The organism is Amaricoccus macauensis (assembly GCF_014201905.1).
GTDB classification, from domain to species: domain Bacteria; phylum Pseudomonadota; class Alphaproteobacteria; order Rhodobacterales; family Rhodobacteraceae; genus Amaricoccus; species Amaricoccus macauensis.
The window spans coordinates 1-112,183 of sequence record NZ_JACHFM010000005.1 but is presented as its reverse complement, the minus strand read 5'-3'; the positions used below and the strand labels follow the sequence as shown (position 1 = coordinate 112,183).

At 69.7% G+C, this 112,183-nt stretch carries 107 protein-coding genes, 2 tRNA genes and 3 riboswitches (1 of these 112 cut by a window edge); of the genes, 66 read left to right on the top strand and 43 right to left on the bottom strand.

All coding sequences use genetic code 11. From position 1 onward, the window contains the following. Both serA and HNP73_RS19785 read left to right on the top strand, forming a co-directional pair. Positions 1–561, top strand: the 3' end of a protein-coding gene (gene serA / locus HNP73_RS19790; protein WP_221288896.1) for a phosphoglycerate dehydrogenase. Its footprint begins 1,032 nt before the window's first position; only the last 561 of its 1,593 coding nucleotides appear in the window; its start codon lies off the left edge, out of view; the stop codon is at positions 559–561. A gap of 375 nt (positions 562–936) precedes the next feature. Continuing rightward, complete coding sequence (locus HNP73_RS19785; RefSeq protein ID WP_184154201.1) at positions 937–1,731, top strand: IclR family transcriptional regulator domain-containing protein; 795 nt, start codon at positions 937–939, stop codon at positions 1,729–1,731. Positions 1,732–1,820: 89 nt separating this feature from the next. On the opposite strand, the gene pip is transcribed toward HNP73_RS19785, so the two are convergent. Then, the gene (gene pip / locus HNP73_RS19780) at positions 1,821–2,816 is read right to left on the bottom strand and encodes a prolyl aminopeptidase (RefSeq protein ID WP_184154198.1); all 996 of its coding nucleotides are present in this window, start codon (positions 2,814–2,816) and stop codon (positions 1,821–1,823) included. A gap of 48 nt (positions 2,817–2,864) precedes the next feature. Here pip and ubiG point away from each other — a divergent pair, with 48 nt between their 5' ends. The 8 genes from ubiG (at position 2,865) to cbiB (ending at position 10,461) form a co-directional block, all read left to right on the top strand. Beyond that, positions 2,865–3,614 carry a bifunctional 2-polyprenyl-6-hydroxyphenol methylase/3-demethylubiquinol 3-O-methyltransferase UbiG gene (ubiG, locus tag HNP73_RS19775; RefSeq protein ID WP_184154195.1) on the top strand — a complete coding sequence of 250 codons (750 nt, stop codon included), beginning with the start codon at positions 2,865–2,867 and terminating at the stop codon, positions 3,612–3,614. An 88-nt stretch (positions 3,615–3,702) separates the two neighbouring features. Then, complete coding sequence (locus HNP73_RS19770; protein ID WP_184154192.1) at positions 3,703–4,074, top strand: hypothetical protein; 372 nt, start codon at positions 3,703–3,705, stop codon at positions 4,072–4,074. A gap of 97 nt (positions 4,075–4,171) precedes the next feature. Next, a complete protein-coding gene (locus tag HNP73_RS19765; protein WP_184154189.1) occupies positions 4,172–4,690 on the top strand; it encodes a YcnI family copper-binding membrane protein in 519 nt (172 codons plus the stop codon). A 1-nt stretch (position 4,691) separates the two neighbouring features. Then, a complete protein-coding gene (locus tag HNP73_RS19760; protein WP_184154186.1) occupies positions 4,692–6,278 on the top strand; it encodes a CopD family protein in 1,587 nt (528 codons plus the stop codon). A gap of 77 nt (positions 6,279–6,355) precedes the next feature. Continuing rightward, positions 6,356–6,557, top strand: a riboswitch (cobalamin riboswitch). A 127-nt stretch (positions 6,558–6,684) separates the two neighbouring features. Further along, the gene (locus HNP73_RS19755) at positions 6,685–7,692 is read left to right on the top strand and encodes an ABC transporter substrate-binding protein (RefSeq protein ID WP_184154183.1); all 1,008 of its coding nucleotides are present in this window, start codon (positions 6,685–6,687) and stop codon (positions 7,690–7,692) included. After that, a complete protein-coding gene (locus tag HNP73_RS19750; RefSeq protein WP_184154180.1) occupies positions 7,689–8,696 on the top strand; it encodes a FecCD family ABC transporter permease in 1,008 nt (335 codons plus the stop codon). The genes HNP73_RS19755 and HNP73_RS19750 overlap by 4 nt, the downstream gene beginning before the upstream one ends. Further along, positions 8,693–9,508, top strand: a complete 816-nt coding sequence (locus tag HNP73_RS19745; RefSeq protein WP_184154177.1) for an ABC transporter ATP-binding protein — start codon at positions 8,693–8,695, stop codon at positions 9,506–9,508. The genes HNP73_RS19750 and HNP73_RS19745 overlap by 4 nt, the downstream gene beginning before the upstream one ends. Beyond that, the gene (cbiB, locus tag HNP73_RS19740; protein ID WP_184154174.1) at positions 9,505–10,461 is read left to right on the top strand and encodes an adenosylcobinamide-phosphate synthase CbiB; all 957 of its coding nucleotides are present in this window, start codon (positions 9,505–9,507) and stop codon (positions 10,459–10,461) included. The genes HNP73_RS19745 and cbiB overlap by 4 nt, the downstream gene beginning before the upstream one ends. On the opposite strand, the gene HNP73_RS19735 is transcribed toward cbiB, so the two are convergent. Genes HNP73_RS19735 through HNP73_RS19715 form a run of 5 tightly spaced genes read right to left on the bottom strand, consistent with a single transcriptional unit; the run spans position 10,445 to position 14,036 of the window. Continuing rightward, complete coding sequence (locus HNP73_RS19735) at positions 10,445–11,920, bottom strand: cobyric acid synthase (RefSeq protein ID WP_184154171.1); 1,476 nt, start codon at positions 11,918–11,920, stop codon at positions 10,445–10,447. The two genes, cbiB and HNP73_RS19735, sit on opposite strands and share 17 nt — an antisense overlap. Positions 11,921–11,954: 34 nt before the next feature. Continuing rightward, on the bottom strand, positions 11,955–12,596 hold the full coding sequence (gene cobO / locus HNP73_RS19730; protein WP_221288894.1) for a cob(I)yrinic acid a,c-diamide adenosyltransferase: 642 nt from the start codon (positions 12,594–12,596) through the stop codon (positions 11,955–11,957). Next, positions 12,593–13,105, bottom strand: coding sequence for a bifunctional adenosylcobinamide kinase/adenosylcobinamide-phosphate guanylyltransferase (gene cobU, locus HNP73_RS19725; RefSeq protein WP_184154165.1), 513 nt, complete (start codon positions 13,103–13,105; stop codon positions 12,593–12,595). Before cobU ends, cobO begins: the two co-directional genes overlap by 4 nt. Then, on the bottom strand, positions 13,098–13,844 hold the full coding sequence (locus HNP73_RS19720; RefSeq protein WP_184154162.1) for a CbtA family protein: 747 nt from the start codon (positions 13,842–13,844) through the stop codon (positions 13,098–13,100). Before HNP73_RS19720 ends, cobU begins: the two co-directional genes overlap by 8 nt. Positions 13,845–13,859: 15 nt before the next feature. Continuing rightward, the gene (locus HNP73_RS19715; RefSeq protein WP_184154159.1) at positions 13,860–14,036 is read right to left on the bottom strand and encodes a CbtB domain-containing protein; all 177 of its coding nucleotides are present in this window, start codon (positions 14,034–14,036) and stop codon (positions 13,860–13,862) included. A gap of 38 nt (positions 14,037–14,074) precedes the next feature. Next, positions 14,075–14,260, bottom strand: a riboswitch (cobalamin riboswitch). A 78-nt stretch (positions 14,261–14,338) separates the two neighbouring features. After that, positions 14,339–14,534, top strand: a riboswitch (cobalamin riboswitch). A gap of 33 nt (positions 14,535–14,567) precedes the next feature. Between HNP73_RS19715 and HNP73_RS19710 the strand changes: the two genes are divergently transcribed. The 7 genes from HNP73_RS19710 to HNP73_RS19680 are packed head-to-tail and all read left to right on the top strand — an operon-like array spanning position 14,568 to position 22,652. Beyond that, positions 14,568–14,987: a DUF1636 family protein gene (locus HNP73_RS19710; RefSeq protein ID WP_184154155.1), complete on the top strand. Its 420-nt coding sequence runs from the start codon at positions 14,568–14,570 to the stop codon at positions 14,985–14,987. After that, positions 14,984–16,027 (top strand): cobalamin biosynthesis protein CobW, encoded by a 1,044-nt coding sequence (gene cobW / locus HNP73_RS19705; RefSeq protein ID WP_184154148.1) that lies wholly within the window; start codon positions 14,984–14,986, stop codon positions 16,025–16,027. Before HNP73_RS19710 ends, cobW begins: the two co-directional genes overlap by 4 nt. Next, positions 16,027–19,380, top strand: coding sequence for a cobaltochelatase subunit CobN (cobN, locus tag HNP73_RS19700; protein ID WP_184154145.1), 3,354 nt, complete (start codon positions 16,027–16,029; stop codon positions 19,378–19,380). The genes cobW and cobN overlap by 1 nt, the downstream gene beginning before the upstream one ends. Continuing rightward, entirely contained in the window at positions 19,377–20,498 is a 1,122-nt protein-coding gene (locus HNP73_RS19695) for a precorrin-3B synthase (RefSeq protein ID WP_184154142.1), read from the top strand. Before cobN ends, HNP73_RS19695 begins: the two co-directional genes overlap by 4 nt. Then, complete coding sequence (locus HNP73_RS19690) at positions 20,495–21,118, top strand: precorrin-8X methylmutase (RefSeq protein WP_343063373.1); 624 nt, start codon at positions 20,495–20,497, stop codon at positions 21,116–21,118. The genes HNP73_RS19695 and HNP73_RS19690 overlap by 4 nt, the downstream gene beginning before the upstream one ends. Continuing rightward, positions 21,115–21,840 (top strand): precorrin-2 C(20)-methyltransferase, encoded by a 726-nt coding sequence (locus HNP73_RS19685; protein ID WP_184154137.1) that lies wholly within the window; start codon positions 21,115–21,117, stop codon positions 21,838–21,840. Before HNP73_RS19690 ends, HNP73_RS19685 begins: the two co-directional genes overlap by 4 nt. Then, positions 21,837–22,652 (top strand): precorrin-3B C(17)-methyltransferase, encoded by an 816-nt coding sequence (locus HNP73_RS19680; protein WP_184154135.1) that lies wholly within the window; start codon positions 21,837–21,839, stop codon positions 22,650–22,652. Before HNP73_RS19685 ends, HNP73_RS19680 begins: the two co-directional genes overlap by 4 nt. Here the strand turns inward: HNP73_RS19680 and HNP73_RS19675 are convergent. Then, entirely contained in the window at positions 22,619–23,380 is a 762-nt protein-coding gene (locus tag HNP73_RS19675; RefSeq protein WP_184154133.1) for a cobalt-precorrin-6A reductase, read from the bottom strand. The genes HNP73_RS19680 and HNP73_RS19675 overlap by 34 nt on opposite strands. On the opposite strand from HNP73_RS19675, the gene cbiE reads away from it, so the two are divergent. The 6 genes from cbiE to cobF are packed head-to-tail and all read left to right on the top strand — an operon-like array spanning position 23,379 to position 28,706. Then, complete coding sequence (gene cbiE, locus HNP73_RS19670) at positions 23,379–24,653, top strand: precorrin-6y C5,15-methyltransferase (decarboxylating) subunit CbiE (RefSeq protein ID WP_184154131.1); 1,275 nt, start codon at positions 23,379–23,381, stop codon at positions 24,651–24,653. The two genes, HNP73_RS19675 and cbiE, sit on opposite strands and share 2 nt — an antisense overlap. Next, positions 24,650–25,015 carry a cobalamin biosynthesis protein gene (locus HNP73_RS19665; RefSeq protein ID WP_184154129.1) on the top strand — a complete coding sequence of 122 codons (366 nt, stop codon included), beginning with the start codon at positions 24,650–24,652 and terminating at the stop codon, positions 25,013–25,015. Before cbiE ends, HNP73_RS19665 begins: the two co-directional genes overlap by 4 nt. Continuing rightward, entirely contained in the window at positions 25,012–25,776 is a 765-nt protein-coding gene (gene cobM / locus HNP73_RS19660) for a precorrin-4 C(11)-methyltransferase (RefSeq protein WP_184154126.1), read from the top strand. The genes HNP73_RS19665 and cobM overlap by 4 nt, the downstream gene beginning before the upstream one ends. Continuing rightward, entirely contained in the window at positions 25,773–26,585 is an 813-nt protein-coding gene (gene cobA, locus HNP73_RS19655; protein ID WP_184154123.1) for a uroporphyrinogen-III C-methyltransferase, read from the top strand. The genes cobM and cobA overlap by 4 nt, the downstream gene beginning before the upstream one ends. After that, positions 26,582–27,889, top strand: coding sequence for a cobyrinic acid a,c-diamide synthase CobB (locus tag HNP73_RS19650; protein WP_184154120.1), 1,308 nt, complete (start codon positions 26,582–26,584; stop codon positions 27,887–27,889). Before cobA ends, HNP73_RS19650 begins: the two co-directional genes overlap by 4 nt. A 4-nt stretch (positions 27,890–27,893) precedes the next feature. Continuing rightward, entirely contained in the window at positions 27,894–28,706 is an 813-nt protein-coding gene (gene cobF / locus HNP73_RS19645) for a precorrin-6A synthase (deacetylating) (RefSeq protein ID WP_184154117.1), read from the top strand. Here cobF and cobD read toward each other — a convergent pair. The 10 genes from cobD to HNP73_RS19595 all read right to left on the bottom strand — a co-directional run bounded on the left by cobD (position 28,610) and on the right by HNP73_RS19595 (position 39,039). After that, positions 28,610–29,599, bottom strand: a complete 990-nt coding sequence (cobD, locus tag HNP73_RS19640; RefSeq protein ID WP_184154671.1) for a threonine-phosphate decarboxylase CobD — start codon at positions 29,597–29,599, stop codon at positions 28,610–28,612. The two genes, cobF and cobD, sit on opposite strands and share 97 nt — an antisense overlap. A 45-nt stretch (positions 29,600–29,644) precedes the next feature. Further along, the gene (locus HNP73_RS19635) at positions 29,645–30,628 is read right to left on the bottom strand and encodes a GHMP family kinase ATP-binding protein (protein WP_343063372.1); all 984 of its coding nucleotides are present in this window, start codon (positions 30,626–30,628) and stop codon (positions 29,645–29,647) included. 51 nt (positions 30,629–30,679) lie between these two features. Beyond that, positions 30,680–30,756 (bottom strand) — tRNA-Pro (locus HNP73_RS19630). Between the two features lie 43 nt (positions 30,757–30,799). After that, entirely contained in the window at positions 30,800–31,264 is a 465-nt protein-coding gene (locus tag HNP73_RS19625; RefSeq protein ID WP_184154114.1) for a DUF192 domain-containing protein, read from the bottom strand. Continuing rightward, positions 31,264–31,767, bottom strand: coding sequence for a cold-shock protein (locus HNP73_RS19620; protein ID WP_184154106.1), 504 nt, complete (start codon positions 31,765–31,767; stop codon positions 31,264–31,266). The genes HNP73_RS19625 and HNP73_RS19620 overlap by 1 nt, the downstream gene beginning before the upstream one ends. Positions 31,768–32,026: 259 nt before the next feature. Next, positions 32,027–33,001 carry a YihY/virulence factor BrkB family protein gene (locus HNP73_RS19615; RefSeq protein WP_184154103.1) on the bottom strand — a complete coding sequence of 325 codons (975 nt, stop codon included), beginning with the start codon at positions 32,999–33,001 and terminating at the stop codon, positions 32,027–32,029. A 341-nt stretch (positions 33,002–33,342) separates the two neighbouring features. Next, positions 33,343–35,439, bottom strand: coding sequence for an RNA polymerase sigma factor RpoD (gene rpoD / locus HNP73_RS19610; RefSeq protein ID WP_184154100.1), 2,097 nt, complete (start codon positions 35,437–35,439; stop codon positions 33,343–33,345). Positions 35,440–35,528: 89 nt separating this feature from the next. Continuing rightward, positions 35,529–37,529 (bottom strand): DNA primase, encoded by a 2,001-nt coding sequence (gene dnaG, locus HNP73_RS19605; RefSeq protein ID WP_184154097.1) that lies wholly within the window; start codon positions 37,527–37,529, stop codon positions 35,529–35,531. A 132-nt stretch (positions 37,530–37,661) separates the two neighbouring features. Beyond that, positions 37,662–38,624, bottom strand: a complete 963-nt coding sequence (locus tag HNP73_RS23485; protein WP_184154094.1) for a calcium-binding protein — start codon at positions 38,622–38,624, stop codon at positions 37,662–37,664. An 85-nt stretch (positions 38,625–38,709) separates the two neighbouring features. After that, a complete protein-coding gene (locus HNP73_RS19595; RefSeq protein WP_184154092.1) occupies positions 38,710–39,039 on the bottom strand; it encodes a DUF6476 family protein in 330 nt (109 codons plus the stop codon). On the opposite strand from HNP73_RS19595, the gene HNP73_RS19590 reads away from it, so the two are divergent. The 7 genes from HNP73_RS19590 to HNP73_RS19560 all read left to right on the top strand — a co-directional run bounded on the left by HNP73_RS19590 (position 39,038) and on the right by HNP73_RS19560 (position 45,103). Next, entirely contained in the window at positions 39,038–40,066 is a 1,029-nt protein-coding gene (locus HNP73_RS19590) for an RluA family pseudouridine synthase (protein WP_184154090.1), read from the top strand. The genes HNP73_RS19595 and HNP73_RS19590 overlap by 2 nt on opposite strands. Before the next feature lie 60 nt (positions 40,067–40,126). Continuing rightward, positions 40,127–41,023 (top strand): RNA polymerase sigma factor RpoH, encoded by an 897-nt coding sequence (gene rpoH, locus HNP73_RS19585; protein ID WP_184154088.1) that lies wholly within the window; start codon positions 40,127–40,129, stop codon positions 41,021–41,023. Between the two features lie 72 nt (positions 41,024–41,095). Beyond that, the gene (locus HNP73_RS19580; protein ID WP_184154086.1) at positions 41,096–42,361 is read left to right on the top strand and encodes a DUF763 domain-containing protein; all 1,266 of its coding nucleotides are present in this window, start codon (positions 41,096–41,098) and stop codon (positions 42,359–42,361) included. Continuing rightward, positions 42,358–43,098 (top strand): ABC transporter permease, encoded by a 741-nt coding sequence (locus tag HNP73_RS19575; protein WP_184154084.1) that lies wholly within the window; start codon positions 42,358–42,360, stop codon positions 43,096–43,098. Before HNP73_RS19580 ends, HNP73_RS19575 begins: the two co-directional genes overlap by 4 nt. Before the next feature lie 90 nt (positions 43,099–43,188). Further along, the gene (gene hslO / locus HNP73_RS19570; RefSeq protein WP_184154082.1) at positions 43,189–44,169 is read left to right on the top strand and encodes an Hsp33 family molecular chaperone HslO; all 981 of its coding nucleotides are present in this window, start codon (positions 43,189–43,191) and stop codon (positions 44,167–44,169) included. Positions 44,170–44,321: 152 nt separating this feature from the next. After that, positions 44,322–44,705 (top strand): hypothetical protein, encoded by a 384-nt coding sequence (locus HNP73_RS23480; protein ID WP_184154080.1) that lies wholly within the window; start codon positions 44,322–44,324, stop codon positions 44,703–44,705. Then, entirely contained in the window at positions 44,666–45,103 is a 438-nt protein-coding gene (locus HNP73_RS19560) for a trypsin-like peptidase domain-containing protein (protein ID WP_184154077.1), read from the top strand. Before HNP73_RS23480 ends, HNP73_RS19560 begins: the two co-directional genes overlap by 40 nt. A 37-nt stretch (positions 45,104–45,140) precedes the next feature. Here HNP73_RS19560 and HNP73_RS19555 read toward each other — a convergent pair whose 3' ends face one another. Then, positions 45,141–47,435 (bottom strand): molybdopterin cofactor-binding domain-containing protein, encoded by a 2,295-nt coding sequence (locus HNP73_RS19555; protein WP_184154075.1) that lies wholly within the window; start codon positions 47,433–47,435, stop codon positions 45,141–45,143. A 137-nt stretch (positions 47,436–47,572) separates the two neighbouring features. On the opposite strand from HNP73_RS19555, the gene HNP73_RS19550 reads away from it, so the two are divergent. Then, positions 47,573–50,584: a valine--tRNA ligase gene (locus HNP73_RS19550; RefSeq protein WP_184154073.1), complete on the top strand. Its 3,012-nt coding sequence runs from the start codon at positions 47,573–47,575 to the stop codon at positions 50,582–50,584. 19 nt (positions 50,585–50,603) lie between these two features. Here HNP73_RS19550 and HNP73_RS19545 read toward each other — a convergent pair whose 3' ends face one another. Together HNP73_RS19545 and HNP73_RS19540 are read right to left on the bottom strand one after the other, a co-directional pair. Beyond that, positions 50,604–51,290, bottom strand: a complete 687-nt coding sequence (locus HNP73_RS19545) for a GAP family protein (protein WP_184154071.1) — start codon at positions 51,288–51,290, stop codon at positions 50,604–50,606. A 91-nt stretch (positions 51,291–51,381) separates the two neighbouring features. Then, a complete protein-coding gene (locus HNP73_RS19540) occupies positions 51,382–52,602 on the bottom strand; it encodes an N-acetylmuramoyl-L-alanine amidase (RefSeq protein ID WP_184154069.1) in 1,221 nt (406 codons plus the stop codon). 361 nt (positions 52,603–52,963) lie between these two features. On the opposite strand from HNP73_RS19540, the gene HNP73_RS19535 reads away from it, so the two are divergent. After that, a complete protein-coding gene (locus HNP73_RS19535) occupies positions 52,964–56,050 on the top strand; it encodes an Rne/Rng family ribonuclease (RefSeq protein WP_184154067.1) in 3,087 nt (1,028 codons plus the stop codon). Here HNP73_RS19535 and HNP73_RS19530 read toward each other — a convergent pair. Further along, positions 56,037–57,206, bottom strand: coding sequence for an aminotransferase class I/II-fold pyridoxal phosphate-dependent enzyme (locus tag HNP73_RS19530; RefSeq protein WP_184154065.1), 1,170 nt, complete (start codon positions 57,204–57,206; stop codon positions 56,037–56,039). The genes HNP73_RS19535 and HNP73_RS19530 overlap by 14 nt on opposite strands. A 42-nt stretch (positions 57,207–57,248) precedes the next feature. Here HNP73_RS19530 and HNP73_RS19525 point away from each other — a divergent pair, with 42 nt between their 5' ends. The 4 genes from HNP73_RS19525 to accC all read left to right on the top strand — a co-directional run bounded on the left by HNP73_RS19525 (position 57,249) and on the right by accC (position 61,449). Beyond that, positions 57,249–58,631, top strand: a complete 1,383-nt coding sequence (locus HNP73_RS19525; protein WP_184154063.1) for a M48 family metalloprotease — start codon at positions 57,249–57,251, stop codon at positions 58,629–58,631. After that, entirely contained in the window at positions 58,628–59,407 is a 780-nt protein-coding gene (locus HNP73_RS19520; RefSeq protein WP_184154060.1) for a DsbA family protein, read from the top strand. The genes HNP73_RS19525 and HNP73_RS19520 overlap by 4 nt, the downstream gene beginning before the upstream one ends. 178 nt (positions 59,408–59,585) lie before the next feature. Continuing rightward, on the top strand, positions 59,586–60,077 hold the full coding sequence (accB, locus tag HNP73_RS19515; RefSeq protein ID WP_184154057.1) for an acetyl-CoA carboxylase biotin carboxyl carrier protein: 492 nt from the start codon (positions 59,586–59,588) through the stop codon (positions 60,075–60,077). Positions 60,078–60,099: 22 nt separating this feature from the next. Continuing rightward, positions 60,100–61,449 carry an acetyl-CoA carboxylase biotin carboxylase subunit gene (gene accC, locus HNP73_RS19510; protein ID WP_184154054.1) on the top strand — a complete coding sequence of 450 codons (1,350 nt, stop codon included), beginning with the start codon at positions 60,100–60,102 and terminating at the stop codon, positions 61,447–61,449. A 63-nt stretch (positions 61,450–61,512) separates the two neighbouring features. Here the strand turns inward: accC and HNP73_RS19505 are convergent, their stop codons facing one another. After that, positions 61,513–62,199 (bottom strand): D-lyxose/D-mannose family sugar isomerase, encoded by a 687-nt coding sequence (locus tag HNP73_RS19505; protein WP_184154051.1) that lies wholly within the window; start codon positions 62,197–62,199, stop codon positions 61,513–61,515. A 7-nt stretch (positions 62,200–62,206) separates the two neighbouring features. Beyond that, complete coding sequence (locus HNP73_RS19500; protein WP_184154047.1) at positions 62,207–63,760, bottom strand: CYTH and CHAD domain-containing protein; 1,554 nt, start codon at positions 63,758–63,760, stop codon at positions 62,207–62,209. A 335-nt stretch (positions 63,761–64,095) separates the two neighbouring features. On the opposite strand from HNP73_RS19500, the gene HNP73_RS19495 reads away from it, so the two are divergent. Next, entirely contained in the window at positions 64,096–64,605 is a 510-nt protein-coding gene (locus tag HNP73_RS19495; protein ID WP_184154044.1) for a hypothetical protein, read from the top strand. Here HNP73_RS19495 and HNP73_RS19490 read toward each other — a convergent pair. From HNP73_RS19490 to HNP73_RS19475, 4 genes are all read right to left on the bottom strand, one after another. Next, on the bottom strand, positions 64,585–65,490 hold the full coding sequence (locus HNP73_RS19490) for a DMT family transporter (RefSeq protein ID WP_343063371.1): 906 nt from the start codon (positions 65,488–65,490) through the stop codon (positions 64,585–64,587). The genes HNP73_RS19495 and HNP73_RS19490 overlap by 21 nt on opposite strands. Positions 65,491–65,590: 100 nt before the next feature. Further along, positions 65,591–65,881: an HU family DNA-binding protein gene (locus HNP73_RS19485; protein ID WP_184154041.1), complete on the bottom strand. Its 291-nt coding sequence runs from the start codon at positions 65,879–65,881 to the stop codon at positions 65,591–65,593. 492 nt (positions 65,882–66,373) lie between these two features. After that, on the bottom strand, positions 66,374–67,864 hold the full coding sequence (locus HNP73_RS19480) for an AMP nucleosidase (RefSeq protein WP_184154038.1): 1,491 nt from the start codon (positions 67,862–67,864) through the stop codon (positions 66,374–66,376). A gap of 112 nt (positions 67,865–67,976) precedes the next feature. Then, the gene (locus HNP73_RS19475) at positions 67,977–68,405 is read right to left on the bottom strand and encodes a PACE efflux transporter (RefSeq protein WP_184154035.1); all 429 of its coding nucleotides are present in this window, start codon (positions 68,403–68,405) and stop codon (positions 67,977–67,979) included. 115 nt (positions 68,406–68,520) lie between these two features. Between HNP73_RS19475 and HNP73_RS19470 the strand changes: the two genes are divergently transcribed. From HNP73_RS19470 to HNP73_RS19415, 12 genes are all read left to right on the top strand, one after another. Next, complete coding sequence (locus HNP73_RS19470) at positions 68,521–69,399, top strand: LysR family transcriptional regulator (RefSeq protein ID WP_184154031.1); 879 nt, start codon at positions 68,521–68,523, stop codon at positions 69,397–69,399. 35 nt (positions 69,400–69,434) lie between these two features. Continuing rightward, the gene (locus tag HNP73_RS19465; protein ID WP_184154028.1) at positions 69,435–70,547 is read left to right on the top strand and encodes an endonuclease/exonuclease/phosphatase family protein; all 1,113 of its coding nucleotides are present in this window, start codon (positions 69,435–69,437) and stop codon (positions 70,545–70,547) included. Between the two features lie 92 nt (positions 70,548–70,639). Then, on the top strand, positions 70,640–71,740 hold the full coding sequence (gene leuB, locus HNP73_RS19460) for a 3-isopropylmalate dehydrogenase (protein WP_184154025.1): 1,101 nt from the start codon (positions 70,640–70,642) through the stop codon (positions 71,738–71,740). A 305-nt stretch (positions 71,741–72,045) separates the two neighbouring features. Next, complete coding sequence (locus HNP73_RS19455; protein WP_184154665.1) at positions 72,046–72,996, top strand: DMT family transporter; 951 nt, start codon at positions 72,046–72,048, stop codon at positions 72,994–72,996. Between the two features lie 107 nt (positions 72,997–73,103). Beyond that, a tRNA-Pro gene (locus tag HNP73_RS19450) sits at positions 73,104–73,180 on the top strand. 367 nt (positions 73,181–73,547) lie between these two features. Next, positions 73,548–75,104 carry a phospholipase D family protein gene (locus HNP73_RS19445; protein ID WP_246399976.1) on the top strand — a complete coding sequence of 519 codons (1,557 nt, stop codon included), beginning with the start codon at positions 73,548–73,550 and terminating at the stop codon, positions 75,102–75,104. Positions 75,105–75,383: 279 nt separating this feature from the next. Further along, a complete protein-coding gene (locus HNP73_RS19440) occupies positions 75,384–76,151 on the top strand; it encodes a glycosyltransferase family 2 protein (protein ID WP_184154022.1) in 768 nt (255 codons plus the stop codon). Then, entirely contained in the window at positions 76,151–76,453 is a 303-nt protein-coding gene (locus tag HNP73_RS19435) for a lipid-A-disaccharide synthase N-terminal domain-containing protein (protein ID WP_184154019.1), read from the top strand. The genes HNP73_RS19440 and HNP73_RS19435 overlap by 1 nt, the downstream gene beginning before the upstream one ends. A gap of 16 nt (positions 76,454–76,469) precedes the next feature. Then, positions 76,470–77,873, top strand: a complete 1,404-nt coding sequence (locus HNP73_RS19430) for a glycosyltransferase family 39 protein (protein ID WP_184154016.1) — start codon at positions 76,470–76,472, stop codon at positions 77,871–77,873. A gap of 90 nt (positions 77,874–77,963) precedes the next feature. After that, on the top strand, positions 77,964–78,767 hold the full coding sequence (locus HNP73_RS19425; protein WP_184154013.1) for a UDP-2,3-diacylglucosamine diphosphatase: 804 nt from the start codon (positions 77,964–77,966) through the stop codon (positions 78,765–78,767). Further along, entirely contained in the window at positions 78,767–80,002 is a 1,236-nt protein-coding gene (locus HNP73_RS19420) for a BtaA family protein (protein WP_184154010.1), read from the top strand. The genes HNP73_RS19425 and HNP73_RS19420 overlap by 1 nt, the downstream gene beginning before the upstream one ends. Further along, on the top strand, positions 79,999–80,643 hold the full coding sequence (locus HNP73_RS19415) for a class I SAM-dependent methyltransferase (RefSeq protein ID WP_184154007.1): 645 nt from the start codon (positions 79,999–80,001) through the stop codon (positions 80,641–80,643). Before HNP73_RS19420 ends, HNP73_RS19415 begins: the two co-directional genes overlap by 4 nt. 42 nt (positions 80,644–80,685) lie before the next feature. Here the strand turns inward: HNP73_RS19415 and HNP73_RS19410 are convergent, their stop codons facing one another. Genes HNP73_RS19410 through HNP73_RS19400 form a run of 3 tightly spaced genes read right to left on the bottom strand, consistent with a single transcriptional unit; the run spans position 80,686 to position 82,518 of the window. Then, complete coding sequence (locus HNP73_RS19410; RefSeq protein ID WP_343063370.1) at positions 80,686–80,949, bottom strand: hypothetical protein; 264 nt, start codon at positions 80,947–80,949, stop codon at positions 80,686–80,688. Further along, positions 80,939–81,331 (bottom strand): GntR family transcriptional regulator, encoded by a 393-nt coding sequence (locus HNP73_RS19405; protein WP_184154001.1) that lies wholly within the window; start codon positions 81,329–81,331, stop codon positions 80,939–80,941. The genes HNP73_RS19410 and HNP73_RS19405 overlap by 11 nt, the downstream gene beginning before the upstream one ends. Positions 81,332–81,357: 26 nt before the next feature. Continuing rightward, positions 81,358–82,518 (bottom strand): NAD(P)/FAD-dependent oxidoreductase, encoded by a 1,161-nt coding sequence (locus tag HNP73_RS19400; RefSeq protein ID WP_184153998.1) that lies wholly within the window; start codon positions 82,516–82,518, stop codon positions 81,358–81,360. A 287-nt stretch (positions 82,519–82,805) separates the two neighbouring features. Here HNP73_RS19400 and HNP73_RS19395 point away from each other — a divergent pair, with 287 nt between their 5' ends. Together HNP73_RS19395 and HNP73_RS19390 are read left to right on the top strand one after the other, a co-directional pair. Further along, positions 82,806–83,234 carry a GFA family protein gene (locus HNP73_RS19395; RefSeq protein WP_184153995.1) on the top strand — a complete coding sequence of 143 codons (429 nt, stop codon included), beginning with the start codon at positions 82,806–82,808 and terminating at the stop codon, positions 83,232–83,234. 94 nt (positions 83,235–83,328) lie between these two features. Further along, positions 83,329–84,372: an aspartate-semialdehyde dehydrogenase gene (locus HNP73_RS19390; RefSeq protein ID WP_184153992.1), complete on the top strand. Its 1,044-nt coding sequence runs from the start codon at positions 83,329–83,331 to the stop codon at positions 84,370–84,372. A 55-nt stretch (positions 84,373–84,427) separates the two neighbouring features. Here HNP73_RS19390 and HNP73_RS19385 read toward each other — a convergent pair whose 3' ends face one another. The 3 genes from HNP73_RS19385 to HNP73_RS19375 all read right to left on the bottom strand — a co-directional run bounded on the left by HNP73_RS19385 (position 84,428) and on the right by HNP73_RS19375 (position 86,587). Next, positions 84,428–85,357, bottom strand: coding sequence for a c-type cytochrome (locus HNP73_RS19385; RefSeq protein WP_184153989.1), 930 nt, complete (start codon positions 85,355–85,357; stop codon positions 84,428–84,430). A 9-nt stretch (positions 85,358–85,366) separates the two neighbouring features. Then, complete coding sequence (locus tag HNP73_RS19380) at positions 85,367–85,816, bottom strand: c-type cytochrome (RefSeq protein WP_184153986.1); 450 nt, start codon at positions 85,814–85,816, stop codon at positions 85,367–85,369. A 117-nt stretch (positions 85,817–85,933) separates the two neighbouring features. After that, positions 85,934–86,587 (bottom strand): carbonic anhydrase, encoded by a 654-nt coding sequence (locus tag HNP73_RS19375; RefSeq protein ID WP_184153983.1) that lies wholly within the window; start codon positions 86,585–86,587, stop codon positions 85,934–85,936. A gap of 147 nt (positions 86,588–86,734) precedes the next feature. Between HNP73_RS19375 and HNP73_RS19370 the strand changes: the two genes are divergently transcribed. From HNP73_RS19370 to HNP73_RS19360, 3 genes are all read left to right on the top strand, one after another. Then, positions 86,735–87,121 (top strand): Hpt domain-containing protein, encoded by a 387-nt coding sequence (locus tag HNP73_RS19370; RefSeq protein ID WP_184153979.1) that lies wholly within the window; start codon positions 86,735–86,737, stop codon positions 87,119–87,121. A 62-nt stretch (positions 87,122–87,183) separates the two neighbouring features. Next, positions 87,184–88,572, top strand: coding sequence for a leucyl aminopeptidase family protein (locus HNP73_RS19365; RefSeq protein ID WP_184153976.1), 1,389 nt, complete (start codon positions 87,184–87,186; stop codon positions 88,570–88,572). After that, complete coding sequence (locus HNP73_RS19360) at positions 88,569–89,405, top strand: C40 family peptidase (RefSeq protein ID WP_343063391.1); 837 nt, start codon at positions 88,569–88,571, stop codon at positions 89,403–89,405. Before HNP73_RS19365 ends, HNP73_RS19360 begins: the two co-directional genes overlap by 4 nt. A gap of 45 nt (positions 89,406–89,450) precedes the next feature. Here HNP73_RS19360 and HNP73_RS19355 read toward each other — a convergent pair whose 3' ends face one another. Together HNP73_RS19355 and hemP are read right to left on the bottom strand one after the other, a co-directional pair. After that, the gene (locus HNP73_RS19355) at positions 89,451–89,885 is read right to left on the bottom strand and encodes a hypothetical protein (RefSeq protein WP_184153970.1); all 435 of its coding nucleotides are present in this window, start codon (positions 89,883–89,885) and stop codon (positions 89,451–89,453) included. Between the two features lie 5 nt (positions 89,886–89,890). Beyond that, entirely contained in the window at positions 89,891–90,085 is a 195-nt protein-coding gene (gene hemP, locus HNP73_RS19350) for a hemin uptake protein HemP (protein ID WP_184154661.1), read from the bottom strand. Positions 90,086–90,350: 265 nt separating this feature from the next. Here hemP and pncA point away from each other — a divergent pair, with 265 nt between their 5' ends. Together pncA and pncB are read left to right on the top strand one after the other, a co-directional pair. Beyond that, positions 90,351–90,977 carry a bifunctional nicotinamidase/pyrazinamidase gene (pncA, locus tag HNP73_RS19345; RefSeq protein ID WP_184153967.1) on the top strand — a complete coding sequence of 209 codons (627 nt, stop codon included), beginning with the start codon at positions 90,351–90,353 and terminating at the stop codon, positions 90,975–90,977. Further along, positions 90,974–92,266, top strand: a complete 1,293-nt coding sequence (gene pncB, locus HNP73_RS19340) for a nicotinate phosphoribosyltransferase (RefSeq protein WP_184153963.1) — start codon at positions 90,974–90,976, stop codon at positions 92,264–92,266. The genes pncA and pncB overlap by 4 nt, the downstream gene beginning before the upstream one ends. 356 nt (positions 92,267–92,622) lie before the next feature. Here the strand turns inward: pncB and carB are convergent, their stop codons facing one another. Further along, a complete protein-coding gene (gene carB, locus HNP73_RS19335; RefSeq protein WP_184153960.1) occupies positions 92,623–95,925 on the bottom strand; it encodes a carbamoyl-phosphate synthase large subunit in 3,303 nt (1,100 codons plus the stop codon). 234 nt (positions 95,926–96,159) lie between these two features. Here carB and HNP73_RS19330 point away from each other — a divergent pair, with 234 nt between their 5' ends. Continuing rightward, complete coding sequence (locus tag HNP73_RS19330; protein ID WP_184153957.1) at positions 96,160–96,687, top strand: SRPBCC family protein; 528 nt, start codon at positions 96,160–96,162, stop codon at positions 96,685–96,687. After that, positions 96,684–97,607, top strand: a complete 924-nt coding sequence (locus tag HNP73_RS19325) for a YncE family protein (protein WP_184153954.1) — start codon at positions 96,684–96,686, stop codon at positions 97,605–97,607. Before HNP73_RS19330 ends, HNP73_RS19325 begins: the two co-directional genes overlap by 4 nt. A gap of 4 nt (positions 97,608–97,611) precedes the next feature. On the opposite strand, the gene HNP73_RS19320 is transcribed toward HNP73_RS19325, so the two are convergent. Beyond that, positions 97,612–98,454: a DMT family transporter gene (locus tag HNP73_RS19320; protein ID WP_184153951.1), complete on the bottom strand. Its 843-nt coding sequence runs from the start codon at positions 98,452–98,454 to the stop codon at positions 97,612–97,614. 142 nt (positions 98,455–98,596) lie between these two features. On the opposite strand from HNP73_RS19320, the gene HNP73_RS19315 reads away from it, so the two are divergent. Then, positions 98,597–99,169, top strand: coding sequence for an HdeD family acid-resistance protein (locus HNP73_RS19315; protein WP_184153949.1), 573 nt, complete (start codon positions 98,597–98,599; stop codon positions 99,167–99,169). Positions 99,170–99,264: 95 nt separating this feature from the next. Continuing rightward, entirely contained in the window at positions 99,265–100,233 is a 969-nt protein-coding gene (locus HNP73_RS19310; protein ID WP_184153947.1) for a ring-cleaving dioxygenase, read from the top strand. Positions 100,234–100,276: 43 nt separating this feature from the next. Here HNP73_RS19310 and HNP73_RS23750 read toward each other — a convergent pair whose 3' ends face one another. Then, positions 100,277–102,226 carry a calcium-binding protein gene (locus HNP73_RS23750; protein ID WP_184153945.1) on the bottom strand — a complete coding sequence of 650 codons (1,950 nt, stop codon included), beginning with the start codon at positions 102,224–102,226 and terminating at the stop codon, positions 100,277–100,279. A gap of 235 nt (positions 102,227–102,461) precedes the next feature. Here HNP73_RS23750 and HNP73_RS19300 point away from each other — a divergent pair, with 235 nt between their 5' ends. The 4 genes from HNP73_RS19300 (at position 102,462) to HNP73_RS19285 (ending at position 106,890) form a co-directional block, all read left to right on the top strand. Further along, on the top strand, positions 102,462–103,886 hold the full coding sequence (locus tag HNP73_RS19300) for a homospermidine synthase (protein WP_184153943.1): 1,425 nt from the start codon (positions 102,462–102,464) through the stop codon (positions 103,884–103,886). 309 nt (positions 103,887–104,195) lie between these two features. After that, positions 104,196–105,107 carry an AAA family ATPase gene (locus HNP73_RS19295; protein ID WP_184153941.1) on the top strand — a complete coding sequence of 304 codons (912 nt, stop codon included), beginning with the start codon at positions 104,196–104,198 and terminating at the stop codon, positions 105,105–105,107. Further along, positions 105,107–106,363 (top strand): vWA domain-containing protein, encoded by a 1,257-nt coding sequence (locus HNP73_RS19290; RefSeq protein ID WP_184153939.1) that lies wholly within the window; start codon positions 105,107–105,109, stop codon positions 106,361–106,363. The genes HNP73_RS19295 and HNP73_RS19290 overlap by 1 nt, the downstream gene beginning before the upstream one ends. A gap of 11 nt (positions 106,364–106,374) precedes the next feature. After that, the gene (locus HNP73_RS19285) at positions 106,375–106,890 is read left to right on the top strand and encodes a phosphatase PAP2 family protein (protein WP_184153936.1); all 516 of its coding nucleotides are present in this window, start codon (positions 106,375–106,377) and stop codon (positions 106,888–106,890) included. 4 nt (positions 106,891–106,894) lie between these two features. On the opposite strand, the gene HNP73_RS19280 is transcribed toward HNP73_RS19285, so the two are convergent. Then, positions 106,895–107,377: a fasciclin domain-containing protein gene (locus HNP73_RS19280; protein WP_184153933.1), complete on the bottom strand. Its 483-nt coding sequence runs from the start codon at positions 107,375–107,377 to the stop codon at positions 106,895–106,897. A 200-nt stretch (positions 107,378–107,577) separates the two neighbouring features. On the opposite strand from HNP73_RS19280, the gene HNP73_RS19275 reads away from it, so the two are divergent. After that, a complete protein-coding gene (locus HNP73_RS19275) occupies positions 107,578–108,750 on the top strand; it encodes a MalY/PatB family protein (RefSeq protein WP_184153930.1) in 1,173 nt (390 codons plus the stop codon). Position 108,751: 1 nt separating this feature from the next. On the opposite strand, the gene HNP73_RS19270 is transcribed toward HNP73_RS19275, so the two are convergent. Continuing rightward, complete coding sequence (locus HNP73_RS19270) at positions 108,752–109,150, bottom strand: VOC family protein (RefSeq protein WP_184153927.1); 399 nt, start codon at positions 109,148–109,150, stop codon at positions 108,752–108,754. A 108-nt stretch (positions 109,151–109,258) separates the two neighbouring features. On the opposite strand from HNP73_RS19270, the gene HNP73_RS19265 reads away from it, so the two are divergent. Next, the gene (locus tag HNP73_RS19265) at positions 109,259–110,137 is read left to right on the top strand and encodes a TIGR01459 family HAD-type hydrolase (RefSeq protein WP_184153924.1); all 879 of its coding nucleotides are present in this window, start codon (positions 109,259–109,261) and stop codon (positions 110,135–110,137) included. 81 nt (positions 110,138–110,218) lie between these two features. On the opposite strand, the gene HNP73_RS19260 is transcribed toward HNP73_RS19265, so the two are convergent. From HNP73_RS19260 to HNP73_RS19250, 3 genes are all read right to left on the bottom strand, one after another. Then, positions 110,219–111,232 (bottom strand): hypothetical protein, encoded by a 1,014-nt coding sequence (locus tag HNP73_RS19260; RefSeq protein WP_184153921.1) that lies wholly within the window; start codon positions 111,230–111,232, stop codon positions 110,219–110,221. Positions 111,233–111,403: 171 nt separating this feature from the next. Further along, complete coding sequence (locus HNP73_RS19255) at positions 111,404–111,691, bottom strand: I78 family peptidase inhibitor (protein ID WP_184153919.1); 288 nt, start codon at positions 111,689–111,691, stop codon at positions 111,404–111,406. Positions 111,692–111,797: 106 nt separating this feature from the next. Beyond that, a complete protein-coding gene (locus HNP73_RS19250) occupies positions 111,798–112,088 on the bottom strand; it encodes an I78 family peptidase inhibitor (protein WP_184153916.1) in 291 nt (96 codons plus the stop codon). Between the last annotated feature and the right edge of the window lie 95 nt (positions 112,089–112,183).

The following is a 112,183-nucleotide window of genomic DNA, read 5'->3' as shown; positions in this document are numbered from 1 at the left end:
ACCGACAGTCCGATCACCGACATCGAGATCGAGTACGTCGGCGAGGTCGGCCAGCTGAACCTGAAGCCGCTGACCGCCGCCCTGACCGCCGGCCTCCTGAAGCCGCTGGTCGGCGAGGGCGGCGTCAACATGGTCTCCGCTCCGGTCGTCGCCCGGGAGCGCGGCGTGAAGATCGCCGAGACCCGCAAGGATGCTCAGGGCGCCTTCGGTTCCTATGTCCGGCTCATCGTCACCACCGAGAAGATGACACGCTCCGTCGCCGGTACGATCTACTCGGACGGCAAGCCGCGGTTCATCCAGATCAAGGGGATCAACCTCGAAGCCGAGCCGATGAAGTTCATGATCTACACCACGAACACCGATACGCCGGGCTACATCGGCGCGCTCGGCACCAAGCTCGGCTCGCTCGACATCAACATCGCCACTTTCGCGCTTGGCCGCGACCAGAAGAGCGGCGAGGCGATTGCGCTCCTCGGGGTCGACGATTTCGTCGGAGCCGAGGCGCTGGCCGAAATCGCCGAACTGCCGCAGGTCCGCCAGGCCAAGGCCCTGCGGTTCTGACACCTCACGGTCCGGCCGGACGAACTGTCCGGCCGGCCCATCCTTTCCCGGTTACGGCGCCCGAAGTGTATGGTATTGCTGATACCGACGGCGCGCCGGGCGGGACTCCCGCTCAGACAGATTCGCGTGAGCTCACGGGGTCGATCGCAATCGCCGGTGCGACATGTGATACTAGTCGGAATACGCCTGCTCTTGTCGTGCAACGAGCGCAGGACGAGACATAAGAAGAACTCGACCTCCCGCCCGACTTCCGGCAGGTTTCGCTTTGGGTCGTCCGGGTTACAATTTGCGCGTGCCCTGAGAAGATTGGAGGCGTCAGGCTGGACTAGCGTCAGGATTTCGCTAATTCCCGGAGCCGGATAGCGAGAGGGCGTTGTGAGCGGTCTAAAGAGATACACGCTGATCCTGCGCCTCTTCGATGAGGAGCAGCGGTCACTGACTGTCCCCGAGATGGCCGAGATCACCGGCTCTCCGGCAAGTTCGGTCTACCGTCACGTTCGGGAACTGCTCGCGGAGGGCTTTCTCGAAAGCACCGTCGATTCGCGCTACCGCCTCGGGCCGATCTTCATCGACTTCTCCCGGCGGGTGCGCATCACCGATCCGCTGCTGCGGGCGGGCGTGTCACTGATCGAAGGGCTGGTCGAACAGGTCCGGTTGCCCTGCAACGCGCTTCTCTGCCGGCTCTATGGCGATCAGGTGATGTGTGTCGCCCTGTGCAAGTCGCCCGAGGCGCAGTTCGTGACGAGCTACCAGTACGGACGGCCGATGCCGCTGCTCTCGGGCGCGACATCGACGACCGTGCTTGCCCGGATGCCGGCGCGGGCGCTGAACAAGCTCCTCGACAACGTCGGCGCCACCGATCAGCACCGTGCCGACCTCGCGCGCTCGCTCGAGCAGATCCGCCGGCAGGGCTATGGGGTGATGGACGGTGACGTCGACGATGGCCTGAGAGGCATCGCAGCCGGGATCCACAGCAAGGAACTCGGCATCAACGCGAGCATCAGCCTGATCGGCGAAGCCGCGACGCTGACGCCCGAGTACCAGAATCGGGTCCTGCCGCTCCTGCTGTCCACCGCATCGGTCATCAATGGCCTGCTCGAGGAACAGGCGGGAGTCGTCCGCGAGCGCAAGCGGGCCCGGATCGAAGGTCGGGCACAGATCGAGACCTGAGCGGGAACGCCGGCCTTCGCCTCGCGAAAAGACCCGCCCGAATCATTCACCCGCGCGCCAGCCGACGCTTGCCCTTCGGGAGGCGCGCTTCAGCTCGCGGCGCGTGGCGTGGGGTGCCGCAGGCGGTCCATCTCGGCGACAAGCTCGGCGCTGATGCCGGGCTCCGAGAGCGCGTGGCCCGCGGTCGGGATCATGCAGAGGGTTGACGCAGGCCATGCCCGGTGCAGCGCATTGGCGGTATGCGGCGGGCAGATCATGTCGTAGCGCCCCTGCACGATATGGCCCGGGATATGGGCGATTCGGTGCATGTTGCGCTGAATGTGCCCGTCACCGTCGAGCCAACCGGCGTGGGTGAAATAGTGATTCTCCAGCCGCGCGAACGCAAGCGAGTAGGAGGACGACGGATAGCCACGCGGTTCGCCCGGATCGAGCACGGCAAGCGAGCTTTCCCATCCGGCCCAGGCGCGCGCGAAGCGGTCCTGCTCCCTGCGATCGGTTCCGAAGAGCCGCTTGTGGTAGGCCGCAATCAGGTCGTGCCGCTCATCCGGCGGCACCATCCCGGAAAAAGCCGCCCACTGCTCCGGCCAGAACGCGCCAGCGCCTCCGGCATAGAACCAGTCGAGTTCGGCCCGCGTCATGGTGAAGACCCCGCGGAGCACCAGCGACTCGACCCGCTCCGGGTGTGTCTGGGCGTAGACGAGGGCGAGACAGGCGCCCCACGAGCCGCCGAACACCACCCAGCGGTCGATCTTGAGCTCGGTGCGGATCCGCTCGATGTCAGCCACCAGATCCCAGGTGGTGTTCGACTCGACCGAGGCATTCGGCGACGAGCGACCGCAGCCGCGCTGGTCGAAGAGCACGATGCGGTAGTGTTTCGGGTCGAAGAATCGCCGCATTCCGGGCGAGCAGCCGCCGCCGGGGCCGCCGTGCAGGACCACCACCGGCGCGCCGTCGGGGCGGCCGCACTGCTCCACATAGACGCGGTGGCCGCCGGGCATTTCCATCACCTGCTGGCGGAACGGCTCTATTGGCGGATAGAGTCCGCTCCGGGACGACGGTCCAGCCTGGGTGAGGTTTTCCTTCATGCCGCCAGTATGTATCCCGGGCATGAACAGGACAAGCAGGTTCCCGCGATGAGTGACTGGACGGACACGGTCGATCCCGCCGAGGTTGCCAAGTTCGAGGCGATGGCGGCGGAGTGGTGGGACCCCCACGGCAAGTTCAAGCCGCTGCACATGATGAACCCCTGCCGGCTGGAGTACGTCGTCGCCCAGGTGGCGGCCGAGTTCGGCCGCGACCGCCGCGCGCCGCGGCCGTTCGAGGGCTTGCGGGTGCTCGACATCGGCTGTGGCGGCGGGCTGCTCTCCGAGCCCATGGCGCGGCTGGGCGCGGACGTCGTGGGGGTGGATGCCGCCGAGCGGAACATCCCGGTGGCGCGGCTCCACGCCGAGCAGTCGGGCCTCGCGATCGACTACCGCCACGGCACCGCGGAGGCGCTCGCCGAGGCGGGCGAGGCCTTCGACGTGGTGCTCAACATGGAAGTGGTGGAGCATGTGGCTGATCCGGCGGGGTATCTCCGGGCCTGCCACGATTTGCTGCGGCCGGGTGGCCTGATGATCTGCTCGACGATCAACCGCAACCCCAAGAGCTGGCTCATGGCGATCGTCGGGGCCGAGCGGGTGATGCGCTGGCTGCCGGTCGGCACGCACGACTGGCAGAAGTTCATCACCCCGGCCGAGCTCGAGACACTGCTGCGCGGTGCCGGGCTGGCGCCGGTCGATGCCAAGGGCTTCGTCTTCGATCCGCTCGGCTGGAGCTGGTCGCTGTCGGACCGCGATCTCTCGGTCAACTACGTGACCGCGAGCCTGCGACCCGGAGGCTGATCCGCGCGGCGCGCAGGCGGACGAAGCGGCGCAGCCTGTGCCTGGGGTGATTGACACCGCCAGCCGAAACGAGCATCGCGGAACCGTGATGAGCGTGGAACTCCACAGGCGGCTGGCGGTACTGCTGACGGGGCTTTTTGCCCTCGCAATCGTTGCCGCCCCGACGCTTCAGGCCCGGGCTCACATCGAGCGGGCGGCCTTTGCCGCCAACTACGCCATGCCGGACGGCACGTTGCCGACGATCTGCGGCGGCCATGACGAGCCGGTTGACCAGCGCGGACACCATACGCCGGACTGTTCGGCTTGTGTCCTCATGGCGTCGCCGGCGCTTTCGGACCATTCGTCCTTCGTCGCCCGCCGGCTCGAAGCGCCGGGCTCTGCCCGATTCGTCCTCGACGTGGTTGCGAGCGGACAGCCGATCGCATGGGCGCCGCACCGCGCGCGCGCCCCGCCCGCTTAAGTCCATCGCCTGATCGAGCCGCTGTCCGCGAGCGCGGACGGCACGGACGGATTCGCGGCGCAGGTGCGCGCGCGGCCAAGCGAAAGATGGAAATCCCATGTCGAAGATGATCATTGCTGCGGCCCTTGCCGTCGGCGTTGCCGGTGTTGCGCAGGCGCACGTCTCGTTCGAAACGAAGGAGGCGCCCGTTGGCGCCAGCTACAAGGCGGTGCTCCGGGTGCCGCACGGCTGCGAGGGCGAGCCCACGCTCAAGGTGCGGGTGCAGATCCCGGAGGGCCTGATCGCCGTGAAGCCCATGCCGAAGGCCGGCTGGACCCTCGAGACGGTGAAGGGCAAGTACGCCAAGACCTATGACTACCACGGCACGCCGACGGCCGAGGGGGTGACCGAAGTCATCTGGACCGGCGAGTTGCCCGATGCGTTCTACGACGAGTTCGTGTTCCGCGGCATGCTGACGGACAGCCTCGCGCCCGGCACCGACCTCTACGTTCCGGTCGTCCAGGAGTGTGCCAACGGCACCGAGCGCTGGATCGAGATCCCGGCCGCCGGCCAGGATCCCGACAGCCTCGAATACCCGGCGCCGGGTCTGAAGCTGCTGCCCGCCGTCGGCGGCTGACGTGCCCCTGCCACTTCTGGCGCTCCTCTGTCTGGTCGCGGCCCTCCTTTCCGGGGGCCGCGCCGAAGCCCACGCCCAGCTGGTCGCCGCCGACCCGGCCGCGTCCGCCGTCGTCGCGGAAGCGCCGGCCGCGGTGACGCTGAGCTTCAGCGAGCCGGTGCGACCGCTCGTCGCGCGGTGGTTCCCCTCGGGCGGCGGCGCGCCGATCGACGTGACGCCGCGGCCCGAAGGCGCGCAGGTCATCGTGCCGCTGCCCGGCGGCATCAGCTCGGGAACCAACGTCCTGAGCTGGCGGGTGGTCTCGGCGGACGGCCACCCGGTCGGGGGCAGCCACGTCTTTTCCATCGGGGAAGCGACGGCGGGGGGTGCCGCCGCGGGGCTGTCGACCGGCGCTTCCGCGCGGGAAGCCGCGCTCGGCCGCGGTATCCTGACCCTCGCGCTGGTCCTCGGAACCGGGGGAGCGGTCTTCCTGCGCATCATCGACCGATCGGGCGCACCCTCGCCCGCCGCGACGCGACTGGCGCTTTGCGCTGCCGCCGCCTCACCGCCGCTCGCCCTTCTGGCGCTGGGCCTGCAAGGCCTCGACATCCTCGACCTGCCCGCGGCAGCCCTCTTCAGCGCGCAGGCATGGAGCGCGGCGATGGCGAGCCCCTTTGCCGGCACTGCCGCGCTCGCAGCCCTTGCCGGGGTGTCGGCCATCGTCGCGCTTCGCGCCGGCGGGGCCGTCGGGCAGGGGGTCGCGCTGGTCGCCTGGGGACTCGCGGCAACCTCGTTCGCGCTCTTCGGGCACGCGGCCACCGCGCCGCCGCGCTGGCTGACGGCGACATGCGTGGCGGTTCACGCCGCTGCCTTCATCTTCTGGATCGGCGCGCTGCCCGGGCTCGCCGGTGCGGCCGCGCGCCGGGACACCGGCCTCTCCCGGACGCTCCACCGGTTTTCGGCGTTTGCCGTGCCGCTGGTCGCGCTGCTCGTCCTGAGCGGGTCGGCGCTCGCCGTGGTGCAGGTGCGTCATCTGTCGGCGCTCATCGACACGGCCTACGGGCGGCTTCTGACGGTCAAGCTGGTCGCGGTGGCGCTGCTCCTGCTGCTCGCCGTACTCAACCGGTTCCGGCTGACCCCGGGGATTGCCCGGGGTGACCGCGACGCGCCCGCGCGGTTCCGCCGCTCGGTCGTCGCGGAGATCGTGCTCGGGCTCCTCATCCTCGCGCTCGCCAGCGGCTTCCGGCTGACCCCGCCACCGCGGGCGCTCGCGGCCGTGCCCACGCAGGCCACCGTCCATCTGCACGGCCCGACCGTCATGGCCGCCCTGACGCTCACGCCCGGGCGGGCCGGGCCGAATGCGGTCGAGATCGGCATCGTCTCGACCGACGGCGCTCCGCTCGACCCGCTCGAGGTGCGGATCAGTGTCGCCGACCCGGCCCGGGGCCTTGAGCCCATCCGCGTCAAGGCGGTCCGGGAGGGTGAAGTCTGGAAGGCCGGGCCGATCCTCTTGCCCTACGCCGGCGACTGGACCATCCGGCTCGACGTCCTCGTCAGCGACTTCGAGAAGGCGACGCTGGAGGCAACGGCGACCGTGGCCAGCCCCTAAATGGGCGGGGCCCGCGAGACGGCAGGGCCCCGAGACGGCGGGGTCTGTGAGCACGCATTGACAGGCGGACACCGGCACGTCATTCGGGGCGCGCCGGTGTCCGAAAGGACGAAGAGGGAATTCGGGGGCTCGTCGTCAGGACGGGCCAGACCGGAGCCGCCCCCGCGACTGTAAGCGGTGAGGTATCTGCCGACATGCCACTGGGGCGCTCGACCCCGGGAAGGCGGCAGATGCCCGAGACCCGCAAGCCAGGAGACCTGCCGGCGCAGGAACCATAACCCGGGCGGGGTGGCCCGGAGGGGGATGGGAATGCGCGCAGCAGACCTGTCGTGCGATCCGCATGCCGTCGGCCGGCATGAGGCGCATGACCTCTCCAAGTCTCTCCGGCCTGTCGCAAGGAGAGTCCATGCGCGCCCTCTGCAGTCTCGCGGCCCTCGCCGCCTTCACCACCGCGGCCCACGCGGAGGCGACGACCTATCCCCTGACCGTTCAGAACTGCGGCGTGGAGGTAACCTTCGACGCGGCGCCCGCCTCGACCGTCTCGCTCGGCCAGATGGCGACCGAAATCCTCTACGCGCTCGATCTCGCCGACAAGGTGAGCGGCACCGGCATCTGGTTCAGCGACGTCCTGCCGGAGTTCACGGACGTGAACGCCCGCGTCGAGCGGCTGGCCGACAACGACCCGAGCTTCGAGAGCATCGTCGCGAAGCGCCCCGCCCTCGTCATCGCCCAGTACGAGGGGCACGTCGGCCCGCAGGGCAGCATCGCCACCCGCGAGCAGTTCGGCGACCTCGGGATCCAGAGTTACATCCTGCCCACCGACTGTATCGGCAAGGACAACACCAGGGGGGCCGACGGCACACGCCTCGCGCCCTTCAGCACCGACATGCTCTACGAGACGATCGACGAGCTTGCTGCGATCTTCGACGTGCAGGACAAGGGCGCCGAACTCGTCGCCAGTCTCCGTGCCCGCGAGAGCGCGGCGCGGGAGAAGGTCGCGGCGATGAAGATCGACGACATCTCGGCGGTCTTCTGGTTCTCCTCGCCGGAACTCGATCTTGACCCGTTCGTCGCCGGCCAAAAGGGCGCGCCCGGCTACATCATGGACACGCTCGGCGTGAAGAACGTCATCGCCTCCGACGAGGAGTGGCCGACCGTGGGCTGGGAAACGATTGCCCGCGCCAATCCGACGGTGATCGTCGCCGCCGAGATGACCCGTCGCCGCTTCGGGGCCGACGACATCGACAAGAAGCGCGGCTTTCTCGCCAGTGATCCGGTGGCGAGCCAGATGGAAGCGGTGAAGAACGGCCGCATCGTCGCGATGGTCTCGGACGCCATGGAGCCCGGCATCCGCGTCATCGGCGGTATCGAGCAGCTCGCCGACGCGCTCACCTCCTACGGCCTCGCCAATTGAGGCCGCTTGCCGCCGTCCTCCTGGCAACGGGTGCCATTCTCGCCGCGCTCGCCCTCGGGGCGGCGTTCGGCGAGACGGCGATTCCGCTCGGGATCGTGGCGAAGACGGCGGCGAACCACCTCTTCGGCGCCGGTTTCGCGGTCAATCCGATCGACGCCGGCATCGTCTGGGACTACCGGCTGGCACGCGCCGTCGTCGCCGCCTGCTGCGGCGTGGCGCTGGCGCTCTCGGGCGTCGTGCTGCAGGCGCTGCTCAGGAACGCCCTCGCCGATCCCTACGTCCTCGGGATCTCGGCCGGCGCCTCCACCGGCGCCGTCACCGTGGCGATCCTCGGGGTCGGCGCGGGCGCGCTTTCGCTGTCGGCGGGGGCGTTTCTCGGCGCGCTCATGGCGTTCGGCATCGTCGCGCTGCTGGCAAGGGCGGCCGGCAGCGGTGCCGGCGCGGTGATCCTCGCCGGGATCGCCGGATCGCAGCTCTTCAACGCGCTCACCTCCTTCATCGTCACCCGCTCCGCCAACGCCGAGCAGGCGCGCGGGATCATGTTCTGGCTGCTCGGCAATCTCAGCGGCGCCCGCTGGACCGACGTGGCGCTGACGCTCCCCGTCGCCGCCACCGGCGCGCTCGTCTGCCTCCTGCAGGTGCGCGCCCTCGACGCCTTCACCTTCGGTGCCGATTCCGCCGCGTCGCTCGGCGTGCCGGTGCGGGCGACGCAGATCCTGCTGGTCAGCACGGCCGCGCTGATGACCGCCGTCATGGTGTCGATCGTTGGCTCGATCGGCTTTGTCGGCCTCGTCATCCCGCACGCCGCCCGCTTTCTCGTCGGCGCGCGGCACTGGCGGCTCGTTCCGGTCTCGGCGGTGATGGGCGCGGTCTTCCTCGTCGCCTGCGACATCGCGAGCCGGGTGATCGTGCCGGGGCAGGTGGTTCCGATCGGCGTCGTCACCGCGCTGATCGGCGCGCCGATCTTCGCGCTCATCCTGATCCGTGCCCGGCGGCTCACATGACGCTCACTGCAAGCAGCCTCGGCCGCGACGCCGGCGGACGCGCGATCCTCGACGGCATCGACCTGACGGTCGCGCCCGGCGAGCGGCTCGGCATCGTCGGTCCGAACGGCTCGGGCAAGTCGACCCTGCTGCGGCTCCTCGCCGGGATCGCCCGGCCGAGCCGGGGCGAGGTGCGTCTCGGCGGCGTGCCACTGCAGCGGCTCACGCGCCGGGACATTGCGCGTCGACTGGCCTTCGTCGAGCAGCAGGCCGAAACCGCAGACCGCCTGACGGTGCGCGACGCGGTCGAGCTTGGCCGGACGCCGCACCTGAGCGCGCTCCGGCCGTTCGGGGAGGCCGATACCCGCGTCGTGAACGCCGCACTGGAGCGCGTCGACATGGCGTCATTCGCCGGCCGCCTCTGGCACACGCTCTCGGGCGGCGAGCGTCAGCGGACGCATCTCGCCCGGGCTCTGGCGCAGGAGCCCGCCATTCTCTTGCTCGACGAGCCGACCAACCACCTCGATATCCGGCATCAGGTCGCGCTCCTCGCCCTTGTCCGCCGCCTGCCGGTGACGGCGGTGATGGCGCTGCACGACCTCAACCACGCGAGTGCGTACTGCGACCGGGTGCTCGTCCTGCGCGGCGGCCGCATCGCCGGGCTCGGGGCGCCCGCCGAGGTGCTGACGCCCGCGACGATCCGGGCCGTCTTCGGTGTCGAGGTCACGGTGCACACCGACCCCGGGGATGGTACGCGCAGCCTGCTGGTCAAAGGCCACATCCCGTTCGGAGAGACCCCCGAGATGACGCACGTCACTGGCGCGGCCAGATGATCGCCCTCCTGCCCCTCCTCGCGATGCTCTGTGAACTGCTGACCGGCTATCCCGATGCGCTTTACCGCCGCATCGGGCATCCTGTCGTCTGGATCGGGGCGCTGATCCGGGCGCTCGAGCGCGGGCTCAACACCGGATCCGACCTGCGGCGGAGGGTCGGCGGCGTGGTGACGCTGCTGGCGGCAATCGCGGCGGCCGTCGTTGCCGCGGGCATCTGCACCATGGTCCTCTCCGGGTCGCTCGGGCCGGTGCTGCTGGCCGTCGTCGCGGGGAGCCTGATCGCGCAGCGGAGCCTCGGGCAGCACGTCCGCGCCGTGGCGATCGCCCTTGAGGAGGGCGGGCTTGCCGCCGGGCGAACGGCGGTCTCGCAGATCGTCGGGCGCGACCCGGAGGCGCTCGACGTCGCCGGAGTGTCGCGCGCGGCGGTGGAGAGTCTGGCGGAAAACTTCTCGGACGGCGTTGTCGCGCCGGTCGTCTGGATGACGATCGCCGGCCTGCCGGGTGCCGCGGCCTACAAGGCGATCAACACCGCCGACAGCATGATCGGCCACCGGAACGCGCGATACGGCGCGTTCGGCTGGGCTTCCGCGCGCCTCGACGATCTGGTGAACCTGCCCGCGTCCCGGCTGGCGGCGCTGCTGCTGGTGCTGGCGGCGGTGATCGTGCCGGGCGCGTCCGCGCGGGGCGCGCTCCGGGCGATCTGGCGCGATGCCGGGCGGCACCGCTCGCCGAACGCCGGCTGGCCCGAGGCGGCGATGGCCGGCGCGCTCGGCTTCGCCCTCGCGGGTCCGCGCAGCTACGGGGGCGTCACGGTCGATGACGCGGTGATGGGCGCCGGCGGCCGGCGCGATCTCGGGCCGGGCGACATCCGCCGCGCGCTCCGGCTCTACTGGGTCGCCGACGGGCTGATGGCGGCCGGGCTGGCGGGTGTCGTCGTCATCGGGCTAGCCTGAGAAGCGCGTCGAGGTCGAGATGCGTCTCGAGATGCCGGGCGACCGCGTCGAGTGCCGCCTCGACCCCGGCCTCGTAGCTCGTGCCTGACGCAGTGGCGCCGAGCCGCGAGAGCCACGCGCCACGCTGGGCGTCATCGGCGAAGATACCGTGAACATAGGTGCCCGAGACACGCCCGTCCGCCGAGGTCGCGCCCTCCGCGCGGCCGTCGGCGAGCGTGGCGAACGGGCGGGAGCGGTCGGAGCCGTCGGTCCGGCCCATGTGCATCTCGTAGCCGGAGAAAGCCGCGCCGTCTGACGTCTGGCCCGTGACGGTCGCGAGGCGCTTGTCGCGCGTCAGGTCGGTCGCCACGTCGAGAAGGCCGAGGCCGGGGTGGACGCCGGGCGCGCCCTCGATGCCCAGAGGATCGGCGATCGACCGGCCGAGCATCTGATACCCGCCGCAGAGACCAAGGACATGGCCGCCGCGACGGACATGCGCGGCGATGTCGATGTCAAAGCCCGCGGCGCGCAGGGCGGCGAGATCGGCGAGGGTGGATTTCGAGCCGGGCAGGAGCACCAGCGCGGCATCGCCGGGCAGCGCGCCGCCGGGGCGAACCCGGACGAGATCGACCGCTGGCTCGGCGGCGAGCGGGTCGAGATCGTCGAAGTTCGCGATGTGCGGCAGGATCGGGACGGCGATACGCACTGTGCCGCCCGACCCGGTCTCACGGTCCCCGGTCTCACGGTCCCGCTCAAGGGCCAGTGCATCCTCCGCCGGCAGCCGCCCCGCCTCGGGCGTATGCGGCACGAGCCCGATCGGCGCCCAGCCCGTCCGCTCGGCGATGAGCGTCATGCCGTCGCGAAAGAGCCCCGGGTCGCCCCGGAACCGATTGACGATGAAGCCGCGGATCAGCGCGGCATCCTCGGGGGCAAGGACCGCTCCCGTGCCGACGAGGCTCGCGATCACCCCGCCCCGGTCGATGTCGCCGATGAGCACGACCGGGGCGCCGGCCGCGCGGGCGAAGCCCATGTTCGCGATGTCGTTGGCGCGAAGATTGACCTCCGAGGCGCTGCCCGCCCCCTCGACGAGGACGAGATCGGCCTCGTCGCGAAGCCGCCCGAAGCTCTCGAGGACGGCGGGCAGCAGCGTGCCCTTGCGGTGCTGCCAGTCGCGCGCGGAGGAATTGCCCGCGACCCGGCCGTGGACGACGACCTGCGCCCCGACATCGCTCTGCGGCTTGAGGAGGATCGGGTTCATGTGGACCGTGGGCGCGACGCGGGCCGCGCGGGCCTGCAGCGCCTGCGCCCGGCCGATCTCGCCACCGTCGACGGTGACGGCGGCGTTGTTCGACATGTTCTGCGGCTTGAAGGGCCGGACGCGCAGACCACGGTTCGTGTAGGCCCGCGCGAGACCGGCGACGATCAGCGACTTGCCGACGTCCGAGCCGGTGCCCTGAAACATGAGGGTACGGGCGGCCATGCTCAGCGCCGCTTCGCCTGTGCGGGGAGCAGCGTCAGAACTCGATCCCCGCCTGAGCCTTCACGCCGGCGGCGAAGGGATGGCGGACGAGCGTGAACTCCGTGACGAGATCGGCAACGTCGGTGAGCGCGGGCTTCGCGTTCCGGCCGGTGACCACCACGTGGAGATCCGGGCGGCGCCCGGCAAGCGCGGCGACCACCCGGTCAAGGGCGAGGTAGTCGTAGCGGAGCGCGATGTTGAGCTCGTCGAGGACGAGAAGCGCAATCGTCGGATCGGCCATCAGCGCCTCGACCTGCTCCCACGCCCGTTCGGCGGCGGCGACGTCGCGGCGAAGGTCCTGCGTCTCCCAGGTGAAGCCCTCGCCCATCGAGTACCACGCCACGCGATCGCCGAACGCCCCCAGCGCCCGGCGCTCGCCGGTCTCCCACGCACCCTTCACGAACTGCACGACCCCGACCCGGTGGCCGTGGCCGAGCATCCGGAGCGCGAGGCCGAAGGCGGCGGTCGACTTGCCCTTGCCCGGGCCGGTGTGCACCAGCAGCAGGCCCTTCTCGATGGTCTTGCTGGCGACCTCGGCGTCCTGCACGGCCTTGCGCTTCGCCATCTTCGCCTTGTGCCGCTCGGCGGCGGCATCGCCGATCCCGGCAGCGGTCTCGGTCTCGGACTCGGACATCATTTCACCTCGACGGGAATGCCGGCCACCGTCAGAACGACCCGGTCGGCCGTGGCGGCGACCCGCTGGTTCAGCCAGCCGGCGGCGTCGCGAAACCGGCGGGCGAGGGGGTTCTCCGGCACGATGCCGAGGCCGACCTCGTTCGCGACCACCACCCAGTGCCCGCGCGGCCGGGCGAGGGTGGCGGCGAGGCGGGCCGCCTCGGTCTCCGCGTCGTGACCGGCGAGCAGGACGTTCGAGAGCCAGAGCGTCAGGCAGTCGACGAGGACCGGCCGGCCGCCCGGAACCGCACCGAGGACCGCGGCGATCTCCAGCGGCTCCTCGACGGTCTCCCAGCCATCGGTGCGGCGGGCACGGTGATCGGTGATCCGGTCGCGCATCTCGTCATCAAACGCCTGCGCAGTGGCGATGTAGAGCCACGGCGCGGGCCGCGCCGTGACGAGGCCCTCGGCGAAGCGGCTCTTGCCGGAGCGCGCGCCGCCAAGGACGAGGGTGAGGGACGACTTAGGCAAGGCGCGGCTGCGGCGCGCCGAGTTCGGCCGCGAAGCGTGGACGCAGGACTGCGACGGCGTAGCCGAGCAGCGGCCAGAAGACGAGGTTCGTGACGGTCACCGCGACGACGAAGCGGTGATGCAGATCCTCGGGAACCAGCGACTCGTGCGACGCCGGCTGCGGCGCGCCGATGAGGTGCGGCACGACGAGCACTGCCAGCCCGAGGAAGGCGAGCCCCGGCCCGCGACCCCAGACGATGAGCGCGAGACCTCCGGCGGTGGCGGCGACGGTGCCCACCCACCAGATCTGGCGTGGCGTGAGCTCCGCCGCTGGCATCCCCGGCAGCTCCGGTGGCAGACCGAGCCCCGGCGCGAGGGTGAAGACCGCGAACCCCGCGAGCCCCCAGAGGAACCCCTCTCGCCAGCTGCGGATGCCGCCAGCGAACTCCGAGGCCGCGACGAGGAGCAGGCCGAAGCCGATCGCGGTCACGACATTGGCGACAGCGGTCAGGCCCATGCGCTGAAAGCCGTCGGCCGGCTGCCATTCGTCGCCGCCGTGGTGGTGTTCCTCCACCGCTGCGGCCGCGTGATCGTGGTGATGGTGGTCCGCCTCTGCCGCGACAGCGGGGGTGGCGGTCTCATAGGTCTCCGCCTGCAGGATCAGTGGTACGGTGGCGAAGAACTGGAGGATCGTCATCGCGATCGCGACGAGGATGCCGGACGCTGCCGCCAGAAGCAGCATGTTGCGAAGCGCGCTCATGTCGATCGATCCCGCTCAGTGGCAGGGGAAGGCCATCGAGTGCCGGAAGTCGTGACCCGCATTGTGCGCCACCGTCATGTGCGAGAAGCCGACCATGCCGACGATGAAGGCGCCGAGCGCCGCCGCGATCAGGCGCGGCATCACGAGCGAGGACGATGAAGCGGAAGCGCTCGTTGAAGAAGTCGTAGCCATAATCAAGACCCTTTCGCCCTCCACCCGAGGGCCGCTGGAGACAAATCGATTCGCCGGCAGGTCTCCTGGCTTGCGGGTCACGGCCCTGGCCTCACCTTCCCGGGATGGTCCCCAGTGGTCATGAGAGGCAGGACTCGCCGCTTACAGTTGCGGGGGCAGCCGCGGATTCTCACCGCATTCCCTCGTGGTTCCCTTGCGGAAACACCGACGCCCCAAGGTTAGCGGAAACGCCGGCAGCGGCAAGCCGATTGTGCCCGCGCGCGGCACGTCAGGCCGCGTTGACTTTGCGCCGCAGCAGGCCGTAGAGAGCGGCCACTGACGGTCAATCCCCGCGAGGGGAGAGGGAATGCGGTGCGCCGGTCTTTGGCAACTCCGCAGCTGTACCCGCAACTGTAGGCGGTTAGTGCCGGCCAATTGCCACTGGGGCATGTGCCCCGGGAAGGCGGTCCGGCGCGACGATCCGCGAGCCAGGAGACCTGCCGTCGACCGAATTTCGTCCGCCCGGCGGGTCTACCTGGGCAAGGAGTGTGCATGGCAAGTCCCCTTCCGTCACCGACGGATCCGCCCGTCACCGTGGCCGAAGCGGGCGCGGTCACCGTGCTCGTCTGCTCGTCCTGCCGGCGCACCGGCGACGGGCCGGAGACGCCGCGTCCGGGCACCCGTCTCGCCGATGCGCTTGGGGCCGAGGCCTGCCCCGGGGTGAGCGTGCGGCGGGTGGCCTGCCTCGGCAACTGCACCCGGGGGCTCTCGGCCGCGATCTACCGCGAAGGCTGCTGGACCTATGTGTTCGGCGGCCTCGACGAAGGCTCCTCCGGCGACCTCCGCGAAGGTGCGCGGCTGTTCGCTGGCGCAAGCGACGGCTTCATGCCGTGGCGCGGCCGGCCCGAGGCCCTGAAGCGCGGCCTGATCGCCCGGGTTCCTCCCATCGACCTCCTGAAGGACTTGCCATGACCGATCCTGCTGCGAACCGGGGCCGCGTGCCCTGCACCATCGTCACCGGCTTCCTCGGTGCCGGAAAGACCACGCTCATCCGCCACCTGCTGGAGAATGCCGGCGGGCGCCGGATCGCCGTCGTCGTCAACGAATTCGGTGACGTGGGCATCGACGGCGAGGTGCTGAAGGGCTGCGGCATCGAGAGCTGCCCGGAGGAAAACATCGTCGAGCTGGCGAACGGCTGCATCTGCTGCACCGTCGCCGACGACTTCGTACCGGCCCTCGACCAGATCCTCGCGCGGGGCGACGTCGACCACATTCTGATCGAGACGAGCGGCCTCGCGCTGCCAAAGCCGCTGGTGCAGGCGTTCCAGTGGCCCGGCGTGAAGACCCGCGTGACCGTTGACAGTGTCGTCGCGGTGGTGGACGGGCCCGCGCTCGCCGAGGGCCGCGTCGCGCAGGACCTCGAGGCGCTTGCGGCGCAGCGGGCGGCGGACAGCTCGCTCGACCACGACGATCCGGTCGAGGAGGTGTTCGGCGATCAGGTGGCCTGTGCAGACCTCATCGTGCTCTCCAAGGCCGACCTGCTGGACGCGGTCGCGCGGGAGACGGCCGAGGCACGGGTGGCGCGCCATCTCGGCCGGGCGGTGAAGGTGGTGCCCGCCGAGCGCGGCCGCGTCGATCCGGCGATACTGCTCGGGCAGGGGTTGGCGGTCGAGGACCTGATCGACGGACGCCGGACCGCGCACGACGACGAGCCCGAACACGACCACGACGATTTCGACAGCTTCATCATCGACCTGCCGCCGGTGGCGCGGCCGGAGGATCTGGCGGCGAAGGTGGCCCGGGCGGCGGAGGCCTGCGACGTGCTGCGCGTGAAGGGCTTCGCGGCGGTGGAGGGCAAGCCCATGCGCCTTCTGGTGCAGGCGGTCGGCCCGCGGGTATCGCACCACTACGACCGGCGCTGGGCCGAGGGTGAGGTTCCGGGCACCCGGCTCGTGGTGATCGGGCTGAAGGGTCTCGACCGGGCCGCCGTGGAGCGGATGCTCGCAGCCTGATGCACATCCTCAACGTCACGACCGCATCGCTGGACGACCTGATCGAGCCCGTGGATCTCGGGCAGGCGCCAGCGGAGCTTGTGGCGGCGAGCTTTTCCGACAGCGACCTCGCGGCTCTGGCGGGCGCGTGGGACGCCGGGATGCCCGAGTTGCGGCTCGCGGCGCTGCGCGACCTCCGGCATCCGATGTCCGTCGATCTCTGGGTCGACGGCGTGGCCGCTCGGGCGCGGGCGGTACTGGTGCGCCTCCTCGGCGGCCACGACTGGTGGGAGTACGGCTGCGAGCGGCTCTCGGCGGTGGCCCGCGAGCGCGGGATCGCGCTCGTTCTCCTGCCGGGGGAGTGCCGCGAGGACGATCCGCGGCTTGCCGCGCTCTCGACCGCAACGCGGGACGACCGGGCGGGGCTGCTCGCCTGCTTCCGCGAGGGCGGGCCGCAGAACATGCGCGCCGCGCTCCTGCAACTCGCCCGGATCGGCGGACGAGACGAGGCCGCACCGTCCGCGCGCCCGCTGCCGCGCGTCGGCATCTATCTGCCCGGCGAAGGGGTTCGCGGGCTCGATGCCGCCCCGACCGCTCACGCCCCGACCGCTCACGCCCGGACCGCGCATGTCGCGAACGCGCAACCGCTGGTCGCGGTTCTCTTCTATCGCTCGATGCTCCACGCAAACGATCACGCCCCGATCGATGCGCTCGCCGCCGCGCTCGCCGCCGAGGGGCTGGCAGCGCTGCCGGTCTTCGTCCCGAGCCTGCGCGACGCGGACGTCCTCGCCGCGATCGAGCCGGCACTGCGCCGCGCCGGGGTCGCCGCGATCGTCACGGCGACGGCCTTTGCCGCGGGCGAGGACGCCGGGATGTTCGCCCGGCTCGGGGTGCCGGTCTTTCAGGTGGTGCCGGCGACCACGCGCGGCGAGGCCTGGGCCGAGGGGCAACGCGGGCTGGTGCCGGCCGATCTCGCCATGCACGTCGTCCTGCCGGAGCTCGACGGGCGCATCCTCGCGGGTGCCATATCGTTCAAGGAAACCCGGCCGCTCGATGCGGCGCTCGGCCTCCGCCTGCAACGCAACCGCCCCGAGCCCGACCGGGTGGCGCAGGTCGCGCGGCGGATCGCCTCGCACCTGCGCCTCGCCGCGACGCCGCCCGCCGAGCGGCGGCTGGCGATCCTCGTGCCGGACTATCCCGCGGCCACCGGCCGGGCCGGCTACGCCGTCGGCCTCGACGTGCCGGCCAGCGTCCTCGCCATGCTCGCCGACCTGAAGGCCGCCGGCCACGACGTCACCGACATCCCCGAGACCCCGCGCGAGCTGATGGCGCTCATCGGCCGCGCACGCCCCTCGCTCACCCGCGCGGACTACGCCCGCCTCGCGGCGCGCGTGCCCGCAGCGGCGATGGCGGACGTCGTCGCCGCATGGGGCGAACCGGAGGCAGACGCCCCGTCCGGCATGTTCGGCGTGCGCTTCGCCCGCTTCGGCAAGGTGACCGTGGCCTTCGCGCCCGACCGGGGGCAGAGCCTCGACCGGCGGGTCGAGTACCACGACCCGAGCCTGCCGCCGCGTCACGCGCTCGTCGCGTTCGGCCTCTGGCTGCGTGAGGTGGAGGGCGTCCATGCCCTCGTCCACGTGGGCGCCCATGGTACCCTCGAATGGCTGCCGGGCAAGACCGTGGCGCTCACCGAGACCTGCTTCCCGGAGGTCGTCGCCGGCGCCCTGCCGGTCATCTACCCGTTCATCGTCTCGAACCCGGGCGAGGCGGCGCAGGCGAAGCGGCGCATCGGTGCGGTGACGATTGGCCACCTGACCCCGGTTCTGACCGGGGCGGGCCTGACGGACGCCGAGCGCTCGCTCGAGCGGCTGGTGGACGAATACGCCCAGGCCGACGGCCTCGACCGGCGGCGCCGCGACCGTCTGGCGGGCCTGATCGTCGCCACCGCCCGCGAGACCGGCCTCGCGGTGGAGGCCGGCGTCAACGACTCCGACGACCCCGGGGCGGCGCTGGTCAGGATCGACGCATGGCTCTGTGATCTCAAGGACTTCGCGATCAAGGACGGCCTGCACGTCTACGGCCGGAGCGCGCCGGGCGAGGCGCCCGAGCGCGTTGCCTCGGCCGACGCCGAGCGGACGGCGCTGCTCCGCGCGCTCGACGGACGCTTCGTGGCGCCGGGACCGGCGGGCACGCCGGAGCGCGGACGGCGCGACGTGCTGCCGACCGGGCGCAACCTCTTCGCCGCCGATCCCCGGACGCTGCCGACGCCGACCGCCTTCGCGCTGGGCAAGGCGGCGGCGGACGAAACCCTCCGGCGCTTCCAGCAGGAGCATGGCGACTGGCCGCGCTCCCTCGTCATCGACCTCTGGGGCAGCGCCAGCCTGCGCACCGGCGGCGAGGCGATCGCGCAGGGGCTGGCACTCCTCGGCTGCCAACCCGTCTGGGACGCAGCCACGGCACGGGTCACCGGCATCGAGGTGCTGCCGCCGGCCGCGATCGGGCGGCCGCGGGTGGATGTGACCTGGCGGATATCGGGCCTCTTCCGCGACATGTTCGAGGCGCAGATCGCGCTTCTCGACGCCGCCGTCGCGGCCGTCGCGGCACGCGAGGAAAGCCCGGAGGAGAACCCTCTTGTCGCGGCAGGGCCGCATCCGCGGCGGATCTTCGGCTCGGCGCCCGGGACCTATGGTGCCGGCGCGGAGGAGCTGCTGCAGGACGGGCGCTGGGAGGCACAGGCCGAGCTTGGCGCGGCCTACCTCGCGGCGGGCTCGCATGCCTTCGGCGGCGTACGCGGCGAGGGCGAGGCGGCCGACGGCGCCTTTGCCGAGCGGGTGGCGACGGCGGAATTGCTGCTCCACGCCCATGACGACCCGGCGCGCGACATCCTCGAAGGCTCGGCCGACGTGGCCTTCGTCGGCGGCTTCGCGGCGGCGGTGGCGGCACTCGGCGGCAAGGCAGACCTCGTGGTGCTCGACACGACCGACCCGGCCCGGCCGCGCGCGCGCTCGCTCGTGGAGGCGGTGACTCGGGTGGTGCGGGCACGGGCGACGAACCCGCGCTTCATCGCCGGACAGCTCCGCCATGGGCCGCGCGGCGCCGCGGAGTTCGCCGAGACGGTCGACCGGCTGATCGGTTTTGCCGAAACCACCGACGCGGTGCCTGAACGGCTGATCGAGGCGGTGCACGCGGCCTATCTGGAAGACCCGGACGTGCGCGACTTCCTGTTGCGCGAAAACCCGGCGGCGGCCCGGGCGATTGCCGGGCGCTTCGCGGACGCGCGGCGCCGGGGGCTCTGGCATCCGCGCCGGAACAGCATCGACGACGACCTTGCGGCGCTCATCGCCGAGGCCACTGCGCTCGAGGCGCGAACATGACCGCCGCGCTGCGCCGGGACGCCTGCCCGAGCCTCACCGCGCCGATGCTGACCGGCGACGGCTGGCTCGCGCGCCTCACCTTCACCGACGGACTGAGCGGGGAGGGCCTCGCCGGCCTCGCGGCGGTGGCGGCGCGGCTCGGCAACGGGCTGATCGAGGTGACCTCGCGCGGCAGCCTGCAACTGCGCGGCCTTGCCCAGGGCGCGAAGCTCGCCGAGGCGCTGGCGCCGCTCGGGCTGCCGCTCGCCGAGGGCCTGCCGGTGGTGACGAGCCCGCTCGCCGGGCGCGATCCGGCCGAGGCGGCCGACCCGCGCCCGCTGGCAGCGACTCTCCGGGCGTTTGCCGGGCCGCTGCCACCGAAGGTGACGGCGCTCGTTGACGGCGGCGGCGCCTTCCCGCTCGACGCGGTGCCGGCGGACGTGCGGCTTCTCCGGGTGGCTGGCGGCTGGCGGATCGGTGTCGGCGGGACGGCGCGGACGGCGCGGTGGCAGGACGTCTGCGACGCGGACACTGCCATCGCGCAGGCATGCGATCTGCTGACGCGGATATCCCGCGAGGCTCGGCGCGGGCGCGATCTCGACGGTCTCGGCGTCGCGCCCGCACCGGCGCTCCGCCCGGCCGGCGCGCCGGTCGGCCGCTTCGGCCTGCGCGAGGACATCGCGCGCGCCGTCGCCTTCCCGTTCGGCTCGGCGGAGAGCGGCGCGGTCGCCGCGCTCGCCGCAGCGGCCGGCGCCGCACGGCTCTGCCCGGCGCCGGGACGCGCGCTCGTCGCGGTGGAGCTGACAGTGGCGGACGAGGCGGCCTTTGTCGGCGCGGCCACGCGCCTCGGCTTCATCACCGACCCGGGCGACCCCCGGCTTGCAATCGCGGCCTGCGCCGGGGCGGCCTGCGCCTCGGGGCGGCTCCCGGCGCGGGCGATCGCGGCCCGGATTGCTGCCGAACGCCCGGACATGACGGACGGCCTGCACCTGCACGTCTCGGGCTGCCCGAAGCGCTGCGCGCAGCCGGCCGGGCCGGCGGTGACCCTGCTGGCCGACGAATGCGGGACGCGCGTCACCGGAGACGGGCGCGGCGTCCCGGCGGACCTGGAACAATACCTTCTGGAGGTGGCGAGGTGAGCGGAGAATACCTTCGGGACGGAACTGCGATCTACGAGCGATCCTTCGCGATCATACGTGCGGAGGCGGATCTTGCGCGCTTCTCGCCCGAGGAGGCGGACGTCGCGGTGCGGATGATTCACGCCTGCGGGCTGGTCGAGGCGGCGGCGGCGTTCCGCTTCTCACCGGGCTTCGTGGCGGCGGCGCGCGCGGCGCTGGCGGCGGGCGCGCCGATCCTCTGCGACGCCGAGATGGTGGCGCACGGGGTGACGCGCGCCCGCCTGCCGGCGGGGAACGAGGTGATCTGCACGCTGCGCGACCCGCGCACCCCCGGCCTCGCGGCGGAGCTTGGCACCACGCGCTCGGCGGCGGCGCTGGAGCTCTGGCGCGACCGGCTCGGTGGCTCGGTGGTGGCGGTCGGCAATGCGCCGACCTCGCTCTTCCACCTCATGGACATGCTTGGCGCCGGGGCACCCCGGCCAGCGGCGGTGATCGGAATGCCCGTCGGCTTCGTCGGCGCGGCCGAATCCAAGGACGCGCTGGCGGCGACCGACCTGCCCCACGCGGTGGTGCTCGGGCGGCTCGGGGGCAGCGCCATGACGGCGGCGGCGGTGAACGCGCTCGCGAGGGCAGGGATATGAGTGGCCGGCTGATCGGCGTCGGCACCGGGCCGGGGGACCCGGGGCTCCTGACGGTGAAGGCAGTGCGCGCGCTGGGCGACGCCGACGTCGTGGCGTGGTTCGCCAAGGCCGGCCGGCGCGGCAACGCCCGCGCGACGGTGGAGGGGCTGTTCCGGGCGGACGCGGTGGAACTGCCGCTGCCTTATCCGGTGACGACCGAGATCCCGGTCGCCGATCCGCGCTACGGCGCCGCCATCACCGGCTTCTTCGTCGAGGCGGCGGCGGCGGTCGAGGCGCATCTCGCCGAAGGGCGCACGGTGGCGGTGCTGAGTGAGGGCGACCCGCTGTTCTACGGCTCGTACATGCACCTCCACGTCCGCCTCGCGCCGCGCTACCCCGCCGAGGTCATCCCCGGCATCACCGCCATGTCGGGCTGCTGGAGTCAGGCGGGCCTGCCGCTGGTGCAGGGCGACGATGTGCTGAGCGTGCTGCCGGGCACGCTGCCCGAGGCCGAGCTGACCCGGCGCCTCATCGACAGTCCGGCGAGCGTCATCATGAAGGTCGGCCGCAACCTCGCGACCATCCGCCGGGCGCTGGCCGGGGCCGGCAAGCTCGGGCGCGCGGTCTACGTCGAGCGCGGCACCATGGAGCAGTCGCAGATGACGCCGCTCGCGGCCAAGCCCGACGACGTGGCGCCCTACTTCTCGCTGGTGCTGGTGCCCGGCTGGGAGGACCGGCCTTGAGCGGCCGGGTTGATGGACCGGCCGTTAGCGGCCGGGTTGAAGAACCGCCCACGCCCGGCCGGCTGGTGGTGGTCGGTCTCGGGCCGGGGCCGGAGGCGCAGCTGACCGGCGCGGCGCGTGCGGCGCTCGCCGGGGTGACGGATGTCCTCGGCTACGGGCCTTATGTCGCCCGCGTGGCGCTGGCCCCCGGTCAGACGGCGCATGCCACCGACAACCGCGCGGAAATCGAGCGCGCGCGCACGGCCCTCGCCCTCGCCGCAGGTGGCCGGGCGGTGGCGATGGTCTCGGGCGGCGATCCGGGCGTCTTCGCCATGGCGGCGGCGGTCTGCGAGGCGGTGGAGCACGGGCCGGAGGCCTGGCGGCGGCTGGAGGTCGAGATGGTGCCCGGCGTCACCGCGATGCTCGCCGTCGCCGCGCGCTGCGGCGCGCCGCTCGGGCACGACTTCTGCGCGCTGTCGCTCTCGGACAATCTCAAGCCGTGGGAGACCGTCGAGGCGCGGCTCCGCGCGGCGGCCGGGGCGGGGTTCGTCCTCGCCCTCTACAACCCCGCGAGCCGGGCACGGCCGTGGCAGCTCGGCCGGGCCTTCGCGGTGCTTGGCGAGGTGCTGCCGGCGGAAACGCTGGTGATCTTCGGCCGCGCCGCGCTCCGGCAGGACGAGCGGATCGAGGTGACGAGCCTCGGAGCCGCCGACCCGGGCCGCGCCGACATGGCGACCTGCGTCATCATCGGCTCGACCGAGACACGCGTGGTGCCGCGGCCGGGACTGCCGCCGCTCGTCTACTCGCCACGCTCGGCAGGGCCGGCAAGGTGACGTCCGATCGCCGCCAGCGCGTCCTCGACGGTTTCCACGGCCTCCGGGCCGGCGGGCCGCTCGACCATGACGACCGGGATGCCGAGCGCCCGCGCCGCGGCGATCTTGCCGTATGTGGCGTCACCGCCGCTGTTCTTCGTGACCACCACCTCGATGCCGTGGCGAGCGAGGAACGCCCGCTCCGCCGCTTCGTCGAACGGCCCGCGCGCCAGCAGCACCTCCGCCCCGTCGGGCAGCGCGCCCGCCTCGGGCGGCTCGATGCTGCGCACGAGGTAGCGATGCCCCGGCGCCGCCCGAAACGCCCCGACCTCCTGCCGGCCGATGGCGAGCAGCACGCGCTTCGGCACGCCGCCAAGCGCGTCGGCGGCGGCCGCGAGATCCGGCACGCCGGTCCAGCGATCGCCGGCCTCCCGCTTCCAGCCCGGACGGCGCAGGGTGACGAGCGGCACGCCAGCGACGCGCGCCGCAGTGAGCGCATTCTCCGAGATCCGGCGCGCAAAGGGATGCGTCGCGTCGACGAGCACGCGCACCGCCTCGGCCGCGATCCAGCCGGCGAGCCCGCCCGCTCCGCCGAACCCCCCCACCCGGACGTCGCAGTCGGGCAGCACCGGCGCGCGCGTCCGGCCCGCGAGGGAATAGGTCAGGCGCTGGCCGGCCAGGCGCTGGCCGGTCAGCCGCTCCGCCAGCGCCCGCGCCTCGCCGGTTCCGCCAAGGATGAGGATGTGCATGCAGCCTTCTAGCCCGCCGCCCCTTGCCGCGACAGACCCCAGATCGCTCACCACCCGATGGCTCACGATCGTCGGGATCGGCGAGGACGGCCCGGACGGCCTCGGACGCGCCGCCCGCGAGGCGATCGCCGCCGCCGCGGTCGTCTTTGGTGGCGCGCGCCACCTCGCGCTCGCGGGGCCGCTCATCACCGGCGAGGCGCGGGCCTGGCCGACACCGTTTGACACCGCGCCGGTGACCGCGCTCCGCGGGCGGCGCGTCTGCGTCCTCGCCTCGGGCGATCCGTTCCGGCATGGGGTCGGGGCCACGCTCGCGCGCCGCGTCGACCCGGCCGAGATGACCGTCCTGCCCGCGCCTTCGGCCTTCAGCCTCGCGGCAGCGCGCCTTGGCTGGCCACTGGCCGAGGTCGAGGCGATCTCGCTCCACGGCCGCCCCGAGGCGCTGATCCGCCCGCTCCTCCACCCCGGCACCCGCATTCTCGCGCTCACCTCCGACGGGGACGCGCCCGCCCGCGTCGCCCGGCGGCTCACCGCCACCGGCTTCGGCCCGTCGCGCCTCCACGTCCTCGAAGCCCTTGGCGGCCCGGACGAGCGTCACCACACCGCCCGCGCCGCGGATCTCGGCGACGCTCGGTTCGCGGCGCTCAATCTCCTCGCCGTCGAGGTCGAGGCAGGGGAGGACGCGCAGATCCTCCCGCTCGGCGGGCTCGACGACGGGCTCTTCGAGCACGACGGCCAGATCACCAAGCGCGAGGTGCGCGCGGTGACGCTCGCGGCACTCGCTCCACGCCGGGGCGAACTCCTCTGGGACGTGGGCGCGGGTGCCGGCTCGGTCGCGATCGAGTGGATGCTCCGGCACCCCTCGCTCCGCGCCATCGCCATCGAGGCCGACCCGGAGCGCGCCGCCCGGATCCGGCGCAATGCCGAGGTGCTCGGGACGCCCGGGCTCGACGTGCGCGAGGGCAGGGCACCCGCCGCCCTCGCCGGGCTGCCACCCCCGGACGCGATCTTCCTCGGCGGCGGCGGCGCTGGCGGCGGCACTGGCGACGGCACTGGCGCGGGCCTCCTCGACACGCTGACCGCCGTCCTGCCCGGCGGCGGCAGGCTCGTCGCCAATGCCGTCACGCTCGAAATGCAGGCACTCCTCACCGCGACCGCCGGACGGCTCGGCGGCGCCCTCGTCACGGTCTCGATCGCGCGCGCCGGCCCGGTCGGCGGCATGTCCGCTTGGCGCCCGGCGATGCCGGTGGTGCAGTGGTCCTGGGTGAAGCCATGAGGGTCGCGGGGCTCGGCAGCCAGCGCGGCGTCACCGCCGCCGAAGTCATCGCGGCTGTCGAAGCGGCGCTTCCGGCGGCGGGCGGGCCGCTCGACGCGCTGGCCGTGCTGCCGGCCAAGGCGTCGGAGCCTGGCATCGCCGAGGCGGCGCGCCGGCTCCGCCTGCCGCTCGTCATCACCGAGGCCGCCACCGAGACCCGCCTCGCCAGCCACTCGGACGCCTCGATCGCGGCGACCGGGGCGGGCAGCGCGTCGGAGGCGGCGGCCCTCGGCGCGGCGGGGCCGTCGGCGCGGCTCCTCGGCCCGCGCATCGTCACCGGGCGCGTCACCTGCGCGATCGCCACCACCGGAGAGGCTTCATGACCGTCCACTTCATCGGCGCCGGTCCCGGCGCCGCCGATCTCATCACGCTCCGGGGCCGCGACCTGCTGGCCCGCTGCCCTGTCTGCCTCTACGCCGGCTCGGTGGTGCCCGCGGCGCTGCTCGACCACTGCCCGCCCGGCGCGCGGCGGATCGACACCGCGCCGCTGTCGCTCGACGAGATCGAGGCGGAGTTCGCCGCCGCCCATGCCGCCGGGCTCGACGTGGCACGGCTGCACTCCGGCGATCTCTCGATCTGGAGCGCGGTCGCCGAGCAGACCCGGCGGCTCGACGCGCGCGGCATCCCGTGGACGCTGACCCCCGGGGTGCCGTCCTTCGCCGCCGCCGCCGCGACGCTCGGGCGCGAGCTGACCATCCCCGAGGTCGCGCAGAGCCTCGTCCTCACCCGCGTCTCCGGGCGCGCCTCGGCCATGCCGCCCGGCGAGACGCTGGCGGGCTTCGGCGCCACCGGTGCCACCCTCGCGGTACACCTCGCGGTGCACGCCCTGCCGCGCGTCGTCGCCGAGCTGACACCGCTCTATGGCCGCGACTGCCCGGTCGCCATCGTCGTCCGCGCCACATGGCCCGAGGAGCGGGTGGTCCGCGGCACGCTCGCGTCAATCGAGGCGGCGGTGGCCGCCGATCCGATCGACCGGACGGCGATCATCTTTGTCGGGCCGGGACTGGCGGCGGAGGGCTTCCGCGAGAGCGCCCTCTACGACGCGGCCTATCAGCGGCGCTTTCGCGGACGTGAGGGGATATGAGCCAGATCGCGGATGCACTGGCGCGGCTCGCGCCGGACTTTCCTTCCTTCGAGCCGGGGCATGTCTGGCTCGCGGGCGCAGGTCCCGGCGGCCTCGGCTGCCTGACGCTTGATGTGGTGGCAGCACTCGCGGCGGCGGACGCGGTCGTCTACGACGCGCTGGTCGATCCGGGCGTCCTGCGGGCCTGCGAGGGTGCGGCGCTCAGCTTCGTCGGCAAGCGCAGTGGCCAGCCGTCGACGCCGCAGGCCGAGATCAACGCGCGCCTCATCGCCCTCGCCCGCGAGGGCAAGCGCGTGCTGCGCCTGAAAGGCGGCGATCCCAACATCTTCGGCCGTGGCGGCGACGAGGCGCTGGCGCTGGCGCGCGCCGGGATCGCGTTCCGGGTGCTGCCGGGCGTCACCTCGGGCTTCGCGGCGCTCGCGGCGGCGCGGATCCCTGCGACCCGGCGCGGCGTGAGCCGGGCGCTGATCCTCGCCACCGGTCACGCCACGGACGATGCGGGCGGCGCGGACCTCGACTGGGCGGCGCTGGCCCGCACCGGGCAGCCGATCGTGATCTACATGGGGCTGGGCTCGCTTCCGGCGATCGCGGGCGCGCTCGTCGCCGGCGGCCTCGCGCCCTCGACGCCGGCGGCGGTGATCGCCTCGGCGACCTGGCCCGATGAGCGGATCGTCGTCGCCGATCTCGCCACCATCGCCGCGCGGGTGGCGGAGGAGGGCGTGCGCGCCCCGGCGGTGATCGTCGTCGGCGCGATCGTCGCCCTGCGGGATGAACTCATCGCCGTGGCGGCGCAGGCGGTGCCCGCGTGAGCGCGCGGGCCTTCATCGTCGGCGCGGCGCGCTCGGGCTCCGGCAAGACCAGCGTCGCGGTCGGCCTGATGCGCGCGCTCGCCCGGCGCGGCCTTGCGGTGCGCGGCGCGAAGTCGGGGCCGGACTACATCGACCCGGGCTTCCACGCGGCGGCGACCGGCGCGCCGGGGGTGAACCTCGACAGCTGGGCGATGCCGCCCGCATTCCTCGGCGCGCTCGCAGCGGCGCAGGCCGAGGCGGATGTGCTGGTGATCGAGAGCGCCATGGGCCTCTTCGACGGCGTCCCCGCCGGCCCGGGCCGCACCGGGGCGGCGGCGGATCTGGCGCGCGCATGGGGCGTGCCGGTCCTGCTCGTGCTCGACGTCTCGGGGCAGTCGCAGACGGCGGCGGCAATCGCGCGCGGCTTCGCGAGCCATGATCCCGGGGTGCGGATCGCCGGGGTCGTGCTCAATCAGGTGGCGAGCGAGCGGCACGAGCGGCTTTGCCGCGCGGCTGTCGAGGCGATCGGCCTGCCGGTGGTGGGCGCTGTGCACCGCAACCCGGACATGGCGCTGCCCGAGCGTCATCTCGGGCTGGTGCAGGCGCGCGAACATGCCGCGCTCGACGCCTTCATCGACCGGCTGGCGGACGTGATGGCGCGCTCGATCGACCTCGACTCGGTGCTCGCGCTCGCCACGCCGCTGGCTGTGACGGGCGACGGATCGGCGGCGCTGCCGCCACCGGGGCAGCGGATCGCGCTGGCCGACGACGCGGCATTCGCCTTCGTCTATCCGCATGTCCTGCGGCACTGGCGCGCGGCGGGAGCCGAGATCCTGCCGTTCTCGCCGCTCGCCAATGAGGCGCCGGACCCTGCGGCGGACGTCTGCTGGCTGCCGGGCGGCTACCCCGAACTGCACGCCGGGCGGCTGGCGGCGTCCGGGCAGTTCCTCGACGGACTGCGCCGCTTTGCCGGGACGCGGCCGGTACATGGCGAGTGCGGCGGCTTCATGGTGCTCGGCCGCGCCATCGAGGACGCGGACGGCGTCACGTACCCGATGGCGGGCCTGCTCGGCCACGTGACGAGCTATGCGAAGCGGCGGATGAACCTCGGCTACCGTCAGGCGCGGCTCCTCGGCGCGACGCCGCTCGGGCCGGCGGGCGCGCGGGTGCGCGGCCACGAATTCCACTATTCCCGCGTCATCGAGACCGGAGACGACGCGGCACTGGCCGAGCTTTCCGACGCCGAGGGCCGCCCCCTCGGTCTTTCGGGCGCGCGCCGGGGCAACGTCTCCGGCAGCTTCTTCCACGCAATCGCATCGGAGTGAGCCCATGCTCGGGATCGTCGTCATCGGCATCGGCACCGGCAACCCGGACCACATGACGGTCGAGGCGATCGGCGCGCTCAACGCCGCCGATCTGGTGCTGATCCCGCGCAAAGGCGCGGCAAAGGGCGATCTCGCCGACCTTCGCCGGGCGATCTGCGAGCGCTTCCTCGAAAACCCCGCCACCCGCATCGTCGAGTTCGACATGCCGGTGCGCGACACCTCCGGCGGCTACCGCGCGGGCGTCGAGGTCTGGCACGCAGCCATCTCCGCCCGCTACCGCCACCTGCTCGACGGCGAGACCGGCACCGCCGCGCTGCTGGTCTGGGGCGACCCCTCGCTCTACGACAGCACGCTGCGCATCCTCGACCTGCTGGCGGCGGGCGGCCTTGCCTTCACCCGGCGGGTGGTGCCGGGGATCACCAGCCTGCAGGTCCTCGCGGCCCGCCACGCCATCCCGCTCAATCATATCGGCGAGCCCGTCGCCATCACCACCGGCCGGCAGCTGGCCACCGGCGGCGCGACTGGCACGACCACCGCCGTCATGCTCGACGGCGACTGCGCCTTCCGCGGCATCGACCCCGAGGGCGTCGAAATCTTCTGGGGCGCCTACCTCGGGATGGAGAACGAGATCCTGATCTCGGGCCCGCTTGCGGACGTGGGCGATGCGATCGTCGCCGCCCGCGCTGAGGCCCGCGCGGCAAACGGCTGGATCATGGACACCTACCTGCTCCGATGCGCGGGCGAGAGCGCGTCCGCCAGCGCCTCCCACTCGGCTTCCGTCCCGGGAAGCCCGAGCCGAAGCCAGCCCGCCGAATAGGGAAAGCTCCGCGACCAGATCCGCCGCCCGGCAAGGAGCGCCTGCGCCGCCCCGGCGTCGCCGGTGTCACAGAGCCGGAAGAGACCCGTCCCGCCCACGACCCGCCAGCCCGCCGCCTCCACCAGCCGGTCGAGCCGGCGCGCATCCGCCGCGAGCCGCACCCGCGTCGCCTCGGCCCACGCGACATCGGCAAGCCCGAGCCGCCCGGCGAAAAGCGCCGGCCCGCTGACCGCCCACGGCCCCGCAAGCTCCCGCAGCACGCTGATCTCCGCATCTGACCCGAGCGCGAAGCCGAGCCGCAGCCCCGCCAGCCCGTAGAATTTGCCAAACGAGCGCAGCACGATCGTCCGCGGCAGACCACCCAGCGCCGGACAGAGCGACCCAGCCGGCTCGGCATCGGCAAAGCTCTCATCGACCACCACGAGCCCGTTGCGCGCCGCCAGCGCGGCAACCGCCTCCCGCGACCAGCAGCGCCCGTCGGGGTTGTTCGGATTGACCACCACCACCGCGTCGAAGCCATCGAGTCCGGCGAGATCGGCCACCTCGCTCACCTGCCATCCCGCGGCCGTGAACGCGGCGGCATGCTCGTTGTAGGTTGGCCCGACCACCCCGACGCGCCCAGCCGGCCGCAGCGCCGGCACCAGCCGGATCGCCGCTTGCGCCCCAGCGAGCGGCAGACAGGCAACCCCAGCGCCCGCGCCATAAGCCGTCCGCGCCACCGCGGCACAGGCGGCGAACTCACCCCGATCGGGCAGCGCCCGCACCACCGCGGCAGGCAGCGGCGGCAACGGCCAGGGCGCGCGGTTGATGCCGGTCGAAAGGTCGATCCAGTCCGCCGGCGCGCCCCCGAAACGCGCGATCGCCGCGCCGAGATCCCCGCCATGATCCCGCATGCCGTGGTCCCGCATGCCTGCTCCTGCCATGAATGTGGCCGAGGCTTACCGCGCGGACAGGGGCCGGCCCAGCCGAAAGTGCCGGACGTCGGCCATGCCAAGCGCCCGCAGGGCGTCGCACGCCTGCCGCGAGCCGCCCCCAGGCGCGAAAAGGAGCCCGCGCGCCGATCCGGTGTGGGCCGCGACGATGCCGAGCGCCCCGAAGCGCCCGGCGGCGGCGAGGAGCCCGCCGAGATCCGGCCCGCCGCGCCGCGCCACGTTACGCCGCGCCGACTCCGTCGCGAGCCCCGCCAGCGTCGCGAGATCACCCCGCAAAGCCGCGGGCCCCCACGCGCTCGCGAGATCGGCAATGTCAGCGAAATCGAGATCGCCCGGATCGGTCCGCACACCCGGACCATGGAAGCCCCCGACGAGCTCCAGCGCGGGCAGCTCCGGCAGCGTCCCGAGCACGAGCGCCCGACGCGGATCCCAGAGCAGACGCGCCGGCGCGGGATGCATCAGCGGGTCCGTCGCCCCCTCAAGCGCGAGGCAGAGTCGCGCCAGCCGCTCCGCTCCGGGCGGGGGGAGGCCGTGCGCCGCGGCAATGACCGCCGCCGCCGCGAGCAAGGCCGCGGTCGAGGAACCCGCCCCGCCCCCCGCGGTCATCTCCGTGCGAAGCACCAGCCCACCGGACGGAACGCCGCCGAGCGCCCGATGAAGCGCTGCCACCTGCGCCCGGTCAATCGGCCACCTGCCGTCGGCGGAGTGAAGCCGGAAAGACCCGGGCCGCAGCTCCGCCGTGACGGAGAGCGGAGGTGCCGGAAGCGTGACGAGGGCCAGCGGCCCGCCGGGGCCGAGCCTGCCTTGCAGCAACTCGCCGAAGTGCCCGGCAACGGACGCCCGTTTCGGGCGGACCCTCGCCGCCATCGCGCGCCGGGGGCGGCGACCACGCACCGGCGCTTCGAGCGGAATTCGGGAGGTCAAGACGCGGGCGATGGCATGGCGGTTCGTGGCGACCGGCTCGTCACGCGGGCGCGTGTCTCGTTGCACCGACAGGCGCCGGATGGGATGTGCGCCTCTGGCGCCGGGTCCTTGGCAATGTGGTCGGGGCGACTGGATTCGAACCAGCGACCTGCGGTACCCAAAACCGCCGCGCTACCAGGCTGCGCCACGCCCCGATCCGGGCCGTGTAGCCCGACAGCGGGGCCGGGGGAAGGGGAATCAGCCGCTGCAGCTCCAGACCGCGCCGGTGAGGGCGGGGTTGCGGATCTCGGCGCCGGGCTCGATGCCAAGCTCCGCCGCGAGGCCGCCGTTGATCTCCAGCACATACTGGATATCGTCGCCGCCAAAGACCGGGGTCTCATCGTGCGGCTGCGCATTGGACTTGATCCGCTCAAGGCGGCCCTCTGCATCGAAGAACAGGATGTCGAGCGGGATGAGGGTGTTCTTCATCCAGAAGGCCACCGGCTGCGGCGTCTCGTAGACGAAGAGCATGCTGGAGAACTTCGGCAGGTTCTCGCGGAACATGAGCCCCTGCTCACGTCCCTCGGGCGTGTCCATCACCTCGACATGAAAGCGCAACTCGGTATCGGAGTCGCGCAGGTCGATCTGGTCGGGAGCGCAGTCTGCCGCGGACACCGGACCGGCAGCGAGCGCCGCCGCGGCGAGGAGCCAGGCAAGACGCATCAGGCCTGCATCCGCAACCGCGTCACGTAGTCCCAGCTCCGAACCTCGTAGACCATTGGCCCCCGCGGGCCGGCGGTCACTCGCACGGCGAGTACATCACCGGCGACCACTTCGCCGTAACCGTGCTGCCGCAGGGTCTCCATGTGGAGAAAGACGTCCTCGGGGCGACCGTAGACGTTGACGAAGCCGAAACCCTTCACCCGATCGAACCACTTGACCCGCGCGGGCTCAAGCGGACCGGCAGCGTCGCCATCCGGCATGGGGATGTGGATCTGCGCCGCCACGGGCGCGGTCGGGACGATGTCGAGAACCTCGACCGCCTGACGACCACGATCAGTTGACTGGACCCTCAGGGAGATCTCGGCGCCTTCTGCAACCGACGTGAATCCGAAGACTCGCAGGACGTTGCTATGGAGAAGAATATCACCTTCGCCATCGTCACCCACGACGAAGCCGTAGCCTTTGGTCGTATCGAACCACTTAACATGACCACGCACAACCATGCGGCGGACTTCCGAGCTCACGGGGCGCTCAGAGCGCCCGGTTACATTAAACGCAGTAGTGAACATTGGGGCACAGGATTTTGGGCACCTTCGGCACCGTAACGGTTTGGAGTATCAACGCAACCCGAAATTGGCGATTCCGAGAGGTGGACCGGCGCTTTCAACTCAAGATTGTTACTTGGTCGTCAATCGCTTGCCCCGATCGGAGACCTCTGTGTCTCGGGAATATGTTGCTTCGATGCCACTCTCAGCCCGCCGGTCAGGCGACATGATCCGCCACGTGGGCGCCGCGCTCGCCCATGGGACGCGGCCTGCCCGTCGTCGTGTCCGCTTCGGTCTGCAGCTCCAACTGAGCATTGAGTTCGGCGCCAAGCAATACGACGAAGGCGCTGGCATAGAGCCAGAACAGCAGTCCGACGATGGCGCCGAGTGAGCCATACGTGCGGTTGAACTCGGGGAAGCGCGCGAAATAGGCCGAGAGCGCCACCGAAACGAGCAGCCAGCCCACGGCTGCGAGCGCCGCGCCCACGGTGATCCACCGCTTGCGCGCCGGCGCCCGGCGCGGCGCATAGCGGTAGAGCGCGCCGATGACGAAGATGATGGCGGTGCCGAGGATCACCAGGGGCGTGACCCCGGCCAGGACTCCGCCGATCACACCGATGTCGGTAAAGTGAAGGACGGTCGGCACTGCCACCACCGCGAAGAGGGCGATGATTGCCACGGCAATGAAACCGAGGGTGAGCATGACAGAGATCGCGTATTGCACCACGAGACTGCGGTCATCCACCTCGCCATAGACGATGTTCATCCCCTCCATGAGCGCGCTCACCCCGGCTCGCGCACTCCAGAGGACGAGGGCAAAGGAGACGACCGAGGCAAACCCGAGCTTCGCCTGCGGCGCGGCGATCAGCGCATCGACCTGTTCCTCGATCATGACAAAGACCTCGGCGGGCAACACCGGCCGCGCCGCGTCCAGTGTCTCGGCCACATGGTGCGGATCGGCGACGAGGCCATAGACCGCGATCAGCGCGGCGATCGCCGGAAAGATTGCGAGGACGCCGAAGAATGCGACGCCGGCAGCGATGATCGACAGATGGTCGATGGTGATCCCTTGCCAGACCCGGCCGAGCACCTGTCGCCAGGCGGCCCATGACATCTGGTTCGGGTGGGAGGCGTCTCTGCCGGGCGCGCCGTCCGAAGCCTTGTCCGCGGTCTTGTGTGCGCTTCTGTCCATCTGGCCCGCGACTTTCGTGTTCTCACGAACAATCGCCGAGTCGCCGAAGCGTTCCGCGGCGGCGCAGGGACCCGCAACAGGCAAGGTCCGGGAGCGCGAGGACGTCGATTGTCGCTGCCCTCCGCGGAAGAGGCACCCCGCGGACATGTCAGCCGTCGAGGCCGTCCCGCGCCCGCGCCTCGCACCTTGTCGAGGCCCGCAGCCGTCAACCTTGGTTGCGTTTCCGTTAACGGTGCGGGAAAGCTGCTTTTGTATCAACCGCCTGACCGGTCTGCGCAAACTGCGCGCGCCCCGGCCGAATCCCCGGCCCCGTCCGACGGAACCGGGTGCGCCAGCCGGCGCTACTGGTCGAGGAAGCTCCGGAGCTTGCGGCTCCGGCTCGGGTGCTTCAGCTTGCGGAGCGCCTTCGCCTCGATCTGGCGGATACGCTCGCGGGTGACGCTGAACTGCTGCCCGACTTCCTCAAGCGTGTGGTCGGTGTTCATGCCGATCCCGAACCGCATCCGAAGCACGCGCTCCTCACGCGGCGTGAGCGAGGCGAGGACCCGGGTCGTCGTCTCCTTCAGGTTCAGCTGGATCGCCGAGTCGAGCGGCAGGATCGCGTTCTTGTCCTCGATGAAGTCGCCGAGCTGGCTGTCTTCCTCGTCGCCGATCGGCGTTTCGAGCGAGATCGGTTCCTTGGCGATCTTCATCACCTTGCGGACCTTCTCGAGCGGCATCTGCAGCTTCTCGGCCAGCTCCTCGGGCGTCGGCTCGCGGCCGATCTCGTGCAGCATCTGCCGCGAGGTCCGCACCAGCTTGTTGATCGTCTCGATCATGTGCACCGGAATGCGGATCGTGCGCGCCTGATCGGCGATCGAGCGGGTGATCGCCTGCCGGATCCACCACGTCGCATAGGTCGAGAACTTGTAGCCACGGCGGTACTCGAACTTGTCCACCGCCTTCATCAGGCCGATGTTGCCTTCCTGGATCAGGTCGAGGAACTGCAAACCGCGGTTCGTGTACTTCTTGGCGATCGAGATCACGAGCCGGAGGTTCGCCTCGACCATCTCCTTCTTCGCCTGCCGGGCTTCCTTCTCGCCCTTCTGCACCTGGTTCACGATGCGGCGGAACTCGGAGATGTCGACGCCCACGTACTGGCCGACCTCGGCCATGTCACGGCGGATCTCGTCGGCCTTCTCGCGGAAGCGGCTGGTGAGCTGGTCCCAGCCGCGCGACCGCAGCGAGCCCACCCGGTCGAGCCAGCCGGGTTCGAGCTCCGAGCCGCGGTATTCGTCGATGAATTCCTGACGGTTGATGCGCGCCTGATCGGCCAGCTTCACCATGCCGCTGTCGAGCGCCATGATCTTGCGGTTGATGCCGTAGAGCTGGTCGACGAGCTGTTCGATACGGTTGTTGTGCAGGCGCAGCGAGTTCACCAGCTCGACGATTTCCGAGCGCAGGCGCTGATACTCGCGCTCCTGCTGCGAGGTGAAGCTCTCGTTGCGGTTCAGCGTGGCCGAGATCCGGTCGTCCTGCATCTCGGCAAGCCGGCTGTAGTCGGTCGCGATGCGCTCCAGCGTCTCGAGCACCTGCGGTTTCAGCGCCGCTTCCATCGCGGCGAGCGACAGGTTGCCCTGATCCTCGTCCTCTTCCTCGTCGGGTTCGGACTGGCTCTGGGCGGGCTCCTCCTCCTCGTCGGCGAGGGGGGCGTCGTCGTCCTCGTCGTCGGACGCGGCGCGCGCGGCAGGCTTCGGCGCCGCGGCGGGCTTCGGGGCGGATTTCGGCGCGGCGGGCCGGGCAGAGGCAGGCTCCGGCTGTGCGACAGGCTCCTCGTCGGGCTCCTGCAGCACGCTCTCGACCTCGTCGGCCTCCATCTGTCCGGAGAACGTCGTCTCGAGGTCGATCACATCACGCAGCATGATCGCTTCGTCGAGAAGCTCGTCACGCCAGATGGTGATCGCCTGGAAGGTGAGCGGGCTCTCGCAGAGCCCGGCAATCATCGTGTTCCGGCCGGCCTCGATGCGCTTGGCGATCGCGATCTCGCCCTCGCGGCTCAGAAGCTCGACCGAACCCATTTCGCGCAGGTACATCCGCACGGGGTCGTCGGTGCGGTCGAGAGCCTCGCCGCCGGCGCTGGTGACGGTGATCTCGCGCGAGCCGGAAGTCTCGTCGGCGGCCGGCGGCGCGTCGTCGCGGTTGCCGTCCTCGTCCTCGCCTTCCTCGTTCTCGACGACATTGATGCCCATCTCGGAGAGCATCGCCATCACGTCCTCGATCTGCTCGGACGTCACCTGATCGGGCGGCAGGACTTCGTTCAGCTCATCATAAGTGATGTAGCCGCGCGCCTTCGCGGTCGCGATCATCTTCTTGACCGCGGCCTGGCTCATGTCGAGCATCGGCCCCGAGCCGTCGGCGGTATCTTCGGGCTTCTTCTGCTCGTCGTCCTTGGGGGCCATCGACTAGCTCCATTTAACTCCGGGCGGGGGGCTGACCCGGTCGGTTGAGGCTTCTTGCCTGCGAATCGCTGATTCGCAAGCCGGGGGTGTCATCGTCTGCGCGGTTTGCGCGCCAGAAGTGCCTCCGACGCCTGAATGACGCTCAGGAACTCCGGGCGTTCGAGCCCGGTGTCCGTCCCGTCATCGGCGAGAGGGCGAATGTAGGTCGCGTGCTCGGCCTCGGCCGCGGCGCGGACGCGCTCGGTCAGGCCATCGTCAGGGCCGGCGGCGAAATCGGCCGCCGCCTCGATCAGTTCGGCGGCGCGTCCGGCGAGCGCCGCGTGTCGGTCGAGTTCCTCCTCGATGGCCCGCGCCGCCTGCTCGGGCGAAGCCGTGGGCGCGAGATGCGGATTCGAACGGATCTGTCCGAGGGAAAGCTCGGGACCCGGATCTCGGCTCAGACGCAGAGAGACCGCCGCGACAAATGTCGCGCGGTCGGCGTTATCTGGGGCGTCGGCCAGCGCGGACAAGAGGGCGCGGCGAATCTCTTCAAGGTTTCGGCAACGGCACGCCAGCCGTTCGAGGCGCGATTCGAGCCGGATCGCCACGTCGGGATGATTGAGGCAACCGGCGAGGATGGCGCTCTCGCGCACCCGATCGTCGGCGAAGACACCCTCTCCCGCCTGCGCGAGAAGCGAGCTTCGGGTTGATGCCGTCGCCGGAGCGAAGCTTTCGCGGACCGGCAGCGCCCGGCGCGAGCGTTTCGGACCGGGGGAGAACGGCCGCTCGAACGGGCGCTCGAACGCTCGTTCCGGCCGCGACTTCTGCGGCGGCGCGAAGAGTGCCGCGCGGCGGACGCGGACCTCGGCTTCCCAGTGCGCCCGAAGCGTTGCATCCGAGATGCGGCTCACATGGGCGCGGAGTCGCGCGTCAAGCGCCGCGCGCCGTTCGGGGCTGTCGAGCACCTGACCATCGACCTCGCGTCCCCACAGAAGGTCGATGACCGGCTTCGAGTCGGCGAGGATCGCCTCGATCGCGGCCCGGCCGCCCGCGCGCACCACGTCGTCCGGGTCCTGTCCGGCCGGCAGAAGCGCGAAGCGGAGGCTCCGCCCCGCCCCGAGGTGCGGCAGCGCGAGGTCGACGAGGCGATGGGCGGCGTTGAGCCCGGCGGTGTCGCCATCGAGCGCCACCACCGGCTCGGGCGCGATCTTCCACAGCGCCTCAAGCTGGCGATCGGTGATCGCCGTGCCGAGCGGCGCGACCGCGTGGGTGACACCGGCGCGGGCGAGCGCGATGACGTCCATGTAGCCCTCGGTGACGATCACCGTGCCGGCCTTGCGCGCCGCGGCACCGGCGGGACCGGCATTGTAGAGGGTGCGGCTCTTGTCGAAGAGCGGCGTCTCCGGCGAGTTCAGGTATTTCGGTTCCTGACCGGGCGCGATCGCCCGCGCGCCGAAGGCGATGGCCCGGCCGCGCGCGTCCCGGATCGGGAAGGTGATCCGGTTGCGGAAGCGATCATAGGGGCTGCCCTGTCCGGGTTTGCCCGCGAGGCCCGCTTCGACGAGCTTCGCGAGGTCGAAGCCCTTGGCCGTCAGGTGTTCGATGAGAACGGTGCGCCCGTCCGGGGCATACCCGATCTCGAAGCTCTCGATCGTCTCCGCCCCGAGGCCGCGGCGTTCGAGGTAGGCCCGGGCGGCGGCCGCCCGGGAGCCGGTGAGCTGCGCGCGATAGAAGCGGACGGCGGCCTCCATCGCCTCGACGAGGCCGGTGTTCGCTGCCGCACGCGCGGCGGCGACGGGATCGGCCGCGGGCATCTGCATCCCGGCGTCGCCTGCGAGGCGCTCCACGGCTTCCATGAAGCCGACGTTCTCGGTCTCGCGCACGAAATCGAGTACATCGCCCTTGGCATGACAGCCGAAGCAGTAGTAAAACCCCTTGGCGTCATCCACGTGGAACGATGCAGTCTTTTCCTGATGGAAGGGGCAGGGCGCCCACCAGTCGCCACGCGCGGCATTGCTCTTCCGCGGGTCCCAGGTGACCCGCCGACCCGCTATCTGCGCCAGCGATATGCGGCCGCGAAGTTCGTCGACGAAACCCGATGGGAGCTGCATCGGCGAAATATCTGCCCGCCCCTGATGATTCGCAAGACTGATTCGCAAGTGATTCTCTTGATTCGCCTTTTCCGGTTGGCTGATCTGCAACAGTAAGTCCGGACAGTCGGTTAAGGCGGGATTAACCGCGCTTCACGTCAGCAGATTGTCGGGCGCGAAACGGAAGTCGTCGGCAGTGAAGTCCGAGACCTGCGTGTCCTCCACGAAGACCGCGCCGCTGCCATAGCCGATCCGAACGTCAGCCCCCGCCTGAGACAGGTGGAGGTCGGCGAAAGCGTCGATCCCCGCCACCCGCAGCAGAAAGCCGTCCTCGCCCGGCTGGAAGTCGAGAACGGTGTCCCGCCCGTCGCCGGTCGCGAACTGGAAGACGTCCGCGCCGTCGCCCCCGAGCAGCCGGTCGGTGCCGGCGCCGCCGAGAAGCACGTCGTCTCCGGTGCCGCCACGCAGCACGTCGTTTCCGCCCTGACCGGCCAGCCGGTCATTGCCGGCGCCGCCAAACAGAAGGTCGTCGCCGGTGGCCCCGAACAGCCGGTCGGCGCCGGTCAGCCCGGTCATGACGTCGGCGATCTGGATCCCTGCGAGCGTATCGGCCCGCGCGGTGCCGACGATGGTGCCGTCGGTGGGCGGCGTCACGTCGGCGACGATCTCCTTCCAGTAGCTGTAGCCGATCGCCTCGCTGCGATTGATGTCGTCGGGCAGCGACAGGGCCGGGAAGCCGCCGCCCGCCTTCACCATGGCGCCGGCGAAGGCGTTCGAGTTCGTCTGAAACAGCCGGTACTCATATCCGTCGTCGGCGAGCGCCTGCGCGTACTTCACGATGATGCCCCAGGCCTCGTCCGCCGTGTGGCCGGGAAACCGCAGGAGCGTCGCATGCCGGTCCTGCGGGGTCTCCCCGTCACGCGAGTCGGCGGAGTCGTCGATCGGGACGTTCACCTCGATCTCCATCGGCCCGCCGTAGGGCATGAGATCGGTCGCGCCGGAGCGGACCACGTATTCTTCGCCGTTGTCGCCCTGGTAGACGAGATAGAGGTGCAGCGTATTCGTGAGGTCGCCAACCACGCGGAGCGGGTGCTCCTCGATGTAGATCCGGGCCATGACACTTCTCCCCCCGAGCAGCTTGCGTTGCCGAAGAACGCGGCACGGGCCCGGCTGGTTTCATGGCCCCGTCACGGGCCGGACGTCACGGGCGGGGCGCGATGTCCACCTCGGCGCGCTCCACCCCGCTCACCCGGTCGAGCACCCGGATACGCTCCTTTCCGCCCGCATCCACCGTCACGACCGCGACCCAGTCGGAACCGAGCGTGATCGCGCGGGCGCTTTCCCCGGCCGGCAGGCGCACCTCCGGCGGCATGGCGACCGGCGTCGGAGCGGTCTGAAGCCGGATGACAAGCAGGATGACGATTGCTATCACCCCCGCGATCAGCGTCGCGGTCAACGCGAGCACCATCAGGCGCAGCTGGCGCAGGCGCGGCGGCTCGGGCGCCTCTTCGTGAGCAGCATTGCCGGCCATGTCCGACCCCCTTCGAGAAATTCGCGTCACGCTGGAGCGGGACGAGCGGCTTGACAAGGCTCTGGCCGCCGCTGCGCCCGATCTCTCCCGCTCGCGGATTCAGGCGCTGATCGCCGAAGGCGCGGTCAGTCTCAAGGAGAGAATCCTGGATGACCCGCGCGTCCGCCTCGCGCCGGGGACCGAAGTCACCGTCGCGTTGCCGGAACCCGGGCCCATCAATGCCAGCCCGGAGGCGATCGACCTTGCAATTGCCTACGAGGATGCCCATCTCATCGTCATCGACAAGCCCGTGGGGCTCGTGGTGCATCCCGCGCCCGGCGCTCAGACGGGCACGCTCGTCAACGCGCTGCTTCACCATTGCGGCGGATCGCTTTCCGGCATCGGCGGCCGACTTCGCCCCGGGATCGTCCATCGCATCGACAAGGATACCTCGGGCCTTCTCGTCGTTGCCAAGTCTGACGCCGCGCATCGCGGCCTCGCCGAACAGTTTGCCGATCATTCGATTGAACGCCGCTATCTCGCGGTTGTTCACGGCCACCCCGATCCCGCCGAGCCGCGTCTGCGCCACCTCGCCGGGATTTCGTGGGAGCCGGGCGGCGTCCTGCGGATCGAGGGCAACATTGGCCGGCACCCGGGGGATCGCAAGCGCATGGCTGTGCTGAGCGTGAACGGCAAGCCCGCCGTCACCCGGGCACGGGTGCTTGAGCGCTTCGCGCGCGCGAGCCTCGTCGAATGTCGGCTCGAAACCGGCCGCACCCACCAGATCCGTGTCCACATGGCCTTTGCGGGCCACCCGCTCGCGGGGGATACGGTCTACGGCCGGCGGCGGAGCGACGGCGCCCTCGGCGCCTTTCCGCGCCAGGCGCTCCACGCGGAGACGCTTGGCTTCATCCACCCGGTCACCGGAGAAGCCTTGCGCTTTTCCTCACCGCTCCCCCCCGACATGGAGCGGCTTCTCGACGATCTCCGCCAGGAGATTGCCGGGGAGAGCGACGGAGTAACGCAACCGGGACGTACAACGAACTGAAACTGCCCTATACAATGGGCCAGGCTTGCGGGGTTTTGGACAGTCCCCGCCAGGAGGACCATGGCTTACGACAAGCTTCCGGCGCCGTCCCCAGAACAGGGACTCTCGCGCTACATGCAGGAGATACGCCGGTTTCCGATGCTGGAGCCGGAACAGGAATACATGCTCGCCAAGGCATGGGTCGACCACGGTGATTCCGAGGCGGCGCACCAGCTCGTCACGAGCCACCTGCGCCTCGCGGCCAAGATCGCCATGGGCTACCGTGGCTATGGCCTGCCCACGGCCGAGGTCATCTCGGAGGCGAACGTCGGCCTGATGCAGGCGGTGAAGCGCTTCGACCCGGAAAAGGGCTTCCGCCTCGCCACCTATGCCATGTGGTGGATCCGCGCCTCGATCCAGGAATACATCCTGCGGTCGTGGAGCCTCGTGAAGATGGGCACCACCGCGGCACAGAAGAAGCTGTTCTTCAACCTCCGCAAGGCGAAGAACAAGATCGGCGCCATCGAGGAGGGTGAGCTTCGTCCGGAGAACGTGACGAGGATCGCCAACGACCTCAACGTCCCCGAGGATGACGTGATCTCGATGAACCGCCGGATGTCCGGCGGGGACGCGAGCCTCAACGCCCAGGTCAGGGGCGACGGCGACGGCACGGCCGAGTGGCAGGACTGGCTCGAGGACGAGGACGCCGATCAGGCGACGGCGTTCGCCGAACGCGACGAGCTCGAGACGCGCCAGGCGCTGCTGCTCGAGGCGATGCAGGGGCTGAACGAGCGCGAGCGCCACATCCTGACCGAGCGGCGTCTCAAGGACGAGCCGGTGACGCTGGAGGAACTCAGCCAGCAGTATGGCGTCAGCCGCGAGCGCATCCGCCAGATCGAGGTTCGCGCCTTCGAGAAGCTGCAGAAGAAGATGCGCGAGCTCGCGGCCGAACGCGGGATGGTGCCGGCGGTCAACTAGACTTCCGGTCTCTCGACAGCCGAGCCTGCTCCGGCCTAGGCTCGGCGGCGTTCCATCCCGAGGCCCCCGCCCATGCCGCGACGCGCCGGCAGCGCCGATCTTCCGCTTCACTCCGGTCGGGTGCCACCCTGGCTCGGGGCACGCATGACCCGGCTCGGGGTGGTGATCACCGAGGCGATCCTGCTGGAATACGGCCGGGACGAGTTCCTTGACCGCCTCGCGCATCCGTTCTGGTTCCAGTCGTTCGGCGCCGTCATGGGCATGGACTGGCATTCGTCGGGCATCACCACGAGCGTCCTCGCCGCGCTGAAGCGCGGTTTCGCCGGGCGCCCTGATCTCGGCCTCACCGTCGCGGGTGGCCGTGGCGCTGCATCGCGCCGCACCCCGGACGAGCTTGGCGCCGTGGCGGAGCGCACCGGCCTTGACGGCGCGGCCCTCGCCAGGGCGAGCCGGCTCGTCGCCAAGGTGGACAGCGCCGCGGTGCAGGACGGGTTTGAACTCTATCTCCACGGCTTCATCCTCGCCGACGACGGCCGGTGGGTCGTGGTGCAGCAGGGGATGAATGGCGCCCGCCGCACTGCCCGCCGCTACCACTGGCGCTCCGCCGGTCTCACGAGCTTCGTCGACGCGCCACACGCGGCGATCGAGGGCCCGACGGCGGGCGAGATCGTCAACCTGACCGACCATCGGGCGGCAGGGGCGCGCGCCGCGCAGCTCGATCTTCTCGCCGACCTCGGCCCCGACCGGCTCGCCCGTGAAGCGGCGAAGATCCGGGGCGGCGGCCTTGCGCGCGAGACCGTGCCCCCCGAGGCGCCATTGCTGCCGCATCTCGTCATGCCGGCGCATCACGACGTGCGTGAGGGCGATGTCATCCTGCGTCGCCTGCATGGGGCGCTCGCCGCCGCCGCGGATCGTGGCCCGACGGATTTCGCCGAGCTTCTGCTGGTGCCGGGCATCGGCCAGCGCACCGTCGAGGCACTGGCGATGGTTGCCGAGGTGATCCACGGCACGCCCTGCCGCTTCGCCGATCCGGCACGCCACTCGCTCGCCCACGGCGGCAAGGACCGCCATCCCTATCCGGTACCGACCCGCGTGCTCGACCGCACCATCTCCGTCCTGAAGGACGCCGTGACCCGCGCCCGCCTCGGATCGGACGACCGCCTCGCCGCGATCCGCCGCCTCGACGCGCAGGCCCGGGCGCTCGAAGCCACCGCCACCGGCCCGAGCCTGGCCACCCACATCGCCCGCGAGCGTGACGCCTCCCACGGCCTCGGCGGCCGCAGCGTCTTTGGCTGGGAGCCCGCTCCGGGCCGCGCGGCGGAGCGCGGCCGCCAATGATCGCGCTCCTTCGTCTCGTCACGCTTGCGCTCATCATCGGCCTCTGGTGGCTCGCGGCCCATGCGGGCAGCGCGCTCATCCCGACGCCGCTCGCCACGGCCCACGCCGCGGTCGACATGGCGCAGGACGGCCGGCTCTGGAAAGCGACGCTCGAGAGCCTCACGGTCTACGCCTCGGGCCTCGGGCTCGCCGTCGTCGTCGGGATCACCGCCGGCTTGCTCATGGGCGGCTTCCGCCTGCTTGGCGAGACGCTGGAACTCTACGTGATGGCGCTCGCGGCGACGCCGAGGGTCGCGTTCATCCCGCTGATCATCGTTCTTCTCGGCCTCGGTTTCGAGGCGAAGGTCGCGATCATCTTCCTTGGCGCGGTGATGCCGGTGGTGCTCAACACTTATGCGGGTGTCCTCAACGCCGACGGCGAGCTCGTCGAGATGGCGCGTTCCGCCGGCGCCTCCCGTGCGCAGGTGTTCCGCCGCATCCTGCTTCCCGGCGCGCTGCCGTTCATCGTTGTCGGCCTCCGCCTTGGCGCCACGATCGGACTGATCAACACCGTCGTTGCCGAGCTTTACACCGCCGTCCGCGGTCTCGGGGGGCTGCTCGCGATCTACGGCAACACCTTCCAGATGGCGCCGTACTTCGTCGTGGTCCTCGTCCTCGCCACGATCGGCACGCTTGTCACTCAGGGCCTGCGGCTCGTCGAGCTGCGCATGGACCGCTGGCGCTATGATGGTGGTTGACCTTGGTGGCTGATCGGGCAGCGGCACCGACGGCCGAATTTGCACTCGTCGGGTCGAGACCCTATCTCAGGGGCAACTCGGGAGACTTCCATGACACTCGCCGGACGCATTGCCTGGGATGATACCATCCTGCCCTTCCAGCTCGACCGCGCCGATGTTCGCGGCCGGGTAGCCCGTCTTGACACCGTGCTTGAGACGATCCTCGGCCAGCACGACTATCCGCCGGCCATTGCCGCCCTCGTGGCCGAGGCGGCGCTCATCACCGCGCTTGTCGGCCAGACCATCAAGCTGCGCTGGAAGCTGAGCCTCCAGGTGCGCGGCGACGGTCCGGTCCGGCTCATCGCCACCGACTATTTCGGCCCGACCGACGACGGCGCGCCCGCGCGGATGCGCGCCTACGCCGGCTTCGACCCGGATGCGCTGCCCGACAGCGTCGCGCGGCCGTTCGACCTGCTCGGTGAGGGCGTCTTCGCGATCCTGATCGACCAGGGCGCGGGCAGCGTGCCCTATCAGGGCATGACGCCGATCGCCGGCGAGTCGCTCGCCGATTGCGCCGAGACTTACTTCGCCCAGTCCGAGCAGCTGCCGACCCGCTTCGCCCTCGCCGTTGGCGAGGCGCTGGCGCCGGGCGGCGTCGCGAAGTGGCGGGGCGGCGGCGTTCTGCTCCAGCACATGCCCAAGTCGTCGCTGGAGGCAAAGCAGGCCGCCTCCGGCCCCGACGGCCTGCTTGCCGCCGCGGACATGCTCGACGGCGACGATGCGGAGAACTGGAGCCGGGCGGTGATGCTGCTCGAGACCGTCGAGGCGACGGAACTGGTCGGCCCGCACGTCGGCGCCGAGCAGCTGCTCCTGCGCCTCTTCAGCGAGGAGGAGCCTAGGGTCTTCCCGACCCAGGCCGTGCGCTTCGGCTGCACCTGCAGCCCGGAGAAGGTCGTGGCCTCGCTCGCCATGTACCCGGCCGAGGACATCGCGACGATGACCACCGAGGCCGGCACCGTCACCGCCGACTGCCAGTTCTGCGGGGCGCACTACGAGTTCGATCCCGCCGAGCTCGGCATCCGCGAGGACTGACCCGTCGCGGGAGGCCCGAGGCCTTCCGTGGACGCAGGCGTGACAGAACCCCGCCCATCGGGCGGGGAGTGGCGATTCACCCAACTGCGCGGAATCGCTCCGATGGCCGGCGTGCCCGTGGTAATCTTCCTCCGGGTTCTGGGGGATGAGAGATGCGTGCCGTTCGAGTCTGGCTGGGCGGACGGGGGACTGGCCCCGGCGTCATCACGCTGCTGCTCGTGCTGTACTTCGGCGCGCTCGGGTCCGCGGCCCTGGCGCGCGACGCGGCCGGGGAGCTGGCCCGCGAGTTCGATGCCCGGGAGTACTCCGACGCGGACATCCGCTACCTTCAGGTCGGACTGACGCTTGAAGGCGGCTATGTCGGGTTGATCGACGGTCGGTGCGGCGCCGGGTCGCAGCGGGCACTCGAAGCCTTCACCGCGCGGGCCGACGCACCGGGCGCCATCGTGCGCAACGCGCACGTCCTGCTTCTGGTCAGTCGCGGCACTGGATCGCCGTGCACCAGACCGGCAACGCCCGCCTCGGGCAGCGGGTGATTGCGCTCGGCTATCCGTTCTACGGCACGATCACGACGGCGCTGAACTCGACCGGAGGCAATATCAGCGCCATGGTCGGCCTCGGCGACGATCCGCGTCAGGTCACGGTCACGGCGCCGGTGCACCCGGGCAACTCCGGCGGGCCGCTCCTCGCCCTCGACGGGACGGTGATCGGCGTCGTCATTGCGACGCTCGACAAGATCGCGGTGGCCGAAGCCACCGGCTCGCTGCCCGAGAACACCAGCTACGCGGTCACCGCGACCGAGCTTCTGGAATTTCTGGAGGCGGAGGGCACGAGCCTGCCGCGTCAGGATGCCGGGCCCGCCGACTTTGATGCCGGCATCCCCGACGACATGCAGCAGGCGGTCGTCCCGGTCTTCTGCTACGGAGGATCGTAGCGCGACGCCGTGCGGGCGCCGCGCCCTCGTGGCCGGATCAGGCGGCCTTGCGGCCGGCCTGCTGGAGCCAGCCCCAGACCCGGACCGGGGTGAGGGGCATGTCCACGTGGCGCACGCCCTCGTCCCAGAGCGCGTCGAGCGTGGCGTTCGTCACCGCGGCGAGCGCGCCGACCGTGCCGGCCTCGCCGCAGCCCTTCATGCCGATCGCGTTGGCGGTCGAGGGCGTGAGTTCAGCGTGGAACGGGATCATCGGCACGTCGGCCGCCCGGGGCAGGCCGTAGTCCATGAACGAGCCGCTGAGGAGCTGGCCGTCCTCGGAGTAGACCACCTGCTCGGTGACGGCCTGTCCGATGCCCTGCACCACGCCGCCGTGCACCTGACCGGCGGCCAGCATCGGGTTGATGAGATAGCCGAAGTCATCGACGACGGTGTACTTCACCACCTCGACGCCGCCGGTCTCGGCATCCACCTCGACCTCGGCGAAATGCGCGCCGTTCGGATAGGAGCGGCCGGGGACGGTGAATTCCTCGGTCGTGACCAGCAGATCGGACTTGCCGCGCGCGCGCGCCACGCCCGATAGCGTCATCAGGTCCACCGCGCGGTCGGTGCCGGCGACGCGGAAGGCGCCGTCCTCGAAGACGAGATCGACGCCCGCGACCTCGAGCTCTTCCTCGGCGAGCGGGCGGAAGCGCTCGATCATCACGTCGGAGGCGTGGTTGATCGAATTGCCCTGCATCGTCACCGAGCGCGAGCCGCCGGTGCCGCCGCCGCTCGCGATCCGGTCGCTGTCGCCCTGCACGAAGCGGACCTTCTCGAAGGGAATGCCGCTTCGCTCTTCGAGGATCTGGGCGAACACCGTCTCGTGCCCCTGGCCGTTCGACTGGGTGCCGACGTGAAGCTCGACCATGCCGTCGTCAGTGAAGGCGATGGTGGTCGATTCGTTCTGCGCCCCGAGGATCGACTCGATGTAGTAGCTGAGGCCGATGCCGCGCAGCTTGCCAGACTTCGCGCTCTCGGCCTTGCGGGCGGCGAAGCCCGCGAGGTCGGCCTCTTCGATCGCCCGGTTCAGCACGCGCTCGAAGTCGCCGGTGTCGTAGAGCTCGCCCGCGGCGCTCTTGTAGGGGAAGGCGTCGGGCGGGATGAAGCTGCGGCGGCGCAGGTCGACCGGATCGACGCCGAGGGTGCGGGCCGAGGCGTCCATCAGCCGCTCGATGACGTAGATCGCTTCCGGGCGGCCGGCGCCGCGATAGGCGTCCATCGGCGGCGTATTGGTGAAGACGCCGCGCACCCGGAAGTAGGTGGTCTGCACGTCATAGACGCCGGGCATCACCTTGAGCGCGAGTTCCGACTGGATGAACTGGATATAGGGGCCGTTGTAGGCGCCAAGCCCGGCCACGCAGTCGATGCGGAGCGCGGTCAGGCGCATGTCGGGATCGAACGCCGCCTCGGCCACCGTCACGTGGTCGCGCCCGTCGCAATCGGTCAGCATCGCCTCCGAGCGCGTCGACATCCAGCGCACCGGCCGGCCGAGTTCCCGCGCGGCGAAGGCGCAAGCGAAATATTCCGGGTAGGCCGAGGCCTTCATGCCGAAGCCGCCACCCACATCGGGCGTCGTCACCCGCACGGCCGCCTTCTCGAGGCCCATGGTCTTCGCAAGCTCGGCCTTCAGCCCCCAGACGCCCTGACCGGAGAACGCCACGTGCAGCCGCGAGCCATCCCACTCGGCGAAGCAGCCGCGCGGCTCCATGGGCATCGCCTTGGCGCGGTTGTCGACGAGTTCGAGCCGGGTGGTGTGCGCCGCCGCCGCAAAGGCGCGATCGGTCGCATCCGCGTCACCGTGCGCCCAGTCGAAGCCGAGGTTCTCCGGCGCCTCGTCGTGGATCGCCGTGCCGCCCACGGCCGTCGCGAGATGGACCGGCAGCTCCTCGAAGTCGGCAGAGATCATCTCGGCGGCGTCGAGCCCGGCCTCACGGGTTTCCGCGATCACCACGGCGAGCGCCTCGCCGGCGAAGCGTACCACGTCCTCGGCGAACACGGGCCGGCGCGGCTTCGCGCCATGCGAGCCGTCGCGGTTCGTCACGACGGCCGCGTCGATCTCGTTCAGGAGCTTGCCCTCGAGGTCGGCCGCCGTGAAGACCGCGACCACACCCGGCGCCTCGCGGGCGGCCTCGACGTCGAGAGTCTGCACCCGGCCGTGCGCCACGGGGCTGCGAAAGAAGATCGCGTGGAGTGCCCCTTCGGGGGTCGCATCGTCGATGTAGGTGCCGGCGCCGGTCAGGAAGCGCACGTCCTCCTTGCGGGCCACGCTCTGGCTGGTTCCAAACTTGCTCACCGGTCGCCTCCCCTTGTTCGCGTGAAACGAGACACTAGCCGCCACGTCGCGCCCGTCCAGTCCTGAAGCCGGGCTTTCGTTCGGCCGACCGCGGCGTTATGAGACGCGCCGGACGGAACCCCGGGGAATTTGCAGCCATGGCGATGGAAAAGACCTTCGACGCACGCACCGCCGAGCCCGAGGTGAGTGCCCGGTGGGAAGAAGCGGACGCGTTCCGCGCCGGCGCGAACGCGCGGCCCGGCCCGAACGGCGAGCCCGCGCCGGCGTTTTCCATGCTGCTGCCGCCGCCGAACGTCACCGGCAGCCTGCACATGGGCCATGCCTTCAACCATACCCTCATGGACATCCTCGCCCGCTGGCACCGGATGCAGGGCCATGACGTGCTCTGGCAGCCCGGTCTCGACCACGCGGGGATCGCCACGCAGATGGTCGTCGAGCGCCGGCTTGCTGCGTCGGGCAACATCAGCCGCCGCGACATGGGCCGCGAGGCGTTCGTTGAAAAGGTCTGGGAGTGGAAGGAAGAATCGGGCGGCACGATCCTCGAACAGTCGAAGCGGCTCGGCGACTCGTTCGATCTCTCGCGCAACCGCTTCACCATGGACGAGGGCTTCCACGACGCGGTGTTGCGCACGTTCGTCGATTTCTATGACCGGGGCCTGATCTTCCGCGGCAAGCGGCTGGTGAACTGGGATCCGCACTTCGAGACGGCGATTTCCGATCTCGAGGTGGAGAACATCGAAGTCCCGGGCCACATGTGGCACTTCAAGTACCGCCTCGCGGGGGGCGAGACCTACGAGTACGTGGAGAAGGACGCGGACGGCAACGTCACGCTGCGCGAGACGCGGGACTATATCTCGATCGCGACCACCCGGCCCGAGACCATGCTCGGCGACGGTGCGGTTGCCGTGCATCCCTCGGACGAGCGCTACGCGCCGATCGTCGGCAAGATGGTGCAGCTGCCGCTCTGCGACCGGCTGATCCCGATCGTCACCGACGAGTACCCGGATCCGGACTTCGGATCGGGCGCGGTGAAGATCACCGGCGCGCACGACTTCAACGACTACAAGGTCGCGGAGCGCAACGGCCTGCCCATGTACCGCCTGATGGACACCCGGGGGCGGATGCGGGCGGACGGCACGCCTTACGCCGAGGCCGTTGCCCGGGCGCGCGAGATCGCCGCCGGGTCGCCCACGAACGGGGCCGAGGTCGATACCCTGAACCTGGTGCCGGAGGCTTATCGCGGCCTTGACCGCTTCGACGCGCGCAAGGCGGTCATCGCCGACATCAACGCCGCCGGTCTCGCCGTCACGGTGACGAACGCCGACGGCGAAGCGGTGCCGTATGTCGAGGCGAAGCCGATCACCCAGCCGTTCGGCGACCGCTCGAAGGTGGTGATCGAGCCTATGCTGACCGACCAGTGGTTCGTGGACACCTCCGATCTCGCCCGACAAGCGCTCGACGCGGTGCGCGATGGCCGCACGCGGATCCTGCCGGAGCGCGACGAGAAGACCTATTTCCACTGGCTCGAGAACATCGAGCCCTGGTGCATCTCGCGTCAGCTCTGGTGGGGCCATCAGATCCCGGTCTGGTACGGCGACTACGTTGATCCAGAGGGGCGGATCCAGCACGACGCCGGGGCGCCGGCCGCGTCCGACGAGCCGCATGTCTACGTGGAGCAGGGCCGGCGGGTCCGGGCGTTCTGCGGCGCCACCGCCGACGCGGTGCGCGAGGATGCGGAGAACTGGTATCGCGCCCGTCTCGGCGAGCGGGTCGTCGTCCGCTTCGAGGGCGAGCCGGAGGCCGAGAGCGGCGCGTTCCCCGAGGAGGCGGATAGCGTCGTCATCACGCTTGGCCGCGACGCGGACGTGCTCGACACGTGGTTCTCGTCCGGCATCTGGCCGCTCGGCACGCTCGGCTGGCCAGAGGATACCGCGGAGCTGAAGCGGTACTACCCGACCAGCGTCCTTGTGACCGGCTTCGACATCATCTTCTTCTGGGTCGCCCGGATGATGATGATGCAGCTCGCGATCGTCGGCGAGGTGCCGTTCCGCGACGTCTACATCCATGCCCTCGTCCGTGACGAAAAGGGCAAGAAGATGTCGAAGTCGCTCGGCAACGTGCTCGACCCGATCGAACTCATCGACGAGTACGGCGCGGACGCGGTGCGCTTCACCCTCGCGGCCATGGCGGCGATGGGGCGCGACCTGAAACTCTCCAAGGAGCGGATCGCGGGCTACCGCAACTTCGGGACGAAGCTCTGGAATGCCGCGCGCTTCGCCGAGATGAACGGCTGCGTGGCCGATCCGGCGTTCGATCCGAAGGCAGTGACCCTGACCGCGAACCGCTGGATCGTCGGCGAGACCGGCAAGCTCCGCGAGGCGCTCGACGCGGCGATCGGGGCCTATCGCTACAATGACGCGGCGAACGCGCTCTATGCCCACGTCTGGGGCAAGGTCTGTGACTGGTACGTCGAGCTCGCGAAGCCGCTCTTCCAGAGCGAGGGCGCGGCCGAGACGCGGGCGACGATGGCCTGGGTGCTCGACCAGTGCCTGATCCTGATGCACCCGTTCATGCCGTTCATCACCGAGACGCTGTGGGCCGCCGACGGGGAGCGGGCGACGCTGCTCGCTCATGCCGACTGGCCGACCTACGGCGCCGAACTCGTCGAGACGGACGCGGACACCGAGATGAACTGGGTGATCGGGCTCATCGAGGAGATCCGCTCCGTCCGGGCGCAGATGCGGGTGCCCGCCGGGGCAAAGGTGACGCTGGTGGAACTCGACCTCGCGCCGGCGCGGGCGGAGGCGCTGGAGCGCAATCGCGCGCTGGTGGCGCGGCTCGCGCGGATCGAGACGTTCGAGAGCGCGGCCGAGGCGCCGAAGGGGGCGGTGACGATCACCGTGCCCGAGGGCACGTTCTGCCTGCCGCTTGCGGGCGTGATCGACGTTGCCGCCGAGCGGGACCGTCTGGCGAAGGCGCTCGACAAGCTCGGCAAGGAGGCGAAGGGCCTGCGCGCCAAGCTCTCGAACGAGGCCTTCGTCGCGCGTGCCCCGGAGGAAGTGGTGGACGAGCAGCGCGCGCGTCTCGAGGCCGCCGAGGAGGAGATGGCGATCCTCAAGGCCGCCGAGGCGCGGCTGGCGGGGCTCTGACCCCGCCTTCGGCTGCGGCTCAGAGCGCCTCGATGCCGCTGCCGATCAGCATGGCGCCGATGACGAGGAGCACCGCCGCCACCACGATGGTCTGGTAGCGCGCGAGCCAGTCACGCGCCGCCTCGAGGCTGCCGCCCTCGCGTCGACCGGCGAGTGCCACCCAGACGACGGGAACCGCCGGCCCGAGCCCGGCGAGGATGGCGTAGGTCAGCGAGAGCGCCAGTGTCTCGCCGCCGGTCAGCGTCGCCTGCCCGATGAGCAGGCCCGCGCCGAGGACGAAGACCAGTTCCTTCATCTCCGCGACGGTCAGGAACATGCCGAGCCAGAACGCCCGCGCCGGTCCCGCGCTCTCGATGGCGCGGATCCAGCCCGGCAACTCGCCCGCCGTTGCACCCGGCGTCGCGCCCGCCGGCGGGCGCCGCCACCAGAGCACGATCGCCGCGATGACGAGGATGACCCCGAAGGCGATCCGCAACCAGCTGCCACGGTCGAAGATGTCGGCCATCGCCTCGCCCTCGATCCAGCCGGCGAGGAAGGCGGCGATCACGGTCAGCGCCGCGACGATCGCAACCCGTCCCGCCGCGAACCCGGCGCCCCCCGCGACGCCGCCGCGGCCGAGGAGCGGCATGATGACGACGAGGATCGGGAAGGGGCAAAGCGCCACCGGAATGGCATAGGGGACGAGATCGCCGAGAACCTGAAACATCGCATTTCCACGCCGGTTTGGGCGCAATTATCGGCGATTCGGGCCCGTCAGCAAGCAAATGTGCAATAACGCATAGTGAACGTGCGGAGTCTCAGCGGCGCAACCCTTCGGTGAGTTCGTGGTCGTGGACGAGCCATTCGGCGAGACCGTCCGCCAGCGCTCTTGCCGTCGTTGCGCGCCACTCCGGCGACTGCAGCGCCGCGCGGTCGTCGGGGTTGGACAGGAACCCGAGTTCCAGCAGGACCGAGGGCATGTCCGGGGCCGTCAGCACCTCGAAGTTCGCCGCCTGCCGTGGCTCGGTCCAGATCGTGCTGACCGGCCTGAGGGCGGAGACGAGCGTGTCGGCAAGGACACCGGCCCGGGCGTCGGTCTCGACCCGGGCGAGGCCTGCGAGGACCTCGCTGACCGGATCGCCCGGCGCAAGCCCGGCGAGACTGTCGGCGGCGTTCTCAGCGCGCGCCCGCGCCGCCGCGCGGGGGCTCGACCCGCGATCGGCGCGGGTGAAGGCGATGGCACCAGCGACGGTGGGGGTCGACTCCACGTTGGCATGCAGCGACAGGAACACGTCCGCGCCCGCCTGCCGCGCCCGAACCACTCGGTCGGCCAAAGGCACGAAATCGTCGTCCTCGCGCGTCATCAGGACCTGAAAGCCACGATCGATCAGCGCGGCGCGAAGCGCGAACCCGAAGGCAAGCACCAGTGACTTCTCCTCCGCGCCGTCGCGCACGGCGCCGGGGTCGATGCCACCGTGGCCCGGGTCGATCGCCACCACCACATCTCCCGTGCCCTGCACGCGGGGCGGCGGCAGGCCGCCGGAGGGCCAGACGCCGGGCGGCGCTCCCGAAGCGGCGGCAAACTCCGCCGCGTCGGTCTGGTGCAGCGAGACGAACAGCCGCGCGCCGGAGCCGTCCGGGCGCATCTCGGCGGTCGCGAGGGCCTGCGGCGAGGCGAGATCGAGGACGAGGCGTGACCATCCCGGCCCGATCCGGCCAACCCGGAGCGGTGCCTCGCCTCCGTCGCGGCGGATGTCGCGGGCGTCGAACCCCGCCCAGTCGAGGCCGGCGAAGTCGAGCACCAGTCGCGGCGGAGCGTCGAGCGTGAAGACGCGAAATGGCACCGGCCGGTCGAGGGCGATTTCCACATCGAGGCTGCGGCCGAACCAGCCTTCGCGCAGCGACGACGCGCTGGCGTCGGCTTGGGCAGGCGGTTCGGATTGCCCGGGAACAGGCAGCAACAGCGCGGTCGCGAGCACGATTGTCGCGAGAATGGGCCGGATAACCCGCCGACTGCCTGTGGAAAAACCATTTGTCATTTTGCCGTCCGCGTGCATAAGGTGCCCTGCGGCACGGTTGCATGCGCTTCCGTCCGCTCACGTATTCGTCGCACGCTCGCGGCATTGCAAGACCGCTGACGTCGTCTTGGATGATCCCGGCATACCTGCGACAGCCATCCCCGGGCCGCAAGGTCCACCACGTAATGGGCTCGGGACGATTGATCCGCCCCGGGCCGGAGACGATCCGCGGTGAAGCGCGCAGGAAGAGCACTGGCCATGACCCCCTCCCCTGAGCAGGGCGGTCCGGCTTCGCTTTCGCGTCCCGCTGTACAACCCCCTGGAACGCCAGCTGCCCCGCGCCCCCAAGCGTCGGCCGCCGTGCGCGTTCGCGAAAGAAGCCATGACAAAGAAAATGCTGATCGACGCCACCCACGCGGAAGAAACCCGCGTTGTGGTGGTGGACGGAAACAAGGTCGAGGACTTCGACTTTGAGTCACTGAACAAGCGGCAGCTCGCCGGCAACATCTACCTCGCGAAGGTTACCCGGGTCGAGCCGTCGCTGCAGGCGGCGTTCGTCGATTACGGCGGCAATCGCCACGGGTTCCTCGCGTTCTCGGAAATCCATCCCGACTACTACCAGATCCCCAAGGCCGATCGCGAGGCACTGCTGCGTGAGGAGGCGGAGTACGCCCGCCAGGCCGAGGAAGAGCCTGCTCGCGAAAAGCCCAAGCCGCGCACCCGCTCGCGCAGCCGCAAGCGCCCGGCGCCGGCGGACGCGCAGGTCGAGGATGCGGTGATCGCGTCCGAAGAGATCGTGGGCGAGGTCACCCGGTCGCCGGAACTCTCGGACGTGCCGCCGCCGTCGGCCGCTGGTGGCGAGATCGACATCAGCGTGCCTTTCGAGCCGGAGCGCCGTTCGGACGAGCCGGCCGCGCCGCCGGTCATGGACGCCATGGCCGAGGCCGCGGCGATCGATCCCGTCGCGGCGGACCCGCACCTCGAGGCCGACGCAGCCCACGGAGACGATGGACACGACGACCACGGTGACCACGGCGACGACCACGAGCACGACTCCAACGGCGATGCGCCGGAGGGGTATGAGTCGCTCGGCGGCGATGACGTTCACGAGGAACGGTCTGCGCCGCGCCGGCCGAAGCTGCGCCGCTACAAGATCCAGGAAGTCATCAAGGTCCGGCAGATCCTGCTCGTGCAGGTCGTGAAGGAAGAGCGCGGCAACAAGGGCGCGGCGCTCACCACCTATCTCTCGCTCGCCGGCCGCTACTGCGTGCTGATGCCGAACACGGCGCGGGGCGGCGGCATCAGCCGCAAGATCACCAACGCCGCGGATCGCAAGAAGCTCAAGGAGATCTCGAGCTCGATCACCGTGCCCGAGGGCGCGGGGCTCATCATCCGGACCGCCGGGGCGAGCCGGACCAAGACCGAGATCCGGCGTGACTACGAGTATCTCCTGCGTCAGTGGGAGCAGATCCGGGATCTGACCCTGAAGTCCATCGCTCCGGCGCCGATCTATGAGGAAGGGAGCCTGATCAAGCGGGCGATCCGGGACCTTTACAGCCGGGAGATGGACGAGATCCTCGTCGATGGCGAGCGCGGTTACCGCGAGGCCAAGGACTACATGAAGATGCTCATGCCTTCGCACGCGAAGAACGTGAAGCATTACGCCGATCCGGCGCCGCTGTTCTCGCGGTTCCAGGTCGAAAGCTATCTCTCGGCGATGTTCAATCCGGTCGTGCAACTGAAAAGCGGCGGCTACATCGTCATCGACGTGACCGAGGCGCTCGTCGCGATCGACGTGAACTCCGGGCGTGCCACCCGCGAGGCGTCCATCGAGGAGACCGCGGTCAAGACCAACCTCGAGGCGGCGGAAGAGGCGGCGCGGCAGATGCGGCTGCGCGATCTCGCGGGCCTCATCGTCATCGACTTCATCGACATGGAAGACCGGCGCAACAACGCCGCGGTCGAGAAGCGCCTCAAGGAGAAGCTGAAAAGCGACCGGGCGCGCATCCAGGTCGGTCGGATCTCGGCGTTCGGCCTGCTGGAAATGAGCCGGCAGCGGCTGCGCCCGGGCATGATCGAGGCGACTACCAAGGCCTGCCCGCACTGCCACGGCACCGGCCGGGTGCGCTCGGACGACTCGATGGCGCTCGCGATGCTGCGCGAGATCGAGGAAGAGGGCGTGAAGCAGCGCTCGAAGGAGGTGCTGATCGTCGCCCCCGTCGAGATCGCCAACTACCTCCTGAACCAGAAGCGCGAGCACATCGCGATGATCGAGGGCCGGTTTGGGCTGTCGGTGCGCATCGAGGGCGATTCCTCACTGATTTCACCGGATTACCGGGTGGAGCGGTTCAAGACCGCGTCGCGCATCGTGCCGGCCGCCAGCGCGGTCCTGCCGGTTGTCGCCTATCCCGATGAGATCGAGGACGAGGAAGAGGTCGTCGAGGCCGAGGCGCCTGAGGCGGTTGAGGCCGCTGGCGGCGACAAGGCGGGTGATGCCGCTGGCGGCGACAAGGCGAACGGCAAGCGCAAGCGGCGCCGGCGTCGGCGCGGCGGCAAGCTCAACGGCGAAAACGGGCACGAGTCCCACGAGTACGAAGCGGGTGAGGGCGACGACAGCGACGCCGGAACACCCGCGGAGGGCACGGCCGAGCCGGTATCCGAGCCGGCAACGGCCGAGCCTGCCCCCGCGCCGGAGGCGGAGTTCGCCGCATCCGAGGTGACCGGGACGCCGGCCTCCGAGCCGGCAGCCGCCGAGGCGGCGCCCGCGGCGGAGGCGGAGGCCGCGCCGAAGCCCCGGTCGCGTCGTCGCTCGCGCAACCGTCCCGCTGACGAGCCGGCCACGCCTGCGGAGCCCGCGGCCACGACGGCAGCCACGGCCCCAGCCACGGCCCCGGCGTCGCCATTTGACGACGTGATCGAGCTCGGTGACGAGGCGGTGTCGCAGATCGTCGAAGTGCCGGAGGCCAATGCGCCGCAGCGCAAATCGCGTGAGCGGGTGAGAAAGCCTGCGACGGCGGTTCTTGCCGAGGTGCTGAGCGGGGCCGACGCTGCAGTTGCGCCGACGCCGGACGTGGCCGAAGCCGGGGAGGGCCCGGCAGCGGATGCGCCCGAGGCTGCACCTGAAGCGGTCGGGTCGGATGACGCCCCGGCAGAGGCACCCGTGGCCGAGGCCGCACCGCTGGAGGTCGAAGCTTCAGAGGGCGAGCCCGTGGCGGCGGTTGCTGCCGAGGCTGAAGCCGAACCGGCGGCTGAAGCTGAACCGGCGGCTGAAGCAACGCCCGTGGCGGCGGTTGCCGTGGAAGCCGAGGCCGCGCTGGCGGAGGCGACTGCTGCACCCGAGGCGGCTGCCGAGCCCGGAGCGGCCGCCGAGGCGGAGGCTTCGGCCGAAGCTGAGGCCCCGGCCGAAGACGACAAGCCGCAGGAGCCGAAGCGCCGCGGCTGGTGGTCGCGGGCGATCAGCGGCTCTTGAGCAATCCCGCATGGGCCGGCGACGCGCCGGCCCATGCTTCCAGCCGGCGCAGGGCCTCGGCCATGTCGGCGGTCGATCTGGCGTAGGAGAAGCGCAGCGTCTGCGCGCCGCGCGCCGGATCGAAATCGAGCCCCGGCGTCACGGCGACACCGGCCTCCTGCAGGATCCGGGTGCAGAGTTCCCGGCTGTCCTCGGTCATGTCGCTGACATCGGCGTAGATGTAGAAGGCGCCGTCCGGGGGAGCGATCTTCGTGAAGCCGGCCTTCGGCAGACCTTCGAGCAGCAAGCGGCGGTTCTCGGCATAGACCGTGAGGTTGGCGTCAAGCTCTTCGCTGGCGTCGAGCGCGGCCAGCGCTGCGACCTGGCTCGCGTGCGGGGCGCAGATGAACATGTTCTGCACCAGCCGCTCCACCCGGCGGACGTGCGACTCGGGCACCACCATCCAGCCGATGCGCCAGCCGGTCATGGAGAAGTACTTCGAGAACGAGTTGATGACGTAGACGTCATCGGAGATCTCGAGCGCCGTCACCGCGCGGCTACCGTACTGGATGCCGTGGTAGATCTCGTCCGAGATGAACCCGAGGCCGAGGTCCGCCGCGCGCTCGATCAGCGCGGCAAGCTCCGTGGTGCCGAGCATGGTGCCGGTCGGGTTCGCCGGGCTCGCCACCAGCGCGCCGGCGAGGTCTGGCGTCAGGTCCTCCGGGCGCGGCTGGTAACGGCTCTCCGGCCCGGCCGGGATGCCGACCGGCTCAAGGTCGAGGGCACGCAAGATGTTGCGATAGCTCGGATATCCCGGATCGCCGATCGCCACGCGGTCGCCGCGGTCGAAAAGCGCGGTGAAGGTCAGGATGAACGCGGCCGACGAGCCCGCGGTCACCACCACCCGGTTCGGGTCGAGATCGACATTGTACCACTCGCCGTAGAGCTTCGCGATCCGCGCGCGCAGGGCCGGTAGGCCAAGGGCCACGGTGTAGCCGAGCGGTCCGGCGTTCATCGCCTCGGCCAGCGCCTCTCGCGCGCGGCGCGGCGCCGGCGTGCCGGGTTGGCCCACTTCCATGTGGATCACCGACCGGCCGGCCGCTTCCTCGGCCCGCGCCGCTTCCATGACGTCCATCACGATGAAGGGATCGACCTCACCCCGCCTTGAACTCCGCACCATGCCTCTCCTAGCTTGGCTCTATCCAGCTCGACGGGGCCCATGAGCCATGAAATCCGATCCCGTGCAACCGAGGCCCTCCGCCGCTGGCTGATGGGCGGCCTCGTGCTGCTTGCCGCGATCGTCGTTGCCCTGCCGGCCGCGGCCCAGAGCCTGATCCGTGACGCCGAGATCGAGCAGACCCTGCAGCGCCTCGCCTATCCGCTGTTCCGGGCCGCTGCCGTCAGCCCGTCGACCGTGCGCATCTACATCGTCAATGACCCCGAACCGAATGCCTTCGTGGCGGGCGGGTCCAACATCTTCGTCAACACCGGCCTTCTGACCGAGCTCGGCTCGATGGACGAGGTGCAGGCGGTCATTGCCCACGAGCTCGGCCACCTGACCGGCGGCCATCAGGTGACGCGGGGCGAATCTCTCGCCGGCGCCAAGACCTTCGGCGTGCTCGGCATGATCGGCGCGGCCGCCGCGACGGTGGCGGGCAGCCCGGAGGCGGGTCTTGCGATCATGGCCGGCTCTTCGCAGGCGGCGATGCGCAACCTGCTCGCCCACACCCGCGCCGAGGAGGCCGCCGCCGACCAGTCGGGCCTGCGCTACCTGTCGGCGGCCGGGGCTGATCCCGACGCCATGCTCCGCGTGCTCGACCACTTCCGCGGGCAAGACGCCATGCTTGGCGGCTACAACGTCGACGCCTATGCCCGAAGCCATCCGCTCTGGAGCGAGCGCATTTCGCTCATCGAGGAGCGGGTGGCGAAGCTCCCGAAGGGCAAGCCACCCTCGCCGGAAGACGACTACTGGTATCGCCGCATGGTGGCGAAGCTCGAGGCCTTCCTGTCGAGCCCGGCGACGACTCTGCGGGCCTATCCCGACGGCGACACGAGCGAGGCCGCCCGTCTGGCGCGGGCCGTCGCCTGGCATCGGCGCCCGGACCCCGCGAAAGCCGTGGCGGCCATCGACGCGCTGATCGCGATCCGCCCGGACGATCCGTGGTACAATGAGCTGAAGGGCCAGTTCCTGCTGGAGACTGGCCGGGCCGCTCCGGCGGCTGCGGCCTATCGTCGCGCCGCCGAGCTTGCGCCTGACGAGCCGCTCGTCCTCGCCGGGCTCGGCCGGGCGCTCCTGAACGAGGACGGACCCGATGCCGCGACGGAAGCCCGGAAGGTGCTCGCCCGCGCCCAGTCGCTCGACCGGGTCGGCGATCCCGGAATGTTGCGCGACCTTGCCCTTGCCGAGGCCCGCCTTGGCAACGATGGTGCCGCCGCACTGGCAACCGCCGAAAGATTCTCCCTGATGAGCGACTGGCGCGACGCTGCGCGCAATGCCCAGCGCGCTTCGGACCTCCTGCCCTACGGCTCGCCGGGGTGGCAGCGGGCGCAGGATCTCGTTACCATTTCCACCCGCGCGTTGAAGAGTTCGAGAAAGCCATGATCACCCGTCTTGCCCGAGCCGCCGTCGCCGGCCTCTGCCTGGTCACCGCCGGCGCCGCGTTTGCACAGGACGCCGCCCCGGTGCCGGAGCAGTCGTCACCCTTCACCGCGGACCAGCGTGAGGCGCTGCACGCCGAGATCCGCGCCTATCTGCTGGCGAATCCCGAGATCGTCATGGAAATGGTGAAGATCCTCGAGCAGAAGCAGCAGGTTGCCGCGGCCACCGACGACAAGGCGCTGGTCGCCGCCAACGCGGCGGCGATCTTTGACGACGGATTTTCCTGGGTCGGCGGCAATCCCGACGGCAAGCTCACCATCGTCGAATTTCTCGACTACCAGTGCGGTTATTGCCGCAAGGCGCAGCCCGAGATCCTCGCGCTGCTCGAGGACAACGACGACGTGCGGCTGATCGTGAAGGAAATGCCGATCCTCGGCCCCGGCTCGGACCTCGCGGCGCGCGCGGCGGTCGCCACCATGGTCGCCGAGGGGCCGGAGGCCTATGCCCGGCTGCACGAGCAATTGATGACGATGAAGGGCGAGATCACCGACGCGAGCCTTGATCGCGCCTTCTCCAAGGCGGGAGTCGACGCCGACAAGGCGCGCGCCGCCATGGAAGACCCCGAGGTGACGCGGCGCATCGACGCGACCCATGCCCTCGCGGAAACGCTGGGAATTGCGGGGACTCCGACCTTCGTCGTCGCCGACACCATGGTTCGCGGCTACGTGCCGCGGGCGCAGATCGAAGGGTTGCTCGAGCAGGCGCGCACGGCGGAGTGACCGCGAAGCCCCGGGAGAAGCGCAATTAATCAATTGTTCTAGCGCGCTGCGGGGGTTCCGCCCCACAGCCGCTGTCAACCGCTTTCCGCTTTTAACCGCCGTGTCAGCCGCCTATATAGGGGAACCCCGCGAGGGAGGGACAGGCGGCGAAGTCCGCGGAAGGCAGCAGGGCGCATCCATGAGCAAGAGACCCCAGGAGCAGGACATCGAGTTCATCAAGGCCCTGGCGGAGTTGCTGCGCGACAATGATCTCACCGAAATCGAGGTCAACCGCGAGTTCGGCGACGACGACAGCATGACTGTTCGGGTTGCCCGCCAGTTCCAGACGGTTGCCCCGGCGCCTGCGCCCGTCCAGGTGGCCGCGCCCGTGGCGATCCCGGCGCCCGCGGCCACTTCCTCTGGTGCGCCGCAGGCCGCCCCCGACCCGGCGGATGATCCGGGCGTCGTGCCCTCGCCGATGGTGGGGACCGCGTATCTCCAGGCAGAGCCCGGCGCGCCGTCCTTCGTCAAGGTCGGCGACCAGGTGGCCGAGGGCCAGACGATCCTGATCATCGAGGCGATGAAGACGATGAACCAGATCGCGGCGCCCCGCTCCGGTCGGGTGAAGCGCATCCTGATCACCGACGGCCAGCCGGTCGAGTTCGGCGCGCCGCTGATGATCCTCGAATGACCCACGCGCGGAGCTGACGCCCATGTTCAGCAAGATCCTGATCGCGAACCGCGGCGAGATCGCGCTCCGTATCCTGCGCGCCTGCAAGGAGATGGGGATCCAGACGGTGGCGATCCACTCCACCGCCGACTCCAACGCCATGCACGTGCGGATGGCCGACGAGAGCGTCTGTGTCGGCCCGCCGCCGGCGGGGCAGAGCTATCTCGCCATGCCGAACCTGATCGCCGCCTGCGAGATCACCGGCGCAGAGGCGATCCATCCCGGCTACGGGTTCCTGAGCGAGAACGCGAACTTCGTGCAGATCGTCGAGGACCACGGGCTCACCTTCATCGGGCCGAGCTCCGAGCACATCCGGCTGATGGGCGACAAGATCACCGCCAAGGAGACCATGAAGGCGCTGGGCGTGCCCTGTGTGCCCGGGTCGGACGGTGGTGTGCCGACGCTCGAGGACGCGCGCAAGGTCGCGGCCCAGATCGGCTATCCGGTCATCATCAAGGCGACCGCCGGCGGTGGCGGGCGCGGCATGAAGGTGGCGCGGACCGAGGCCGAGATCGAGACGGCGTTCCAGACCGCGCGGTCAGAGGCGAAGGCCGCGTTCGGCAATGACGAGGTCTATCTCGAGAAGTACCTGACGACGCCGCGCCACATCGAAATTCAGGTGTTCGGCGACGGCAAGGGGGGCGCGGTGCATCTCGGCGAGCGCGACTGCTCGTTGCAGCGCCGGCACCAGAAGGTGATGGAAGAGGCGCCCTCGCCGGTCATCGACGCGGCGACTCGCGCCCGGATCGGCAAGATCTGTGCCGACGCGGTGGCCCAGATCGGTTACTCCGGCGCCGGGACGATCGAGTTCCTTTATGAGGACGGCGAGTTCTACTTCATCGAGATGAACACCCGTCTGCAGGTGGAGCATCCGGTCACCGAGGCGATCTATGACGTCGACCTCGTGCAGGAGCAGATCCGCGTTGCCGCCGGCCTGCCGATGTCGTTCACCCAGGAGGAACTGGTTCCGAACGGGCACGCCATCGAGTGCCGCATCAACGCCGAGAAGCTGCCGGACTTCCGGCCCTCACCGGGCAAGATCACGACCTACTATGCGCCGGGCGGCCTCGGCGTGCGGATGGACAGCGCGATCTACGACGGCTACGTGATCCCGCCCTACTACGACAGCCTGATCGGCAAGCTGATCGTCCACGCCCGCACCCGCGATCTGGCGATCGCGCGCCTGCAGCGGGCGCTTTCGGAGCTGGTGGTCGACGGCATCGACACGACGACGCCACTCTTTCACGCGCTGCTCGAAGAGCCCGACATCCAGCGTGGACGCTACAGCATCCACTGGCTGGAGGAGTGGCTGGCGCGCGAGACGGACGCCTGAGGCGGGGGCGCCGCGCGCACCCCTCCGTGCATCAATCCGCTCCGGTCACCCGCAGCGGCCGTTTCACGCGAACCACTTGCCGTAGTCCGACACCATGAGCCGCCACGGCGCCTCGTCTTCCTCGATTTCGGGGAAGCGGCCGATCGCTTCGGCGAAGACGTTGTCGGTCAGGTCGTTGTTCACCGTCGAGACCTCGCCCACCAGCGCGTCGCCGCCCTCGGCCCAGAACGCGTGCCAGATTCCGGGAAGCAGCGTCACGCTCTCGCCGGGAGCGATCTTCAGGATCGAGCCGGCATCGAGCTCTCGCAGGATGCCGTCGCTCGCCACGGTCACATCATGGTCCTGGTCGATCTCGCCCGCATCGTTCGAGGCGTAGAGCTTCACCGCCAGCGTCGCGCCACCGCGGTTGATGATGTCCTCGGCCTTCACCACGTGGCGGTGCATCGGCGTGACCTGATCCTGCCGCACCACCATGATCTTCTCGGCGTAGCACATGCCGGAGCCGCGCCGCAGATCCTCTTCCCGGCCATTCCGGAGCGTGAAGAGGAAGAGCCCCCGCTCCTTGAATGCGCCGGAGCCGAAATCGGTGATATCCCAGCCGAGGTTCGAGCCGATGATCTCGCCGATTTCCGGCCGGCGCGCCTCCATGTCGTCCGGCGTCCAGCCCGCGAACGGCGGCAGCAGGAAGTTGAACGAGCGGATGAACTCGTCACCCGCTCGCAGGATGTCGTTGATCTCGGATCGCTTCACGATTGCCTCACGTCCAGAATGGCTTCGTCGCCGCCAGATCGTCCCACCGGGAAAAGATTTCCGGCCGCTCCGCCGCCGAGGCACCGGCGAGGATACCCAGAGTGAAGCCGATGGCGCGTTGCACTGTGGGATCGTCCTTCGCCACTGCATCGGGACCGCCCAGCTTCGCCTCGGCCATCGCCGCGTCGTTGAGGCTGCCGAAGCTGTCCTGCAGGTCCTTCAGCGCCGCGAGGAACGCCGCGGAGCGCTTGCCGGGGTAGATGCCGATCACCATGTCGCCCGCGTAGCGCAGCTTCTTCAGCGACTTTCGCAGGCTGTGCAGCTCTTCCGACTCCAGCTCGCGGATATCCTCGCCCAGCGACTTCACCTTGCGCCAGCGCTTGCGCAGCAGCTTCGGGGCAAGTTCCCCGATCGGCTGCGCCAGCCGGGTCGTCTGGTCGTAGTCCGAGGGCGCGAGCCAGCCCCGGGTCTCGACGTATTCCAGCAGGTCGAGCAGGAAGCGCCCGGTCTCGGGTGCCGCCAGCGCGGCCCTGACTTCGATGCGGATCGCCTCGCGGCGCGTGGCGAGCGCGGTTTCCAGCAGCTGGTGTGCCTCGGGATCGAGCCCGTGTGACGCGGCATGGGCCAGCACTTCCTCGATCAGCACATCGGCATCGCGCAGGTGGCCCACGTCCTGCCCGAGTTGCTGCGCGGCGGCGTTCAGCCGTTCAATGCCGGTTGCGCCGAGAGTCGGCTCGAATACCTGCAGCGCGGTCCGAAGCCGGCGCAGGCCGATGCGAAGCTGATGTGGGCCTTCGCTGTCGTCAGTGTCGAGCACCACGGGAATGTTGGCCGAGATCTGCCCGAGGCAGTCGCGCAGCACGTCGCGCGCCACCAGTTCCGCGCCGGTTTCCGGCCCGAAGTCGAAGGTGCCGGCCTTGCGCGCCTTCGGTGCCGGCGCCGCGCCGTTGCGCAGCAGCCGATAGCCACGCGCCGCCTTGTTCGTGGTCCCGAGCTGGAAGGGTGCGCCGTCCAGGAGCTGTCGGGCAACGGCGAAGATCGCGCCGACACTGCCGGACTTCAGTTCGAACTCCGCCTCCGAGATCGGCTCGGACAGCTCCCCGGCGCGGACGTCACCGTTGTCCAGCGCCAGCTCCACCTCGCCGAAACCCTCGATCCGCAGCAGCGTCGTCGTGCGTTGCACCCGGGTTTCGAAGACCGGAGCGAGTTCGGCGCCGTCGAGCGCCTCGCGCACGGCCGCAAGCGCGCCGTCGGGGTCGGTGCCGTCGAGCACCAGACGGCCGCCGGGCGCGGCCCTCTCGTCCTCGTGATTGGAGAAGAGGCCCCCGCTGTCGCCGGTCTGCTCCTTGCGCTTCACGGTCTGGACCCAGCGGCGGCCGATCTTGCGCAGGCGGAGCGCGATGCCTGCGGCCCGCAGGCGATCGTCGGAAGTGTCAAGGTAAACTGATACCAGTGACTCGCTCCGCGACGCCCCGACACGCAATGCGTTGAGGCGGGGGTGGGCCGCGATGGCGCGGATCCCGTCGGGATCCATCAGGATTTTCAGCTCGCTCTCGATCATGACGCGCTGCGGCAGTGCCGTTGGTTTTGTCGGCCGCTCATGCTATCGTAACCCTCAGAAGACTTTTCGTCGATCGGACAGATGGCTCAACGCACGACCTTGGTCAGTCCTTCGCGCGCCCGCGTCCACCGCCTCCCTTTTGCCATTGCCGTGATGCACCGCGCCAGCGGGGAGTGGTCCCGCGTTCGATCAGGAAAGGTTAGGAACTGCAATACATAGTCGCAAGTCGAAAGGTTCCGCGGAACCAGTGAGGTGACCATGGTCCAGGGCGTCCAGGGGAGCACTCGGGCAGGCCGGCGGGCACGGACCGCCGACCGCGGTCGGAGGCGCCCGGGATGAACGACGCGACCCTCGGCATCGCCTCCGACTTCGTCAAGGCCGGCATCGACAAGGCGGGCATCCCGCTTTCGACCACGCTTGAGGCCTATCTCTCCTTCACCTTCGCCCGCTTCATCGGCCGCCACGTCACCGTCGATCTTCTGACCATTCGGGTCGCCCGTGCGCTCGACGGAAATGCGCCGCGCGATGTCCTCCGGGCGCTTGCCGACGAATGCCTCATTGCCTGCGCGTTCTTCGAGCGCCGGCTGCGGCGCTCGGGTTCCGTCCGGCACTATGTCGGGCTCGGTCAGATGAGCTATGACGCCGCGGCGCTGACCGAGCAGGCCTACGGTTTCGTCCACATGCGCGACGTGATGGCCTCTGCCGCCGCGAGCGACCGGCCGGAGGAGGCGGCACTGCTTCTCGACCGGGCACGGGCCGGTTCGACGACGGCGCGCGCCGAGCTCGAGCAGCAGAACGTGGTGGTGGGGCCGTGGGCGCGGGCGTCAGGCCTTCTCTGGCGCTGACGCGCGCCCGCGGACGCGGGCGCCGGAGAACTGCACCGCGAGGATGCCGGCCATGATGATCGCGACGCCGAGGAAGTCGCGGGCGGTGACGTGCTCGCCGAGGATCAGCGCGGCGATGGCAACCCCGAGGAACGGGTTCAGGAAATGGAAGGTCGCGGCCCGTGTCGCGCCGATCCGGCGGACAAGGACGAACCAGATCATCGTCGCCACGACACCCGAGATCAGCGCGGAATAGACGAGCGCCACGATGAAGCGCGGTGGCGAGCTCACGGTCCATGTCTCGAAAAGCAGGCTCGCGGGCAGGAGCGCGGCGGAGCCGACCAGCATCTGAAGGCCGACTACCATCCAGAGATTGCCGCCTGCGGCCGCGCCGCGCAGCGTCAGCGTCGCGATGGCCAGCGCCGTAACGCCGATCATGCAGACCACCGTGCCGCGGAGGTCGAGGCCGTGGCCGAGGCGGGAGAGCATGATGACGAGGACTCCGACGAAGCCCGCCGCAAGCCCGGCGAGCGCGAGGGGCTTCAGGCGCTGGCCGAGGAAGATCCGCCCCAGCGCCGCGACGACGAGCGGCATGGAGCTCGCGATGATCGACGCAACCCCGGCCTCGACCGTCTGCATCGCGTAGTGGAAAAGCCCGAGGTAGAGCGCGTTCTGGCAGAGGCCGAAGATCACCACGAGGCGCCATTCCTGCGCCGTGAGGCGGATGCGCTGGCCGAGCGCGAAGCCGATGCCGAGGGCGAGGGCGCCCGAGACGAGGAAGCGCAGCGACAGCACGAGAAACGGTGGCCAGTACTGCACCACGATGTGCGACGAGGTGAACGCCGAACTCCAGATCGCCGCGAAGAGCACGCCGAGGCTCAGTCCCTTCCAATCCACCTCAGACACTGCCCTGCCCCCCGGAAAGCAAAAGGCCGCGTTTCGCCGCGGCCTTTTCCGCTTCACCCGGATCGGTGCCGGGATCAAGCGTCGATCTCAGCGCCGGGCGTCACGCGTTTATGACATCCTTGAGCTGCTTCGCGATCGTGACCTTGGCCACGCGGTCGGCCGGCTTCAGCATCTGCTCGCCGGTCGAGGGATTGCGCACGGTCCGCTCCGGGCGCGCGCGGCAGGCAAACTTCCCGAGCCCGGGCAGGGTGACGGCGCCACCGTCAGCCACCTGCTTCGTCACGATCTCGGTCAGCGCCTCAAGGGCGCGGTTGGCGCTGGCCTTGTCGAGCGCGGCCGTCTCAGCGATTGCCGCAACCAGCTGCGTCTTCGTCATGGGCTTCTGGGTCATCCCCGATTCCTGTTTTATTGTTTCCCGTGGTCGTCAAACGCCAGCGGCGGGCGTCGACTTGGCCGAACTTAAGCGGTGCCTTTTCGAAAACTCAACCGTGGATCGTTACGTTCCCTTGGAAAGCCTCAAGAAACGCTCAATCATGAGTTGAGTGTTGCAGTTTTGCGCCGCGACCGGCATCGAGACAGAGGATCAGACGACCACTTCGAAAGAACAGGGGCCCTGCACGGAGTCCCCTCCCATGCTCAATCCCGGTTTTGGCCGGGCAAAGCGGGACTCGCGGTGCCGAAGAGGTCGCCGGACTAGTTGAGTTCGAACCCTGCGTTTAGGACGTGAGAACCACGTCATCTTTCGGATTACGGTACCAAACCGGGCACTCGGTCAAGTTGCACCAAAGCCTCACTGCGGGCCTGCGCCAACGAATGGGGTAGTTTGCCCAGCAAGTGCTGATGCGACCGCGCCGGCCGCCGTGGGCAGGGTCGCCCCATAGACCTAGAGGAACGCCGTCTCGTCGAAACTCCTCAGTTTCCGGGAGTGGAGCTTCTCCAGCGGCATGTCGCGGAGCGATTCGACGGCGCGAATGCCGATCCGCAGATGTTGCGCCACCTGACGCTTGTAGAACGCCGTTGCCATGCCGGGCAGTTTCAGCTCGCCGTGAAGCGGCTTGTCCGACACGCAGAGCAGCGTGCCGTAGGGCACGCGGAAGCGGAAGCCGTTGGCGGCGATGGTCGCACTTTCCATGTCGAGGGCGATTGCGCGTGCCTGACTGAGGCGGGCCACCGGGCCGGACTGATCGTCGAGTTCCCAGTTGCGGTTGTCGATCGTCGCGACCGTACCGGTCCGCATCACCTTCTTGAGCTCGTAGCCTTCGAGCCCGGTCACCTCGGCGACGGCGTCTTCCAGCGCCACCTGCACCTCCGCCAGCGCCGGGATCGGCACCCAGACCGGAAGATCGTCGTCCAGCACATGATCTTCGCGCATGTAGGCATGGGCGAGCACGTAGTCGCCGAGCGACTGGGAGTTTCGGAGGCCGGCGCAATGCCCGACCATCAGCCACACGTGCGGCCGCAGCACCGCGATGTGGTCGGTGATGGTCTTTGCGTTCGACGGGCCGACGCCGATGTTGATCATGGTGATGCCCGAGTGGTCCGGACCGATCAGGTGGAACGCCGGCATCTGCGGCAGCCGCGCGGTCGGCGCGCCGGTCCGCCCCTCGCGGGTGACGACGGCGTTTCCGGGCTCGATGAAGGCGGTATAGCCCGAGGTCGGATCCGCGATCGCCGCGAGGGCGTAGTCCACGAACTCGTCCATGTAGAACTGGTAGTTGGTGAAGAGCACGTGGTTCTGGAAGTGCGCGGCGCTCGTCGCGGTGTAGTGCGCGAGGCGCGCGAGGCTGTAGTCGATGCGCTGGGCGGTGAACGGCGCGAGCGCGCGCACGCCGGCCGCGTTGGGCCTGGCGTAGCCGTTCACGATGTGGTCGTCGGTGTTGTTGAGGTCCGGCACGTCGAAGACATCACGCAACGGCCGATGCAGCACGTCCTCGATCGAGCCTTCCACATGCGCGTTCTCGCCCATGGCGAAGTGCAGCGGGATCGGCGTGTCGGAGGTGCCGACCCGCACGGGCATGCCGTGGTTCTGGATCAGCAGGCCGAGCTGCTGGGTGAGATAGCCCCGGAACAGGTCGGGCCGGGTGATCGTCGCCTCGTAGATCCCGGGCTCGGTCACGTGGCCGAACGAGAGCCGTGAGTCGACCTTGGCAAAGCTCGCCGTCGTGAGGCTCACGTTGGGATAGAACGCGCGATAATGCCCCTCGGGCTTCGTCCCCGCCATGACGCGGGTAAAGTTGTCGCGCAGGAAGCCGGTCGCGGCGCTGTAGCGCTGCTCCAGGTCTGCGACCGCGGCGGCGGCATCGGTGTACATCGTGTCCGGGTGAGACTTCGGAACGACGAGCGGCAGCTCGGTCAGCGGTTCGCGATGGTGCATGGGGCTCGATACTCGGAGGGCGCGGCGGGCCGGGACGGGCGGCGGAGGTCAGCCATCGCGTAACCATCCGCTGCCCTTGCCGTTGGTTCAACCGAATTATTTGCGACGCCGCTCAGGCCTCACGGACGGCCGAGGCCGGCAGCCCGAAGATGCGGTCGAACGCCAGATTGAAGACGAAGGTGTAGACGAGGAAGAACGTCAGCAGCCCGAGGTCGAGCAAAAGTGCCTCGATGAGGCCGATCCCCATCCACCACGCGACGACCGGCACGAGGATAAGGGCAAGCCCGCCCTCGAAGCCGATGGCATGGGCGATGCGCATGGAGAGCGGCCGCCCGGCGACCGCGCGGCGCGCCTCCCACGCCTCGAAGCCGGCGTTGTAGATCGCGTTCCACGCCATCGCGATCGCCGAGGACAGTACCGAGAGCCCGCCGGCGTGTGCGCCGCCAACCCCGTAGAGTGTCGCGATCCCGATCGTCGTGACAATGATGGCGATCGCCTCGTAGGCGGTCACGTAGACCACCCGCCGCTTCCAGCCGTGCATTCTCGATTTTGCCGCCCCAACGGGCGGTCCCCCTGCATCCAAATTCCGTGGACAACATACTCACGACTGCTGATTGTGCCAGACAGGTTCTATCAGTCTTTCTGACAGGTGGCGGATGGCGTTCAGCTCGGAGTCAGTCCGGTTGTTCCTCGCGGTGCTCGACCACGGGTCATTCTCCGCAGCGGCGCGGGCGCTCCGGCGCGCGCCGTCGGCGGTCAGCATGGCGATTGGCAATCTCGAGGCAGAACTCGATCTCCAGCTCTTCGACCGGTCGGGACGAGAGCCGGTGCCCACCGCTGCCGCCCGCGCGCTGGAGCCCGAGGCGCGCGCCATCGCCGACAGCCTGCACCGCATCGAGGCGCATGCACTCTCGCTTCACGCCGGTCTCGAGCGGCGGCTCGGTCTCGCGGTCGCCGACGAGCTTCTGGTCGGGCCGTGGCGCAATCCGCTGGCGGCGCTGGCCGTCGAGTTCCCGGCGCTCGAGGTCGAAGTGATCTCCGGGCCGCAGGACGAGGTGCTGCGCAGCCTGCACGGCGGCGAAGCCGCGCTCGCGGTCGTCTTCGAGCGGCCGGTGCTCATGAGCGACCACGAGGCGTTTCGCGAGGTGGGGCAGGAGGTGCTGCTGCCGGTCGCGGCGCCCGGCCATCCGCTGGTCGCCGGCGCGCCTCCGGGCGCTGTCGATCTCGTCGGCGCCCGCCAGATCGCCGTTGCCGGGCGGGACCGCAGCCGCATCGACCCCCGGCTCGTGGTTGCGCGCCAGCTCTGGCGCACGGACAGCCATCTCGCGACGCTCGGGCTCGTCGAGGCCGGTCTCGGCTGGGCGTACCTGCCGCGCACGCTGGTGCAGCCGCTGATTGCCGAGGGGCGTCTCGCGGAGGTAGCTCTTGCCGACATGAGCAACGAACTTCGCCTCTGGGTCGACGTGGTCTGGCGCAGTGACCGGCCGCTCGGTCTGGGCGCGCGTCGATACATCGAGTTGCTGGGCCGGCATTAACCCGCCCTCAACCCTGACCGCCGAGCGTGCGTCCCATGCTGCGCCCACTTCTCGCTTTGGTCTGTCTCTCTGCTCCGGTGGCGGCCGAGACGCTGCGCGTCGCCACCTGGGACGTGGGGCTCGCCCGTGACGCGGCGGGCGAACTTCTCGGCGACCTCGCGAGGCCGCCATCGCCGCAGCTCGCGGCCATCGCCACGGTGCTTCGCGCCGCCCGGCCCGATGTGCTTCTGCTCTCCGGCATGGACGACGACCATCAGGGGATGGCGCTTGCGGCCTTCGCCGACCTCCTCGCGTCGGGTCCGGACGGCCTCGTCCTTCCCCATCGCTTCCGCGCGGCGGTGAACGCCGGCGAGCCCTCGGGCTTCGATCTCGACGGCAACGGCAAGCGCACCGACTGGGCGGACGGCTGGGGTTGGGGGCGGTTTCCCGGCAACGGCGGCATGGCGATCCTGTCGCGCCTGCCAATCGACTCCGCCGCGGCCCGCAGCTTCCGCCTGCTGCGCTGGCGCGACCTGCCCGGCGCGCTGCTGCCGACGAAGCACGACGGCACGCCCTTTCCTGACCCGGTGGCGGCCGCCGAGCTTCGGCTGTCGTCGCGGTCGCACTGGGACGTGCCGGTGGTGCTTCCGGGGGGCGGCAGGTTGCACCTGCTCGCCGCCGCGCCGACGCCGCCGCTGTTCGACGGGACGGAAGGGTTCAACCGCCGGCGCAATCACGACGAGATCGGCTTCTGGACCGCATGGCTCGGCGGAGCGGTCCTGCCCGACGACACCGGCCAGCCGGCAACCGCCCCGCACGCGGGCTTCGTCGTGCTCGGCAACCTCAACGCCGATCCGTTCGACGGCGCGGGGCTTCGCGACGGGATCGCCGGGTTGCTCGCGCACCCGCGCCTGCAGGATCCGCGCCCTGCCAGCGAGGGTGGCCGAGCGGCGGCAAGCCCGGGCCACGCCGGGCCGCCCGAACTCGACACCGCCGACTGGGACGAGGCGGGGCCGGGGAACCTGCGGGTGGACTACGTGCTGCCGTCCGTTGATCTGGAAATCGCGGGCGCGGGCGTCTTCTGGCCCGCTTCCGGCGAGCCGTTCGCCGCCGCGGCGGCGGCGGCGTCCGCGCACCGGCTGGTCTGGGTCGACATCGCTCTGCCCTGAGGCGCCCACCTTGCCCCCCGGCTTGACCCCCGGCAGGGGAGGCGATACCGCGGGAACATCTCCGTCCCATTCCCTTGCCTCCGAGGTTTGCCATGGCCACCCCGACCCTTCTCATCCTGCCCGGCGACGGCATCGGCCCGGAGGTGATGGCCGAGGTCCGCAAGGTGATCGGCTGGTTCGGCGCCAACGGCCGCCCGTTCACCGTCGAGGAGGAGCTGGTCGGCGGCTGCGCCTACGATGCCCATGGTGCTGCGATCAGCGACGCGGCCATGGAGAAGGCGCAGGCGGCGGACGCGGTGTTGCTCGCCGCGGTCGGCGGCCCGAAGTGGGACAAGGTGCCCTATGATGTGCGCCCCGAGGCGGGCCTGCTGCGCCTGCGCAAGGATCTCGAGCTCTTCGCCAACCTGCGGCCGGCGAAGTGCTTCGACGCGCTGGCGGACTTCTCGTCGCTGAAGCGCGAGCTGGTCGAGGGCCTCGACATCCTCATCGTGCGCGAGCTGACCGGCGGCGTCTACTTTGGCGAGCCCAAGACGATCACCGACCTTGGCAACGGCCAGAAGCGGGCGATCGACACGCAGGTCTACGACAGCTTCGAGATCGAGCGGATCTCGGCGGTCGCCTTCGAGATGGCGCGGGTCCGCGACAAGCGCGTCTGCTCGATGGAAAAGCGCAACGTGATGAAGTCGGGTGTCCTCTGGAACGAGGTGGTCCAGCAGACCCACGACGCACGCTTCCCCGACGTCGAACTCAGCCACATGCTGGCCGACGCTGGCGGAATGCAGCTCGTGCGCGCGCCGAAGCAGTTCGACGTCATCGTCACCGACAACCTCTTTGGCGACATGCTCTCGGACGTGGCGGCGATGCTCACCGGATCGCTCGGGATGCTGCCCTCGGCCTCGCTCGGCGCGCCGGACCCCAAGACCGGACGGCGCAAGGCGCTCTACGAGCCGGTCCATGGCTCGGCGCCCGACATCGCCGGTCAGGGCAAGGCGAACCCGATCGCCTGCATCCTCTCCTTTGCCATGGCGCTGCGCTACTCCTTTGACGCAGGCGCCGACGCCGACCGGCTGGAAGCGGCGGTGGAACGGGTGCTGGCCGACGGCCTGCGCACCGCCGATCTGATCGGCCCGGGTGGCGGCAAGGCGGTCACGACATCGGAAATGGGCGACGCCATCGTCGCGGCGCTCGGCTAGTCGCGCTCTGCGCGCGTACCCCGACCAGACGGGCGGATGCACTGCGCCCGCTGGTCGCGAAAGTGAATTTTCAGTCCTCAGGGCTGAGGATGCAGCCGGGAATGTCCGGGGTCGCAAAATCCCTCCGCTTCGGCGTCATGCAAGGCGTTTGGCGGAGGGCCCGTCTGTTGAGGCTGATCAGCCGGGGGTATTTTCGGTACCTGGAAGGTTGTTCTCTCCACGATACGCGCTTATGCCTTTCGGGAAGCCCCCCGGAGGAAGACCATGGCGATCGCCCGACACGGCATGAGGCGGCACGGATGCCGCTGACCTCGAATACCCGCGGCGCGATGTTCGCGCTCGCAGCCTTCGGCATCTACTCCACCCACGACGTGGTGGTGAAGTTTCTGGGCGAAGTCTACGCGCCGTTCCAGATCGTCTTCTTCTCGACGCTCTTCGGCTTCCCGATTGTCACCCTCATGCTGCTCCGGGACAGGATGCAGGGCGATCTGCGGCCCCGGCATCCGTGGTGGACGCTGCTGCGCACCGCGGCGGCGGTCGTCAGCACCACTTCGGCGTTCTATGCCTTCTCGGTGCTGCCGCTGGCCCAGACCTATGCGCTGATCTTCGCGGCGCCGCTGCTCATCACCGTCCTCGCGGTGCCGGTTCTCGGCGAGACGGTGGGCCTGCATCGCTCGATCGCGGTGATGGTCGGCCTCCTCGGGGTACTTGTGGTGCTTCGCCCGGGCGCCACCGAATTCTCGTCCGGGCATCTCGCGGCGCTCGCGGCAGCCGTCTGCTCGTCGGTCGCGGCGGTCGTCGTGCGCAAGATCGGCGCGGAGGAGCGCAGCGCCGTGCTCCTGCTCTATCCGATGGTGGCGAACATCCTCGTCATGGGGTGCATCCTGCCCTTCGTCTACAAGCCGATGCCCGGGCTTCACCTTGGCGGGGTGGCGCTGATGGCGCTTCTCGGCTTCACGGCGGCGCTCTGCCAGATCGCCGCCTACCGGACCGGGCGGGCGGTCGTCGTGGCACCCATGCAGTACTCCCAGATCCTCTGGGCCGTGGTCTATGGTGCGTTCTTCTTCCACGAGCGCCCGGATTGGCCGACGGCGCTCGGGGCCGGGATCATCATCCTGAGCGGCATCTACGTGGTCTTCCGCGAGGACAGCCGGTCGAGCACCCGTCCGGTACTCCGCACCGAGAGCCGTTATGTCTCCGGCATCTACCCGAGGATCAGCCTGCTCCGCCGGCTGGCGCGGCGGGATGCCGACTGACGCGACCGCCTCCGGCCGGGGCCGCTGATGCGCGCGCGGACGTCGCGAGAAACCCCGAACGAAGGCCGTTGCGCTCCCCCCGCAACCGCATTAAGAGACGCGCCAGTCGGAGTGTAGCGCAGCCTGGTAGCGCACCTGCTTCGGGAGCAGGGGGTCGGAGGTTCGAATCCTCTCACTCCGACCAGTACGAAATTCGCCTGTCGCGAAAACCCGTCGAAAATCGTCACCTCAGCTGAAATGGTTCTTCCTCCCTCAAAAAGGGGGGGAAAATTCCGTAGCATTCCCCACGGCATCTGCGGGGATCGGAAGTTGAAAAAAAGACACTCCGGGGGCGATGCGCGGCTGCCCTGGTCTGGTCTGTTTCATCGTGGGCGGCGTGATTGCATGGCCGCATGACCATGTCGCAAGTCGACGCCTTCCGCGCCCTTCATGTCGCGTTCGGGCTCTGGTCTGACATTCACCGGCGGCCATGGATCGAGCAATGGACCTGCGCTTCCCGACGGTCGATTTCGCCGTCAGTGCGTTGGTCCTCGGCGGGCACGAGGGGAAACATGCCAATGCTGGTGCGGATCGGGGTTTTTCTCGCGGGGCTGGTGCTTCTTGCCGTCGTCGGCGTCCTCGCCGGACGATGGCTGTTCCCACTGCCGGACATCTCGGGCCGCGCACCGGAAGTGTCGCTGCCGCGTGATCCATCGACGCGGCTCGCGGAGCGGGTGCGCGCCGGGATGGCGGGGCATGAGCATGAGAGCGGCGTCATCCCGCTGGCGGGTGGCCACGACGCGCTGGGCAGCCGCCTTGCCCTGTCGGAGATCGCTGACCGTTCGATCGACGCACAATATTACATCTGGCACGACGACACGTCGGGGCGGCTGCTGCTGAAGATGCTCTACGACGCCTCGAAGCGCGGCGTGCGGGTGCGCCTGCTGCTGGACGACAATGGCGTGCCGGGGCTCGACGGCGTCATGGCCACGCTGAACGCGCTCGACAATTTCGAGATCCGGCTCTTCAACCCCTCGACTATCCGCACGCCCAAGATGGCCGGCTACGCGCTGGATTTCATGCGGATGAACCGGAGGATGCACAACAAATCCTTCATCGTCGACGGCGAGGCGGCGATCATTGGCGGGCGCAACATCGGCGACGAATATTTTCGGGTCGGGGATGCGAACTACTACCTCGACATGGACGTGCTGGCCTTTGGTGACGTGGTCGGCAAGACCGCCGATGTCTTTGACGCCTACTGGAACAGCGCCTCGGCCTTCCCGGTTGACCAGATCATCAGGGGTGAGGGCGATCTCGACGCATTTCTGGCCAGCGTCGCCGAGTCCGCGCGCAGCGAGGCGGCAGGGAAACTCGTGGGCCAACTCGAGTCGAGCGCGAGCCGCTTCCGGGGCGGATCCGTCAGGCCGGAGTTTACCCGGGTCGAGGTCGTTGCCGACGATCCGGTGAAGGGGGAGGGCAAGGCGTCCCGCGATCAGCTGATGATCACCCGGCTCTCGGGCATCCTCGGCGAGGTCCGCACCGGGATCGACGTCGTTTCGGCCTATTTCGTGCCGGGCAAGCAGGGGACGCGGCTCTTCGGGGATCTGGCGCGCTCAGGCAAGCGCGTGCGGATCCTGACGAACGCGATGAACACGACGGACGTGCTGATCGTCCATGCCGGCTACACGAAATACCGTCGCGATCTGCTGAAGGCGGGCGCGGAGCTCTTCGAGCTGAAGCTTCGCGCGGAACAGGAGCCGGGCCGCGAGGAGCTGAAGCGGCTTGGACTTTCCGGCGCGGCGCTGCACGCCAAGACCTTCGCCGTCGACGATCGCCGCGTCTTCATCGGATCGTTCAATTTCGACCCGCGCTCGGCGCTGCTGAATTGCGAGATGGGCTTTCTGATCGACAGCCCGACCATGGCCCGCCGGGTGTCCGAGGGGTTCGACGGGCCGCTGAAACGGGCCTCCTATCAGCCCGTCCTGACACTCGATGGCCAGATGGCATGGACCGAGGAGATGCCCGACGGCAAGCTTGGCATCTACCAGCAGGAACCCGGCGCAAGCTGGTTCAGGCAGGCGGCCATCGCCGTGATCGGGCTGCTGCCGGTCGAATGGTTGCTGTAGGCGGGGTGGCCTGCCATGGACATTTTGCTCGCCTTGATGACGCGGGCTGCCGGAGATCATGGGCGCCCCCTTGTGCTTCGGGAACCTGGCGGGGCGGATCGGTTTCCGGTCCGGCCGCGGTTCGCGTGTCGCCGGGACGCCCGGATCGCGCAACGGCCCTTCCGGCGATGACGGTTTTCACCACTCGGGGAGCGTGGCTTGACCCTCGCGGATCCTCGGTTTACCCGGGCCGTTGGCTAAATTATCGTTGCCCGGTGCCGGGAGAAGAAGCGAGGGCAGATGGCGTCGAAACTGGATCGGGTCGCGCCTTGGCTTTCCGTGGTGGTGCCGCTCAAGAACGAGGCTGAGAACGTCGTCTTCGTCGCTGAGGGCATTGCGGCTGCATGCGCCGACCTCGCCCCCTTTGAGATAATCTTCGTGGATGACGGCTCGACCGATGACACCGCTCACCGGGTGCTGGCGTTGCGTCAGGAATTGCCGATGCTGCGCCTGGTGCAGCACCGCAACAGCGCCGGGCAGTCCGCGGCGATCGCGAGCGGCGTGAGTTTCGCCCATGGCCGGGTGATCTGCACGCTCGATGGCGACGGGCAGAACCCTCCCATGGAGATCCGCAAACTCGTCGCCCGCCTCGAAGGCACCGCGTTCCCGGAGGGCGTCGGTCTCGTTGCGGGCCAGCGGGTCGGGCGGAAGGACACCGCCTCGAAGCGGATTGCCTCGCGCTGGGCCAACGGTATCCGTCAGCGGTTGCTGAACGATGGTACCCGCGATACCGGCTGCGGGCTGAAGCTTCTGCCACGCGACGTGTTCCTCGGCCTGCCCTACTTCGATCACATGCACCGCTATCTGCCGGCGCTGGTGGCGCGTGACGGGTGGCGGACGATTCACGTGGACGTGGCGCATGACGCCCGGCATGCGGGGAAATCGAACTATGCCAACATCAGCCGGGCGATCGCCGGCGTCTGGGATCTGCTCGGCGTCATGTGGCTGATCAAGCGGCGCCGGAAGGCCCGCCCCATGGAGCTCGCGCCGGTCGAGGGCGACGCCTGATGGAGGCGGTCTTTACCATCTTCCACGTCGACCATTGGGGCGAATTCTGGTGGGTGATGGTCGGCTTCGTCGGGCAGGCGCTGTTTTCCATGCGCTTCCTGGTCCAGTGGATCATGTCCGAGCGGGCGCGGCAGTCGGTCATGCCCGTGGCCTTCTGGTACTTCTCGGTCGGTGGCGGGATCGTGCTCCTCGCCTACGCAATCTATCGCCGCGATCCGGTGTTCATGCTGGGGCAGGCCATGGGTCTCATGGTCTACGCTCGCAATCTCTGGCTGATTCATGCACCGCAACGAACTGAGTGACGGAAACCGGGCCTTTGTGCTCAGCCTTTTCGCGATCGGGGCGATCACCCTCTGGCGGATGGCGTTTCTGCCGTTCGATCGGGCGGATCTCTACGTCGATGATGCGCAATACTGGTTCTGGGGGCAGCAGCTCGCGTGGGGTTATTATTCGAAGCCGCCGCTGATCGCCTGGATCCTTCGGCTGTCGACGTCGATCGGGTCTGACTCGCCATTCTGGATCCGTCTGCCGCTGCCGCTGATCTGGGCCTTCACCTCGGTCGTCGTCGGGCTGATCGCCCGGCGCCTCTACGGCGCGCGCGCGGGCGCCGTCGCCGGCTTCGGCTTTTCGCTCTTTCCCGCGGTTGCCGTCGCGAGTCTTCTTGTCTCGACCGATACACCCATGCTCGCGTGCTTCGCGCTGGCGATCCTTGCGTTCATCACCCTCGCCGAGCGCCGGTCGATCGGCTGGGCGATCGTCCTCGGCGCGGCGGTCGGCGTCGGGATGCTCTCGAAGTACGCGATGATCTACTTTCCGATCTCCGCGGTCCTTGCCGCCCTGGTGATGCCGCAGGCGCGGATCGCGCGCCGGGACGCGGTCATTGCCCTCGTGGTCGGCTTGCTGATCCTCTCTCCGAACATCTTCTGGAACCTGCAGAACGGCTTCACGACGCTGCAGCACACCGCGGACAACACCAAGCTTGAAGGCGGTGCCGGTTTCTATCCGATCAAGCTTCTCGACTTCATCGGCGCCCAGTTCGGTGTCGCGGGGCCGGTGTTCTTCGCCGCCTATATCCTCGGTCTCGGGCGCGTGGTGTCGGACAGCCGGGCGCGGCTTCTGGCGTTCCTGTCGCTGCCGACGTTTCTCATTGTCTCGGTGCAGGCGATCCTCGCCGGGGCGCACGGCAACTGGGCGGCCGCGGGACATGTGGCCGCGGCGGTGCTCGCCAGCGCCGTTCTGGCGCCCCGGCCGCGCTGGCTCGCGGCCGGGCTTGTCCTCAATGGCGCGATCGCCCTCGCGCTGCCGGTCGCGACCACCGTCGCCGACAGTTTCCGCCTCGGAGACCAGCTCGCGCTCTATCGCTACGTGGGGCGGACCGCCGCGACCCACGAGTTCGAGCGCCTCGCCCGCGAACAGGGGCTCGAGGCAATCGTCGCCACCAATCGCGATATTCTCGCCGATCTCTTCTACACGCTGCGCGATTCCGACCTCACGATCTACGCCGAGCCGGTCGACGGCTTTCCGCCGCACCACTACGCCCAGAAGCATCCGTTGCCGCCCGGCCCGGGCGAGGTGCTGTTTGTCGGTCGGGGAGAGCCGCCCGACTGCCGCCCCGGTGGTACCCCGGGAACCGAGGTTGCGCGCTGGCGTCCGGCAGAAGGCTACGTGACGACCGACTTCGCGGCCTACCGGGTGCCGCGGAGCTGCTGGTTCCCGGGCTGACACCTTCAGAATTCCGTCAACTTCCAATCACAAATCGGTCAAGAGCCGTCGCTAGACCGCATCCGGAACCCCGGTTGAGAGGTTGGCGGCTTGAAGTATCGGACGATCCTGATTTCCGACGTGCACCTCGGTACCCGCGGGTGCCAGGCCGAGTTGCTGCTCGATTTCCTGTCCTGCCATGAGGCTGAGACCTACTACCTCGTCGGCGACATCTACGATGGCTGGCAGATGCATCGCGGCCTGAACTGGGCCGAGAGTCACACCGCCGTCGTTCACGCGCTGCTCGGCAAGGCTGCGGCGGGGGCCAGGATGGTGTTCGTGCCCGGAAACCACGACGAGATGTTCCGCTCCTGCCTCGGGGCGCACTTCGGTGGCATCGAGGTCATGGCGCGCGCCGACTATGTGACAGCCGACGGCCGGCGCTATCTCGTGACGCACGGCGATGAGTTCGACGCAGTGGTGGTGCACGCGAAGTGGCTCGCGCACGTGGGCGACCGGGCCTACGACCTCGCGATCCAGGCCAATATTCTCTTCAACCGCGTGCGCCGGCTCTGGGGCGGACCCTACTGGTCGCTCTCGAAGTGGGCGAAGGCGCAGGTGAAGCGCGCGGTGAGCCACGTGAGCGCCTTCGAGGCGGCGCTCGCGAAGGAAGCGCGCGAGCACGGCTACGACGGCATCGTCTGCGGCCACATCCACACCGCCGCGCTGCGTGAGATCGAAGGCATCCAGTACGTCAACACCGGCGACTGGGTCGAGAGTTGCACGGCGGTGGTGGAGCGCGAGGATGGCTCGCTGCACCTGCTCGACTGGGCGGCGGTCCGGCGTCGCCGCGCCCTCGCGAACAGTCACCCGCGCCTGATGCGCCGCCGTCGCCAGAACGCAGAGGCCGCGTGATGACCGAGATCGCAAGTCCGGCGCCCTCGGCGCAGATCCGTACCGCCGTCAGCGAGACCCGTCGTCTCACCGCCACGAGCGTGCTCGAGTCGGTCTTCGCCCGCATGTTCGAGGGGCTGGTCTATCCGCAGATCTGGGAGGACCCGGTGGCGGACATGGCCGCCCTGGGCCTCGCGCCCGATGAGCATGTGATCTGCATCGCCTCCGGCGGCTGCAACATGATGTCCTATCTGACCGCCGGCCCCGGCTCGGTGACGGCGGTGGACCTCTCGCCCGCGCATGTCGCGCTCGGGCGGCTGAAGCTCGCGGCGGCGCGGGCGCTGCCCGATCATGCGGCGTTCCACGACTTCTTTGCCCGGGCGGATCGCCGGGAGAACGTTGCGCGCTATGACGAGCTGATCGCGCCCGTCCTCGACGCGGAGTCCCGCGCCTGGTGGGCGGGCCGCGGGCCGCTCCGCCGGCGTCGGATCGAGATGTTCGCCCGGGGCTTCTACCGCCACGGGGCGCTGGGACGCTTTATCGGCACGCTCCACGGCATCACCCGACTGGCCGGCGTGGACTTCCGGCCGCTGCTCCAGGCGGAAAGCCTCGAAGCGCAGGCGGCGTTCTTCGACGCCCGGATCGCGCCGCTCTTCGAGAAGCGGCTGGTGCGCGGGCTGGCGGCGCAGCGCGCGTCGCTCTTCGGCCTCGGCATTCCGCCCGCCCAGTACGACAAGCTCGCCGCCGATGGCGCGGGTTCCGTCCTGCCGGTGCTGCGCGAGCGGACGCGGCGGCTGATGTGCGACTTTCCGATCCGCGAGAACTACTTCGCGTGGCAGGCGTTCGCCCGCCACTACGATCAGCGGCCGGGTGGCGCGCTGCCGCCCTATCTGCAGGCCGGGCAGTTCGAGACGCTGCGCGAGGCGGCGCATCGCGGTTCGATCGTCAACCGCTCCCTGACCGACCAGCTGGCCGGAATGCTGGCGGGATCGCTCGACGCCTATGTGCTGCTCGACGCGCAGGACTGGATGAGCGACGCGCAGCTGAACGCCCTCTGGGCCGAGATCGACCGCACGGCGGCACCGGGCGCGCGGGTTCTGTTCCGCACCGGTGGCACGCCCGACATCCTGCCGGGCCGTGTGTCGCCCTCGATCCTCGACCGCTGGCACTATGACTCGGAGGCTTCCGCCACCGCCTTCGCCGCCGATCGTTCGGCGATCTACGGCGGCGTCCACCTCTACAGGCGCACCGCATGATCGCCGCGGAGACCCGGAGCCACGCGGCGCTGATGGACGGCATCTACCGCCATCAGCGCCGGATCTACGACCTGACCCGCGCGTGGTACCTGCTCGGACGCGATCACCTGATCGGGGAGCTTCGCGTGCCCCAGGGCGGGCGCGTGCTGGAAATTGCCTGCGGCACCGGGCGGAACCTGCACCATATCGCGCGGGCCTGTCCCGGGGCGTCGCTCCACGGCCTCGACATTTCCGAGGAAATGCTGCGCTCGGCGCGGGCCAAGCTCGGCGACCGGGCGCGTCTTGCCGCCGCCGACGCCTGCGACTTCGATCCGCAGGCGCTGTTCGGTGTCGCGACGTTCGATCGGGTGGTCCTCTCCTATTCCGTCTCGATGATCCCGGACTGGGAGCGCGCGCTCGACATGGCGACGCGTTGCCTCGCGCCGGCGGGAGAGCTGCACGTCGTCGACTTTTCGGAGCAGTCGCGCCTGCCGGGCTGGTTCCGCACCGGGCTGCGCGCATGGCTGGGCAAGTTTCACGTGACGCCGCGCGCTGATCTTCACCCGGCGCTTGAGCGGGCCGCCACGTCGCTCGGTGGCCGCGTGCGCTGGCGATCGCTGTTTCGCGACTACGCCCAGTATGGTGTCGTGATCCGCCCGTGATCCGCCCGTGACGTGCGGCGCCGGGGTCTCCGCCGCCCGGGGTCAGGCGGCGTCGAGCAGCTGCTTCTCCGCCGCATCGAGCCTCGCGACGATGAACCCGACCGCCTCCTCGATGCGCCGCTGCCGCATGAGGTCGAGGAGCCTCAGGTGCGCGTCGCGAAGCGCCTGCAGGTCGTAGCTGCGGGATCGGGTCGCGCCCGCCATCGCCAGTTGCAGCTTGGCGAGCTGGCGCGCGTAGAACTCGACGAGATCGCCAGAGCCGATCAGCGCGACGATCTCGGTGTGGCAGGCGATGTCATCCTGCACGATCGCGTGGGTGTCGCCGGTCCCGACGGCCCGCGGCGAGCGTTGCCGTCGCGGCGGCGAGCGGCTGGAGCGCCACATCGTCCAGGGCGCCGAACGCCCTCACTCCGGCGGCTTCGAGCAGGCGGCGGACCCGGTAGATCTCGTTGATCCCTCCGCAGTCGAGCCGGGTCACGCAGAGCGAGCGCGTGGTGGGATTGCGGGTGAGCAGGCCCTCGACGATCAGGGTGTTCAGCACCTCGCGAACCGTCGGGCGGGAAACGCCCATGTCGCGCGCGATGCTCTCCTCCGTCACGACCTCTCCGGGAACCAGCCGCCACTCGAGGATCTGCCGGCGCAGCAGCTGCACGCATTGTTCCGCGACGGTCTCACGCCTGATGCGCATGGTTGGGTCTCTGCCCCGTTGTTCCGCTATTGCTCGCCGGGCTTTCGCGGCGTGTACGGTTGCCCATAGGTCTTGTCGATCGCGAAACGCTCGATCCTGAATTCGTCGAGCGCCGCCTGCGGCTCACCGCCCAGCTCGGCGGCGACCGCCTCGCCAAGGTAGGGCGCGAGGGTCACACCGGAATGGGTGGCGACGACGTAGAACCACGGCACGCCGGGAGCGAAGCCCGCGATCGTGCGGCCATCCTCCGGCATCGCCCGCTGACCGACCATCAGCTCGACAATCCGCGCGCCGCCAGTGCCGTCGAGCAGCGCCCGAAGTCGCGTGAGCAGCTCCCGGGCGAGGGGCGAGTCCGTCCCGGGCACCTCGCGCGGATCGGCGGTCGCATCGAGGTCGAGCGCCTGCAGCATCAGCCGGCCACCACCGGCGGGCCGGACGTTCAGCCACGGGCTGGTGACGAGGGACGCGAGGCGCACGGGCAGGGGATTGGTCACCGCGAGGTAGCCCACAACGATGTCGCCCGGCTCGGAGAACTCACGCACGGGCACGTTGGCGCCGGCGAGCGCGGCGCAGCGCGACGTCCAGCGCCCGGTCGCCGACACGACCCGGTCGACGTCCTCGACGCTGCCGTCCGAGAGCCCGACCGACGCCGTCTCGCCGTTGCCGGTGAGGCTGGTCACCTCGACGCCGGTCCTGATCCGAGCGCCGGCAGCGCGCGCCTCGCCGAGCACATGCGCGAGGTAGAGCGCGGGATAGGCGTGGGCCTCGCCGGGATAGCGGATGATGAGCTGCACGCCCTCGGGCAACCTGACGTCGGGCAGCAGCCGCGCGACGTCCGCCGCCGTGATCTCCTCGGCCGGGTAGTCCCAGGACCTGAGCCGCGCCGCCCGGGCGGCAAGGTCGTCGCGGTGATGGTCGTCGATCGCGAATTCCACGTGGCCGCCAATATCGAGCCACGCGGCGCCGTCCTTCGGCGAGAGGCGCTTGTGGGCGTCGAGGCCGGCGCGGTTGATGTCGAAGTACGCCTTCGGCTGTTTGCCGTTCGAGTTCAGCCAGGCATACGAGGTGCTCGTCGTTCCGCACCCCGGGTGACCCTTGTCGATGACGACCACCGACGCACCCCGCTCGGCGAGCCGAGCCGCGATTGTCACTCCGATGATGCCCGCTCCGATGACCGCAACCCGCATGCCGATCCTCCATTGTCAGACAGTCACACACTCCATGCGCAGGGCCCGCGTGGTCGCAGGCGGGTCAGGTGGCGGGGCGCGCGACGGCCCGGGACGGACCGCCATCGCATCGCTCCCGCAGGCCGGCGCCGCGCTTCTGGCCGCGCGTCGGACGGGGAAAGCCGGCGTCTGCCGACGGCTTCATGCTGGCTGGCGGAACCGAGCAGCGCCTAGACACGCGGCGGTCGCGGGGTCCATGGTCTCGCTCGGGAGTGCTCGCGCTCTCCTTGACAGGAAGGAAACGCTCAATGTCCGAGACCCACCAGGGAACCTGTTTCTGTGGCGCTGTCGCCGTCGAGGTGACCGGCGCGCCGGAAGCCATGGGCTATTGCCACTGCGCGTCGTGCCGGTTGTGGTCGGCCGGGCCGGTCAACGCCTTCACGCTCTGGAAGCCGGAGAACGTCACGGTGACCAAGGGTGATGACAAGCTCGGACACTTCGCCAAGACCGCGATGTCCGACCGCAAGTTCTGCACCGTCTGTGGTGGCCACGTGATGACAGATCATCCGGGCCTCGGGCTCGTCGACGTCTATGCCGCGATAATTCCGACACTTGCCTTTGCGCCGGTGGTGCACGTCAACTATTCCGAGGCCGTGCTGCCGATCCGGGACGGCCTGCCGAAGCTGAAGGACTTCCCCGCGGAGTTCGGCGGCTCGGGCGAGACGATGCCGGAGTGACCGTGACCCGGACAACGTGACCCGGGCGAATCCGGTTTACTTTCCCCCGGATATGCGCAAAAGCGCCCCCGCACTGTACCAGGAGTGAAGGGCAATGGGCTATCGCGTTGCGGTCGTCGGCGCCACGGGCAACGTGGGTCGGGAAATGCTGAACATCCTCGCCGAGCGGGAATTTCCCGTGGACGAAATCGTGGCGCTTGCGTCCCGAAAGTCGCTCGGCACCGAGGTTTCCTTCGGCGACCGCACACTGAAAACCCTCGATCTCGACACGTTCGACTTCACCGGGTGGGACATGGCGCTCTTTGCCATCGGGTCCGACGCGACCAAGAAGTACGCGCCGATCGCGGCGAAGGCCGGATGCGTCGTGATCGACAACTCGTCGCTCTACCGCTACGATCCGGACGTCCCGCTGATCGTGCCCGAGGTGAACCCGGACGCGATCACCGGTTACTCCCGGAAGAACATCATCGCCAATCCCAACTGCTCCACGGCGCAGATGGTGGTGGCGCTGAAGCCGCTGCATGACCGGGCGAAGATCAAGCGCGTCGTCGTCTCGACCTACCAGTCGGTGTCCGGCTCGGGCAAGGGCGCGATGGACGAACTCTGGAACCAGACCAAGGGCCTCTATGTCCCCGGTCAGGAAGTGGAGCCGAGCGTCTATCCGAAGCAGATCGCCTTCAACGTCATTCCGCACATCGACTCCTTCATGGAGGACGGCTTCACCAAGGAAGAGTGGAAGATGGTGGCGGAGACCAAGAAGATCGTCGATCCGGCGATCAAGGTGGTCGCCACCTGCGTCCGCGTGCCGGTCTTCGTCGGCCACTCCGAGGCGGTGAACGTCGAGTTCGAGGATCCGCTCGACGAGGACGAGGCCCGCGAGATCCTGCGCGAGAGCCCGGGGCTGCTCGTCGTCGACAAGCGCGAGGCCGGTGGCTACGTCACGCCGATCGAGTGTGTCGGCGAGTATGCCACCTACGTGAGCCGCATCCGCACCGATCCGACGGTGGAGAACGGGCTGGTGCTCTGGATCGTCTCCGACAACCTGCGCAAGGGCGCGGCGCTCAACGCCGTGCAGATCGCGGAGCTTCTTGGTCGGCGGGTCCTGAAGAAGGGCGACGTCCCGGCGACGGTCGCCTGAAGCCTGTCATGAGCGGGACCATCGGTCCCGCTCATGGAACTGCGCGCGCCGGCGGTCAGCGTGCTGCTGGCGCGCTCGCCTGTGGCGGCACCGCCGCGAGATAGGCCGCGATGGCGTGCAGGTCGTCATCCGGCAGCATCGCAAGGTTCTCCTGCACGTCCACCATGCTCCCTCCGACCGCGTCAAAGTCGGGGTCGAAGCCGGTCTGGTAGAAATAGACCATATCCGCCAGTGACCAGTCGCCCACCGGGCCGCCCGGCGTGATGTTGGGGATACGTCCCTTGCCCTCCGGGTTCGGCGCGCCGGCGAGCCAGCGGCTCGTATCGACCGCGCCGGCGAAGTTGCGGGGCGTGTGGCACTCGCCGCAGTGACCCGGACCCTCGCTCAGGTATTGCCCGCGCAGAACTTCCGGGCTCGCATCGGCGATCGTGACCGCCGGGCTGTCGTCGAGGAATGCGAGCTTCCAGAGACCGACGCCGCGCCGGATGTTGAACGGGAAGCGAAGGTCCGTCTGCGCCGCCGCAGTCTCCGGGATCGGCGGCAGCGTCTGCATGTAGGCCCAGAGGTCGGCGACGTCGCCGAGCTCCATCCGGGTGTACGACGCGTAGGGGAAGGCGGGATACAGATGCTCGCCACCCGGCCCGATGCCCTTCAGCATCGAGTTCGCGAAGTCCGCTGCCGTCCAGTTGCCGATGCCATGCTCGGGATCGGGCGAGATGTTCGGCGGAGCGAAGTTGCCGAACTCGGTGGCGAGCACGCGCCCGCCGCCGAGTTTCAGCCGGTCGTTCTCCTTTGCCCCGGCCGCCGCATGACAAGAGGCACAGCCGCCGACCCAGAAGATGGACTCGCCACGAGCCGCGTCGCCCGGCGGCATCGCGGCCAGCGTTTCGGCCGAGAGGCCGCGGGGCATGGTCAGCACCCAGAATCCGGCGCCGGCCACGAGGCCGAGCACCGCGAGCCAGCCGAGAATGCGCAGGACAAGCATGGCCCGGCCTCAGTCTTCGAGGCGGTAGTTCTCGTGACAGCCCTTGCAGGTGCCCATCACCGGCTGCGCCAGCTTCTGGAAGCTGGCGAGATCTGGCGGGCCGTCCTTGCCGGACGCCTTCATCGCGGCGTCCGAGGCCTCCTCGAACTTGGCGAGTTCTGCGTCGAAACCGGCGCGGTCCTCCCAGATCTTCGGCGCGGCATGGCTGCGGGAGGCGTCCTCGCTGCCTTCGGGGAGGTAGTCACCGAAAGAGACGGCAACCGCGTGCCACGAGGCGATCGCAGCCTTGCCGGCTGCGGGCGAGTAGGGGACCTGCTCCTTCAGCATTCCGCCGGCAAGCGCCGTCGCGGCGCCGCTTGCATCCATGAGTGAAATTCGAGTGGTGATGGGATCGTCTGCCGCAACCGCCACGGTACCAGCGATCACAAACACTCCGAGCAAGCCGGCCAGCTTCCGCATCAGCCTTCCTTCCTATCTGGGTATCCAATTCCAATACGCGCGTTGATCTAACCATTGTGTCGGCAACACTGCCAAGCAGGAAGTGATCAACAGAAATTGATTCCCGAAATTGATTCCCTAAAGCGGAACGAACTGATCGGTTTCGGCATCGTAGAGCTCAAGCCCGCCGTCGCGGATGTCCTTCCAGACCCCGTGCAGTTGCAGTTGGCCCGACTCGACGCCCGCGGCGATGAAGGGAAACGTCATCAGGTTGGTCAGACTGACGAGCACCGCCTGCTTTTCCAGCACGGAAATGCGCTCCTCATAGCTGAGGCCGCGCCCGGCGAGCGCTTCGTATCCGGGCTTCAGGAGCCGGAGCCAGGTGCCGACGAAGCTCGTGGGCGTGTCGAGGTCGGGCGCGAGCCCGGCCAGCATGTCGTGACAACCGCGCACGCCACCGCAGGCGTGGTGGCCCATGACGATCAGGTGTTCGATCTTCAGCGCGATCACCGCGTACTCGATCGTCGCCGAGGTGCCGTGGCTCTCGCCGTCCGGCTCATAGGGCGGGACGAGGCTCGCGATGTTGCGATGGATGAAGAAATCACCCGGCCCCTCGCCGAAGATCTCCGATATGAGCACCCGGCTGTCGCAGCAGGTGATGATCATAGCCGTCGGGTTCTGGCCGTTCTCGGCGAGTTCGGCGGAATGCGCCGTCTGCTCCGGGGTGCGGCGCTCCTTCCAGGCGCGATACCGGACAATCAGGTCCTCCGGCAGTGGCTTTGCATGTTCCATCGCTTGTCCCCCCGGCGAATCGTAGGTCCGATTTGGCTAAACTCGGCGCGACTTTCAGGCTTATGACGCGCTGCGGCAAGCGCAGACGTCAGGATGGCCTTTACCACTTCCCGGCAATGTCCTGCGTCGGGTACTTGGGGGATTGCCATGGGAGCCGAGCTTTACAGCATACCGGCATACGAGGACGCCGAACTCGACCGGTCACGGATTCATCTGCTGCGCCAGTCGCTTGGCGACCAGCGCTGCCGGGAGGTGGTCTCGGAGGTGGTGTTCCACCTGACCGACCGACTCGGCCTGCTTCGGACCGCCCTCGACGAGGGCGATGCAGAGGAAGCCCGGGCGCTCGCCACGCGCCTGGCCGGGCTTTCCGAGCAGGTGGGACTCTCCGATTTCGCCCGCGTCGCCCGCGATCTCGTGGGCTGTCTTTCCACCTGCGACGAGATCGCCACCGCTGCGGTTTCGGCGCGGCTGGCGCGGCTCGGAGAGGATTCGTTGCTTTCCGTAATCGTATTTACTGAACAGTCCGCTTTGTGACTCTTGTAACACTGGGCTGACGCGCCCTAGGATGGTGTATCAATTCGAAGAGCGCCTACCGAATGCCAATCGTCGCCCAATCCGACGTCCGGAAAATCTCGCTCCGCCTGATTGAGGGCGCGTCGCTGGCGTCCTGGATAAGCACTCAGACGCCCGAAATACGTGCGTGGGTCGAGGCGTCGGGGTTCGGCGCCGCGATCGGCGAGGTCCTTGCATTGCCCGGAGAATCCGGGATTTCCGCGGTCCTTGTCGGTTGGGGCAGTGCGGCCGCCCGGGCGCGCGACCGCTTCCCGCTCGCCGCGGCTGCGGCGAAGCTTCCGCCCGGGCGCTACGTGCTGGAGCCCGGCGACGTGCCGATCGACCTGAGCGTCGAGGTGCTTGGCTGGCGGCTCGCAGACTACCGCTTCCAGCGGTACCGGGCTGGCAAGGCGTCCGAGGTGGAACTCGTCTGCCCCGAGGGCGTCGACATCGAGCGCGTCGAGACGCTGGCGCGCGGCGCCGCCCTCGCGCAGGACCTCATCAACACCCCGGCGCGTGACATGGGGCCGGAAACCCTGGAGGTGGCGTTCGCGACGCTTGCCGCGCGCCACGGCGCGGCGTTCAGCGTGGTGCGCGGTGGCCCGGCGCTTCGGGCGGCGAACCTGCCGATGATCGAGGCGGTGGGCGCCGCCGCCGCCGAGGCGCCGCGCCTTCTCGATTTCGTGTGGGGCCGCGAGGACGCGCCGAAGGTGACGCTGGTCGGCAAGGGCGTCTGTTTCGACACCGGCGGGCTCAACATCAAGCCCGGTGCGTCCATGGGCAACATGAAGAAGGACATGGGCGGCGCCGCGACAGTCATGGGCCTCTCCGAGATCATCATGAGCCTCGGGCTCGACATCCGGCTCCGTGTTCTCGTTCCGGCGGTCGAGAACGCGATTTCCAGTGCGGCGATGCGGCCGGGGGATATCCTGCCGAGCCGCAAGGGGCTGACGGTCGAGGTGAACAACACTGACGCCGAGGGCCGCCTGGTCCTTGCCGACGCGCTGGCGCTCGCCGACGAGGAAGCGCCCGAACTGGTGGTAAGCTTCGCGACCCTGACCGGTGCGGCGCGCGTTGCGCTCGGCCCGGACGTACCGCCTTTCTTCACCGACGACGAGGCACTTGCCGCCGACCTCGTTGACTCAAGCCTGAGGGTCGCGGACCCTCTCTGGCGGCTGCCATTCTGGACTCCATACGAGCCGTTGATCGAGCCGGGAATTGCCGATCTGGACAACGCACCGGCGGGGGGCATGGCCGGGGCGATCACCGCAGCACTATTTCTGCGTCGTTTCGTCACCGAGAGCCCGCGTTACCTGCATCTCGACATCTACGGCTGGACCCCGGCGGCCAAACCGGCCCGGCCGAAGGGTGCTGCGTTTCAGGCCGCACGCGCGGTCCTCGCGCTGCTGGAGAACCGCTATTGCCGCACGTGAACGGACCGTTCCACCGGCGCCTGGTCCCCGCCCGCCCCGACCTCGCGGCTGCCCACCTGCGAGGACGGGTGGCTGCCGAGCGCTTTGCACCCGGGCGACCCGCCCGCGTGGCGCCGTCGTTGCTCGACCTGACGCTCGATCCCAATCCGACAGGGGAACGGGCGACGCAGTTGCTGCATGGCGAGGTCTTCGTCGTCTATGAGGAGCGGCCGGACGGGCTCGTCTGGGGACAGGCGCAACTCGACGGCTATGTCGGCTACGTGGCGCGGGACGGGCTCGGCCCGCAGCGCGGCGCGGGGCGGCCGGTGACGGCGATCTGGTCGCAGAGTTACCAGCGGCCTTCGGTTCAGGCCCGCGTGCTGGGGGAATTGCCGCTCCTCGCCGACGTCCCGGTCTCGGGCAGCACCAGTGGCTTCGCGCGGCTCCGCGACGGCGGGCATGTGCCGCTGCCGCACCTCACCCCGTCGGCCGGTGATCCGGTGGCGCAGGCGCTGCGGTTCGTGGGCGCGCCCTACCTCTGGGGCGGGCGCAGCATCCGCGGCATCGATTGTTCGGGGCTGGTGCAGATCGCGCATCTTGCGTGCGGCGTGGCATTGCCGCGCGACACCGACATGCAGGTCGAGCTCGCAGGGGCGCCGCTGCCCCCTGACGCGGCGCTTGCCCGCGGCGACCTCGTGTTCTGGCGCGGCCACGTGGCTCTGATGATCGATGGCCAGACGCTTATCCATGCCAACGCGCACCACATGGCGGTGGCGGTGGAGCGGCTCGCGGATGTGGAAGAGCGGGTGCTCGCCGCGCGGGGTGGTCCCGTCACGGCGCGCCGCCGGCCCTAGCGGATGGCTGGGCACGCCACCGGCTGATGCCGCCGGGGCGTGAGCCTATTGCAGGATGCGGGGCTCCTGGCCGCGCATGAGTCCGAGGCCTACGTCCTCCGCAAGCCCGGCAAGGCAGAGCGCGAGGTCGGGCCGCACGATCAGCGAGGCCATGAGCACCGCCTCCTCTCGCGCGCCCTCGGCGGCGAGCGAGACGAAGCGGGCGAAGACGCATTCGTCACCGCCCGCGCAGGGGCAGTCGAGCGCATGGCCGAGGAGCGGCCGCCGGGCATGGCTGGCGGTGACATGCAGCAGCTCGGCAATCCCGTCCGCCACCCGCTCCGCCGTGTCCGGCCCGAGGCGCTGGGCCAGCTCGCGACCCAGAGCCCCCTGACCGGCCGGCCCGGAACACCAGAAGCGCAGGCAGCGGATCACCTGCCGCTCGAGCGGCGGCAGCTCCGAGAGCCTGCTGACTGCCGCCGCTCCCGGATTTCGCGGCATGGCGCTCACTTGGTGAGGATCAGCTTGCCCTGCCGCGTGATGCGCAGGACGTAACGCACGCCGTCGAGGCGGATTTCGGCCTCGTTGCCGCCATCGGTCAGGAGGCGGGCATCATGCACCGGCGGCGGCGACTGGCGCGCCGGTTCGCGGCGGGGAAGCGGCGGCAGGAAGCCGTCCGCATGGCGGTGGTCGCGGTCCATCGGGGTGGCCCTGCGGGTCTCGGACGAACGCACGTGATACATGCCGATCGGCTCCAGATTACATTGGTTGCTGACGGTGGCTCGCCCCGACGGACTGGCTGTGGAGTACATGACCAATTCACTCAGGATGAGTCAATCCCGATTCGTTTAGTCGGGGAATGAGGCGCCCTCTGGCGCTGTCGTACCCCTGTTGTAAAGGCACGGGTTCGCTGCCAATCTCACGGGACGGAAGCATCCCCCGCGGGGGCAGGGAGGGGAGGCAGACATGGCACCGGACGCGGCGCTGATCGTCATCGACGTCCAGAACGATTTCTGCACTGGCGGCGCGCTTGCCGTCGCAGGCGGTGAAGAGGTGGTGCCGCTCGTGAACCGGGTCGCCCGGCGGTTTCCGATCCGGGTGCTGACGCAGGACTGGCACTCGCCGGACCACAAGTCGTTCGCCGCGAGCCATCCGGGCGCCGAGGCGTTCTCGGTGACCGAGATGCCCTACGGGTCGCAGGTGCTCTGGCCCGTCCACTGCGTGCAGGGAACCCCGGGCGCTGAATTCCATCCCGAGCTTGAGACCGACATGGCCGACCTCGTGCTGCGAAAGGGGTTCCGGCCGCAGGTCGACAGCTATTCCGCGTTCTTCGAGAACGACAGGTCGACGCCGACCGGGCTCGCGGGTTACCTGCGCGAGCGGGGCGTCGGCGAGGTCTGGCTCGCCGGTCTCGCCACCGACTTCTGTGTCGCCTATTCCGCGCTCGACGCCATCGCGCTGGGCTTCCGCGCCACGCTCCTCGAGGATGCCTGCCGGGCGATCGACCTCGACGGTTCGCTTGCGCGGATGACCGGGACGATGCGCGATCAGGGCGTCCGCTTCGCCGTCGCCGAGGAGTGCGAACCCGCATGACTGATATCGCAACCCGCGTCTACGACCATGCCTGGCGCATTGACCCGGTGGTCCGCTCGATCCTCGACACCGATTTCTACAAGCTCCTGATGCTGCAGACGGTCTATCGCCGTCATGCGGACGTGCGGGTGAAGTTCTCGCTCATCAATCGCACGACCAGCGTGCCGCTGGCCGAGCTCATCGACGAGGTGGAGATCCGCCAGCAGCTCGACCACATCCGTGGCCTGCGGCTGACGCGGGGCGAGTCGACCTGGCTGCGGGGCAACACGTTCTACGGCAAGCGGTGGATGTTCGGGCCGGACTTCATGGCCTGGCTCGAGGACTTCCGCATGCCGGAGTACCAGCTGGAGCGGAAGGGCGACCAGTACGAGCTCACGTTCGAGGGCTCATGGCCCGAGGTGATGATGTGGGAGATCCCCGCCCTCGCGGTGCTCATGGAGCTGCGGTCGCGGGCCGTGACGCGCGGCATGGGCAAGTTCGAGGTGAAGGTGCTCTACGCCCGGGCCATGACCCGGCTCTGGGAGAAGATCGAGCGGCTGCGCCAGTTGCCCGACCTCCGGATCTCGGATTTCGGCACCCGGCGCCGCCACTCGTTCCTGTGGCAGGACTGGGCGGTGCAGGCAATGATGGAAGGGCTCGGGGAACGGTTCTCCGGTACCTCGAACTGTCTTATCGCGATGCGGCGCGACCTGGAGGCGATCGGCACCAACGCCCATGAGCTGCCCATGGTCTACGCGGCCCTCGCGGAGGATGATGCGGCGCTCGCGACGGCTCCGTACCGGGTGCTGGAGAACTGGCATCAGGACTACGACGGTAACCTGCGGGTGATCCTGCCGGACACCTATGGCACCCGGGGTTTTCTGGAGCATGCGCCGGAGTGGCTCGCGTCCTGGACCGGCATCCGGGTTGATTCCGGCTCGCCGGAAGAGAACGCCGAGGTAGCGATCGACTGGTGGAAGCGCCACGGCCAGGATCCGCGCGAGAAGCTGGTGATCTTCTCCGACGGGCTCGACGTCGACCGGATCGAGGAGCTTTACGCGCGCTTCCACGACCGGGTGAAGCTCTCCTTCGGCTGGGGGACGCTGCTCACCAACGACTTCCGCGGCCTCGCGCCCCACGACGCGCTGGCGCCGTTCAGCCTGGTCTGCAAGGCGGTCAGCGCCAACGGCCGCCCGACGGTGAAGCTCTCGGACAACCCGGCGAAGGCTCTGGGGCCGGCCGAGGAAATCGAGCGCTACAAGCGGGTCTTCGCGGTCGGCGCGCAGCAGGCGGAGCCGGTTCTGGTGTGAGGGGGCCGGCGGAGCGGGTGCCTGAGCGGGGCATCGCGCAAGGCGACGACGACCGACGGATTTGGCGGGTGACAGATCCGTCCGCGATCGCCCCTGCGGGGGGCGAGCGCGTTCCGCGCACGCCGGGGCGATCACGACCGGATGGCGCGCTGCCGCAGAAATCTTCACGCCTGACGGCTTCCGCGCTCCCTGCCGCTGGCGCGGCGAAAGCAGTGCTTTCGCTTTTCGCGCCGGGGCTGGCGAAAGGCAGTCCCGGCGCGAAAAGGATCTCCACCCAGACCCGCGAGCGAGATACCGGTTGAGACCAGTGACCGGCACTCAATGGGTCGGCGGGCCCATTCTCCAGTCGCAGGCGCTTACCCCTGCAGCGAACGCACCCGCAGATCCCCCTCCAGACGGTCGCGCATGGCGAGCGCCGCCGCGCGCGCGCCGGCGGCCGTCGTGTAGTACGGGATCTTGCCCGAGAGCGTCAGCGAGCGGATGGCGCGGCTGTCGTTGATCGACTGGGAGCCCTCGGTGGTGTTGAAGACGATCTGCACGCCGCCGTCCTTCAGGACGTCGACGATGTGCGGCCGGCCTTCGTAGACCTTGTTCACCCGGACGGTCGGGATCCCGGCGTCGGTCAGGAACTTCGCGGTTCCGGCGGTCGCCAGCACCTTGAACCCGAGCTCGTGCAGGATGCGGGTGGCCTCCAGCAGCACGTCGGTCTTGTCGCTGTCCTTGACCGAGACGAAGAGCGTGCCGCTTGTCGGCAGGGCGGTGCCCGCGCCCATCTGCGCCTTCAGGAACGCGCGCGGGAACGAGCGGTCCCAGCCCATCACCTCGCCGGTCGAGCGCATCTCCGGCCCGAGCAGGGTGTCGACGCCGGGGAAGCGGTTGAACGGCATCACCGCTTCCTTGACCGAGAACCACGGCATGTCGGGATCGGCGAGCGTCAGCGGGTCGGCATAGGGCAGCGTGTCGTCCGGGCCCGTGCCCTGCGGGTAAGGCTCGCGCAGGGGAAAGTTCGAGAGCGGCTCGCCGGCCATGACGCGGGCGGCGATGGCGGCGATCGAGCTGTCGGTGGCCTTCGCCACGAACGGCACGGTGCGCGAGGCGCGCGGATTTACCTCGAGGACGTAGATGTCGCCGTCCTGGATCGCGAACTGCACGTTCATCAGGCCGACGACGCCGAGCGCGAGCGCCATCGCCTCGGTCTGGCGCTTCAGTTCGGCGATCGTTGCGTCGTCGAGCGACCACGGCGGCAGCGAGCAGGCGGAGTCGCCGGAATGGACGCCGGCTTCCTCGATGTGCTCCATGACGCCGGCGACGTGGACCGCCTTGCCGTCGCAGATCGCGTCGACATCGACCTCGATGGCGTTCGAGAGGTAGCTGTCGAGGAGCACCGGCGTGTCGCCGGAGACCTGCACGGCGGTCGAGATGTAGCGCTGGAGCTGCGCGTCGTCGCGGACGATCTCCATCGCCCGGCCGCCGAGCACGTAGGACGGGCGGATGACCAGCGGGTAGCCGATCTCCTTCGCCACGGTCATCGCCTGCGCGGGCGAGCGGGCGATGCCATTGCGCGGCTGGCGCAGGCCGATGCGGTTCAGGAGCGCCTGGAAGCGCTCGCGGTCCTCGGCGAGGTCGATGGCGTCGGGCGTGGTGCCGAGGATCGGGATGCCGGCGTCGTGCAGCGCGTTCGCGAGCTTCAGCGGCGTCTGGCCGCCGAACTGGACGATGACGCCGTGCAGCGTGCCGTTCTCCTGCTCGACCCGGAGGATCTCGAGGACGTGCTCGAGCGTCAGCGGCTCGAAGTAGAGCCGGTCGGAGGTGTCGTAGTCGGTCGACACGGTCTCCGGGTTGCAGTTGATCATGATCGTCTCATAGCCAGCCTTGGTCAGCGCAAAGCAGGCATGGCAGCAGCAGTAATCGAACTCGATGCCCTGACCGATGCGGTTGGGGCCGCCGCCGAGGATGACGACCTTGCGGTTGCCGCTGGGGCGGCTCTCGTCCTCGACCGAGCCCATCGCCTCGACCTCGTAGGTCGAATACATGTAGGGCGTCTGGGCCTCGAACTCTGCGCCGCAGGTGTCGATGCGCTTGAAGACCGCGCGCACGCCGTGGCGCTGGCGCTCGGCGCGCACCGAGGTTTCGGTTCGGGCGGTGAGCGTCGCGAGACGGGCGTCGGAGAAGCCCATCATCTTCAGGCGGCGCAGGCCGTGCGGCTCGCGGGGCAGGCCGTCGCGGATGAGGCGGGCTTCCTCGTCGATGATCTCGCGGATACGCGCGAGAAACCACGGGTCGAACTTCGTCACCGCGTGGATCTCGTCGTCGCTGAGGCCGTGGCGCATGGCCTGGGCGGCGAGGCGCAGGCGGTCGGGGGTCTGGGCCGAGAGGGCGCGGATGATCGTCGCCTTGCCGTCCGGCCCCTCGGCGCCCTCGATCTCGATCTCGTCGAAGCCGGTGAGGCCGGTCTCGAGCGAGCAGAGCGCCTTCTGGAGCGACTCGTGGAAGGTGCGGCCGATCGCCATCGCCTCGCCGACCGACTTCATCGCGGTGGTGAGCAGCGGCTCGGCGCCGGGGAACTTCTCGAAGGCAAAGCGCGGGATCTTGGTGACCACGTAGTCGATGGTCGGCTCGAACGAGGCCGGCGTCACCTGGGTGATGTCGTTGTCGAGTTCGTCGAGGGTGTAGCCCACGGCGAGCTTGGCGGCGATCTTCGCGATGGGGAAGCCGGTGGCCTTCGACGCCAGCGCCGAGGAGCGGCTGACGCGCGGGTTCATCTCGATGACGACGAGGCGGCCGGTTTCCGGATGGACGGCGAACTGCACGTTCGAGCCGCCGGTCTCGACCCCGATCTCGCGCAGCACCGCGATCGAGGCGTTGCGCATCATCTGGTATTCCTTGTCGGTCAGCGTCAGCGCGGGCGCGACGGTGATCGAGTCGCCGGTGTGGACGCCCATCGGGTCGATGTTCTCGATGGAGCAGACGATGATGCAGTTGTCCGCCTTATCGCGGACCACCTCCATCTCGAACTCCTTCCAGCCGAGCAACGACTCGTCGATGAGGATCTGGCTGACCGGCGAGGCGTCGAGGCCGGTCTTGCAGATGCGCTCGTAGTCCTCGCGGTTGTAGGCGACGCCGCCGCCGGTGCCGCCGAGGGTGAAGGCGGGGCGGATGATCGCGGGCAGGCCCACGTATTCGATGGCGTCCATGGCCTCGGCCATGGTGGTGACGATGGTGGCCTTGGGATTCTCGAGGCCGATCCGGTCCATCGCCTCGCGGAAGAGCTTGCGGTCTTCCGCCTTCTCGATCGCGTCGCGCTTGGCGCCGATCAGTTCGACGCCGAACTTGTCGAGAACGCCCATGTCGGCGAGGGCGAGCGCGGTGTTGAGGCCGGTCTGGCCGCCCATGGTGGGCAGGAGCGCGTCGGGGCGTTCCTTCTCGATGATCTTCGCGACGACCTCCGGGGTGATCGGCTCGACGTAAGTGGCGTCGGCCATCTCCGGGTCGGTCATGATCGTGGCGGGGTTCGAGTTGACGAGGATGACCCGGTAGCCCTCTTCGCGGAGCGCCTTGCAGGCCTGCGCTCCCGAGTAGTCGAACTCGCAAGCCTGACCGATGACGATGGGACCCGCGCCGATGATCATGATCGAGCGGATGTCGGTGCGCTTGGGCATAGGGGAGGGCCTTACGTCGGGGGTGGTGGTGCGCCGTGGCCGGAGGCGGATTCCTCATGGCCGGCAAATTGTCGCGGTTATAGAGGCAGGCGGAGGGTGCGCAAGCGCATAAGCGGCGGAGGTTCCCGGGATTGCGCCTGGAACCGCCCAGGTCCGGCTTTCGACTTTCGTTGGCTTGGTCCTGGGGCTGCGGGCCGCTATCGTGTCGCTCTTATAATCGAAAGGAGATTGCCCATGCCGATATGGCGGAGTGTCGCGGTCGGGTTCATCATGGCCGTGGCGCTGTCGGGCGGCGTCGCACAGGCGCACGGGCCGTCGCGGCAGAAGGCGAGCGAAGAGGCCACTCTCGGGGCGAGCGTTGACGAGGTCTGGGCCGTGGTCGGCAATTTCGCCGACATGAGCTGGTATCCCGGCGTCTCGAAGACCGAGGTGGCTGCGGACGGCAAGACCCGCACCGTCAGCTTCGGCGATGTGTCGGTGCCGGAAGAGCTCGGCAAGTACGACGCGGAGAAGCACACGATCGCGTTCCGGCGGACCCAAGATGACGTGGAACTGATCCCGGTCACGAACTTCGCCAACACGATCGTGCTGAGCGACGAGGGCGGCAAGGCGCATGTGAAGTGGTCGGCGGCGTTCTATCGTGGTTTTCCGAACGCCAATCCGCCGGCAGAACTGAGCGACGAGGCGGCGATGAAGGCGGCGACCGACTTCATCCAGGGCGGCCTTGACGCGCTCACCACCCGGTTCGGCGCGGGCGGATGAAACTCGCCGCCCTTTTCCTTCTCGCGCTCAGCGCGGGAATGGCGGGGGCGGCTGATCTGGCGGCCGTCACCTCGCAGGGGGCGGGGGCGCTGACGCTGCTTGATCCGGCGTCCGGCGAGATCCGGGCGACGGTGCCGCTGCCGGGCAAGCCGGCGGCGGTGAGTGTCGATGCCGCGCGCGGGCGCATTCTCGCGGTGGCGGTCGAGACGAAGCGGCTGCACATCTTTGACCTGACAGGCCGCGAGCTTCGGCAGGTGGCGCTTGAGGGCGCGCCGTTCGGGCTGGCGGTCGATCCCGCGACGGGCCTTGCCTATGTCTCGGACTGGGAGGTGCCGCGGGTCTTCGAGGTCGATCCCGGGACTGGCGCGATCCTGCGTGAGATCGCCACCGGGCCGACGCCCTCGGGCATCGCCATCGTGGACGGTCTGATGGTGACGGCGGACCGGGATGCCAATGCCCTGAGCCTGATCGAGCTTTCGAGCGGTGCCACGCGGACGGTGCCGGTGGGCGAGCACCCCTTCGGGTTGACGCTGCACGAGGGCCGGGCGTTCACCGCCGACGTGCTGGCCAACACCGTCTCGGTGGTCGATCTGGCGACGGGCAAGACGGTGGCGACGATCCCGACGGGGGAGCGGCCCTATGCTGTCGCGTTCGCCCTCGACGAGGGGTTCGTGACCGATCAGTACGGCTCGACGGTGACGGTGTTCGACGTGGGCCGGCTGGAAGTGACCGGCACGATAGACGTGGGCGAATACCCCGAAGGGATCGCGCCGACGTCAGACGGGCGATCGCTGGTCGTCGCCAACTGGTTCTCCGACTCGGTGATGGTGATCGACGCGGCCAGCCACGAGGTGGTGCGCGAGATCACGATGCCGGAGGGGCCACGGGCCTTCGGGGCGTTCGTCGCGGCGGTGCCCTGACGCCTCAGGCGAGCCGCAGCGTGATCGCGCCGAGAACGATGAGCCCGGCCGCGGCGACCCGGATCGGGCCAACCCGCTCGCCGAGCACGACCGCGGCGATTGCGAGGCCGAAGATGATCGCGGTTTCGCGCAGTGCCGCCACCATGGCGACCGGCGCGCGGGTCATCGCCCAGAGGGTGATGCCGTAGGAACCGAGCGTGCCAAGGCCGCCGACGATGCCGCGCCAGAGATTGGTTCGGGCATAGATCCGGAGCTCGCACCCCCTTGTGGCGATGGCCCAGACGAGGATCGGCATCGCGAGAACGAAGAGCCACATGGAATAGGCGATCGGCGCGCCCGAGAGCCGGACGCCGGTGCCGTCGACCAGCGTATAGGTCGCGATGACGGCGGCGTTCGTGAGCGCGAATGCGGTGCCGCGGCGGCTCGTGGCGACGCCGGTGCCGGAGACGGCGAATGCCATGGCGAAGACGCCGGTCGAGACGAGGCCGATCCCGGCCCAGCCGATCGCGGAGAGATGTTGACCGAGGAACGTGGCCCCGAAGATCGCGACGAGGGTGGGTGCGAGGCCGCGCATCAGCGGATAGGCCCGGCTCATGTCCGTGGCGCGGTAGGCCGCGGCGACGAGCGCGAAATAGAGCAGTTGCAGCGCCGCGGACGTGACGAGGTAGGGCCAGCTTTCAGGCGCTGGCAGCGGCAGGAACGGCACGACCGCCAGCGCGATCAGCGACGAACTGGCAGCGACCAGCACGGTGGAGAGCAGCGTGTCGCTGCCGCCCTTGACGATGGCATTCCAGCTCGCGTGCAGCGCGGCCCCGCAGAGCACCGCCGCGAAGACTATCGCTGACATGACGCAGACATGGAAATCCCGGCGGCAACCTGTCCGATGTCACGCGGAGGGGACGTCCGTGTCAACGGGCGTCACGATACGGTGACCGGCGAGGGTGAATCAGTGTAAGATATTTCTCTATCCATATGGAGGAACGTCGCAGATGGCTTCCACTCCCACGTTCGACCCGGCGAACCAGCCGCTTCTGGCGGCGCTCGCTGCCAACTGGTGGTTGATCCTGCTGCGCGGCATAGCCGGTGTGCTGTTTGCCATCCTCGCGTTCATGTGGCCGGGGATCACGGCGCTTTCGCTGACGTTCCTCTGGGGCGCCTATGCGCTGGTCGATGGCGTGGCGTCGCTCTGGGCCGCGATCACCGGCGGCGGCGCGGGGTCGCGCGGCTGGTTGCTGCTCGTGGGCCTGCTCGGCATCGCTGCGGGCATCATTTCCTTCGTCTGGCCAGTGGGAACGGCCGGCATCCTGCTGCTCTTCATCGCGGCCTGGGCGATTGCGACCGGGGTCCTGCAGATCTGGGGCGCCGTCCGGCTGCGCAAGGAGATCGAGGGCGAGTGGCTGCTGATCCTCAGCGGCCTCGTCTCGATCATCCTGGGCATCGTGCTCATGGCGCAGCCGGCCGCTGGCATACTGGCGGCGGTGTGGATGATCGCGCTCTTTGCGCTCATCTTCGGCATCGACCACATCCTTCTCGCGTTCAAGTTGCGCGGCTACCGGACCTGAGGCCGAACAGGCCGTTTCCGGGACGGGGGCTTCCACTCGGGGCATTCCGGCCTGACATTGGTCCCTGAAGACCTCACCCGAACGGAGGAGAGATCATGGACCTCAACCTGACCGGTCTGCACCACGTCACCGCGATCACCGCTGACGCGGCCGGAAACCGGCGGTTCTATACCGACACGCTGGGCCTGCGTCTGGTGAAGAAGACGGTGAATCAGGACGACACGAGCGCCTATCACCTGTTCTACGCCGACGGGCTGGCCTCGCCGGGCACCGACCTGACGTTCTTCGACTGGCCGGCGCCGCCGGAGAAGCGCGGCACGCACGCGATCTCGCGGACCGGCCTCCGGGTCGCGGGCGAGCCGGGGCTGCTCTGGTGGAAGGAGCGGCTCGGGACTGCGGGCGTGCGCGTCGGCGAGATCGCCGAGGTGGACGGGCGCGCAACCCTCGACTTCGAGGATCCCGAGGGGCAGCGCCTGCGGCTGACCGATGACGGCGGTGCCGGCCCCGCGCATCCTTGGGCGCAGAGCCCGGTCCCGGCCGGGCACCAGATCCGCGGTCTCGGCCCGGTGACGATTTCCGTGCCGAAGCTCGATCCGACCGCGGCGCTGCTGACGCGCGTGCTCGGGATGGCGGAGCTCCGGGCCTATGCCTCGCCGGATGGCGAGGGCGAGGTCCGGGTCTTCGGCATGGGCGAGGGCGGTCTGGCGGCCGCGGGCCCGGCGTCGGAGCTGCATGTGGCGGTGCAACCCGGCCTGCCGGTGGCGCGGCAGGGTTCGGGGGCGGTGCATCACGTGGCGTTCCGCACCCCGAACATCGAGCTGATGCACGACTGGACCCGGCATCTCGCCGCTTCCGGCGTGCCGACCAGCGGCGAGGTCGAGCGCTATTACTTCCGCTCGCTCTACTTCCGCGAGCCGGGCGGCAATCTCTTCGAGATCGCCACGGACGGCCCGGGCTTTGCCGTGGACGAGCCGCTCGAGTCCCTCGGCGAGCGGCTGAGCCTGCCGCCGTTCCTCGAAGGCAACCGGGCGGCGATCGAGGCCGGGCTGAAGCCGATCGGCTGACGCGAAGCCGTCCTCCCCGAGATGGCGGGGAGGACTGGCGAGGTCAGACGAAGAGCACGTCGCTGGTGACGAGGCCGCCGGCGTAGTCCGGCAGGTGGAACTCGAGGTCGTCGTCCTGCGTGACGTCGTCGTGGGCGGTGACGAAGCGGGCGGTGAGCTCCTTGCCGTCGGCGATGTAGCCGAACTGGAAATCCTCGAGTTCGTCGAGATCGTTCACTTGCCCGACGAAGACCGCCCGGGCGTTTTCCGGGTTGTCGGTGATGCGGATGACGATCTGGTCATCGTCGCTGCGGGTGAAGTCGCGGATTTCGATCTTCTGGGCCCAGCCTTCCACGTGGGAGTCCGGGCCGCGTTCGCGGTAGATGCCGTTTGACGCCTCGAAACGGTCGGTGCCGTCGCCGCCGACCATGACCGTCGTCGGGGCGTGGCCGCCGACGAGGGTGTCGTCGCCCATGCCGCCGTTCAGGTAGTCCCGCCCCGTCGGATGTCCGGAGAAGTTGATGCTGCCGCCGGCGGTGAGGTGGTCGTTGCCCCGCTGTCCGTAGAGTTCGTCCTGCCAGATGGCGGCGGAGTCCTTCTCGAACTGGCGACCGCCGGTGATGGTGTCGTCTCCGGCGCCGGCACGGACGAGATTGTTGCCGTCGCCGGCCGTGATCCGGTTGGCGATGCCGCTGCCGATGATGGTGTCGTCGCCCGATCCGCTGGTCACGTTCTCGATGGAGACGAGCCTGTCGGTCGCGGCGCCGGGGGCGTTCACCCGCAGGGTTCCGGCGGCGAGGTCGACGCGGACGTCGATCGGGCCTTCGCGGTAGAGGCTGCCGGCCGCGTTGGGGATGCGGAGCGTGTCGATGCCGGTGCCGCCGTCGAGCGTGTCGCGGCCGTCGTTCGCCAGCGTACCGGCGGCCGTGAGGAGGGCGCCGACGAGATCATCCCGGCCCCCGCCTCCCAGGAGCAGGTCGTTGCCGGTGCCGCCGTCGAGGGTGTCATTGCCCCTGTCGCCGTCGAGGGTATCGTCGCCGGCCCCGCCCGCGAGGCTCTGGGCGAGGGCCGAGCCGATCAGGCTGTCGCCGCCCCGACCGCCGATGGCGTTCTCGATCGAGTCGAAGACGTCATGCAGGGAGATGGTGCCGTCAATGGCGCTGGCGGTCCCGGCCTTGAGGTCGATCACCATGCCGCGCTGGTGCGAGCTGTAGCTGATCGTATCGGTCCCCGTCCCGCCGAGGAGCGTGTCATTGCCGGCGCCGCCGTCGAGGGTGTCGTTGCCTCCGGCCCCGGCGATGAGGTCATTGCCTGCGCGGCCGCGCAGGTCGTTCGCGTAGCTGTTGCCGGTGATGTCGTCGCCGCCGCTGGTGCCGAGGATGCCGAACACGTTCAGAAGCGTGTCGTCGCCGTCTGACGCTGACGCGGCGAGGCCAAGTTCCAGGTCGATGCGCAACGCGCTTGCCGTCCGGTAGTCCACGTAGCCGCGGTATCCGCCGTCCAGCGTGTCGTCACCGGCGCCGCCGGAAAGGGTGTCATGCACTCCGTCGCTGGCGTTGGCCGTCAGCTCGTCATTGCCGGCCTCGCCAAACAGACTGACCCCGGTCGGGCCGAACCGCGACAGGACGGTGTCGTCGCCGCCGCCTGCCCGGACCTCGACGCCGTCGTTGATCTCGATGATGTCGTTGCCCGACCCGGTCCGGATCGCCTCGATGGTGCCGAGCACGTCATCGTTGCCGGGAAAGCCCGCGTACCGGACGGATCCGCCGTCCTTCAGCACCACCACGAGGTCGGCGGACACTGCGTCGTATCGGGCGACGTCCACCCCGCCCCGGCCGTTGAGGGTGTCGTTTCCGGTGCCGCCGATGAGCTGATCGGCACCGCGTCCGCCGTCGAGAACGTCGGCTCCGCCGAGCCCGAAGAGCGTATCGTCGCCCGCAAGGCCTTCTATCGTGTCGGCCGCGCTGGTGCCCTGGAGCAGGTTGTTCCCGGCGTCTCCGGTGATCCTGGCCATGCGATGATCCTCCTGCCGTCCGGGGGCCGGACGGCGTCTGGTCTTTCAAGGGAAGCTGATGCGGGCAGACTGCGCTCTCGGGGCGAGTGTGTAAACCGGGCACGGGCAGATTCCGGGGAGGGGCGGGCGCCAGATTCCACCAGTGCGCGAGAGTGGAGCCGCGGGAGCGATGGGGGTGGTCCCCGAGCCGGCGCGTCGGCTAGAAGGACGTTCAGCCGGGACCGGAGGACACGAGATGCCGCAAAGCTACCCGAACTATGGTCGGATCGACGGGCCGGTGGTCCTGATCGGCTTCGGCTCGATCGGTCAGGGAACGCTGCCGCTGATCGAGCGGCATTTCACCTATGACCCGCATGACGTGCACGTCATCGAGCCCTCCGACACGCATCGGACCTTCCTCGAGCAGCGGGGCGTGCATTTCATCCACCACGCGGTGACCCGGGAGAACTACCGGGCGTTGCTCGGACAGCTCTTCAAGGATGGCAAGGGGTTCTGCGTGAACCTCTCGGTCGACACGAGTTCCATTGAAATCATGCAGTTCTGCCGTGAAATCGGCGTGCTCTACATCGACACGGTGGTCGAGCCGTGGGCCGGGCACTACTTCGATCTTTCCATGCCGCCGGCGGAACGGACGAACTACGCGTTGCGTGAGGCACGGCTGGCGGAGACGCGGGCAAACCCCGGCGGGACGACTGCGGTATCCTGCTGCGGCGCCAACCCCGGTATGGTGTCGTGGCTGCTGAAGGAGGCGCTGCTGCGCCTCGCGAAGGACACCGGCCACGACGCGACGCCGCCAAAGGACCGTGAGGGCTGGGCGAAGCTCATGCAGAGCCTCGGCGTCAAGGGCGTCCACATCGCCGAACGCGACACGCAGGCCGGACGGGACGCGAAGCCGCTTCACACCTTCGTCAACACCTGGTCGGTGGAGGGGTTTGTCTCCGAGAGCTTCCAGCCGGCGGAGCTTGGCTGGGGCACCCACGAGCGCTGGTTCCCGCCGAATGGCCACCGCCACGACGAGGGCTGCCGCGCGGCGATCTACCTAGACACGCCCGGAATGCTCACCAAGGTGCACACCTGGACGCCGGAAGGCGGGCCGCAGTACGGCTTTCTCGTGACCCACAACGAGGCGATCTCGATCGCCGATTACTTCACCGTGGGCGATCCGGCCGCGCCGGAGTTCCGTCCGACCTGCCACTATGCCTATCACCCCTGCGGGCAGGCGGTGTTGAGCCTGCACGAGATGCTGGGCTCGGGCGTGGTGCAGGAGACGCTGAAGATCCTCGACGAGAACGAAATCCTCTGGGGCGAGGACTGCCTCGGGGTGCTCATCTACGGCCACGAGCGCAATGCCCTCTGGTACGGGTCGCGCCTGTCGATTCAGGAAGCGCGCGCGCTCGCGCCCTTCCAGAACGCCACCGGGTTGCAGGTGACGAGCGCGGTGCTCGCCGGCATGGCGTGGGCGCTCAGGAACCCGAACGCGGGCATCGTCGAGACCGAGGAGATGGACCACGCCTTCTGCCTCGACGTGATGCGCCGCTACCTCGGCCGGATCGAGGCGCATTATACCGACTGGACGCCGATCGCCACGCGCTGGGCGCAGTTCGCCGAAGAGATCGACGAGGACGATCCCTGGCAGTTCCAGAACGTGCTCGCGACCTGAGGCCCCGCAAGGGCGGTGCGTCAGCCGCCCGAGAGCGGCGGCGTCGGCCCGCCCGCGGACTGGCCGACGGGAGGGTTTCGGCCGGCGCGAGCCGACCGATTGGCGGGTCGGTTGGGCGGTGTCGCAAGAGTCTGCCGGGGAGGCGCCTGATGAAGCGGCTGCTTCCTCAGGGCGCCTTTCCGAGGCTGGTGTTGCGAGTCGGGCCGGCGTCAAGGGTGAAGGGCGGCCAGCCGCCCCGGCTTCGCCGCCCTTGACCCCGACCCGACTCGCGGGAAAGGCTGCGCGGCAGCGTGCGGGCAAGGGGAAGTCATGGCTGGTACGGTTCCGGTGAACATCGACGGCGCGCAGGCGATGCTCGCGGGCGAGGGATATGTCGCGGGACGCGGCCTCTCCACGGTGGTGTTCCTCGCGCTGAAGCTCGGGCGGCCGCTGTTTCTGGAAGGTGAGGCCGGGGTCGGCAAGACCGAGATCGCCAAGGCGCTGGCCAAGGGGCTCGGGCGGCGGCTGATCCGGTTGCAGTGCTATGAGGGGCTCGACGCGTCGAGCGCCGTCTACGAGTGGAATTTCCCGGCGCAGATGGTGGCGATCCGCACCGCCGAGGCCTCGGGCGGCATGGACCGGCAGGGGCTGACCGAGGAGCTGTTCTCGAGCGACTACCTGATCCGGCGGCCGTTGCTCGAGGCGATGGAGCCGCACGCCGAGGGCCCGCCGGTGCTGCTCATCGACGAGCTCGACCGGACCGACGAGCCGTTCGAGGCGTTCCTGCTGGAGGCGCTGAGCGATTTTCAGGTGACGATCCCCGAGCTTGGCACGATCCGGGCGCCCGAGCCGCCGATCGTCATCCTGACCTCGAACCGCACGCGTGAGGTGCATGACGCGCTGAAGCGGCGCTGTCTCTACCACTGGGTCGACTATCCCGACTTTGACCGGGAGCTGGCGATCCTCCGGGCGCGGGCGCCGGAAGCGGGTGAGACGCTGAGCCGGCAGGTTGTGGCCTTCGTGCAGCAGTTGCGCTCGGAGGACCTCTTCAAGCGGCCGGGGGTGGCGGAGACCATCGACTGGGCGAAGTGCCTCGTGGCGCTCGACGCCATCGCGCTGTCGCCGCAGGTGATCGCCGACACGCTCGGCGCGCTCCTGAAGTATCAGGACGACATCGCCCGCCTGCAGGGATCGGAGGCGAAGCGGGTGCTGGACGCGGCCGAGGCGGCGCTCGCCGGCTGATGGCCGGGCTCGCCGATCTGCCGGTGCGGACGGACGGCAAGCTCGCCGAGAACGTCGTGCATTTCGCGCGCGCGCTCCGGGCCGCCGGGGTGCCGGCGGGACCGGGCCGGGTGATCGACGCAATCCGGGCGGTGGAGGCCGTGGGCTTCAGCGACCGGCGGGACTTCTATGCGGCGCTCGAGGCGAGCCTGATCTCGCGGGCGGAGCATCGGGCGGTGTTCGCGCAGGTTTTCCGGCTGTTCTGGCGTGATCCGCGGTTCATGGAGCAGATGATGAGCCTGCTCCTGCCCGCCGTGCGCGGCGCGGTGCCGCCGTCCGCGCCGAAGGCGGCGGAGCGGCGCGCGGCGGAGGCGCTCATCGAGGGCGCGGAGAAGCCGCCGGGGCCGCGCGAGACCGAGGGTGAGGAGGTCGAGTTCGACGCCACGCTCACCTTCTCCGCCGAGGAGCGGCTGAAGCGGCTCGATTTCGAGCAGATGTCGGCCGCGGAGCAGGCCGAGGCGCGCCGGGCGATCGCGAAGCTCGCACTGCCGGTGCAGCCGCTGGCGAGCCGGCGGACGCGGCCGAGCCCCCGGGGGCGCGTTGCCGACTGGCGCGGCACCATGCGCGCGGGCCTGCGCTCCGGCGGGGATGTGGAGCAGCTGGTCTTCCGCGCCCGGCGGCAGCGCTGGCCCAATCTGGTGGCGCTCTGCGACATTTCCGGGTCGATGTCGGCCTATTCGCGGATGCTGCTGCACTTCCTGCACGCGGCGGCCAACGCGCGCGGCGCCGGATGGGCGAAGGTTCATGCCTTCACCTTCGGCACGCGGCTCACCAACGTCACGCGGCATCTGCGGCAGCGGGATGCCGACGCGGCGCTGGCGGCGGCGGGGCGCGAGGCGGAGGACTGGGAGGGCGGCACGCGGATCGGTGAGGCGCTGCATGTCTTCAACCGCGACTGGTCCCGCCGGGTGCTGGGGCAGGGGGCGGTGGTGCTGCTCATCACCGACGGGCTGGACCGGGGGGACCCGGACCGGCTGGCGCGTGAGATGGAGCGGCTGCATCTCTCGGCGCGGCGGGTGATCTGGCTGAACCCGCTCCTGCGCTGGGAGGGCTTCTCGGCGCGGGCGCGCGGGATCCGGGCGATCCTGCCGCATGTGGACAGCTTTCGCGCCTGCCACTCCATCGCTTCGCTGGAGGACCTCTCGGCGACGCTGAGCCGGCCGGACGATCCGGTTGACATCATGCGCATCCGGCAGTTGCTGGACGAGAGGCAGTGAGGAGAACGGGCATGAGGCGGGCAGGTCTGGCGGCTGCGGCGGTGTTGGCTCTGACGGCGGGGCCGGGATCGGCGGGCGACGGTTTCGAGCAGGCGGGCGACGTGCTGCGCTGGGTGCTGCCGGCCGCTGCGGCGGGCTGCGCGTGGCAGCAGGAGCGGCTCACGAGCTATGCGGTCGGGCTCGGCACCGCCGTCGTGGTGACCGAGGGGCTGAAGCGCGGTCTTGGCGACGGCGGCATCAACGAGCGTCCGAACGGCAAGAGCGAGGGATTTCCCTCCGGGCATGCGGTGACGGCGTTCTCGGGCGCGGGCGATCTGATGATGCACTGCGCGCCGGGGAACCCGTGGGTTGCGGCGGCGGCCGGCGGCGCGGCGGTGGTCGTGGCGGCCTCGCGGCTCGACGCCGACGAGCACGACCTGCTGCAGGTCGCGGCCGGCGCGGCGCTCGGCTTCTTCTCGACCGGCATCCAGGTGACGCGCGCGCCGGGTGGCAGCGGCTATGGGCTCGCGTACGAGCTGAAGTTCTGAGGGCTCAGCGTGGCTTCAGGACGCCGCCGATCAGGTGCACGACGCCGTTCGCGGCACCGAGGTCGGCGGTGGTGACGGGGACGCCGTTCACCACGAGGCCGGGGCCGGTGCCGTCGACATTGACGCTGGTCCCGGCGAGGGTCGTGTAGTTCACATCGACGCCGGAGAGGAACGCGGCGGTGAAGTCGCCCGGGACCACGTGGTAGGCGAGGAGCTTCGAGAGCGCCGCCGGATCGGAGGGCAGGCCCGCGGCGGCGATCGCGCGGTCGGTGGGCGCGAAGAGGGTGTAGGGCCCGGAGTCGGCAAGCTTCGCGGCGAGGCCGGCCTGGGCGAGGGCACGGGCGAAGCTGCGCGCGCCGTGGGCGCGGGCCACGTCGAGCACATTGCCGCTGGCGGCGGAACCACCGCCCGATCCTCCGGCACAGGCGGCGAGCGGCAGGGCGCTCAGCGCGAGGAGGAGTTTCAGACCGTCGCGGCGGGTCGGCATGGGCAGGCTCCCTGACAGGCGTCGGAGCCACGGGCCCCGGCGGGCGGCCACCCTAGGAGGGCCCCTCGTGAGGGTCAACACGGCGCGCAGACCTGTCACGGCGGGGTGTTCGGCGGGCGTAGCGGTTCCCCGACCGGGGTTGAAGCATCGCCTCCGGCGCAGTAGGGCCGAAGGAAGACCGTCAGGCGCGAGGGGCACCCATGTTCGACTTCGACGAGATCATCGACCGGCGCGGCACGCACTGCTCCAAGTGGGACATGATGCAGCCGCTCTATGGCGTCGCGCCCGACGACGGGCTCGCCATGTGGGTTGCCGACATGGATTTTCGCCCGCCCGCGGCGGTGACGGAGGCGCTCGAGGCCGAGCTGCGCCACGGGGTCCACGGCTACTTCGGCGATGATCACCGGTGGAAGGCGGCGGTCGCGGGGTGGATGGCGCGGCGCCACGGCTGGGAGGTGGACCCGGCCTCGATCGCGACGACGCACGGGCTCGTCGCGGGGTTCGCGCTCTGCCTGCAGGCGTTCACCGCGCCGGGCGACGGGGTGATCCTCTTCACCCCGGTCTATCACGCGTTCCACCGGATCATCCGCGCGAATGGCCGCGAACTCGTCCAGTCGCCGCTCGTCGAGCGGGACGGGCGCTACGAGATGGACCTCGACGCGCTCGAAGCCGCGCTGACCGGCCGGGAGAAGGTGGTGGTGCTCTGCTCGCCGCACAATCCGGGCGGGCGGGTCTGGTCGCGTGAGGAGCTTCAGGCGCTGGCGGCCTTCTGCGAGCGGCATGACCTCCTGCTCATCTCCGACGAGATCCACCACGATCTGGTGATGCCGGGCGGGCGCCACGTGGCGATGCCCCTGGCGGCGCCGGAGGTGGTGAACCGGTTGGTGATGCTGACCGCGCCGACCAAGACCTTCAACATCGCCGGCGCGCTGACCGGCAATGTCATCATCCCGGACGGGGAGCTGAGAAAGCGCTTCGCGGCGGTGCAGATGGCGAGCGGCGGCAGCCCGAACCGGTTCGGCGTGCTCGCCTCGACCGCCGCCTATGAGAACGGCGATGCCTGGGTGGACGCGCTCTGTGCCTATCTCGCGGCGAACGCGGCCGCCTTCGATGCCGGCGTCAACGCCATCCCGGGCGTGCGCTCCATGCGGCTGGAGGGGACGTATCTCGCCTGGGTCGACTTCGCGGGCACCGGCATGACCGACCCGGAGGTTCAGGCCCGGGTGGAACGCGAGGCGCGCATCGCCGCCAGCCACGGTGCCACCTTCGGGCAGGGCGGCGAGGGCTTCCTGCGCTTCAACCTCGCGACGCCGCGCGCGCGCATCGACGAGGCGGTGGGCCGGTTGCAGGCGGCGTTCGCCGACCTGCAGTAGGTCAGAACCCCCAGAGCCGGGGCTCGGCGAATTCGACCGAGTTGCCGGCCGGGTCGCGGATGTAGAGCGATCGGGCGCCGTTTGGCCAGGTGAAGTCCGCCTCGATCGCGACACCGGCGGCTTCGAGACGCGCCTTGAGGGCGTCGATTTCCCCGGTGCCGGCGGCGAAGGCCATGTGGCCCGGGCCGCTGGCGCCGTGCGGCGGCACCGGCAGCGCGCCGGGCGCCGGGGGGTGCGCGGTCTCGGCGGGATTGAAGATCAGCAGCATCGAGCCGTCGAGGCGGAAGAACACGTGCCGCTCGCCGGCGCGCGTGACCTTCTCGAGGCCGAGAAGCCCGCCGTAGAACGCTTCGGCAGCGTCGAGGTCGGCGGCGTAGAGGGATGTTTCGAGCACACGCATGTCCCTGAGAGTGGGCCTTGTGCATCGGGATGCAAGGTGACGAGCGGGGTTTTGCGTCTCGTCCGGGAATGCGATAGCTCGGACGCCGTGGGACAGGGAGGCGCCAACATGACCGAGATCATCCAGTCGCTGGAGGACGTGGGGCCGGGCTACCGGACGCTGTTCTGCGACCTCTGGGGCTGCCTCCACGATGGGGTGAAGGCGTTCCCGGCGGCTGTGGCGGCACTTGAGGGCTTCCGCGAGCGGGGCGGCACCGTGGCGCTCGTGACGAACTCGCCGCGCCCGGCCGGCGACGTGGCGCGGCAACTCGATCTGCTCGGCGCGCCGCGCTCGTGCTGGGACCTGATCGTCTCGTCGGGCGATGCGGCTCAGGAGGCGATGCAGGCGGGAGTTTTCGGCCGGCGGGTCTATCACATCGGGCCGGAGCGGGATCTGGTGTTCTTCAACGACGCCGAGGGGCGGCCGCTCGACGTCACCCGGGTCCCGCTGGAGGAGGCCGAGGGCATCGTCTGCACCGGGCTGTTCGACGACCGGACCGAGACGGCCGAGGACTATCGCGCGACGATCCTCTACGGCAAGACCAAGGGCATGAAGCTGCTCTGCGCCAACCCCGACATCGTGGTGGACGTAGGTGACCAGCGCATCTACTGCGCCGGAGCGATCGCGAAGGCGTATCAGGAGGCGGGTGGCCGGGCCTTCTACTTCGGCAAGCCGCATCCGCCGATCTATGCCCTGGCGCGGCGCAAGGTGACGGCATTGCTTGGCGAGGCGCCGCGGGACGACGAGATCCTCTGCATCGGCGACGGCATCGCCACGGACATTCTCGGCGCGATGGGCGAGGGGCTCGATGCGCTCTTCATCGCCGGCGGACTGGCGGCGGAGGAGACCGGGACGCAGGAATTCGGCGTGCCGGACCCGGAACGGCTCGCCGCGTGGCTGAGCGTCGAGCGGCTGGAGCCGAAGTACACCATCGGAATGCTGCGGTAGAGTCGTCCGCGCCGCCGCGCTTGGTGGCGGTGCGCGGGTCCTGCTGGGTGAGGGCGGCCGGGGCCGCCCTCAAGTGCGGGGTCAGAGAAGGTCGTCAATGCAGGGCGTGCAGACCTCGAGCTTGAGGTCGTCGAGAGCACCCGAGCCTTTCAGGCGCACCTGCATCTGGGCAACGTCGTCGAACTCGGACAGATCGACCGTCTGAAGCACCCCGTCCGCCGTCTTCGGGATTGCCTTGGAGCCGATCAGATTGCCGTTCGAGTCGAGAGCGCGGATCTGGCCGCCCTCCTCGATGTCGACGAGATCGACTGACGTCAGGTCGACCGCCTTTGAGAAGAAGAAGCGGAAAACGCCGCCGGCGCTCGCGTCGTCGGGATCGCTCGAGTCATCGTCTTCGCTCAGGATCAGGACCTTGCCATCGCCCGCGAGCAGGTCGTCGTCGCGGCCTGACACTGGCGGTGACTGGTCGGCGTCGAAGATCATCGCATCGTTGTCGGGATTGCCCTCGCCGTTCTCGAGACCGCGGATGCGGACATGCAGATCGCCGTCCAGCACGTCGAAGCCGGCCATGGTCATCTTCTGACCCGCCTTGAACTGCTCGAAGTCGACGGTCACCTCCTCGCAGACCGGGACGCACGGTACGTCCGGGACATCGATGATCTTGAGCGAATCGTTGCGCGGACCATCCTCGGAGCCGACGCTGGTGAGGCGGGTGCCGAAGCGCTGGCCTGACAGCATGTCGATGCTCAGGGTCTCGTCGGCATCGAGCGTGAAGCTCGTGAGCCTGACATCGTCGCCCTGACCGATGCCGGGCGACCCGAGCCGGACGCCGAGGTCGAACGGCTGGTTGGTCGCGCCGTTCATATTGGCGCCGTTGCCGAGATTGAGGGTGTTGGTTCCCTCCCCGGTCACCAGCGGTCCCGTGAAGTCCGGGTTGGTGATGGTCCCGTCGATGTCGAAGAAGAGCGCGCGAAGGTCGCCGATCGTACCTTGCGTGTCCAGAACTTCGACCGTGAAACTGAGATTGCCGCCGCTGTCATTCACCGTGACGCGCACGTTGACTGCACCCTCAATAACGAAGGTTGTTTGCGCCATGCTTGCTTCTCCCCCCGGAGTATTTAGCTTAAGACTATTAAAATCGAAGTAAATACAACTTACTTCGCGCTTCTATTATTAGATAATGATACTGTCCAATGGCTAAAGTTGCAAGCAGATTCGCGTGTCCCCGATCGGTGATTTCCGGCGGCGACTGGCTCGCCGGCGAGCTCAGCCGCAGTCGACGCGGGTGATCCGGTCCGACTTGTCGACGATGACGTTCATCCGGTCCTCGCGGTGATCCATCGTGGCCGGCGTCGTCGGGAAGAGCACGCGGGTGCCCTGCGGCAGCTCGACGTCGTTCAGGACGTCGATGCGTTTTCCGACCCAGTCCTGATGCTGGTCGGCCGGGCAAGTGCCGCCACCGGCGAGGGTCCCGCCAGTGCCCGTGTTCTGGAGTTCGGCACAGGCGCCGAGGGCGACGAAGACGCCGAGGCAGGCGACAGGAAAGCGAGGCATGGGCGCGGGATCCTTCTGCGCGGCGGCGGGACGAACGGAAGCAATCACAGCGGCGCGAGCTTGGCAACCCGCGACGCCGTCCGGCCGGTGCTCTCCCGACGCCGCGTCAGCCGCACTGCACCCGGAGGATGCGGTTCTGTTCGTCGAGCCGCACCGTGGTGCGCTGCGGCTTGAACATGGCGCCGCCTGCCTCGCCGGCCGCCAGCACGCGGAACTCGCCGGTGAAGACGGCGCCGTTCGCGGCGCTTGCATCCTGGCCGACGAGAGCCTGCAGCTGGTCCGCCCCGCAGGTGTCCGCCCCCGCCCCGGCAATCGCCTCGGTGTCGGTCACGCCGGTGTTGCAACCGGTGAGCCCGACGACGAGGAGCCCGGCGGGCAGGAGCCAGCGGCCACCCATGCTCAGGTCCGGTTCATGCGGTTGTCGATGAGTTCATCGACGACGCCGGGATCAGCGAGGGTTGAGGTGTCGCCGAGGGCGCCGTAGTCGTTCTC

Coding starts and splice junctions, on each gene's coding strand:
- HNP73_RS19280 (WP_184153933.1), bottom strand. CDS start 107,377: ATGCCGACCCGCCGCGACGGTCTGAAACTCCTCCTCGCGCTGAGCGCC.
- HNP73_RS19330 (WP_184153957.1), top strand. CDS start 96,160: ATGCCGATATGGCGGAGTGTCGCGGTCGGGTTCATCATGGCCGTGGCG.
- HNP73_RS19375 (WP_184153983.1), bottom strand. CDS start 86,587: ATGGAACATGCAAAGCCACTGCCGGAGGACCTGATTGTCCGGTATCGC.
- HNP73_RS19395 (WP_184153995.1), top strand. CDS start 82,806: ATGTCCGAGACCCACCAGGGAACCTGTTTCTGTGGCGCTGTCGCCGTC.
- carB (WP_184153960.1), bottom strand. CDS start 95,925: ATGCCCAAGCGCACCGACATCCGCTCGATCATGATCATCGGCGCGGGT.
- cobD (WP_184154671.1), bottom strand. CDS start 29,599: ATGCGGGATCATGGCGGGGATCTCGGCGCGGCGATCGCGCGTTTCGGG.
- HNP73_RS19625 (WP_184154114.1), bottom strand. CDS start 31,264: ATGCGTCTTGCCTGGCTCCTCGCCGCGGCGGCGCTCGCTGCCGGTCCG.
- cobO (WP_221288894.1), bottom strand. CDS start 12,596: ATGATGTCCGAGTCCGAGACCGAGACCGCTGCCGGGATCGGCGATGCC.
- HNP73_RS19695 (WP_184154142.1), top strand. CDS start 19,377: ATGACCGCCGCGCTGCGCCGGGACGCCTGCCCGAGCCTCACCGCGCCG.
- hemP (WP_184154661.1), bottom strand. CDS start 90,085: ATGGACCGCGACCACCGCCATGCGGACGGCTTCCTGCCGCCGCTTCCC.
- HNP73_RS19355 (WP_184153970.1), bottom strand. CDS start 89,885: ATGCCGCGAAATCCGGGAGCGGCGGCAGTCAGCAGGCTCTCGGAGCTG.
- HNP73_RS19385 (WP_184153989.1), bottom strand. CDS start 85,357: ATGCTTGTCCTGCGCATTCTCGGCTGGCTCGCGGTGCTCGGCCTCGTG.
- HNP73_RS19575 (WP_184154084.1), top strand. CDS start 42,358: ATGATCGCGCTCCTTCGTCTCGTCACGCTTGCGCTCATCATCGGCCTC.
- HNP73_RS19545 (WP_184154071.1), bottom strand. CDS start 51,290: ATGTTTCAGGTTCTCGGCGATCTCGTCCCCTATGCCATTCCGGTGGCG.
- HNP73_RS19290 (WP_184153939.1), top strand. CDS start 105,107: ATGGCCGGGCTCGCCGATCTGCCGGTGCGGACGGACGGCAAGCTCGCC.
- HNP73_RS19665 (WP_184154129.1), top strand. CDS start 24,650: ATGAGGGTCGCGGGGCTCGGCAGCCAGCGCGGCGTCACCGCCGCCGAA.
- HNP73_RS23485 (WP_184154094.1), bottom strand. CDS start 38,624: ATGGCCCGGATCTACATCGAGGAGCACCCGCTCCGCGTGGTTGGCGAC.
- HNP73_RS19525 (WP_184154063.1), top strand. CDS start 57,249: ATGAGCCATGAAATCCGATCCCGTGCAACCGAGGCCCTCCGCCGCTGG.
- cobM (WP_184154126.1), top strand. CDS start 25,012: ATGACCGTCCACTTCATCGGCGCCGGTCCCGGCGCCGCCGATCTCATC.
- HNP73_RS19440 (WP_184154022.1), top strand. CDS start 75,384: ATGGCGTCGAAACTGGATCGGGTCGCGCCTTGGCTTTCCGTGGTGGTG.
- HNP73_RS19715 (WP_184154159.1), bottom strand. CDS start 14,036: ATGGCTACGACTTCTTCAACGAGCGCTTCCGCTTCATCGTCCTCGCTC.
- HNP73_RS19550 (WP_184154073.1), top strand. CDS start 47,573: ATGGCGATGGAAAAGACCTTCGACGCACGCACCGCCGAGCCCGAGGTG.
- HNP73_RS19295 (WP_184153941.1), top strand. CDS start 104,196: ATGGCTGGTACGGTTCCGGTGAACATCGACGGCGCGCAGGCGATGCTC.
- cobF (WP_184154117.1), top strand. CDS start 27,894: ATGCTCGGGATCGTCGTCATCGGCATCGGCACCGGCAACCCGGACCAC.
- HNP73_RS19745 (WP_184154177.1), top strand. CDS start 8,693: ATGACGCTCACTGCAAGCAGCCTCGGCCGCGACGCCGGCGGACGCGCG.
- HNP73_RS19520 (WP_184154060.1), top strand. CDS start 58,628: ATGATCACCCGTCTTGCCCGAGCCGCCGTCGCCGGCCTCTGCCTGGTC.
- HNP73_RS19400 (WP_184153998.1), bottom strand. CDS start 82,518: ATGCGGGTTGCGGTCATCGGAGCGGGCATCATCGGAGTGACAATCGCG.
- HNP73_RS19470 (WP_184154031.1), top strand. CDS start 68,521: ATGGCGTTCAGCTCGGAGTCAGTCCGGTTGTTCCTCGCGGTGCTCGAC.
- HNP73_RS19480 (WP_184154038.1), bottom strand. CDS start 67,864: ATGCACCATCGCGAACCGCTGACCGAGCTGCCGCTCGTCGTTCCGAAG.
- HNP73_RS19320 (WP_184153951.1), bottom strand. CDS start 98,454: ATGTCAGCGATAGTCTTCGCGGCGGTGCTCTGCGGGGCCGCGCTGCAC.
- HNP73_RS23750 (WP_184153945.1), bottom strand. CDS start 102,226: ATGGCCAGGATCACCGGAGACGCCGGGAACAACCTGCTCCAGGGCACC.
- hslO (WP_184154082.1), top strand. CDS start 43,189: ATGACACTCGCCGGACGCATTGCCTGGGATGATACCATCCTGCCCTTC.
- HNP73_RS19765 (WP_184154189.1), top strand. CDS start 4,172: ATGTCGAAGATGATCATTGCTGCGGCCCTTGCCGTCGGCGTTGCCGGT.
- HNP73_RS19620 (WP_184154106.1), bottom strand. CDS start 31,767: ATGGTTGTGCGTGGTCATGTTAAGTGGTTCGATACGACCAAAGGCTAC.
- HNP73_RS19495 (WP_184154044.1), top strand. CDS start 64,096: ATGAACGACGCGACCCTCGGCATCGCCTCCGACTTCGTCAAGGCCGGC.
- HNP73_RS19675 (WP_184154133.1), bottom strand. CDS start 23,380: ATGCACATCCTCATCCTTGGCGGAACCGGCGAGGCGCGGGCGCTGGCG.
- HNP73_RS19445 (WP_246399976.1), top strand. CDS start 73,548: ATGCCAATGCTGGTGCGGATCGGGGTTTTTCTCGCGGGGCTGGTGCTT.
- HNP73_RS19685 (WP_184154137.1), top strand. CDS start 21,115: ATGAGTGGCCGGCTGATCGGCGTCGGCACCGGGCCGGGGGACCCGGGG.
- rpoH (WP_184154088.1), top strand. CDS start 40,127: ATGGCTTACGACAAGCTTCCGGCGCCGTCCCCAGAACAGGGACTCTCG.
- HNP73_RS19380 (WP_184153986.1), bottom strand. CDS start 85,816: ATGCGGAAGCTGGCCGGCTTGCTCGGAGTGTTTGTGATCGCTGGTACC.
- HNP73_RS19465 (WP_184154028.1), top strand. CDS start 69,435: ATGCTGCGCCCACTTCTCGCTTTGGTCTGTCTCTCTGCTCCGGTGGCG.
- HNP73_RS23480 (WP_184154080.1), top strand. CDS start 44,322: ATGCGTGCCGTTCGAGTCTGGCTGGGCGGACGGGGGACTGGCCCCGGC.
- ubiG (WP_184154195.1), top strand. CDS start 2,865: ATGAGTGACTGGACGGACACGGTCGATCCCGCCGAGGTTGCCAAGTTC.
- HNP73_RS19265 (WP_184153924.1), top strand. CDS start 109,259: ATGACCGAGATCATCCAGTCGCTGGAGGACGTGGGGCCGGGCTACCGG.
- pip (WP_184154198.1), bottom strand. CDS start 2,816: ATGAAGGAAAACCTCACCCAGGCTGGACCGTCGTCCCGGAGCGGACTC.
- HNP73_RS19405 (WP_184154001.1), bottom strand. CDS start 81,331: ATGCGCATCAGGCGTGAGACCGTCGCGGAACAATGCGTGCAGCTGCTG.
- HNP73_RS19535 (WP_184154067.1), top strand. CDS start 52,964: ATGACAAAGAAAATGCTGATCGACGCCACCCACGCGGAAGAAACCCGC.
- HNP73_RS19390 (WP_184153992.1), top strand. CDS start 83,329: ATGGGCTATCGCGTTGCGGTCGTCGGCGCCACGGGCAACGTGGGTCGG.
- HNP73_RS19310 (WP_184153947.1), top strand. CDS start 99,265: ATGGACCTCAACCTGACCGGTCTGCACCACGTCACCGCGATCACCGCT.
- accC (WP_184154054.1), top strand. CDS start 60,100: ATGTTCAGCAAGATCCTGATCGCGAACCGCGGCGAGATCGCGCTCCGT.
- HNP73_RS19275 (WP_184153930.1), top strand. CDS start 107,578: ATGTTCGACTTCGACGAGATCATCGACCGGCGCGGCACGCACTGCTCC.
- HNP73_RS19770 (WP_184154192.1), top strand. CDS start 3,703: ATGAGCGTGGAACTCCACAGGCGGCTGGCGGTACTGCTGACGGGGCTT.
- HNP73_RS19270 (WP_184153927.1), bottom strand. CDS start 109,150: ATGCGTGTGCTCGAAACATCCCTCTACGCCGCCGACCTCGACGCTGCC.
- cbiB (WP_184154174.1), top strand. CDS start 9,505: ATGATCGCCCTCCTGCCCCTCCTCGCGATGCTCTGTGAACTGCTGACC.
- HNP73_RS19370 (WP_184153979.1), top strand. CDS start 86,735: ATGGGAGCCGAGCTTTACAGCATACCGGCATACGAGGACGCCGAACTC.
- rpoD (WP_184154100.1), bottom strand. CDS start 35,439: ATGGCCCCCAAGGACGACGAGCAGAAGAAGCCCGAAGATACCGCCGAC.
- cbiE (WP_184154131.1), top strand. CDS start 23,379: ATGCAGCCTTCTAGCCCGCCGCCCCTTGCCGCGACAGACCCCAGATCG.
- HNP73_RS19255 (WP_184153919.1), bottom strand. CDS start 111,691: ATGCCTCGCTTTCCTGTCGCCTGCCTCGGCGTCTTCGTCGCCCTCGGC.
- HNP73_RS19365 (WP_184153976.1), top strand. CDS start 87,184: ATGCCAATCGTCGCCCAATCCGACGTCCGGAAAATCTCGCTCCGCCTG.
- HNP73_RS19250 (WP_184153916.1), bottom strand. CDS start 112,088: ATGGGTGGCCGCTGGCTCCTGCCCGCCGGGCTCCTCGTCGTCGGGCTC.
- pncB (WP_184153963.1), top strand. CDS start 90,974: ATGACTGATATCGCAACCCGCGTCTACGACCATGCCTGGCGCATTGAC.
- HNP73_RS19485 (WP_184154041.1), bottom strand. CDS start 65,881: ATGACCCAGAAGCCCATGACGAAGACGCAGCTGGTTGCGGCAATCGCT.
- HNP73_RS19325 (WP_184153954.1), top strand. CDS start 96,684: ATGAAACTCGCCGCCCTTTTCCTTCTCGCGCTCAGCGCGGGAATGGCG.
- HNP73_RS19435 (WP_184154019.1), top strand. CDS start 76,151: ATGGAGGCGGTCTTTACCATCTTCCACGTCGACCATTGGGGCGAATTC.
- cobW (WP_184154148.1), top strand. CDS start 14,984: ATGACCGATCCTGCTGCGAACCGGGGCCGCGTGCCCTGCACCATCGTC.
- HNP73_RS19710 (WP_184154155.1), top strand. CDS start 14,568: ATGGCAAGTCCCCTTCCGTCACCGACGGATCCGCCCGTCACCGTGGCC.
- HNP73_RS19415 (WP_184154007.1), top strand. CDS start 79,999: ATGATCGCCGCGGAGACCCGGAGCCACGCGGCGCTGATGGACGGCATC.
- HNP73_RS19475 (WP_184154035.1), bottom strand. CDS start 68,405: ATGCACGGCTGGAAGCGGCGGGTGGTCTACGTGACCGCCTACGAGGCG.
- HNP73_RS19595 (WP_184154092.1), bottom strand. CDS start 39,039: ATGGCCGGCAATGCTGCTCACGAAGAGGCGCCCGAGCCGCCGCGCCTG.
- HNP73_RS19755 (WP_184154183.1), top strand. CDS start 6,685: ATGCGCGCCCTCTGCAGTCTCGCGGCCCTCGCCGCCTTCACCACCGCG.
- leuB (WP_184154025.1), top strand. CDS start 70,640: ATGGCCACCCCGACCCTTCTCATCCTGCCCGGCGACGGCATCGGCCCG.
- HNP73_RS19260 (WP_184153921.1), bottom strand. CDS start 111,232: ATGGCGCAAACAACCTTCGTTATTGAGGGTGCAGTCAACGTGCGCGTC.
- HNP73_RS19540 (WP_184154069.1), bottom strand. CDS start 52,602: ATGACAAATGGTTTTTCCACAGGCAGTCGGCGGGTTATCCGGCCCATT.
- HNP73_RS19590 (WP_184154090.1), top strand. CDS start 39,038: ATGTCCGACCCCCTTCGAGAAATTCGCGTCACGCTGGAGCGGGACGAG.
- HNP73_RS19580 (WP_184154086.1), top strand. CDS start 41,096: ATGCCGCGACGCGCCGGCAGCGCCGATCTTCCGCTTCACTCCGGTCGG.
- HNP73_RS19615 (WP_184154103.1), bottom strand. CDS start 33,001: ATGGACAGAAGCGCACACAAGACCGCGGACAAGGCTTCGGACGGCGCG.
- HNP73_RS19315 (WP_184153949.1), top strand. CDS start 98,597: ATGGCTTCCACTCCCACGTTCGACCCGGCGAACCAGCCGCTTCTGGCG.
- pncA (WP_184153967.1), top strand. CDS start 90,351: ATGGCACCGGACGCGGCGCTGATCGTCATCGACGTCCAGAACGATTTC.
- cobN (WP_184154145.1), top strand. CDS start 16,027: ATGCACATCCTCAACGTCACGACCGCATCGCTGGACGACCTGATCGAG.
- cobA (WP_184154123.1), top strand. CDS start 25,773: ATGAGCCAGATCGCGGATGCACTGGCGCGGCTCGCGCCGGACTTTCCT.
- dnaG (WP_184154097.1), bottom strand. CDS start 37,529: ATGCAGCTCCCATCGGGTTTCGTCGACGAACTTCGCGGCCGCATATCG.
- HNP73_RS19420 (WP_184154010.1), top strand. CDS start 78,767: ATGACCGAGATCGCAAGTCCGGCGCCCTCGGCGCAGATCCGTACCGCC.
- HNP73_RS19735 (WP_184154171.1), bottom strand. CDS start 11,920: ATGGCCGCCCGTACCCTCATGTTTCAGGGCACCGGCTCGGACGTCGGC.
- accB (WP_184154057.1), top strand. CDS start 59,586: ATGAGCAAGAGACCCCAGGAGCAGGACATCGAGTTCATCAAGGCCCTG.
- HNP73_RS19500 (WP_184154047.1), bottom strand. CDS start 63,760: ATGATCGAGAGCGAGCTGAAAATCCTGATGGATCCCGACGGGATCCGC.
- HNP73_RS19300 (WP_184153943.1), top strand. CDS start 102,462: ATGCCGCAAAGCTACCCGAACTATGGTCGGATCGACGGGCCGGTGGTC.
- HNP73_RS19285 (WP_184153936.1), top strand. CDS start 106,375: ATGAGGCGGGCAGGTCTGGCGGCTGCGGCGGTGTTGGCTCTGACGGCG.
- HNP73_RS19720 (WP_184154162.1), bottom strand. CDS start 13,844: ATGAGCGCGCTTCGCAACATGCTGCTTCTGGCGGCAGCGTCCGGCATC.